The organism is Rhodovastum atsumiense (assembly GCF_937425535.1).
Lineage (GTDB): Bacteria > Pseudomonadota > Alphaproteobacteria > Acetobacterales > Acetobacteraceae > Rhodovastum > Rhodovastum atsumiense.
In genome coordinates this window covers 2,875,001-2,990,343 of sequence record NZ_OW485601.1, presented here as the reverse complement: position 1 = coordinate 2,990,343, position 115,343 = coordinate 2,875,001, and the positions used below count along the sequence as shown (strand labels likewise).

The 115,343-nt window shown below is 68.9% G+C and carries 92 protein-coding genes (2 of these 92 running past the window's edge); 54 read left to right on the top strand and 38 right to left on the bottom strand.

Features of this window, described 5'->3' with window-relative positions; translation table 11 throughout:
* Nucleotides 1-851, top strand: the 3' portion of a protein-coding gene (locus NBY65_RS13515) for an iron chelate uptake ABC transporter family permease subunit (protein WP_150042038.1). The gene continues 97 nt to the left of window position 1, outside the view; the window shows 851 of its 948 coding nt (coding positions 98-948); the start codon falls outside the window, past its left edge; it ends in the stop codon at nt 849-851.
* Nucleotides 848-1,609, top strand: coding sequence for an iron ABC transporter ATP-binding protein (locus NBY65_RS13510; protein ID WP_150042039.1), 762 nt, complete (start codon nt 848-850; stop codon nt 1,607-1,609). Before NBY65_RS13515 ends, NBY65_RS13510 begins: the two co-directional genes overlap by 4 nt.
* A gap of 18 nt (nt 1,610-1,627) precedes the next feature.
* On the opposite strand, the gene NBY65_RS13505 is transcribed toward NBY65_RS13510, so the two are convergent.
* A complete protein-coding gene (locus NBY65_RS13505; RefSeq protein WP_150042040.1) occupies nt 1,628-1,864 on the bottom strand; it encodes an FmdB family zinc ribbon protein in 237 nt (78 codons plus the stop codon).
* A gap of 85 nt (nt 1,865-1,949) precedes the next feature.
* Complete coding sequence (locus NBY65_RS13500) at nt 1,950-3,818, bottom strand: hypothetical protein (RefSeq protein WP_150042041.1); 1,869 nt, start codon at nt 3,816-3,818, stop codon at nt 1,950-1,952.
* A gap of 919 nt (nt 3,819-4,737) precedes the next feature.
* Between NBY65_RS13500 and NBY65_RS13495 the strand changes: the two genes are divergently transcribed.
* From NBY65_RS13495 to NBY65_RS13445, 11 genes are all read left to right on the top strand, one after another.
* Nucleotides 4,738-5,982, top strand: coding sequence for a glycosyltransferase family 4 protein (locus NBY65_RS13495; protein ID WP_150042043.1), 1,245 nt, complete (start codon nt 4,738-4,740; stop codon nt 5,980-5,982).
* Complete coding sequence (locus NBY65_RS13490; protein ID WP_150042045.1) at nt 5,979-7,238, top strand: glycosyltransferase family 4 protein; 1,260 nt, start codon at nt 5,979-5,981, stop codon at nt 7,236-7,238. The genes NBY65_RS13495 and NBY65_RS13490 overlap by 4 nt, the downstream gene beginning before the upstream one ends.
* A gap of 7 nt (nt 7,239-7,245) precedes the next feature.
* Entirely contained in the window at nt 7,246-8,535 is a 1,290-nt protein-coding gene (locus tag NBY65_RS13485; RefSeq protein WP_150042047.1) for an O-antigen ligase family protein, read from the top strand.
* Nucleotides 8,532-9,947, top strand: coding sequence for a glycoside hydrolase family protein (locus tag NBY65_RS13480; protein ID WP_150042048.1), 1,416 nt, complete (start codon nt 8,532-8,534; stop codon nt 9,945-9,947). Before NBY65_RS13485 ends, NBY65_RS13480 begins: the two co-directional genes overlap by 4 nt.
* A gap of 410 nt (nt 9,948-10,357) precedes the next feature.
* The gene (locus NBY65_RS13475) at nt 10,358-12,211 is read left to right on the top strand and encodes a non-ribosomal peptide synthetase (RefSeq protein WP_162530642.1); all 1,854 of its coding nucleotides are present in this window, start codon (nt 10,358-10,360) and stop codon (nt 12,209-12,211) included.
* Nucleotides 12,208-20,115 carry a non-ribosomal peptide synthetase/type I polyketide synthase gene (locus NBY65_RS13470; RefSeq protein ID WP_150042051.1) on the top strand — a complete coding sequence of 2,636 codons (7,908 nt, stop codon included), beginning with the start codon at nt 12,208-12,210 and terminating at the stop codon, nt 20,113-20,115. The genes NBY65_RS13475 and NBY65_RS13470 overlap by 4 nt, the downstream gene beginning before the upstream one ends.
* Nucleotides 20,116-20,573: 458 nt before the next feature.
* A complete protein-coding gene (locus NBY65_RS13465; protein ID WP_150042053.1) occupies nt 20,574-21,593 on the top strand; it encodes a glycosyltransferase family 2 protein in 1,020 nt (339 codons plus the stop codon).
* A gap of 17 nt (nt 21,594-21,610) precedes the next feature.
* Nucleotides 21,611-23,089 (top strand): undecaprenyl-phosphate glucose phosphotransferase, encoded by a 1,479-nt coding sequence (locus tag NBY65_RS13460; protein ID WP_150042055.1) that lies wholly within the window; start codon nt 21,611-21,613, stop codon nt 23,087-23,089.
* Nucleotides 23,079-24,332, top strand: coding sequence for a glycosyltransferase (locus NBY65_RS13455; RefSeq protein WP_150042056.1), 1,254 nt, complete (start codon nt 23,079-23,081; stop codon nt 24,330-24,332). The genes NBY65_RS13460 and NBY65_RS13455 overlap by 11 nt, the downstream gene beginning before the upstream one ends.
* A gap of 81 nt (nt 24,333-24,413) precedes the next feature.
* Entirely contained in the window at nt 24,414-26,591 is a 2,178-nt protein-coding gene (locus NBY65_RS13450) for a GumC family protein (protein ID WP_150042057.1), read from the top strand.
* 129 nt (nt 26,592-26,720) lie between these two features.
* On the top strand, nt 26,721-27,992 hold the full coding sequence (locus NBY65_RS13445) for a lipopolysaccharide biosynthesis protein (protein ID WP_150042059.1): 1,272 nt from the start codon (nt 26,721-26,723) through the stop codon (nt 27,990-27,992).
* A gap of 25 nt (nt 27,993-28,017) precedes the next feature.
* Here the strand turns inward: NBY65_RS13445 and NBY65_RS13440 are convergent, their stop codons facing one another.
* Nucleotides 28,018-29,421: an HlyD family type I secretion periplasmic adaptor subunit gene (locus NBY65_RS13440; protein WP_250265675.1), complete on the bottom strand. Its 1,404-nt coding sequence runs from the start codon at nt 29,419-29,421 to the stop codon at nt 28,018-28,020.
* Between the two features lie 13 nt (nt 29,422-29,434).
* Nucleotides 29,435-31,618 (bottom strand): peptidase domain-containing ABC transporter, encoded by a 2,184-nt coding sequence (locus tag NBY65_RS13435; RefSeq protein WP_239002927.1) that lies wholly within the window; start codon nt 31,616-31,618, stop codon nt 29,435-29,437.
* Nucleotides 31,619-32,093: 475 nt separating this feature from the next.
* Between NBY65_RS13435 and NBY65_RS13430 the strand changes: the two genes are divergently transcribed.
* A complete protein-coding gene (locus tag NBY65_RS13430) occupies nt 32,094-32,954 on the top strand; it encodes an isocitrate lyase/PEP mutase family protein (RefSeq protein WP_150042809.1) in 861 nt (286 codons plus the stop codon).
* A 37-nt stretch (nt 32,955-32,991) separates the two neighbouring features.
* Here the strand turns inward: NBY65_RS13430 and NBY65_RS13425 are convergent, their stop codons facing one another.
* Nucleotides 32,992-33,618, bottom strand: a complete 627-nt coding sequence (locus tag NBY65_RS13425) for a YjbE family putative metal transport protein (RefSeq protein ID WP_150042810.1) — start codon at nt 33,616-33,618, stop codon at nt 32,992-32,994.
* Nucleotides 33,619-33,691: 73 nt separating this feature from the next.
* Here NBY65_RS13425 and purB point away from each other — a divergent pair, with 73 nt between their 5' ends.
* From purB to NBY65_RS13385, 8 genes are all read left to right on the top strand, one after another.
* Nucleotides 33,692-35,050: an adenylosuccinate lyase gene (purB, locus tag NBY65_RS13420; RefSeq protein ID WP_150042811.1), complete on the top strand. Its 1,359-nt coding sequence runs from the start codon at nt 33,692-33,694 to the stop codon at nt 35,048-35,050.
* A 179-nt stretch (nt 35,051-35,229) separates the two neighbouring features.
* Entirely contained in the window at nt 35,230-35,994 is a 765-nt protein-coding gene (gene purC / locus NBY65_RS13415) for a phosphoribosylaminoimidazolesuccinocarboxamide synthase (protein ID WP_150042812.1), read from the top strand.
* Nucleotides 35,995-36,025: 31 nt separating this feature from the next.
* On the top strand, nt 36,026-36,268 hold the full coding sequence (gene purS / locus NBY65_RS13410) for a phosphoribosylformylglycinamidine synthase subunit PurS (protein ID WP_150042813.1): 243 nt from the start codon (nt 36,026-36,028) through the stop codon (nt 36,266-36,268).
* Nucleotides 36,265-36,957: a phosphoribosylformylglycinamidine synthase subunit PurQ gene (purQ, locus tag NBY65_RS13405; RefSeq protein WP_150042814.1), complete on the top strand. Its 693-nt coding sequence runs from the start codon at nt 36,265-36,267 to the stop codon at nt 36,955-36,957. The genes purS and purQ overlap by 4 nt, the downstream gene beginning before the upstream one ends.
* A 90-nt stretch (nt 36,958-37,047) precedes the next feature.
* On the top strand, nt 37,048-39,231 hold the full coding sequence (gene purL / locus NBY65_RS13400) for a phosphoribosylformylglycinamidine synthase subunit PurL (protein WP_150042815.1): 2,184 nt from the start codon (nt 37,048-37,050) through the stop codon (nt 39,229-39,231).
* 24 nt (nt 39,232-39,255) lie between these two features.
* Nucleotides 39,256-39,489: a BolA family protein gene (locus tag NBY65_RS13395; RefSeq protein ID WP_150042816.1), complete on the top strand. Its 234-nt coding sequence runs from the start codon at nt 39,256-39,258 to the stop codon at nt 39,487-39,489.
* An 11-nt stretch (nt 39,490-39,500) separates the two neighbouring features.
* Entirely contained in the window at nt 39,501-39,839 is a 339-nt protein-coding gene (gene grxD / locus NBY65_RS13390; protein WP_150042817.1) for a Grx4 family monothiol glutaredoxin, read from the top strand.
* 116 nt (nt 39,840-39,955) lie between these two features.
* Nucleotides 39,956-40,729, top strand: a complete 774-nt coding sequence (locus NBY65_RS13385) for an OBAP family protein (RefSeq protein WP_150042818.1) — start codon at nt 39,956-39,958, stop codon at nt 40,727-40,729.
* 43 nt (nt 40,730-40,772) lie between these two features.
* Here NBY65_RS13385 and NBY65_RS13380 read toward each other — a convergent pair whose 3' ends face one another.
* The 5 genes from NBY65_RS13380 to NBY65_RS13360 all read right to left on the bottom strand — a co-directional run bounded on the left by NBY65_RS13380 (nt 40,773) and on the right by NBY65_RS13360 (nt 45,862).
* The gene (locus NBY65_RS13380) at nt 40,773-41,735 is read right to left on the bottom strand and encodes a GNAT family N-acetyltransferase (protein WP_239002928.1); all 963 of its coding nucleotides are present in this window, start codon (nt 41,733-41,735) and stop codon (nt 40,773-40,775) included.
* Nucleotides 41,732-42,934 carry a pyridoxal phosphate-dependent aminotransferase gene (locus tag NBY65_RS13375; RefSeq protein ID WP_150042819.1) on the bottom strand — a complete coding sequence of 401 codons (1,203 nt, stop codon included), beginning with the start codon at nt 42,932-42,934 and terminating at the stop codon, nt 41,732-41,734. Before NBY65_RS13375 ends, NBY65_RS13380 begins: the two co-directional genes overlap by 4 nt.
* Before the next feature lie 2 nt (nt 42,935-42,936).
* Entirely contained in the window at nt 42,937-44,139 is a 1,203-nt protein-coding gene (locus NBY65_RS13370; RefSeq protein WP_150042820.1) for a pyridoxal phosphate-dependent aminotransferase, read from the bottom strand.
* Between the two features lie 116 nt (nt 44,140-44,255).
* A complete protein-coding gene (locus NBY65_RS13365) occupies nt 44,256-45,050 on the bottom strand; it encodes an ABC transporter permease subunit (protein ID WP_150042821.1) in 795 nt (264 codons plus the stop codon).
* Nucleotides 45,047-45,862, bottom strand: a complete 816-nt coding sequence (locus tag NBY65_RS13360) for an ABC transporter permease (RefSeq protein ID WP_150042822.1) — start codon at nt 45,860-45,862, stop codon at nt 45,047-45,049. Before NBY65_RS13360 ends, NBY65_RS13365 begins: the two co-directional genes overlap by 4 nt.
* Before the next feature lie 125 nt (nt 45,863-45,987).
* Between NBY65_RS13360 and NBY65_RS13355 the strand changes: the two genes are divergently transcribed.
* Nucleotides 45,988-46,767, top strand: coding sequence for an NnrU family protein (locus NBY65_RS13355; RefSeq protein ID WP_150042823.1), 780 nt, complete (start codon nt 45,988-45,990; stop codon nt 46,765-46,767).
* Nucleotides 46,768-46,792: 25 nt separating this feature from the next.
* Here the strand turns inward: NBY65_RS13355 and NBY65_RS13350 are convergent, their stop codons facing one another.
* Together NBY65_RS13350 and NBY65_RS13345 are read right to left on the bottom strand one after the other, a co-directional pair.
* Nucleotides 46,793-47,869, bottom strand: coding sequence for an ABC transporter ATP-binding protein (locus NBY65_RS13350; protein ID WP_150042824.1), 1,077 nt, complete (start codon nt 47,867-47,869; stop codon nt 46,793-46,795).
* Entirely contained in the window at nt 47,870-48,961 is a 1,092-nt protein-coding gene (locus NBY65_RS13345) for a polyamine ABC transporter substrate-binding protein (RefSeq protein WP_150042825.1), read from the bottom strand.
* Nucleotides 48,962-49,046: 85 nt separating this feature from the next.
* Between NBY65_RS13345 and NBY65_RS13340 the strand changes: the two genes are divergently transcribed.
* Both NBY65_RS13340 and NBY65_RS13335 read left to right on the top strand, forming a co-directional pair.
* Nucleotides 49,047-49,718 carry an SOS response-associated peptidase gene (locus tag NBY65_RS13340; RefSeq protein ID WP_150042826.1) on the top strand — a complete coding sequence of 224 codons (672 nt, stop codon included), beginning with the start codon at nt 49,047-49,049 and terminating at the stop codon, nt 49,716-49,718.
* Nucleotides 49,719-49,848: 130 nt separating this feature from the next.
* The gene (locus tag NBY65_RS13335; RefSeq protein WP_162530714.1) at nt 49,849-50,571 is read left to right on the top strand and encodes an SDR family oxidoreductase; all 723 of its coding nucleotides are present in this window, start codon (nt 49,849-49,851) and stop codon (nt 50,569-50,571) included.
* On the opposite strand, the gene gluQRS is transcribed toward NBY65_RS13335, so the two are convergent.
* A complete protein-coding gene (gene gluQRS / locus NBY65_RS13330) occupies nt 50,562-51,416 on the bottom strand; it encodes a tRNA glutamyl-Q(34) synthetase GluQRS (protein ID WP_250265674.1) in 855 nt (284 codons plus the stop codon). The two genes, NBY65_RS13335 and gluQRS, sit on opposite strands and share 10 nt — an antisense overlap.
* On the opposite strand from gluQRS, the gene NBY65_RS13325 reads away from it, so the two are divergent.
* The 7 genes from NBY65_RS13325 to NBY65_RS13295 all read left to right on the top strand — a co-directional run bounded on the left by NBY65_RS13325 (nt 51,406) and on the right by NBY65_RS13295 (nt 59,165).
* Nucleotides 51,406-52,107: an alpha/beta hydrolase gene (locus tag NBY65_RS13325; RefSeq protein ID WP_239002929.1), complete on the top strand. Its 702-nt coding sequence runs from the start codon at nt 51,406-51,408 to the stop codon at nt 52,105-52,107. The genes gluQRS and NBY65_RS13325 overlap by 11 nt on opposite strands.
* A 261-nt stretch (nt 52,108-52,368) precedes the next feature.
* Nucleotides 52,369-52,929, top strand: a complete 561-nt coding sequence (locus tag NBY65_RS13320) for an HNH endonuclease (RefSeq protein WP_150042829.1) — start codon at nt 52,369-52,371, stop codon at nt 52,927-52,929.
* Nucleotides 52,930-53,070: 141 nt separating this feature from the next.
* Nucleotides 53,071-54,375, top strand: a complete 1,305-nt coding sequence (locus tag NBY65_RS13315) for an ABC transporter substrate-binding protein (protein WP_150042830.1) — start codon at nt 53,071-53,073, stop codon at nt 54,373-54,375.
* Nucleotides 54,376-54,412: 37 nt separating this feature from the next.
* Nucleotides 54,413-55,348, top strand: coding sequence for a carbohydrate ABC transporter permease (locus NBY65_RS13310; RefSeq protein ID WP_150042831.1), 936 nt, complete (start codon nt 54,413-54,415; stop codon nt 55,346-55,348).
* The gene (locus tag NBY65_RS13305) at nt 55,345-56,169 is read left to right on the top strand and encodes a carbohydrate ABC transporter permease (protein ID WP_150042832.1); all 825 of its coding nucleotides are present in this window, start codon (nt 55,345-55,347) and stop codon (nt 56,167-56,169) included. Before NBY65_RS13310 ends, NBY65_RS13305 begins: the two co-directional genes overlap by 4 nt.
* A gap of 10 nt (nt 56,170-56,179) precedes the next feature.
* Nucleotides 56,180-57,661, top strand: coding sequence for a mannitol dehydrogenase family protein (locus NBY65_RS13300; protein ID WP_150042833.1), 1,482 nt, complete (start codon nt 56,180-56,182; stop codon nt 57,659-57,661).
* Nucleotides 57,662-58,376: 715 nt separating this feature from the next.
* On the top strand, nt 58,377-59,165 hold the full coding sequence (locus NBY65_RS13295) for a hypothetical protein (protein WP_250265673.1): 789 nt from the start codon (nt 58,377-58,379) through the stop codon (nt 59,163-59,165).
* 167 nt (nt 59,166-59,332) lie between these two features.
* On the opposite strand, the gene adhE is transcribed toward NBY65_RS13295, so the two are convergent.
* From adhE to NBY65_RS13275, 4 genes are all read right to left on the bottom strand, one after another.
* Nucleotides 59,333-62,011, bottom strand: coding sequence for a bifunctional acetaldehyde-CoA/alcohol dehydrogenase (gene adhE, locus NBY65_RS13290; protein WP_275266323.1), 2,679 nt, complete (start codon nt 62,009-62,011; stop codon nt 59,333-59,335).
* A 341-nt stretch (nt 62,012-62,352) separates the two neighbouring features.
* Nucleotides 62,353-63,678, bottom strand: coding sequence for an MFS transporter (locus NBY65_RS13285; protein WP_150042836.1), 1,326 nt, complete (start codon nt 63,676-63,678; stop codon nt 62,353-62,355).
* An 83-nt stretch (nt 63,679-63,761) separates the two neighbouring features.
* Complete coding sequence (locus NBY65_RS13280) at nt 63,762-64,460, bottom strand: RraA family protein (RefSeq protein ID WP_150042837.1); 699 nt, start codon at nt 64,458-64,460, stop codon at nt 63,762-63,764.
* Between the two features lie 66 nt (nt 64,461-64,526).
* Nucleotides 64,527-65,462, bottom strand: a complete 936-nt coding sequence (locus NBY65_RS13275; RefSeq protein ID WP_203330607.1) for a hydroxyacid dehydrogenase — start codon at nt 65,460-65,462, stop codon at nt 64,527-64,529.
* A gap of 297 nt (nt 65,463-65,759) precedes the next feature.
* On the opposite strand from NBY65_RS13275, the gene NBY65_RS13270 reads away from it, so the two are divergent.
* The 11 genes from NBY65_RS13270 to NBY65_RS13220 all read left to right on the top strand — a co-directional run bounded on the left by NBY65_RS13270 (nt 65,760) and on the right by NBY65_RS13220 (nt 77,672).
* Nucleotides 65,760-66,695, top strand: a complete 936-nt coding sequence (locus NBY65_RS13270; protein ID WP_150042839.1) for a LysR family transcriptional regulator — start codon at nt 65,760-65,762, stop codon at nt 66,693-66,695.
* A 244-nt stretch (nt 66,696-66,939) separates the two neighbouring features.
* A complete protein-coding gene (locus NBY65_RS13265) occupies nt 66,940-68,886 on the top strand; it encodes a methyl-accepting chemotaxis protein (protein ID WP_150042840.1) in 1,947 nt (648 codons plus the stop codon).
* A 55-nt stretch (nt 68,887-68,941) separates the two neighbouring features.
* On the top strand, nt 68,942-70,465 hold the full coding sequence (locus NBY65_RS13260) for a chemotaxis protein CheW (RefSeq protein ID WP_150042841.1): 1,524 nt from the start codon (nt 68,942-68,944) through the stop codon (nt 70,463-70,465).
* Between the two features lie 18 nt (nt 70,466-70,483).
* A complete protein-coding gene (gene cheB / locus NBY65_RS13255) occupies nt 70,484-71,551 on the top strand; it encodes a chemotaxis-specific protein-glutamate methyltransferase CheB (RefSeq protein ID WP_150042842.1) in 1,068 nt (355 codons plus the stop codon).
* A gap of 93 nt (nt 71,552-71,644) precedes the next feature.
* Nucleotides 71,645-72,274: a HEAT repeat domain-containing protein gene (locus NBY65_RS13250; protein ID WP_150042843.1), complete on the top strand. Its 630-nt coding sequence runs from the start codon at nt 71,645-71,647 to the stop codon at nt 72,272-72,274.
* Nucleotides 72,271-73,116, top strand: coding sequence for a CheR family methyltransferase (locus NBY65_RS13245; RefSeq protein ID WP_150042844.1), 846 nt, complete (start codon nt 72,271-72,273; stop codon nt 73,114-73,116). Before NBY65_RS13250 ends, NBY65_RS13245 begins: the two co-directional genes overlap by 4 nt.
* 7 nt (nt 73,117-73,123) lie before the next feature.
* Entirely contained in the window at nt 73,124-73,501 is a 378-nt protein-coding gene (locus NBY65_RS13240) for a response regulator (protein WP_150042845.1), read from the top strand.
* Nucleotides 73,498-75,795, top strand: coding sequence for a chemotaxis protein CheA (locus tag NBY65_RS13235; protein WP_150042846.1), 2,298 nt, complete (start codon nt 73,498-73,500; stop codon nt 75,793-75,795). Before NBY65_RS13240 ends, NBY65_RS13235 begins: the two co-directional genes overlap by 4 nt.
* The gene (locus tag NBY65_RS13230) at nt 75,795-76,058 is read left to right on the top strand and encodes a hypothetical protein (RefSeq protein WP_150042847.1); all 264 of its coding nucleotides are present in this window, start codon (nt 75,795-75,797) and stop codon (nt 76,056-76,058) included. The genes NBY65_RS13235 and NBY65_RS13230 overlap by 1 nt, the downstream gene beginning before the upstream one ends.
* Entirely contained in the window at nt 76,055-76,423 is a 369-nt protein-coding gene (locus tag NBY65_RS13225) for a response regulator (RefSeq protein ID WP_150042848.1), read from the top strand. The genes NBY65_RS13230 and NBY65_RS13225 overlap by 4 nt, the downstream gene beginning before the upstream one ends.
* A 1-nt stretch (nt 76,424) precedes the next feature.
* On the top strand, nt 76,425-77,672 hold the full coding sequence (locus NBY65_RS13220; RefSeq protein WP_150042849.1) for a methyl-accepting chemotaxis protein: 1,248 nt from the start codon (nt 76,425-76,427) through the stop codon (nt 77,670-77,672).
* A gap of 10 nt (nt 77,673-77,682) precedes the next feature.
* On the opposite strand, the gene NBY65_RS13215 is transcribed toward NBY65_RS13220, so the two are convergent.
* The 4 genes from NBY65_RS13215 to NBY65_RS13200 are packed head-to-tail and all read right to left on the bottom strand — an operon-like array spanning nt 77,683 to nt 80,274.
* Nucleotides 77,683-78,309, bottom strand: coding sequence for a glutathione S-transferase family protein (locus NBY65_RS13215; protein ID WP_150042850.1), 627 nt, complete (start codon nt 78,307-78,309; stop codon nt 77,683-77,685).
* A gap of 35 nt (nt 78,310-78,344) precedes the next feature.
* Nucleotides 78,345-79,061, bottom strand: a complete 717-nt coding sequence (locus tag NBY65_RS13210; RefSeq protein WP_150042851.1) for an LrgB family protein — start codon at nt 79,059-79,061, stop codon at nt 78,345-78,347.
* The gene (locus NBY65_RS13205) at nt 79,061-79,435 is read right to left on the bottom strand and encodes a CidA/LrgA family protein (RefSeq protein WP_150042852.1); all 375 of its coding nucleotides are present in this window, start codon (nt 79,433-79,435) and stop codon (nt 79,061-79,063) included. The genes NBY65_RS13210 and NBY65_RS13205 overlap by 1 nt, the downstream gene beginning before the upstream one ends.
* A gap of 5 nt (nt 79,436-79,440) precedes the next feature.
* Nucleotides 79,441-80,274: an LOG family protein gene (locus tag NBY65_RS13200; RefSeq protein WP_150042853.1), complete on the bottom strand. Its 834-nt coding sequence runs from the start codon at nt 80,272-80,274 to the stop codon at nt 79,441-79,443.
* Between the two features lie 415 nt (nt 80,275-80,689).
* Between NBY65_RS13200 and NBY65_RS13195 the strand changes: the two genes are divergently transcribed.
* The 3 genes from NBY65_RS13195 (at nt 80,690) to NBY65_RS13185 (ending at nt 86,830) form a co-directional block, all read left to right on the top strand.
* On the top strand, nt 80,690-82,783 hold the full coding sequence (locus NBY65_RS13195) for a carbon starvation CstA family protein (protein ID WP_150042854.1): 2,094 nt from the start codon (nt 80,690-80,692) through the stop codon (nt 82,781-82,783).
* A complete protein-coding gene (locus NBY65_RS13190; RefSeq protein WP_150042855.1) occupies nt 82,746-82,970 on the top strand; it encodes a YbdD/YjiX family protein in 225 nt (74 codons plus the stop codon). Before NBY65_RS13195 ends, NBY65_RS13190 begins: the two co-directional genes overlap by 38 nt.
* 398 nt (nt 82,971-83,368) lie before the next feature.
* Nucleotides 83,369-86,830 (top strand): PAS domain S-box protein, encoded by a 3,462-nt coding sequence (locus tag NBY65_RS13185; RefSeq protein ID WP_150042856.1) that lies wholly within the window; start codon nt 83,369-83,371, stop codon nt 86,828-86,830.
* A 46-nt stretch (nt 86,831-86,876) separates the two neighbouring features.
* Here NBY65_RS13185 and NBY65_RS13180 read toward each other — a convergent pair whose 3' ends face one another.
* From NBY65_RS13180 to rimP, 11 genes are all read right to left on the bottom strand, one after another.
* Nucleotides 86,877-88,289 (bottom strand): NAD(P)H-dependent flavin oxidoreductase, encoded by a 1,413-nt coding sequence (locus tag NBY65_RS13180; RefSeq protein ID WP_150042857.1) that lies wholly within the window; start codon nt 88,287-88,289, stop codon nt 86,877-86,879.
* A gap of 117 nt (nt 88,290-88,406) precedes the next feature.
* Nucleotides 88,407-90,611 carry a polyribonucleotide nucleotidyltransferase gene (gene pnp, locus NBY65_RS13175; protein WP_150042858.1) on the bottom strand — a complete coding sequence of 735 codons (2,205 nt, stop codon included), beginning with the start codon at nt 90,609-90,611 and terminating at the stop codon, nt 88,407-88,409.
* Nucleotides 90,612-90,950: 339 nt separating this feature from the next.
* Nucleotides 90,951-91,220 (bottom strand): 30S ribosomal protein S15, encoded by a 270-nt coding sequence (gene rpsO / locus NBY65_RS13170; protein ID WP_150042859.1) that lies wholly within the window; start codon nt 91,218-91,220, stop codon nt 90,951-90,953.
* Between the two features lie 44 nt (nt 91,221-91,264).
* Nucleotides 91,265-92,191, bottom strand: coding sequence for a tRNA pseudouridine(55) synthase TruB (gene truB / locus NBY65_RS13165; protein WP_150042860.1), 927 nt, complete (start codon nt 92,189-92,191; stop codon nt 91,265-91,267).
* A gap of 125 nt (nt 92,192-92,316) precedes the next feature.
* Complete coding sequence (locus tag NBY65_RS13160) at nt 92,317-93,234, bottom strand: LysR family transcriptional regulator (RefSeq protein WP_150042861.1); 918 nt, start codon at nt 93,232-93,234, stop codon at nt 92,317-92,319.
* A 324-nt stretch (nt 93,235-93,558) separates the two neighbouring features.
* On the bottom strand, nt 93,559-93,834 hold the full coding sequence (locus NBY65_RS13155) for a hypothetical protein (RefSeq protein WP_150042862.1): 276 nt from the start codon (nt 93,832-93,834) through the stop codon (nt 93,559-93,561).
* Between the two features lie 236 nt (nt 93,835-94,070).
* A complete protein-coding gene (gene rbfA, locus NBY65_RS13150) occupies nt 94,071-94,508 on the bottom strand; it encodes a 30S ribosome-binding factor RbfA (RefSeq protein WP_203330448.1) in 438 nt (145 codons plus the stop codon).
* Nucleotides 94,478-97,168 carry a translation initiation factor IF-2 gene (infB, locus tag NBY65_RS13145; protein ID WP_150040335.1) on the bottom strand — a complete coding sequence of 897 codons (2,691 nt, stop codon included), beginning with the start codon at nt 97,166-97,168 and terminating at the stop codon, nt 94,478-94,480. The genes rbfA and infB overlap by 31 nt, the downstream gene beginning before the upstream one ends.
* Nucleotides 97,169-97,906: an RNA-binding protein gene (locus NBY65_RS13140; protein WP_150040336.1), complete on the bottom strand. Its 738-nt coding sequence runs from the start codon at nt 97,904-97,906 to the stop codon at nt 97,169-97,171.
* Nucleotides 97,896-99,470, bottom strand: a complete 1,575-nt coding sequence (gene nusA, locus NBY65_RS13135) for a transcription termination factor NusA (RefSeq protein WP_150040337.1) — start codon at nt 99,468-99,470, stop codon at nt 97,896-97,898. Before nusA ends, NBY65_RS13140 begins: the two co-directional genes overlap by 11 nt.
* Before the next feature lie 45 nt (nt 99,471-99,515).
* Nucleotides 99,516-100,052 (bottom strand): ribosome maturation factor RimP, encoded by a 537-nt coding sequence (gene rimP / locus NBY65_RS13130; protein WP_150040338.1) that lies wholly within the window; start codon nt 100,050-100,052, stop codon nt 99,516-99,518.
* A gap of 299 nt (nt 100,053-100,351) precedes the next feature.
* On the opposite strand from rimP, the gene NBY65_RS13125 reads away from it, so the two are divergent.
* Nucleotides 100,352-101,479: a glycosyltransferase gene (locus NBY65_RS13125; RefSeq protein WP_239002748.1), complete on the top strand. Its 1,128-nt coding sequence runs from the start codon at nt 100,352-100,354 to the stop codon at nt 101,477-101,479.
* On the opposite strand, the gene trmB is transcribed toward NBY65_RS13125, so the two are convergent.
* The 4 genes from trmB to NBY65_RS13105 form a co-directional block, all read right to left on the bottom strand.
* Nucleotides 101,460-102,227 (bottom strand): tRNA (guanine(46)-N(7))-methyltransferase TrmB, encoded by a 768-nt coding sequence (trmB, locus tag NBY65_RS13120; protein ID WP_150040339.1) that lies wholly within the window; start codon nt 102,225-102,227, stop codon nt 101,460-101,462. The two genes, NBY65_RS13125 and trmB, sit on opposite strands and share 20 nt — an antisense overlap.
* Nucleotides 102,228-102,232: 5 nt before the next feature.
* Nucleotides 102,233-103,420: a methionine adenosyltransferase gene (gene metK, locus NBY65_RS13115; protein WP_150040340.1), complete on the bottom strand. Its 1,188-nt coding sequence runs from the start codon at nt 103,418-103,420 to the stop codon at nt 102,233-102,235.
* A gap of 197 nt (nt 103,421-103,617) precedes the next feature.
* Entirely contained in the window at nt 103,618-104,397 is a 780-nt protein-coding gene (gene dapB, locus NBY65_RS13110) for a 4-hydroxy-tetrahydrodipicolinate reductase (protein ID WP_150040341.1), read from the bottom strand.
* A gap of 281 nt (nt 104,398-104,678) precedes the next feature.
* Nucleotides 104,679-105,971, bottom strand: coding sequence for a dicarboxylate/amino acid:cation symporter (locus NBY65_RS13105; RefSeq protein ID WP_203330449.1), 1,293 nt, complete (start codon nt 105,969-105,971; stop codon nt 104,679-104,681).
* Nucleotides 105,972-106,115: 144 nt separating this feature from the next.
* Here NBY65_RS13105 and NBY65_RS13100 point away from each other — a divergent pair, with 144 nt between their 5' ends.
* The gene (locus NBY65_RS13100; RefSeq protein WP_150040342.1) at nt 106,116-106,802 is read left to right on the top strand and encodes a fumarylacetoacetate hydrolase family protein; all 687 of its coding nucleotides are present in this window, start codon (nt 106,116-106,118) and stop codon (nt 106,800-106,802) included.
* A 19-nt stretch (nt 106,803-106,821) separates the two neighbouring features.
* Nucleotides 106,822-107,631 carry an exodeoxyribonuclease III gene (locus tag NBY65_RS13095; protein ID WP_150040343.1) on the top strand — a complete coding sequence of 270 codons (810 nt, stop codon included), beginning with the start codon at nt 106,822-106,824 and terminating at the stop codon, nt 107,629-107,631.
* 92 nt (nt 107,632-107,723) lie between these two features.
* Here the strand turns inward: NBY65_RS13095 and NBY65_RS13090 are convergent, their stop codons facing one another.
* On the bottom strand, nt 107,724-108,443 hold the full coding sequence (locus NBY65_RS13090; RefSeq protein WP_150040344.1) for a response regulator transcription factor: 720 nt from the start codon (nt 108,441-108,443) through the stop codon (nt 107,724-107,726).
* A 316-nt stretch (nt 108,444-108,759) separates the two neighbouring features.
* On the opposite strand from NBY65_RS13090, the gene ribA reads away from it, so the two are divergent.
* The 3 genes from ribA (at nt 108,760) to dinB (ending at nt 111,647) form a co-directional block, all read left to right on the top strand.
* Nucleotides 108,760-109,938 carry a GTP cyclohydrolase II gene (ribA, locus tag NBY65_RS13085; protein WP_150040345.1) on the top strand — a complete coding sequence of 393 codons (1,179 nt, stop codon included), beginning with the start codon at nt 108,760-108,762 and terminating at the stop codon, nt 109,936-109,938.
* Between the two features lie 2 nt (nt 109,939-109,940).
* Nucleotides 109,941-110,438 (top strand): L,D-transpeptidase family protein, encoded by a 498-nt coding sequence (locus NBY65_RS13080; RefSeq protein WP_150040346.1) that lies wholly within the window; start codon nt 109,941-109,943, stop codon nt 110,436-110,438.
* 72 nt (nt 110,439-110,510) lie between these two features.
* On the top strand, nt 110,511-111,647 hold the full coding sequence (gene dinB, locus NBY65_RS13075; protein ID WP_275266283.1) for a DNA polymerase IV: 1,137 nt from the start codon (nt 110,511-110,513) through the stop codon (nt 111,645-111,647).
* 162 nt (nt 111,648-111,809) lie between these two features.
* Here the strand turns inward: dinB and NBY65_RS13070 are convergent, their stop codons facing one another.
* Nucleotides 111,810-112,676, bottom strand: a complete 867-nt coding sequence (locus NBY65_RS13070; RefSeq protein WP_162530505.1) for a ferritin-like domain-containing protein — start codon at nt 112,674-112,676, stop codon at nt 111,810-111,812.
* Between the two features lie 82 nt (nt 112,677-112,758).
* On the opposite strand from NBY65_RS13070, the gene NBY65_RS13065 reads away from it, so the two are divergent.
* Nucleotides 112,759-114,927 carry a NosR/NirI family protein gene (locus tag NBY65_RS13065; protein WP_250265672.1) on the top strand — a complete coding sequence of 723 codons (2,169 nt, stop codon included), beginning with the start codon at nt 112,759-112,761 and terminating at the stop codon, nt 114,925-114,927.
* A gap of 54 nt (nt 114,928-114,981) precedes the next feature.
* Nucleotides 114,982-115,343: the start of a TAT-dependent nitrous-oxide reductase gene (gene nosZ, locus NBY65_RS13060; RefSeq protein ID WP_150040348.1), read on the top strand. 1,588 nt of this gene lie beyond the right edge of the window; 362 of the gene's 1,950 nt are visible here — the first part of the coding sequence; the start codon lies at nt 114,982-114,984; the stop codon falls past the right edge of the window.

The following is a 115,343-nucleotide window of genomic DNA, read 5'->3' as shown; positions in this document are numbered from 1 at the left end:
GATTCGTGCTGGCCTTCCGCGGCGCCAAGGTGCTGGCCCTGCTGCTGGTGGGCGGCGCCGTCGGGGTGGCGACGGTGCTGTTCCAGACCGTGACCGGCAACCGCATCCTGACCCCCTCGGTGATGGGATTCGACGCCCTGTTCGTGCTGGTGCAGACCACGACCATCCACCTGGCCGGCAACATCGGAACGTTGCCGCGCGAAGCCGGGTTCGTGCTGCAGGCCACGCTGATGGTGGCGCTGTCGGCCCTGCTCTATGGCCGGATGTTCCGGGGCGAAGCGCACGGCCTGCACATCATGGTGCTGGCGGGGATCGGGCTCGGCACGCTGTTCCGCGCCCTGACCGCGCTGCTGCAGCGGATGCTGGACCCGGCCGCCTTCGCCGTGCTGCAGGGTCGGCTGTTCGCCGATTTCAACCGTGCCGAACTGGATCTGCTGGCCGTGGCCGCGCTGGCGATGGCGGCGACCGGCGTGATGGCGTTGCGGGACCTGCACCGCTTCGACGTGATCGCGCTCGGGCGCGAGCCGGCGATCGGCCTCGGCGTGGAGTACCGGCCGGCGGTGAGGCGCATGCTGGGCATGGTCGCCGTGCTGGTCGCGGTGCCGACCGCGCTGGTCGGGCCGATCGGCTTCCTCGGGCTGCTGGTGGCCAATCTCGCCTACCGGATCATGCCCTCGTCCCGCCACGCCGTGGTGCTGCCGGCGGCGGCCCTGCTGGGCATGCTGGCGCTGCTGCTCGGCCAACTGGTGCTGGAGCGGGTGCTGGGCCTCGGCGCCGCGCTGAGCATCGTCATCGAATTCGCCGGCGGGGTGCTGTTCCTGCTGCTGCTGTTGCGTGGAGCCCGGGGATGATCGAGATCACCGACGTCACCAAGACCTATGGTGGCACGCCCGTCGTCGATGCCGTTTCGCTACGGCTGCCTCCGGGCGGCGTCACGTCCCTGATCGGGCCGAACGGCGCGGGCAAGTCCACCCTGCTGGCGATGATCGGGCGGCTGACCTCCCCCGACCGCGGCACGATCCGCGTCGGCGGGCTGGATGTCGCGCGCACGCCGGGGGCGATACTGGCGAAACGCCTGGCGATCATGCGCCAGGACACCCACGTGACCATGCGCCTGACCGTGCGCGACCTGGTGGCGTTCGGGCGCTATCCACATTGCCGCGGCCGGCTGCGCGCCGAGGATCAGGAACAGGTGGAGGCGGCGCTGCGGCTGCTGGAGCTGGAAGAGCTGGCGGACCGGTTCCTCGACCTGCTTTCGGGCGGGCAACGCCAGCGTGCCTTCATCGCCATGGCGCTGTGCCAGGGCACCGATCACGTGCTGCTGGACGAGCCGCTGAATAACCTCGATCCGCGCCATGCGGCGGCGCTGATGCGGCTGGTGCGGCGGCTGGCCGACAGCTCCGGCCGCAGCTTCGTGCTGGTGCTGCACGACATCAACCTCGCCTCCTGCTGGTCGGACGCGCTGGTGGCGATGCGGCGGGGCCGGGTGGTGCTGCACGCCACCCCGGCCGAGGTGATGCGGCCGGAGGTGCTGCGGACAGTGTTCGACACCGACATGGAGGTGCACGAGGTCAGCGGCCGCCGGCTCGCCTTCCACGCGCCGGAATAAGCCGGCGCCGCGGGCCGGTCAGCGCTGGCAGGGCGGGCGTTCGGAGGGACTGTAATTGCTGAAATGCCCCTGGCAATCGGCGCAGGCGCGGGCCCGCTGCACCAGGCCGGGCGTCTTCATGTCCGGCGCGACGCGCGAGAGAAGCTGCTCCAGCGCGGTACCGCCGCATTCCGGACAGGTCGGGACCTCGGATCCGATGACCAGCGTCTCGAAATCGATGTCGCAGGCAGTGCAATGGAAACCGTACAACGGCATCGGCGGCGCTCTCCTGTTAAACCTCGGGCCTGGGGGGTGGACCCAGGCCGGATTTTACGCCGGAGCGGCGCGGGAGAGGTGCCGTTCAGGCGAACAACCTGCCCAGATCAGTGCTGTGCACCCCGACCAGCCCGACATGCGAGCCGTCGGTCAGGTGCACCGAGGTCCCCGCCGCGGCGTCGGCGACCCAGGCCACGCCGGCGGTGCCGGAGCCATAGCCGGCGAGGTGCAGGTGATCGGTGCCGGCCTTGAAATTGTAGATCACGGCGGTGTCGATCGAGGCATCCCGGGTCAGGGTGAACAGGTCGGTGCCCCCGCCGGCCGTCGCCGTCACGTGGCCGGCGATCTTCACGGCGCTGCCGCCGTTGCCGAGCGTGGCCTCGGTCGTGCCGCCCCTGAGATTGAGCGTCGCCTTGCCGGCGCCGCCGCCGACGAAGACGAGGTGCCCGGTGCCGCCGTTGACGGTGGTGTTGCCGGCGGTGACCCTGATCGTGTCGGTGCCCTTGGCATTCACCGTGGCGCTGCCGGTGATGTTCACCGTGTTCCGCGTGCCCGGCTGCGTGGTCACGGTCCTGCCGCCGGCGACGTTGATGACGTGGGATCCGGATGGGGCCGCAGCGGTGCCGGGGCTGGCAGGGGAAGCGGCGGCGGGAGTGCCGCCAGAACTTGTTGCGCGGCCACTGCCCTGGCCGCCGACCTCGATGATCAGCGGGTGGTCGGTGACGCCCAGCCTGACGGAGCTGACATTGCTCAGTGTCTGCACCGCGTTGCTGCCCCGCACCGGGTCGTACACCTTCACGCTGCCATAGGTGCCGCCGAGATTGACGGTGACGTTCTGTGTCGGCGCCGTGCCGGCATGGCCGCCCGTGAAGACACTGGCATTGGCCCAGACGGCGATGTCGTAGACGCCGCCGCTCTTCTGCATGAGCAGCGTCTGGCCGTTCGATCCCAACCCGGAGACGGAGTAATTGAGCGAACCGGGCGCGAACCCGCCGGCATTCGCGCCGCTGTCGCCGAGCACCGACATCATGTTGCGCAGGTAGGTGGCCGCCGCCTTCGGCGTGCCGTTGGCATTGAACAGGCCCCAATGGTCCTCGAAGGCGATGCCCTGCGCGGCATAGCCCATGTTCTCGTCGAACAGCTCGTAGAGGTTGGTGAGCTTGCAGCCGGCCTTGAACGCGTTCAGCGCCAGATCCAGCGTGTAGACGCCGTTCGCGTGCGCCGATCCCAGATAATTGGTGCTGCCGTCATTGAGATCGTTGAAGCCGGTCTCGGTGATGGCGAAGGGCTTGCCCGGGGTGTAGCCGGTTTCGTCGCGGATCACGCCGGGCATCTCGGTCGCCGGCGAATTGCCGTTGTGCTGGTAGAAATGGACGTTGCCGAGCTCGGTGATGCCGTTCAGGCTGAGACCGAGCGAGCGCGCGGCCGACACGGCGGGACTGCTGGCGTTGCCATTGGCGGGATTGGCCAGGCTGAACAGCGCCACGTCGGTCTTGCTGGCGAAGGTGTTGTAGAGATCCTGCTGCCACTTCACGGCAGCCTGCCAGCCGGCATAGGTCTGGCCGTTCAGGGCCGTATAGGAACCGGTCCTGACCAGACCCCAGCCCACGTTGTCGACTTCCAGCGGGCCTTCGACCATGCGCACATAGCCGGCGTTCACCAGCGGCCGCAGCGCGTCGATGGCGCCGCTCGCGCTGTTGGCGCCCTGGTTGTAGGCGACATAGACATCGAGCTTGTAGCCGAGCCGGCCGAGGGTCGCGAGATCGGAACTGGCCCAGGTCTCGTCGCGCACCACGCCAACGCCCGTGCCGATGCCCTTGGGGTTCAGGTAGGCGAGCGCGTTCTGCAGCGTCGTCATGTTGCCGTAAGGACGGCCCCCGCCACCGTGACCCATGTGGATCTGAACGCTGATGGAACGAGTGAAGTCGGCAGCTCTCACGGCCTGAGTCGGCATGGGTCGGCTCCTGGTCTGGGGCCGGCGCGGACGCACCGGCGAATGGATTGCGTGGTGGCCCGCTTCCGTGGCCCCGCCGGCGCTGTGTTTTCGGCGCACGGGGATCGGCGGGTCGCGTCGGGTGCGACCGCGGGCAGGCCTCGCGCGGCGGTCAGCCGCGCGGCGCCGGGTGGGAAATCGGCGGTTCCGGATCGGAGGCGCACGCGGTCACGTCGCGCCCCGCAGATGGATGCCGGACCGAAATCGTCCTGACCTTTTCTGATGTCGCCGGGCGCTCCGGCGCCCGTTCCCTGACCAACTCCGGTGTGGTCTAGTCAGAAATTCTCATCGCGCGTCCTTGTCATCTCGGCGAAAGCCGCCGGGAACCCGAGGGCGAGCCCGGTCACGTCCGGGCTTGTTCAACGGCGACCGGCCTGCGGAGGGCCCGGTCGGTATGCGGTGGTGAAGCGGTCCGGCAGGATGCTGGTGCGCTTCTGCATGGGGAGATCATCTACCCGAAGTTGCAGCCACGTCAACCCAAATTTTCACGTATTCGTGAGTCCAGGGGTTCCCCGGGAAAATTCTGATCAATTCAACGAGAGTTGAGCAGAATATTTGATGTCGTTTCAACCGAACTGGCTCGCCTTTATTAAATAACGAGCCCGGAATAACTGATATGAGACCTCACTTTTTCTGCAATGAACTCGCAGGTCTCACTTGATTGATTGTTCCGAGGGCCGGATCTGTGCAGGATTGCACGCGTTCGCCGCAAAGATGCGACTTCCGATGCCATCGCGGAGCACCGATCCTGGACACATCGCTGTCCGTGCCGGCGGTTCGCCATGCGCAGACGTTTGGATGAGGGCTGGGCGCGCGGACAAGGCGGCGCCCCGGCAAGGCCGGGGATGGGGGCTGCCGCCACAGGGACGCAGGAGGTGCCGTGAAAGTTGTCATCGTCGCCAACGCCTACCCCCCGCATGTCGTCGGCGGAGCCGAACTGGTCGCCGCCTATCTGGCGGAAGGGCTGGCGCAACGCGGCGACGAGGTCACCGTCGTCAGCACCTGCAGCGCGGCCGAAGGCAGCACCGAGGAGATGCTGAACGGCGTTCACGTGCTGCGCTTTTTTCCACGGAATCTCTGGTGGAACCTGGAACGCTTCGCCGCGGGCGACCGCCGCTCCCTGCCGGCGCGGCTGGCCTGGAACCTGCGCGACAGCTGGAATCCCGACAGCGCCGGCAAATTCGCCGCCGTGCTCGCGCGCGTGCGGCCGGACATCGTGCACACCCACAACCTCAAGGGCCTGTCACCGAGCCTGTGGCGCGAAGCGGCACGATTGCGCATTCCGATCGTACACACCACGCATGATTACTGGCTGTTGTGCGCCCGCGGCACGATGCTGCGGCGCGACGGCGGCGCCTGCACGCGACGTTGCCTGTCCTGCGAGGCCTATGGACGCTGGTACGCGGCCTGCGCGCGCCCCATCGACGTGCTGTGCAGCCCCTCGCGCTTCGTACTCGAACGCCACCTCGCACATGGCTTCGGCCAGGGCCGGCGCACCGAAGTGATCGCCAACGGTATCCCGCTGGCGCCACGCCCGCGCCCGACCCGCTCCGCCGACGCCCCGTTGCGCGTTCTGTACATCGGACAGTTGCGCCGCGAGAAAGGGGTGCAAGTGCTGCTGGCGGCATTGCCGCTGCTGCGCGGCGACGTCGTTATCGACATCGCCGGCAGCGGCGAACTGGAAGCCGAGGTCACGGCAGCGGCGGCGCGCCACACGCGGCTGCGCGTCCATGGCTATGTCACCGGCCCGGCCAAGGCGGCGCTGCTGGCGGCGGCGGATGTGCTGGCATTTCCCTCGATCTGGTCGGAGAACGCGCCGATCGCGATCGTCGAGGCGCTGCTGCACGGCATGCCGGTCGTCGGCAGCGATCTCGGCGCAATCCCGGAATTCGTGCAGCCGCGCGGGGCGGACGCCAACGGGCTGCTGTTCCCCATGGGGGATGCGGCCGGCCTTGCCGCCGCGCTGGACCGGCTGGCCGCGAACCGGGCCTTGCTGGCCGCCCTGTCCGCCGGGGCCAGCCGGCAGGCACCCCGCTACACCGCCGGCACGATGGTGCAGTCGTATCGCCGGCTCTACGCCACCCTGGCCCATGCCGGCGCCGAGGCCGTCGAGAAAGTCGCATGAACCAGATCCCCTCCCCGCCGCCCGGCCGGATCCTGCCGCCGCGGCGCATCCTGTGGACCATGCCCTATGTGCCCTGGCCCACCACCAATGGTGGCAAGGTGAAGGGGTATGCGCTGCTGCGGCAGATGGCCGCGCGCGGCCATGCGATCACGCTGCTGTGCCTGACGAAAGAAATGCCGGACGAGGCCGCGCGCGCGCATCTGGAATCCTTCCTCGACGAGCTGATCGTGCTGCCGCGCCGCCCGCGCGCGAGCCCCGGACGGTTGCTGCGGGCGGCGTTGTCGCTCGGGCGGCCGACGGTGGCGACCATCAATGGCTGCGATCCCAATTACAGCCGGATGTTCGACACCCTGCTGCAGCGCGATTTCGATATCGTCCAGATCGAGCACAGCTACGCCTTCGAACCTTTCGATGCCCCGTTGCGCCGGCGCGGCGTGCCGTTCCTGCTCAATGAACACAACGTGGAATCGCAGGTGGTGCACGAGCAGTACCGGCGCCTGCCTTCGTGGCTGCGCCCGCTCGCACGCCTGGACGCGGCACGGGCCCGCATCTGGGAACGACAGGTGCTGCGGCGGGCGGCCTGCGTCATCGCCTGTTCGGAAACCGACCGGGACGCCTTCGCGGCGGTGGGGGCGCACGCGGTGCTGCTGCCGCACGGCATCGACCTGGCGCCCTTCGCCACTGTCCGTCGCGATGCCTCGGCGCGTCGCGTCGTGTTCCTGGGAAACTACGAATACGCCCCCAACGTCGATGCCGTGCATTGGCTGTGCGAGGCGATCATGCCGGAGCTGTGGCGGACGGAACCGCAGGCGCGGCTCGCGGTTTACGGCCATGCCATGCCGCAGGAGTGGCGCCGGCGCTGGGCCGATGCACGGCTGGAATTCCATGGCTATGCCGCGAGCGTCGCCGAGGTCCACGCCGCCAGCTCGGTGTTCGTGGCGCCGCTGCGCTCGGGTGGCGGATCCAAGCTGAAGGTGCTGGAGGCGATGGCCTCGGCAATGCCGATCGTGGCCACGCGGGAAGCGCTGACCGGACTGGCCCTGCGCGACAGCGTGGATGTGCTGTGTGGCGAAACCGCGGACGAGCTCGCGGATGGTCTGGCGCGGTGCCTGCACCAGCCGGCGATGGCGACGCGGCTGGGCGAGAACGCCCGCGCGGTGGCGCTGGCCGAACATGACTGGCAGGCCGTCGGCAGCGCGCTGGAGCGGATCCACGCAACCTGCCTGTGCCCGCCTACGGAGACCGCCACGCGGTGATGAACGCATGAGACAGGCCAGCTTCCCGGGCGGGATCACCGTCATCGATGACGCCGGCGCACCCCCTTCCCCGGCGGACGCGGCGCCGGTGGCCTACCACATCGGGGGCCGGCTCGGCCTGGGCGTGGCCGCGCTCTTCGCCGTGATGATCGGGGCGGCGCTGCTCTATCCGGTGGCGCTGCCGGGCGCGGGCGGCGTGCGCACGACCGATGCCGTCAACCTGCTCTGTGCCGCCAACCTGCTGGTGGACGTCATCCTGCACCGGCCGTTCCACCGCTCGATCCGTACCATCGGCGTGATCATCGCCCTGTCCTATTCCTGGCTCGCGGTGGAATATCTGGTGGGCGGGCAGCCTTACGCTGAAAGCCGGCTCACCAACATCCTGTTCCGCTGGCTGACCGGATTGTTCACTGCCTACTGGCTGGCCTCGCGCATGTCCGATCCGCGGCTGCGCCCATGGGTGGCCGCGGGCATGCTGCTGGGGGCCACGGTCGCGCTGATCTCGCTGATCGTCGATCCGCTCGGCGGCGATCCCAACGCGCTGCACCAGGCCACCAAGGTCTGGGAAGGCGACAACGTGCGCGGCTATGGCATCTTCACCCATCCCAATGCCGCCTCGCCCTCGATCCTGTTCCTGGTGCCGTTGCTGCTCGGGCTGATCGGCGAGGGTCGCCTGCCACTCGCCGCCATGTCCGGGGCCCTGGTGGCGAGCTACTTCGTGCTCGACATCACCCAGACCCGTTCCACCGCGATCATCACCCTCGTGCTGTGCGGCCTGCTTCTGTACAAGCGGATCCGTTCAAAGGCGACGGCATGGCTGCTGGGAATCGGCGCCGCCTTCTACGCGGCGCTGCTGGCGCTGGCGATCATGTCGTCCAGGCCGACACTGAACGGCGGCACCGACGACCTGCTGGCCCGGCTGATGAACACGCGCGAGGCCGCCTCCAACGCGGATGGCCGCTTCACCACGATCCTGGCCTCGCTGCAGCTCACGCTCGAGCACCCGCTCGGCATGGCCTCCACCTACATGCAGCCGCTGTTCGACATGACCGGCTATACCGCGACCCATAATGCCTTCCTCGAATTGTCGCTGCTCGCCGGCGCACCGCTGATGCTGTTCGTCGCCTGGCGGCTCGGCCGGCTGGCCTGGGGCCTGGTGCGGGGCAACGCGATCGAGGCGTGGTGCGCGCTGTATCTGCTCGGCGTCTTCCAGTTCGAGAACCTGTTCGCGCAACCCCAGGTGGTACCGCTGTGCCTCTGGCTGGTCTGCACCCCGTCCTGGCGGAAGACGTCGTGAGCCTGCGCCCCCTGGGCCGGCGCGGCTTCACCGCCGGCGCCATCGCCGCCACCGCGCTGGGAAGCGTGGCCGCGTCCGCGCGCGCCGCCCCGGTCACCGCGGCACGGGCCGCCGACTTCATCCGCAGCATCGGCGTGCAGGTGCATCTGAACTACAATGCCCTGTGGGGGGCACCGCAATCGCCCTATGCGCGGCCGGAAACCGTGGAAGCTGCGCTGTCCTGGCTCAATCCGCAGGGCCTGGGTGTCACGCTGCTGCGCGACACCTTGTTCTATGCGGTCGGGGCCCGGTATTTCGACCAGGTGCGGCAACTGGGGAAGCTCGGCTACCGGTGGGATATCTATATCGGCTACGATGCCGACAATCCCGTGCACGGGCCGCAATTCGATCTGATCGAGCGGCTGCTCCGGGATGGGGCGATGGCCTTCGTGGAAGGCTGCCTGGAAGTCGACAATGCCGGCTGGGGGCTGCAGGCGCGGTCCATTGCCTACCAGGGTGCGGATGGCGGACGCCATGCCGGCTGGCGCGCGGTGATCGCCGCCCAGCGGGACCTGCATGAGCGCTTCCACGGCCGCATCCCGGTGGCGCTGTGGAGCCTCGCGGATCCGGCCAATGGCCGCGCCAACGGTCCTGCAGCGACCACCGCCGGGGCGATGGGAACCAGCGTGGCGGCGCTCGCCGATTACGGCAACGTGCATTTCTACCAGCACCATGGCCGCTCGCCGGGCGACCCGGATGGCGGCGAACTGGCCGGCATCATCCGCGCCGAGACCGACTATGCGCCCGACCTGCCCTTCGTCATCACAGAGACCGGCTTCGTCGACATCTTCGACGACCGCACCGGATACTACGGCACCCGCGAGGTGAATGCGGCCTACACGTTGCGACTTCTGCTCGGGGCGTTCCAGGCCGGCAGTATCGCGACCGTGATCTACCAGTTGTTCGACGAAGCCATGGACCATGCGGACGACATGGCCTTCGAGAATCACTGGGGATTGTTCACCGCCCGGGGCGAGCCGAAGCCGGCGGCGACGGCGCTGCGCCATCTCGCCATGGTGCTCGGCGATGCCGGCCCCGACGCCACCGGCTTCGCCCCCTCGGACCTGGCGTATCGCCTGCACGGCCTGCCGCCCGGCGGGCGTTCGCTTCTGTTACAGAAATCCGATGGCCGTTTCGCTCTGGTCGTCTGGTCGGAGGACAGCCTGTTGCGCGGCAGGCAGAGCCTTCCCCCGCCCCTCTGCCGCCTCGAACTGGAGCTGGAGATGGCCTTTCCTGCGGTGCGGATCTTCGATCCCCTGGCATCACCGCTGCCGCGCCGGCAGGACCGGGATCGGGATCGCATCGACCTGACGCTCGGAGCAGCCCCACTGGTGATCGAGCTCTCCCCGCCGTTGCGCAGCCGTCGCCCCTGATCATCCGCCACACGGCATGCAGGAAGTTTCCGCAATGAATTCTGTGCGACCGGTGCGGGCCGTGTGGGCACGCTCATCGCCGCCAGCGTCACCGATCACAACGATGCGCGCATGTCGCGCAAACGTGCATTCAGTTGGTGCAGGAATCATCATGGGATCTCTCCCCTCCGGTTTTATAGTATTTCTCTTGAAGTTCTCGCATTAGTGGATGGTGGTGAGCTTGGCCGCCCCATCGCCCAGGGAGAAAATCGCAGTGCTGGACAGGAAAGACCGGATGGCAGGAACCGCCGTTCCGCCCGGTGGACTGGAGCGTCCATGTTGATCCCCGCCTCATGTGCCCCCATCCGGCTTTCCCCGGTTGCCGACAGGCAATCGACCTTCACAGGAACGCCGTCAGGCGGAACGTTGCGATGACCCGACCACGAACAGTGCATGCGGGTGTAGCGCAATATGCGGCGCAGGCGCCGGATGCGATCGCGTTGCTGACCGGCGATGACGGCATCAGCTATGGCTGCCTGGATGCGCAGGCAAACCGTCTCGCGCGCTGGCTGGAAAGTCGTGGCGTCGCGCCGGGCAGCTTCGTCGCCACGCTGCTGCCGCGCTCGCCCGAGGCGGTCACGACGTTCCTGGCCATTCTCAAAACCGGCGCGGCCTTCGTGCCGCTCGATGCCGGATATCCCGCCGAGTTGCTCCGCTTCATCCTGCAGGACAGCGCACCCGCCCTGGTGATCGCCGATCCCGCGCTGCTGCAGGAGGTCGGCGGTACCGCAGAATGGAGGGCCCCGATCATCACCACGCCGGCGGCCTTCGCCGCATCGGCGCAGCTCGACGCCGGGCCGCTGCCCGATCGCGGCACGGGCGACGACGTCGCCTACATGATGTACACTTCGGGATCCACCGGCCGACCGAAAGGTGTGCTGACACCGCATCGCGGCATCTTGCGGCTCTGCATCGACAACGGCTTCGCCGCCTTCGGCGCCGACGAGGTGTTCCTGCAACTGGCGCCGCTCGCCTTCGATGCGGCGACGCTGGAGATCTGGGCCTGCCTGCTGAACGGTGCGCGCCTGGCCTTCGTCGCCGGCGCGAAGCCGTCGCTGGACGAAATCGGCGCGGCCATCGCGCGGCACGGCGTGACCACCATGTGGATGACCTCCGGGCTGTTCCACCTGATGGTCGATCAGCGCCTGGACGCGCTGCGGCCGTTGCGGCGGCTGCTGGCCGGCGGCGACGTGCTGAGCCCCGAGCATTGCCGGCGCGTGGTCGCGGCCCTGCCGGGACTGACGCTGATCAACGGCTACGGGCCGACCGAGAACACCACCTTCACCTGCTGCCATGAAATTCCGCGCGATCTGCCACCCGGCCGGCCGGTGCCGATCGGCCGGCCGATCGCCGGCACGCAGTGCCATGTGCTGGATGACGCGCTGCGGCCAGTGCCTGACGGCGAGGAAGGGCAGCTTTGCGTCAGCGGTGAGGGAGTGGCACTTGGCTACTGGCGCCGGCCGGAGCTGACCGCGGAGAAATTCGTTCCGAACCTGTTTGGCCAGGACGGCGGCGAACGCCTGTATCTCACCGGCGACCTGGTACGCCGCCGCCCCGATGGCGTCATCGAGTTCATCGGCCGGATCGACGGACAGGTGAAGATCAACGGCCGGCGCATCGAGACCGGCGAGATCGAGGCCGTGCTGCGCCGGCACACAGCCGTGCATGATGCCGTGGTGACGGCACGCGACGAACCGGGCGGCAAGCGGCTGGTCGCCTACGTGGTGCCGCCGGTCGACGCCGCGGCGCTGAAGACCTGGCTGGCGGCGCAACTGCCGGACTGGATGCTGCCCTCGGCGATCGTCGGCCTTGCCATGATGCCGCTGACGCCGAACGGCAAGGTGGATCGCCGCGCTTTGCCCGCACCGCCTGCCGGGACCGCCGCATCGCCCTGGCAGGGGGTCACGGGTTCGCCGCTGGAAGGGCGCATCCGCGCGATCTGGCAGCGGGTCCTGCATACACAGAACGTGGAACTCACCGACAATTTCTTCGACCTAGGCGGGAGCTCTCTGCAGTTGATGGCGGTCCACGCGGAGCTTGTCCGTCATGTCTCGCCGGTGCTCGATGTCGTCACCCTGTTCCGCTTCCCCACCATTGCCGGCCTGGCCGCCCATCTGGCACAGGCGGATGGCGTCGGCCGTGCCAGCGTCGCCAACGACCGAGCCGCCCGTCAGACCGAGATGCTGAGGCGCCTGCGCGATCAGCGCACGAGGAGATCATCGTGACCTCCCAGTCGAACATGTCCAACGCCCACTCGCCCGGCGGCATCGCCATCATCGGCATGGCCGCCCGCCTGCCCGGAGCCGACGACGTCGCCGGCTTCTGGCGGAACCTGTGCGAAGGCGTCGATTCGATCGCGCATTTCTCCGAGGCCGAACTCGAGGACGCCTTCCCGGCCGAGATCCGCCGCTCTGCCAACTTCGTGCGGGCGCGTCCGATCCTGCCGGATGCCGACAAATTCGATGCCGGCTTCTTCGGCATGCAGGCCCGCGAGGCGGAGCTGACCGACCCGCAGCATCGCGTCTTCCTGGAAATCTGTTGGGAAGCGCTGGAGGATGCCGGCTGCGACCCCGCGCGCTTCGCCGGCGCCATCGGCGTCTTCGCCGGCGCCTCCATGCCGACCTATTTCCTCCACAACGTCCTCGCCGACCGCGGCGTCACCGAACGCTTCACCAGCGCCTACCAGGTGACCGAATATCCGCTGCTGCTCGGTGCCCTTCCCGATGTGCTGGCCACCCGCGTCGCCTACAAGCTGAACCTGCGCGGCCCGGCAATGACGGTGCAGTCGGCCTGCTCCACCTCGCTGCTCGCCGTCGCCCAGGCCTGCAAGAGCCTGCTGATGTTCGAAAGCGACATGGCGCTGGCCGGCGGCGTGTCGATCACCTTCCCGCAGAAGCGCGGCTACCTGCACCAGGAAGGCGGCATGGTCTCGGCCGACGGTCGCTGTCGCCCCTTCGACGCCGAGGCCAGCGGCACGGTGTTCGGCAGCGGCGCGGCGGTGGTGCTGTTGCGCCGCGTCGAGGACGCGATCGCCGCTGGCGACCACATCCATGCCGTCATCCGCGGCCATGCCGTCAACAACGACGGCAACGACAAGGTCGGCTTCACCGCCCCGAGCGTCGAGGGCCAGGTCTCGGTCATCGCCGCGGCTCAGGCGGTGGCCGGAGTCGAGCCGGAAGAAATCGGCTTTATTGAATGCCATGGTACCGCTACCCCCCTCGGTGACCCGATCGAGGTGGCAGCGCTGCGGCAGGCTTTCGCCACCGGGGCGCGAGGCGTCTGCGCGCTCGGCTCGACCAAGAGCAATGTCGGCCATCTCGATACCGCGGCGGGCGCCACCGGGCTGATCAAGGCGGCACTGGCGGTGCGGCACGGCGTCATCCCGCCAACCGTGCATTTCCACACGCCGAACCCGCGGATGGACCTTGGCAACAGCCCGTTCTTCGTCAACGATCAGGTCATTCCCTGGCCAAATCCGCCGCGACGGCGCGTCGCCGGCGTCTCCGCCCTGGGCGTGGGCGGCACCAACGTGCATGTGGTGCTCGAGGAGCCGCCGCTGCTGCCGCGCCCGGCCGATACGCGCCCGGCCCAGGTGCTGGTGCTGTCGGCGCGCAGCGAAGCGGCGCTTGCCTCCATGCGCAGCCGGCTGGCCGCGCATCTGCAGGCGTATCCCGAACTGAGCCTCGCCGATGTCGCCTTCACCCTGCAGACCGGACGGCGGGAATTCCCGCATCGCTGCGCCGTGGTGGCAGCAGATACGGCACAGGCCGCGGTGAAGCTGGCGGCACCGTCCGTCGCCACGACGCTCGCCCGGGCGACGCCGCCGCTCGCCTTCATGTTCCCCGGGCAGGGTGCCCAGTACCCCGGCATGGGGCGTGACCTCTATGCCCACGAACCCTGCTTCCGCCACGAGGTCGATGCCTGCGCCGCGATCCTGCAGCCAATCCTTGGCCAGGACATCCGTGACCTGCTGTATGGCGAAGCGAAGGGCGAGGACAATCCGCTGCTGGCCACGGTGCTGGCGCAGCCGGCGATCTTCGTCACGGAATACGCGCTGGCCCGCACGCTGATGGCGCAGGGGCTGCGGCCGGACGCCATGATCGGGCATTCGATCGGCGAGTTCGTCGCGGCCACGCTGGCCGGCGTGATGCGGCTGGAAGATGCGCTGGCGGTGATCGCCGCGCGCGGGCGGCTGATGCAGGACCTGCCGCGCGGCGGCATGCTGGCGGTGCGACTGCCGGAAGAGCAGGTGCTGGAGCTGCTCGGAACAGAGCTCGACCTCGCTGCCATCAACGGGCCGTCAGTCTGCGTCGTGGCGGGCCCGCTGGACGCGATCGCCACGCTGGAGGCCGAGCTGCAGCAGCGCGGAATCCTGGCACGGCGACTGCACACCAGCCACGCCTTCCACTCGCGCATGATGGATCCGGCGGTCGCGGGCCTGGCCGGGATGCTCCACGGCATTTCGCTGCGGACACCGCAGCTTCGCTATGTTTCCACCGTCACCGGGCAGTGGATCACCCCGGAAGAGGCGACATCTCCGGAGTACTGGGCCCGGCATTGCCGGGCGCCGGTGCGCTTCGCCGCCGCGCTGGCCACGCTGGCCGAGTGCGAAGCGCCGGCGCTGGTGGAAGTGGGGCCGGGCAAGGCGCTGACCACACTGGCGCTGCAGGCGCTGCCCGCCGGCCCGCAGCGCGTCGTGGTGGCATCGCTGCCCGATGCCACGCGGGAGGCAACCGACCACGCCTGCCTGAACGAGGCGCTGGGACGGCTGTGGATGGCGGGGCTCGCGCCCGACTGGGCGGCGCACCACGCCCCGGCGCCCCCGCAGCGTGTGCCGCTGCCGACCTATCCGTTCGAGCGCCGGCGCCACTGGATCGAGCCGCCGCGGCCGGGCGCCACCGCCAATGCCGTGTCCGTTCCCATGACGAATGCCGCTGAAAGCCACGATAAGCCGATGGAGATTGCGATGACCACTGCGGCCCTTTCGCCGGCCGATGCCCGCCCCGCGAAGGCCCGCGCCGAGTTGGTCGCCATCTTCGAGAAGCTCTCCGGCGAGGACCTGTCCACCGCCCCCGACGAGGCGTCCTTCCTGGAACTCGGCTTCGATTCGCTGATGCTGGGCCAGGCGGCGCAGCAGATCCAGGCCCGCTTCGCCATCCGGATCACCTTCCGGCAATTGCTCGGCGAATTCCCGAACCTGGCGGCCCTGTCGGCGCATGTGGCGCAGTCGCTGCCGCCGGAAACCGCGCCGGCAGCCACCCCCGTCGCCGTTCATGCCGCGACCGGGGGGGAGATGCCGGCGCCGGCGATCCCGTCCGTATCGCCGGCTGCCGGCACCCTGGAAGCGGTGGTGCAGGCGCAGTTGGACGCCATGCGCCGGTTGATGACCGACCAGCTCGCCCTGTTGCGTGGCCTGCCGGCATCCGCCACGGCGCACCCCGCCCCGCAGGCAGTGCCTGCCCCCTCGCCCCCGGCCGGTGGCGAGGAACTGCCCAGCCGCTTCTCGCTGTATCGTCCGGGCGCGCAGATCGGCGCGCAGCATGACCTGACCGCGGCCCAGCTTGCGCATATCGCCGACCTGACCGCGCGCTATACGGCGAAGACGGTGGGATCGAAGCGCCTGACACAGGAGTACCGCGACGTCCTGGCCGATCCGCGCGCTGCCGCGGGCTTCCGGGCGGAATGGAAGGAGATGGTCTATCCGATCGCCTCCGGGCGGTCCAAGGGCGCGAAGATCTGGGATGTCGACGGCAACGAGTATGTCGACCTGGTGAACGGCTACGGCCAGACCTGTTTCGGCCATGCGCCGGATTTCGTCGTCGACGCGGTCACGCGGCAATTGCAGGACGGCTTCGCCATCGGTCCGCAATCCGACATCTCCGGCGAGGTGGCGCGGCTGTTCTGCGAGATGACCGGCAACGAGCGCGCGACCTTCTGCAACACCGGCTCCGAGGCGGTGATGGCGGCGATACGGGTGGCGCGCTGCGTCACCGGCCGTGACAAGGTCGCTGTGTTCGGGGGCGCCTATCACGGGCAGTTCGACGAGGTGCTGGTGAAGGGTGCCCGGCGTGGCGCCCCGCCGCGGGCCCTGCCAGTGGCACCCGGCATTCCCGCCGGATCCGTGCAGAACATGGTCGTGCTGGCCTATGACGATCCGGAGAGCCTGGCCTGGGTACGCGCGCACGCGGGGGAACTCGCCGCGGTGATATGTGAAACCGTGCAGAGCCGCCACCCTGCGCTGCAGCCGCGCGACTTCCTGCAGGAGCTGCGCCGGATCACCGAGGACTCCGGCACCGCCCTGGTCTTCGACGAAGTGGTGACGGGATTCCGCATGCATCCGGGCGGCATGCAGGCGCTGTTCGGCATCCGTGCCGATCTTGCCACCTACGGCAAAGTGGTGGGTGGCGGCATGCCGGTGGGCGTACTCGCGGGCAGGCGCCGCTTCATGGACGCGCTCGACGGCGGCATGTGGCAGTACGGCGACGACTCGATCCCCGAGGTCGCGCCGACCTTCTTCGCCGGCACCTTCGTGCGCCATCCGCTGGTGCTGGCGGCGCTGAAGGCGGTGCTGCTGCACCTGAAGGAAGCCGGGCCGGAGTTGCAGGAACGCCTGACCGCGCGCACCGCCGCGCTGGTCGCCAGCCTGAACGACGCCCTGGCCGGGCGCGGCCTGCGCACGCGCATCGAAAACTTCGGCAGCATGTTCTACTTCGCCTTCGGCCAGGAAGACCGGCTCGGCAGCCTGCTCTACTATCACCTGCGCCTGCGTGGCATCCACATCGCCGAAGGCTTCCCCTGCTTCCTGACCACCGCCCATACCGAGGCCGATCTCGCGCGCATCGTCGACGCTTTCCGCGACAGCCTTGACGAGATGCTGGCGGCGGGGGCGATCACCGCGAAGGAAGCGCCACGCCTGAAATCGCTGGACGAGGCGCCGCTCACCGAACCGCAGACCGAGATATGGCTGGCCGCCCAGCTTGGCGATGACGCCTCCTGCAGCTTCAACGAATCGATCAGTCTGCGTCTCGACGGCACACTGGACGAAGCGGCGCTGGAAGCGGCGCTGGCCGACGTGGTGTCACGTCACGACGCGCTGCGGGCGCGCTTCCGTCCCGACGGGGAACGCATGCTGATCACGGCGACGCCTGCCCCGGCGTGGCGCCGCCACGATCTCTCGGCCCTGCCACCGGCGGAAGCCGGGCGGAAGCTGGACGAGCTGGTCATGCAGGATGCCGCCACGGCGTTCGACCTGGTGGCCGGGCCGCCGGTGCGGGCGCAGTTGGTGCGCCTGGCCGACGATGCACATGTCCTGGTGTTCACCGCGCATCACATCGTCTGCGATGGCTGGTCGATGAACGTCATCGCCGGCGAGCTCGCCGCCTGCTACGCGGCACGCAGCGCCGGCAAGGCACCGGCCTTGCCCTCCCCCCTGCCCTACAGCGTCCATGCCGCGCGGCAGGCGGTTGCCACGACGGCGAACGAAACAGCCGAACGCTACTGGATGGCGCAGTTCGCAACCCCCGTGCCGGAGCTCGAACTTCCGTCCGACCGTCCACGGCCGAACCGCAAGAGCTTCCGCGGCGCCACTTACCGGACCCACATCGACGCGGATCTGTACCAGGCGGTGAAGCGCGCGGGAGCGAAACGGGGCTGCACGCTGTTCGTCACCCTACTTGGTGCCTTCCAGTTGCTGATGGGCCGCCTTGCCGGACAGCGCGACGTGGTGGTGGCGATTCCCTCGGCGGGGCAGTCGCTGGTGGAGGACCAGATCCTGGTCGGCCATTGCGTCAACCTGCTGCCGCTGCGTGCCACCTGGCAGGCGGACACCAGCGCCGCCGCCTTCATGGCCACGCTGAAACAGACGGTGATGGCCGCCTACGAGCACCAGGGCTACACCTTCGGCACGCTGGTCCGCCGGCTGGACCTGCGGCGCGAGTTGAACCGGCTGCCGCTGACACAATTGCAGTTCAACCTGGAGAAGCTTGGCGAGGCAGCCGATTTTCCCGGCCTCGCCGTGCGGATCGCCCCCAATCCGAAGCGCTTCGTCAACTTCGACATCTTCCTCAATGTCATCGAATCGGATGCGGGGTTGCGCATCGACTGCGACTACAGCACCGACCTGTTCGACGAGGCCACCATTGCCCGCTGGATCGGACACTGGCGCGCGCTGCTGGCGGCGATCGCCGAGGATGCCGACCGGACGGTGGCCTCGCTGCCGATGATGGACGCGGCCACGCTGCAGCAACTGACCGAAGGTTGGAACCGCACTGCGGTCGCGCATGATCTCGATCGTGGCGTGCACGACCTGATCGCGGCGCAGGCGGCCGAAACCCCGGACCGGATCGCGGCCGGCTTCGGTGGGACCAGCCTGACCTACGCGGCACTCGACCGCCGCGCCAACCAGTTGGCACATCATCTGCGTGGCATTCTGCCCGCCGGCGAACAGCGCGTCGGCATCCTGGTGGAACGCTCACTCGACATGCTGGTGGCGTTGCTGGGCGTGCTGAAGGCCGGCTACGCCTATGTGCCGCTTGATCCCGGCCATCCCGAGGCGCGGCTGCGGCTGATCCTGGAACAGGCCCAGGTGGCCGGGGTGATCACCGATGACGCGGCGGCGGAGCCCCTGCTTCCGACCGGGGCACCCCTGATCCGGCTCGATCACGCCTGGGCGGAGATCGCGGCACGGCCCGGACATGCGCCCGGGGTGGAGGTACGTGGCGACGACCTCGCCTATGTCATCTTCACCTCCGGCTCCACCGGCACGCCGAAGGGCGTCGAGGTGCGGCACCGTTCGGTGGTGAACCTGCTGCTGTCGATGATCGCGCGGCCAGGCCTGCGGCCGGACGACGTGATGATGGCGGTCACCACGATTGCCTTCGACATTGCCGGCCTCGAGTTGTTCGCGCCGTTGGTGGTCGGGGCGCGGGTGGAGATCGCTGCTCACGCCGACGTGGTCGACGGCTTCGCCCTGTGCGAGCGGATGCGGGGGTGCAACGCCACCGTCATGCAGGCGACACCAAGCCTGTGGCAGATGCTGCTGGATGCGGGCTTCCGCCCGATAGCGGGGATGAAGCTGCTGTGCGGCGGCGAGAAGCTCTCGCGGTCCCTGGCCGACCGGCTGCTCGAGGACGGCGCCGAGCTGTGGAACATGTATGGGCCGACCGAAACCACGATCTGGTCCTCCACCGTTCGCATCCTGCCCGATGACGGCCCCGTCACCATCGGGCTGCCGATCGCCAATACCAGCTTCCATGTGGTGGACGACACCGGCGCGCTCGCGCCGGTCGGCGTGCCGGGGGAATTGTGGATCGGCGGCGAGGGACTTGCGCGCGGCTATCTCGACCGGCCCGCGCTGACCGCTGAGCGCTTCGTCACGGCATCCCCGGGCACGGCCCCGCCCACCCGCTTCTACCGTACCGGCGACGTGGCCCGGCGGCTGGCGGATGGGCGCGTGCAACTGCTCGGCCGCAATGACCAGCAGGTCAAGCTGCGCGGCTTCCGCATCGAGCTGGGCGAGATCGAGGAGGTACTGGCCCGCGTCGATGGCGTGCAGGCCTGCGCGGTGGCACTGCAGGAGGAATGGTCGCGACTGGTTGGCTACTGGGTGGAACGGCCCGGCACCGGGCTGACGCCGGAGCGGCTGCGCGCATCACTGGCCCGGCATCTGCCCGATTACATGGTGCCGGCGCTGTGGCTGCGGCTGGAGACCATGCCGCTGAACCCGAACGGCAAGATCGACCGGTGGGCGCTGAGGGCACCGGATGCGGGGCCACTGCCCGCGGCGGCGGAGCATGTGGAACCTGAAACCGAACTGCAGCGGCAACTGGCGACGATCTGGCAGGAGGTTCTGGGCCTCTCCCGCATCGGGCTCACCGACAACCTGCTCGATCTCGGGGCGGATTCGATCCATCTGTTCCAGATCGCGGCCCGCAGCATGCGCGCGGGCCTGGCGGTGACCGCAAGCCAGCTATTGCGCCATCCCACCATCGAGGCCCTGGCGCAGGTGGTCGCCCCGGCCGACGCCGCGGCCGCGCCGATCGTCACGCCGCTGCGCGGCCCTTCGCTGGGGCAGTTCCGGCGCGGGCCGCTGCAGACCGCGACCATCGAACCACTCGGCACTGCCGATTGAGCATATCGGAAGGCAGGGACATCCGATGATGACAGGTGACGCATGGGTCCGGCGGCCGGGGAATCGGTGCGGCCGGTCATCACCAGGGTTTGTTCCGGGTCGTCGCTCTGGACCGCATGGCTGCCCCAATCCGATCGCCTTTGAGCAATCGACGCTGGAGCGCACAAATCCCGAGCCAAAGTGCAAGATCAGGCCGTCGCTGCGCACGTCTGGATTGTGGACTTGCGCCCAAAAGTGGAATTTCAATGCCGACAGTGCGATCACGCGGAGATGGACAAGATTTTCGCACCAGTCGACTGCAACAATTCTGCTGTGCAGAGCATTTGATTATAAGCATTCTGCACTGCGGCATGACGGCAGAGTCAGTTGCGATCCGGCGTGCGTCCCGATCGGTTCAGCCGCCCGCGCGGGGATCTGCCAGATGCCAGTCATGTCCTTAACGTCATGAGCCCTAGCCGATGCAGCCATCCGTCGAATCGATAGCGCACGCCTCGTCCGGACGACAAGCAGGGCCCGCTCTACCCACCTTTGCAGTGATCATTCCAACGCAGAACGGTGGAGCATTCGCGGCCTTGCAGGTAGCAGCGCTGAAAAGCCAGTCAGCGCAGCCGTGCGAAGTGCTGATCATCGATTCCGGATCGGTCGATGATACCGTGTCGATCTTCCGCGGCGCCGGATATCGCGTCCACACCATTGCTCCCGCGCAGTTCGATCATGGCGGAACCCGCAATCTCGGCGCCGCGCTGGTTGATCCGCGTGCCGATCTGCTGGTGTTCCTGACGCAGGATGCGATTCCGGCGAATGCGCAGGCCCTGGCGCGCCTGCTGCACTCCTTCACCGATGCCGACGTGGCCATGGCCTATGGCCGCCAGCTTCCGCGTCCCGAGGCCGGTCCGATCGAACGTCATGCACGGCTGTTCAACTATGGAGATACAGGCTTGTCCAAACGGCTGCCAGCGGCGCGCGCCCTTGGCATCAAGGCAGTCTTTGCCTCCAATTCCTTTGCGGCCTATCGCCGCAGCATCTTCAACCAGCTTGGCGGCTTTGCCACACCGGTCATCATGGGCGAGGACCAGGTGTTCGCCGCGCGGGCGCTGCAAGGGGGCTGGACCGTGGTCTACGCGGCCCGGGCCGAGGCAGTGCACTCGCACGGCTACACGCCGCTGCAGGAGTTCCGCCGGTATTTCGACACCGGCGTCTATCACGCGGCCTTCCCGATGATCGCCGAGCAGTTCGGCGGCGTCGGCGGCGAAGGCTTCGCCTTCATCCGATCGGAGGTCGCCTACCTGGGCCGCACCGCGCCGCACCTGATCCCGCTCGCGGCGCTGCACTGGGTGGCCAAATACACCGGCTATCGCATCGGACGCCATGCGGCGCGGCTGCCGGCGCGGCTGCGGCCGAGACTCGCCATGCACAAAGGCTATTTCCGACGGCTGCACGCAGGCGCAGCGCCGACTTCCGTGGAAGTTGCGGACTAAGAGGGGCAAAGCGATCCATGAGCAGTGTCGGTTCCGAAATCGTCAGCGCCTACGGCCATGAGACGATGCCGCCACGGCTGGGGCAGATCCCCCGCCCGAGCGCACCACCGGTTTCCACCCGCGTGATCCGCGACCTGGTCCGGTTGTCCGACGTGGTCCTGTTCATCACCGCCGCGGTCCTCGCCTGGCTGCCGACGGCGCAGCCGGCCCCGGGGCCCTTCATCGTCGCCGGCATCGTCGCCGCCGTGACCGCGGTGATGATCTATTCCCGCACCGATCTCTACAGCCTGGCGATGCTGCTCGGACCGGGGCGACGGACCGGCACGGCGGCAGCCGGGATTGCCGCCGGCACCGTCACGGCCGGGGCCGAACTGGTGCTGACCGGGATGCCCTACGGCGTGATCTGGCAATGGACGGTGCTCTGGGCCGCCCTGGCCGGCGGCGGATTGCTGCTGGGGCGGAGCGTGTCGCTGACGCTGCTGCGGCACTGGCATGCGCAGGGTCGGCTCGACCGGAAGATGGCGATCGTGGGTGTGAATGCGCTGTCGGCGGCGCTGATCAACCGCATCGACATGGGCTCGCCCAACACCTCGGTTGTCGGGCTTTATGTGGAGCGTGACGAAGACGCGCCACCAAGCCAGGCCGGCGTTCCTGTCCTGGGTGGGCTGGACGACCTGATCGTGCAGGTGCGCGTGCAGGCGATCGACACCATCGTGGTGGCACTGCCACTCATCGAGCAGGCGCGGGTGGAACGGATCTGCGAGAGGTTGCGCGACGTTGCCTGCGACGTCTACCTGACCGCCGACGTGGTAGGGCTGCGTTACGGTGCCGCCGCGATCGCCGATCTCGACGGCCATCCGGTGATCGTTGTCCGGCAGCGCCCGCTCAAGGATTGGCAGGGCGTGCAGAAGCGGGCCTTCGACCTGGCCTTCGGCTGGCTGTTCATGCTGATCCTGGCGCCGGCGATGGCGATCATCGCCGGGCTGATCCGGCTCGACAGCCCCGGGCCGGTGCTGTTCCGCCAGCGCCGGCTGGGCTTCAACAACAATGTCATCACCGTCCTCAAATTCCGCACCATGTATCACCATGCCTCGGACCCGCTGGCGAACCGGCTGACCGAGCGCAACGATCCGCGGGTCACCCCGCTCGGCCGCATCCTGCGCAAGTACAGCCTCGACGAACTGCCGCAGATCTTCAACGTGATCAGCGGTGAGATGTCGCTGGTCGGGCCGCGACCGCATGCGCTGAATGCCAAGGCGGCGAACCGCTACTATGGCGACGTGGTCGCCGAATATGCGCGGCGCCATGTGGTCAAGCCGGGCATCACCGGCTGGGCGCAGGTGTCGGGCTGGCGTGGCGAGACGCGTACGGAGGAACAGATCCGCCAGCGCGTCGCGCATGACCTGCATTATATCGAGAACTGGTCACTTGGCTTCGACCTGCGCATCCTGTGGCTGACGGCGGTACGGGAGCTGTTCAGCCGTCATGCGTTTTGACCCGCTGCGTGCACCGGATCCGCTACGCATCGTGCTCGTCAACAACTTCTATCCGCCCTACTTGGTTGGTGGCGGCGAGATCGTGGTCTGGCATCTCGCCCGCGAACTCGCCGCCACCGGCGTGGACGTCACGGTGGTCACCACCTGCGCACCGCGCCAGGGCATGCACGAGGAAGCGCAGGACGGCGTCCACGTCGTCCGCTTCTTCCCGCGCAATCTGTGGTGGAGCTACGCGCGGTTCCGGGCGGGGGAGGCCCGCAGCCTGCCGGCAAAACTGGTGTGGATGCTGCGCGATGCCTGGAACCACGACGCCGCGGCAAAATTCGGCGCCGTTCTGGACACGATCGCCCCGGATCTCGTGCATACCCACAACATCCGCGGCCTCTCGCCCGCGATCTGGGCGGAGGCGCAGCGGCGCGGCCTACCGGTGGTGCATACACTGCACAACTATCACCTGCTGTGCCGGCGCAGCACGATGCTCGATGCGCACGGCATGCCCTGCGGCGGCAACTGTCTCGGGTGCCGGCTGTACCGTCGCTGGTACTGCCGGCTCGGCAGCGAGGTCGATCTGCTGTGCAGCCCCTCACGGCACGTGCTGAGCCTGCACGAACGTGCCGGGCTCACCGTCCGGCTTGGCCAGCATGTCGTTCGCAACGGACTGCCCCGGCCCGCGCGCTTGCCGCAACGGCCGGAGAATGCGGTGCTGCGGCTGTTGTTTTCCTGCCAGTTGCATCCCGTATCCGGCCTGCTGCAACTGCTGGAGGCGATGCGGCTGTTGCAGGGGCCGGTGGCATTGCACATCGTCGGCCGTGGCCCACTGGGCGAAGTGGTGCGCCGTGCCGTCGCCGATGATCCGCGCATCGTCTTTCACGGATTCCTCGCCACCGAGGAACGCCAGCGGGAATTCGCCCTGTGCGACGCCGTGCTGTTTCCCTCGGCGCTGGTCGAATGCACCTCGCTGGTGATCGCCGAAGCCTTCCTCCACGGCCGGCCGGTGATCGGCAGCGACCAGCCTCCGCTGGAGGAGATCGTGACGCACGGCGTCAACGGCCTGCTGTTCGAAGCCGGCAAGCCTGCCTCCCTGGCCGCAGCGATCGCGCAACTCGCCGGGAACCGGGCGTTGCTGCGGACCTTGTCGCAGGGCGCGGAGGAAGCAGCGTCCACCTGCACCACGCAGGCCATGACGGCCAGCTATCGGGGACTCTACGAATTCGCGCTCGAACAGCGGCGGATGGCAGCATGAGGCCGGACAGGCCGTCATCGCCGGAGCAGGCGGTGGCGAGAGCCGCGGTGGCGGGGTGATGGCGGAACAGGAGGCGACGGCATGATCACGAAGAGCGGGTATCCGGCCGAGACACAGAACCTTGGCCGGCTGTTCGCCCGGGTGCGGCGACGCGCCCTGGGTGCCGCAGTGATCGCGATGCTGCTGTTCGCGATCGCCGCCGTGGTGATCGTGAATCTGAAGCCCCGCTATCAGGCGGAGGCGATGCTGCAACTTGGTGAGCGCAACACCCGCCTGCTGGATGCCAATGCCGCCGTGGCACCACGCCTCGATGACACCGAGGCGGTGCTGAGCGAGGTGCAGGTACTGCAATCCGCCGACATGCTGTCGCAGGTGGTGCGCCGCCTCGGCCTGCAGAACACCGAGGAATTCGGCGATGAGGGGCCGGGCCTGCTGAAGCCATGGCTGGATCGCGCGATCGCCTATGTGGAAGACCTCACCGGCCTGACGTTGCCCCGTGGCGAGGCGGGACCGTCGGATCCGGTGGCGACCGCGACCATCGCCTTGCAGCGCAATATCTGGGTCGATGCCGCCAATCGATCGCGCGTGATCCGGGTGGTTGCGACTTCCCGGGACCCGGCGCGCGCGGCGGCGATTGCCAACGCGCTGGTGGAGACTTACATGCAGCGCAGCGCCCGGCTGAAGGAGGACACCGCCGCCAGGACGCTGGGCGTGCTGCGCGACCGCATCGCGCTGCTGCAGCGGCAGATCGAGGACTCCGACCGCAAGTCCGAAGCCTACCGCCAGAAGATGCAGCTGTTCCGCGCACAGGCGCCGGGCGGTGGGGGGAACACGGATATTTCGCTCGCGTCCCAGCAATTGCAGGTGCTCACCACCAATCTCTCGGCCGCCACCGCGCTGCGCGAAGAGGCCGAAGCGAAGGTGCGCGCGGCCAATGCCGGCAAGGCCCCGGACGTGGTGGGCAACCGGCTGATCCAGGAACTGCAGGACCAGGAAACGACACTGCGCGCCCGCCAGGCCGATCTCGCGTCCAATCACCTCGCGAACCACCCCTCGATGCTGGCGGTGAACGCGCAACTGCGCGAAGTGCGCGGCAAGCTTTCGTACGAGACCGGGCGCGTGCTGCAATCCCTGCGCTCGGAACTCGACGTGGCGCGGGCGCGCGAACGCACGCTGGCCGACCAGGTGGCGCGGGTGAAGGTGGACGTCGCCCGCTACGAGGAAGCGGCCCTGCCCCTGCGCGCAGCCGAGCAGCAGGCCGAGACCAGCCGCAAGCTGCTCGCCGACCTCACGCGCCGCCAGCAGGAGATCGAGGCGCTGCGCGGCGCGCAGGAGGCGGACGCGCAAATCGTATCGACCGCCCGCCCGCCGCTGTTGCCATTCTTTCCGCGCACCCACAGCCTGATGATGATTGCCGCCCTTGGATCGATTGGCGCCGGCGTTGGAATCTCGCTCGCGCGCGAGATGCGCAACAAGGGGATCTGGAGCGGCGATGAGGTGCGCGATGTGTTCGGCGTGAACTGCCTCGGCCTGGTACCGCTGGTGCGGACCGGCCGCCGCTTTTCGCCCGCCGACTATGTGGTACACAAGCCCAACTCGGCCTTCGCCGAGGCCATCCGCACCGTCTCGGTGTGGCTGGACGTGCTGCACGGCAGCGGCACCGGGCGCAGCGTGCTGGTGACTTCGGCCGTGCCCGGCGAAGGCAAGACCTCGCTGAGCATGGCGCTGGCACGCCAGATCGCGCATGCGGGCGAGAAGGTGGTGGTGGTCGATCTTGATTTCCGCCGCCCCAGGACCCACAGCATCGGCGGTGTCGAGCTGACCCCGGGCGTGGCCGGGGTGCTCGGCGGCCAGGCCAGGCTCGACGAGGCGCTGCGCCAGGACCAGTTGTCGCCGGCCTGGCTGCTGCCGGCCGGGGCAACCAGCAACCCGCTTGCGCTGTTGCGCGGGCCGGCGCTGAAGGAATTGATCGCCACGCTCCGCCTGCGCTTCGACCTGGTGCTGCTGGACAGTCCGCCGACCTCGGTGGTTGCCGATACGCGCATGGTGGCCCGGGCCGCCGATGCGGTCGTGTTCGTGACCCGGTGGGGCAGCACCGGGCGCGACCTGGTGGCGGCCGAGTTGCGTTCGCTCGAGGAATCCGGGGCGCAGGTGATCGGGGTCACGCTCAATCACGTGAACACCCGCGAACATGCGCGCTACGGCTACAGTGACAGCGGCATCTATCTTGGTGCCGCGAAGAAATACTACATCAACTAGCATCCCGTTCGCCCGGCATTGTCGATCAACGGCCAGCGCCGCGACGTGGCGGCGCTTTGCGTCAGCACCGTCGCACTGGCCCGGGCACGGGATGGCGTGCGCGTTGCCTGCAGGAAGAGGATGGCGTGAATGCCGGCGATCCAGATTCATGCCATTCGTGGCGTCGCCAGCGGCGCCTTGCGCTCGCGCAAGGTGATCTCACTGTTCGCCGGGAACGGCCTCGGCCAGATCATCGCGATCGCCGCGGTCCCGGCCATCGCACGGCTGTTCGACGCCGGCGCGGTCGGTGCGTTCGGCCTGTTCACCAGCACGGTCGCGGCCCTGGCCGTGGTGTCGTGCCTGGCGCTGGAACAGGCCATCCCGCTGGCCGAGGATGCACGCGCGGCCAGCGCGCTGCGGGTGGCCAGCGCCGCCGTCCTGGCTGGCTTCGTCGCCCTGCTCGCCCTGCTGCTGTTCGCGGCCCGGCCGTTCGGCCTCGGCTGGCTGGGGGGGCTGGCGCAGAACGCCGCGCTGCTGCCGGCCAGCATCCTGCTGGTCGGACTGGTGCAGATCGGCGTGCAGTCGGCAACGCAGCGCCGCGACTTCCATCGCCTCTCGCTCGGCTTCGCGGTGCGCACCGGTGGCACGGCGCTGGCACAGATCGCCATGGCGTTCCTGCTGCCGACCGGCACCGGCATGATCCTCGCCCAGATGCTGGCGCTGGCGGCGACACTTGTGGTGCTGGGCGACTCCCTGCGCGGCCCCCTGCCAACCCGGCAGGAACTGCGCGCGGAAATGGCGCGGCACAGCAACTGCCCGCTGTTCCTGGCCCCGCGGCTTGCCGTGGGGGCGCTCGGGGACGTCGCCATGCTGCTGCTGCTGTCGGCCTGGTTCAGCACGGAAGAGGTCGGCTACTACTGGATGGCCGCGCGACTGTTGCAGGTGCCCGCGGGCTTCCTCGATCCACCGACGCGACAGCTCTTCATGTCGGCCGCCCTGGACGCACGCGCCCGCACGGGACGGTTCGGCTCCGTGCTGGTCACCGCCTCCGGCGCCCTGGTGGCGATCGCGGGGATGGTGATCCTGGTGCTCATGCTGTTCGGCCACCCCCTGATCCGCACCGTGCTTGGGGCGGGATGGGAACCCGCCGTGACCTATGTACAGATCATGGCGATCGGCTGGCTGTTCGATTTCGCCAATATCCCGTTCAGCAACGCGGTGCTGCTGCTGGGACTGCAGCGGCAGCATTTCACCTTCGACATCGCCTATCGCACGGCGATGCTGGCCGCCCTTGCGATCGGCTGCTGGAACGGCGACCTGCTGCTGGGATGCATGCTGGTGTCCGGGGTGAAGGCCGTGATGGCGTCGGGCTTCAGCCTTTTCGTGATCCGACGCTCCCTGCAGGCCCCGGCGGCGGAGTAATCCCGGCGCCGGGGCCACGGAGCCGCTACGGCTCGCGCATTCCCTCGGAGGCGGCGGGGATAAAGCGTGACATCAGGTACCCAATGATGGTGCGCTTGCCGACGCGGATATCCGCCGTCACCGGCATGCCGGGGACGATGCGCGCGCCTTCGGGCAGGTCGTGCAACTGCACCGCGTCGATCGACATCTTGGCGCGGAAGAACAGCACCCCCATCGCCTGCGCCGCGCGCGACTTGTCCACCTGCTCCTTGGACGGCGGCGCCGTCGGATCCTTGAAGCTGTCCGGGCTGAGGCTGCGCACCGTGCCTTCCGCCGTGCCGTACAGCGCGTAGGGGAAGGTTTCGAATTTCAGCGTCACCGGATCGCCGACCCGCACGAAGCCGACATCACGCCCGTCCACCGCCGCCTCGATCTGCAGCGGCGCATCCAGCGGCACCAACTCGATGAATTCCTGCGCCGTCTGCATCACCGTGCCCACGCTCACCGGGGCGATGCGCAGCACGATCGCGTCACGGTCGGCGCGCAACTGCACCAGGGTGCGCCGCAACGCCGCCTTGTTGAACTGCTCGCGCGCATCCGCGAGCTTGCGGCCCTGCTCGGTCAGTTGCTGCGAGGTCTCGGCGGCGTTCTGGTGCACATAGCCGTCGCGCTCGGCCACCAGGGCGGCCAGGTCGCGCCGGGAGGACTGTGCTTCCGAGCGCGCCGCGGCGAGGCGGGATTCGATGTCCACCCGCGCATCGGTGGCGGCCAGCCGGTTGAGCTGGCTGCCCACCTGCAGCCGCTCCAGTTCGCGCCGCTTCGATTCCACCTCGCTCGCCAGCGCCAGACGCTGCGTGTAGGTGCGCACATCGGAATCCGCCTGCGCCGCCTTCACCGTCAGCGCCTCGATCTTCTGGCGGTAATTCTCCAGCCGCAGGGTCCGCTCGCCATGGCGCTGGGTGAAGATCATCGCCTGCAGCTGCCCGGCCGGGCTGCCATCGGACTGGTAGATCCGCCCCTGCGTCTCCGCGGTCAGCCGCGTCACCTCGGCCGACAGGCTCGCCACCTGCGTCTCCAGCGAGCCGGCATCGGCCTGCGCGAAGGTCGGGTCGAGCTGCGCCAGCGTGTCGCCGGCATGCACCAACTGGCCTTCCTTGACCGCGATCGAGCGCACGATCGCGGTCTCCAGCGGCTGCACCATCAGGTTGCCGGTGGTCGCCGTCACCTTGCCCGCCGCCGTCACCACCCGGTCGATCGGCAGCAGCGACATCACCGCCAGCAGCGCGGCGAACAGGGACGCCACCACCCAGGTGGTGAAGCGCGCGGCCAGCGGCACCGGGCGCGCGATCAGCGCCGCGGTGGGCGACTGGTATTCCAGCAGCACCGGCGCCGCGTCCTCGTTCTGGGTCGCGGCCCCGGCGGCGATGACGGACGTGGGAGGCTTGCTCATGCCGCGTCCTCCCTCAATTGCCCTGGGCCAGCACCGGCGCGGGTGCCGCGGTGCGTGGATTGTCCATGTAGCGGGTCTGCTGCAGCCAGAGCTGGCGGTACACCGGGCAACGCTCCACCAGGTCGCGATGCGGCCCCATATCCATGACGCGGCCACGATCCAGCACGATGATCTGGTCCATCTCGGTCAGCGAGGACAGCCGGTGTGACACCACCAGCATGGTCCGTCCCTGCGCGATGCGGGCGATGTTGGCGTTCACCACCGCCTCGCTCTCCGGATCGAGCGCGGAGGTCGCCTCGTCCAGGATCAGGATGCGCGGGTCGGTGATCAGCGCCCGCGCGATCGCCAGGCGCTGCTTCTGTCCGCCCGAGAGGTTGGCAGATCCTTCCTCCACCATCGTCTCATAGCCGGCCGGCATGCGCTCGATGAATTCCTCGGCGCCGGCAAGGCGGGCCGCCTGCACCGCGTCGGCCAGCGTCAGGCCGGGGCGACCGGCGATGATGTTGTCCTTGATGGTGCCGCGGAACAGGAAATTGTCCTGCAGCACCACGCCGAACTGCCGGCGCAGGTAATCGAGGTTGATGCCGCGGATCTCATGCCCGTCGATGGCGATCTGGCCTTCGTAGCCGGTGGCGAACCCCTGCAGCAGGCGGGTGATGGTGGACTTGCCGGACCCTGACCGGCCGACCAGCCCGACCGTCGTGCCCGGCGGGACCTCGAAGGTCACGCCTTCCAGCGCAAGCGAGCGGGTGCCCGGATAGGCATAGTCGACCTTCTCGAAGCGGATCGCCCCGGCAATCACCGGACGCGCGCCGAGGCCGGGCGCGACCGCTTCCTGCCGGTTGTTCACCACGTCGGAGGCCAGCGCCAGCGCCCCGCGCACATCTTCGATGTCGTCGATCAGGCGGGCGATATTGGCCAGCGGCTGGGCGAGGCGGTTGCCGAGCATCATGAAGGCCAGCAGCACGCCGAGATCGCCGCGCCCTTCTATCAGCGCCATCAACGCGCCCACCATCAGCACGCCGCGGGTCATCAGCGCCTCGACCACGGTCGCGATCGTCTGCGGCCAGTTGCTGATATAGCCCAGTTGCTCCTTGGCTTCGGCGGCCTCGGCGGTGACCACGTCGAAGACGTCCCGCTGCGCACGCTCCATGGCGAGCGACTTGACGGTGCGGATGCCGTGCACGGTCTCCAGCAGGACCGTGGAACGGTTCATTTCCGCCCGCTGCCAGCGCCCATGGACACGGCGCACCGGACCGAGGAAGAGCACGATCACCAGCCCGCACAGGCCGGCGCCGGCGACGACGAGCCAGGTCAGGGTCGCATCCAGGTAGAGCATCAGCGGCAGCATCACCGCGACCGTGACCAGGTCCAGGATCGTGGCCAGCATCTTGCCGGTCATGAAGTCCCGGATCTTACCGATCTGCCCGACCTGGTGCATGATCGCACCGAGCTGCCTTCGCTCGAAGTAATCCAGCGGCAGGCCGAGCACGCGGGCGAAGATGAAGGTATTGAGCTTCGCGTCCACCCGCACGCCGACCATGTTGATCATGCGCCGCCGGGCGTAGTTGAGCAGCACCTCCCAGAACACCGCCAGCGTCAGCAGGGCGATCACCGCGTCCAGGGTGGCGACGTTGCGATAGGTGAAGACCTTGGAGAGCACGACCATGACAGCCAGCGCTGGCAGGGTCGCGAGGAAGCTCAGGACCAGCGAGGCAAGCAGCACGTCACGCATGATGCTGCGTTCGAACCACACCAGCCGCAACAGGAAGCCCAGGCCGAGTTGGTCACCCTCGGCCTTCTTCGCCTGCGGGCGCAGCAGCAGGGCCTTTCCGTCCCAGACCTGGCGCAGGCGGAGCTCGTCGACGGCCACGCCGTCCTGGTCGCGCGGCACCGACGGATCGCGCAGCCAGACGATGTTGCGGCGACGATCGGCATGCATCAGCAAGGCCGCGCCGCCGTCGTTCAGCAGCAGCACGATGGGGGTGGGCGCCTGCAGCTTCATCAGCCGCCGCCAGGTCAGGGTGGCCGATTTCGCGGCAAGCCCGCCTTCCCGCGCCCAGGCGAGCAGGGCCGCCTCGGTCGGCGGCGCCCCGGCTTCGCGCGGCAGCATGGCCGGATCGAGCTCGATGCCGTGCACGCCGGCTACCGCCGACACCGCCTTGATGCGCGCGGCGTGCGGATCGGCCGCATCCACCGGTCCTGACGATCCGGAGGCCGGGCCTCCCGGCGACTCTTGGTTCGAAGCAGTCAAATGCGTGATCCCCTGACGTGCTTTGGGCGCGCGCCTGCCGATGCTTCCGGCGATGACGGTACTACCCGGATGCAGCAAGCCGTGCGACCGGCCTTGGCATGCGCTGCCACAGGCAACCTATGCCGGGCTCTTCCTGCAATGGGCGTATAGCACGCGCAATCGCAAATCTGTGACCAAAAACCGCAACCAAGGCAGCCTTTTGTGGAAGAAAAATCAACTACAGGTTGAAGTTTCCACTCTCATGCCACCGCAACGACTCATTTTCCTACAAAACAGCCAATGGAGATGTTCGCCACTCAACTTTCCGGGACATGGTGACTTTCGAAACGACACCTCACGCGGCCGCTTCCGCCCTGCCCCCTTCGCGCACGGACAGGGGGCGTATAGAAGCCCGGACTGCCCCAGGAGAAGCCCATCGATGACCTGGACCGACCGCCGCCGCGCCTTCCGCTCCCTGCTTGCCGGCAGCGCCTGCCTGCATCCCGCCAGCGTGTTCGACCCGATCTCCGCCCGCATCGCCGAGGATCTCGGTTTCGAATCCGGCATGTTCGCCGGCTCGGTCGCCGCCCTGACCGTGCTGGGGGCCCCCGATCTGGTGGTGATCACGCTGACCGAATTCGCCGAGCAGATCCGCCGCATGACCCGGGCGACCGCCCGGCTGCCGCTGCTGGTGGACGCCGATCACGGCTACGGCAATGCGCTGAACGTGATGCGGACGGTCCAGGAACTGGAGGTGGCGGGCGTCGCCGCACTGACCATCGAGGACACCCTGCTGCCACGCGCCTACGCCGAGACCCGCCCGCAATTGCTGGCGCCGGAGGAAGGGCTGGGCAAGATCCGGGCCGCGTTGGCCGCCCGCAGCGACCCCGGGCTGGTGATCGTCGCCCGCACCGGCGCGCTGGCGGTCAGCGGGCTCGATGACGCGGTGGCGCGGGCCCGCCTCTATGCCGAGGCCGGGGCCGATGCGCTGTTCTTCACCGGGGTGAAGACGCTCGACCAGGTCAAGGCGCTGCACGCCGCGACCGGCAGGCCACTGATCCTGGGGGGCACCGACGGCACCCTGCCGCCGCAGGCCCTGGCGGAGGCCGGGGTGCGCCTGGCCTTGCAGGGCCATCATCCCTTCATGGCGGCGGTGCAGGCGCTGCACGAGACGCTGGCGGCGCTGCGGGCCGGCACGCCGCCCGGATCCCTGGTCAATCAGCCCCCGGCCGCGCTGATGAAGCAGCTGACCCGCGAGGCCGGCTACGCGGCGGCGACGCGGGACTTCCTCGGCGGCTGACCCCGCCGCCCCGCGGGGCGGCGGGGCCGGCACGGGATCAGGCCAAGGCGAGGTGGCGCGCCACCTCCCAGCCCCCGTCCCAGATCATGCGCAGCGCGACATAGAGCACGATCAGCAGCCCGACCCAGGCGATCCAGCGCTGCCGCTCCAGCAGCGAGGCGATCAGCGAGGCCGCGACCCCCATCAGCACCACCGAGACGGCGAGCCCGGTCACCAGCACCCAGGTATGGCCCTCGGCAGCGCCGGCGACAGCGAGAACGTTGTCGAGGCTCATCGACACGTCGGCCAGGACGATCTGCAGCATCGCCTGCCCGAGCGTCTTCCGCTGGCCCGGATGCGCCGCCGCCGCCGCCTCCGGCACCACCGGGCGCCGCAGTTCCCGGTACATCTTCCAGCACACCCAGAGCAGCAGCAGCCCGCCGGCGAGCACCAGCCCGACGATCTGCAGCAGTTGCAGGGTGACCGCGCCGAGCGCGATCCGCAGCACCGTGGCGCCGGCGATGCCGGCGATGATGGCCGGGCGGCGTTGCTCCCGCGGCAGGCCGGCGACGGCCAGTCCCACCACCACGGCGTTGTCGCCCGCCAGCGTGATGTCGATGACGATGACCTGCAGCAGGGCGGAGAGCTCGTGCAGGGTAAAGGCAGGCAACAAGAAGTCAGGCATGGGTCTTCCTTGCTCGGCGGCGGGCTCCGGCCTAGATGGGGCCTGACCCCGCTTGAGAAGCCCGGAGCGCCCTATGGTTCCCCGTTACACCCGTCCGGCGATGGCTGCCATCTGGGCGCCTGAAAACCGCTTTCGCATCTGGTTCGAGATCGAGGCGCTGGCCGCCGAGGGCATGGCCCGGCTCGGCGCCATCCCCGAGGAAGCCGCCCGCACCATCCGCGAGAAGGGCGCGCCCGCCCTCGCCGCCATCTCCCAGGCCGACCTCGACCGCATCGACGAGATCGAGCGCGAGACCCGCCATGACGTCATCGCTTTCCTGACCTGGCTGGCCGGGCATATCGGCCCCGATTCGCGCTTCGTCCACCTGGGCATGACCAGCAGCGACGTGCTGGACACCTGCCTGTCGGTGCAGCTGACCCAGGCGGCCGACCTGCTGCTCGCCGACCTCGACGAGGTGCTGGCGGCGCTGAAGGCGCGGGCGATCGAGCACAAGCACACCCTGACCATCGGCCGCAGCCACGGCATTCATGCCGAGCCGACCAGCTTCGGCATCAAGCTCGCCGGCCACTACGCCGAATTCGCCCGCAACCGCACACGGCTGGAACAGGCGCGGGCGGAGGTGGCGGTCTGCGCCATCAGCGGCGCGGTCGGCACCTTCGCCCATGTCGATCCCCGGGTGGAGGAATTCGTCGCCGGGCGGCTCGGGCTCGCGGTGGAGCCGGTCTCCACCCAGGTGATCCCGCGCGACCGCCACGCCGCCTTCTTCTGCACCCTCGGCGTGATCGCCTCGGCGGTGGAACGGCTGGCGACCGAGGTGCGGCATTTGCAGCGCTCCGAGGTGCGGGAGGCGGAGGAATTCTTCCATCCCGGCCAGAAGGGCTCCTCGGCGATGCCGCACAAGCGCAACCCGGTGCTGAGCGAGAACCTGACCGGGCTCGCCCGCATCGTGCGCTCCGCGGTGGTGCCGGCGCTGGAGAACGTCACGCTGTGGCACGAGCGCGACATCAGCCATTCCTCGGTGGAGCGGGCGATCGCGCCGGATGCGACGGTGACGCTGGACTTCGCGCTGGCCCGGCTGGCCGGGATGATGGCCAAGCTGACCGTCTACCCGGAACGGATGGCGGCGAACCTGGAATCGCTGGGGGGCGTGGTGCATTCGGGCGAGGTACTGCTGGCGCTCGCCAAGGCCGGCATCCTGCGCGAGGACGCCTACCGGATCGTGCAACGCAACGCCATGGCGACCTGGCAGAAGCTGGGCACGCCGGAGGGACGCAGCTTCCGCGCCAACCTGGACGCCGATCCGGAGGTCGCGGGGCGGGTGCCCGCCGCCGTGCTCGACGAGGCCATGGATGCGCGCCTGCACCTGCGCCAGATCGACGCCATTTTCGACCGGGTCTTCGGCCCCGAGGGCAAGGCCGCCGGGGGGGAGTAGCCCCCCCATCACCGCGTCGCCGCGCCGCGCCCCCGCCCTGCGTCCACGGCAGTGCGCGGGCGTTTCGCGGCTCGGACGCGGCTGCTATACCGCTCCGGCGCCCTCGGGACCCCGGCGGCGCAGCACGAGCGCGCGCCCGCACGGTTGCGCGACCGGGACTGCCCAGTAAGGAATCGACCATGGCCCGCCGCCGCCAGCTCTACGAGGGAAAAGCCAAGATCCTGTTCGAAGGACCGGAGCCGGGCACGCTCGTTCAGTATTTCAAGGATGACGCCACCGCTTTCAATTCCCAGAAGAAGGGCGTCATCACCGGCAAGGGCGTCCTGAACAACCGCATCAGCGAATACCTGATGTCGCGGCTCGGCGAGATCGGCGTGCCCACCCATTTCGTCCGCCGGCTCAACATGCGCGAGCAGCTGATCCGCGAAGTGGAGATCATTCCGGTCGAGGTGGTGGTCCGCAACGTCGCCGCCGGCAGCCTGTCCACCCGGCTCGGCATCCCCGAGGGCACCCGCCTGCCCCGCTCCATCATCGAGTACTATTACAAGAACGACCAGCTCGGCGACCCGATGGTGTCGGAAGAGCACATCACCGCCTTCGGCTGGGCCACCACCCAGGACCTCGACGACATCGTCTCGCTGACGCTGCGGGTGAACGACTTCCTGACCGGCCTGTTCCTCGGCGTCGGCATCAGCCTGGTGGACTTCAAGCTGGAATTCGGCCGGCTGTGGGAAAACGAGGAGATGCGCATCGTCCTCGCCGACGAGATCAGCCCGGATAATTGCCGGCTGTGGGATTCCAAGACCAACGAGAAAATGGACAAGGACCGTTTCCGGCGCGACCTCGGCAAGGTCGAGGAAGCCTACCAGGAAGTGGCGCGCCGCCTGGGCATCCTGCCCGAGGCCGGCATGCGCGACCTCAAGGGCCCGGAGACCATGCAATGAGGCAGTGCAATACCGTGAAGAGGTGGGGCCCGTGAAAGCCGTCGTGACCGTCATGCTCAAGCCCGGCGTGCTGGACCCGCAGGGCAAGGCGATCGGCCAGGCCCTGCATACGCTGGGCTTCGCCAACGTGGGCGAGGTCCGGGCCGGCAAGGTGATCGAGCTGGAACTGGCCGAGACCGACCCGACCGCGGCGAAGGCCCAGGCCGAGGAGATGGCCCGCAAGCTGCTGGCCAACACCGTCATCGAAGGCTTCCGGGTCGAGGTCGCGGGATGAAGGCCGGCATCGTCGTCTTTCCCGGCATCAACCGCGAGCGCGACATGGCGATCGCGCTGCGGGGCGCCACCGGACAGGCGCCGCGCATGGTCTGGCACAAGGAAACCGACCTCGCCGGGCTCGACCTGGTGGTGATCCCGGGCGGGTTCAGCTACGGCGACTACCTGCGCTGCGGCGCGATGGCCGCGCAGTCGCCGGTGATGGCGGCGGTGCGCGCCCATGCGCAACGCGGCGGGCACGTGCTGGGCGTGTGCAACGGCTTCCAGATCCTGGTCGAGACCGGGCTGCTGCCGGGCGCGCTGCTGCGCAATGCCGGGCTGCGCTTCCTGTCGATGGACTGCCACCTGCGGGTGGAGCGGGCGGATACCGCCTTCACCGGGCGCTGGCAGCAGGGTGCGGTGTTCCGCAGCCCGATGGCGCATGGCGACGGCAACTATTTCGCCGACGACGCCACGCTCGACCGGCTGGAGGGCGAGGGCCTGGTGGCGTTCCGCTACGTGACCGCCGAGGGCGCGGTAACGCCGGAGGCCAACCACAACGGCAGCGCCCGCAACATCGCCGGGATCTTCTCGCCGAACCTGCGGGTGCTCGGGCTGATGCCGCACCCCGAGGACCTGGTGGACCCGCTGATGGGCGGCGCCGACGGCAAGCCGCTGTTCGACGGACTGGCCGCCGCCCTGGCGGCCTGATCCCCGCCCTTTCCGCCGACCCGGCCCCTCGCGAGGGGGGCCCGGACCGGGGGCGCCGGCCCCCGCTTCTCCCGACCGAGGCACCCAACCATGGCCCGCGAAGTCAACCAGTCCCTCGCCCGCGAGTTCGGCCTTTCCGCCGATGAATACGCGCGTGTGCTGGACATCATGGGACGCACGCCGAGTTTCACCGAGCTCGGCATCTTCAGCGTCATGTGGTCGGAGCATTGCAGCTACAAATCCAGCCGCGTCTGGCTGAAGCAACTGCCGACCAAGGCGCCCTGGGTGATCCACGGCCCGGGCGAGAACGCCGGCGTGGTGGATATCGGCGAGGGCCTGGCCGCCATCTTCAAGATGGAAAGCCATAACCACCCGAGCTTCATCGAGCCCTACCAGGGGGCGGCGACCGGAGTGGGCGGCATCCTGCGCGACGTGTTCACCATGGGGGCGCGGCCGATCGCCAACCTGAACGCCCTGCGCTTCGGCGATCCCAGCCTGCCCCGCACCCAGCGCGTCATCGACGGCGTGGTGCGCGGCATCGGCGGCTACGGCAACTGCGTCGGCGTGCCCACCGTGGGCGGCGAGGTGAATTTCCACCCCTCCTACAATGGCAACCCGCTGGTCAACGCCATGACCGTCGGCATCGCCCGCAAGGACCGCATCTTCCTCAGCGCCGCCGCCGGCATCGGCAACCCGGTGGTCTATGTCGGCTCCAAGACCGGCCGCGACGGCATCCACGGCGCCACCATGGCCAGCGCCGAATTCGCCCAGGATTCGGAAGAAAAGCGCCCGACCGTGCAGGTCGGCGACCCCTTCACCGAGAAGCTGCTGATCGAGGCCTGCCTCGAGCTGATGGCGACCGACGCCATCATCGCCATCCAGGACATGGGGGCGGCCGGGCTGACCTCCTCCTCGGTGGAGATGGCGGGCAAGGGCGGGGTCGGGCTCGACCTCGACCTCGATGCCGTGCCGCAGCGCGAGACCGGCATGACCGCCTACGAGATGATGCTCTCGGAAAGCCAGGAGCGCATGCTCATGGTGCTGCGGCCGGACCGGCAGGACGTGGCCCGCGCCATCTTCGAGAAATGGGAGCTGGATTTCGCCGTGGTCGGGTATCTCACCGACACCGGCCGCATCGTGGTGCGCCACCAGGGCCGGATCGAGGCCGATATCCCGCTCGCGCCCCTCGCCGACCAGGCGCCGCTGTATCATCGCCCCACGGTGGAGACGCCGAAGCCGGTGGCGCTCGGCCATGTCGCCGATCCGGTCGGGCCGGCCACCGCCCTGACCCAGTTGATCGGCTGCCCCGATCTCTGCTCGCGCGCCTGGATCTGGGACCAGTACGACAGCACCGTCGGCGGGCAGACCGTGCGCCGGCCGGGAGCCGCCGACGCCGCCGTGGTCAAGATCGAGGACCATGCGCGGGCGCTGGCACTGACCACCGACTGCACGCCGCGCTACTGCCAGGCCGACCCGGAGGCGGGCGGCGCCCAGGCGGTGGCCGAGGCGTGGCGCAACCTGACCGCCACCGGCGCCACCCCGCTCGCCGTCACCGACAACATGAACTTCGGCAACCCCGAGAAGCCGGAGATCATGGGCCAGTTCGCCGCCGCCATCCGCGGCATGTCGGCCGCCTGCGTCGCACTGGATTTCCCGGTCGTGAGCGGCAATGTCAGCCTCTACAACGAGACCGAGGGCCTGCCGATCCTGCCCGCCCCGGCCATCGGCGGCCTCGGCGTGCTGGAGAATGCGGCCCAGGCAGTCGGGCTGGCGCTGGCGCCGGGGCTGGATCTGGTGCTGATCGGCGAGACCCGCGGCCATCTCGGCCAGTCGCTGTGGCTGCGCGAGATCGCCGGCCAGGAAGCCGGTCCGCCGCCGCCGGTCGACCTGGTGGCGGAACGGCGCAACGGTGACTTCGTCCGCGCCGAGATCCTGGCCGGGCGGGTGCGCGCCTGCCACGACGTCTCCGATGGCGGGCTGCTGGTGGCGGTGGCGGAAATGGCGCTGGCCGGCAATACCGGCGTGCGGCTGCTGCCCGCCGCCGAAGGCATCCCCCCGCATGCGTGGTGGTTCGGCGAAGACCAGGCGCGCTACGTGCTCGCGGTCAGCGACGCCGCCGCCCTGCTGGCCGCCGCCACCGCGGCCGGCATTCCGGCGCGGCGGCTTGGCCGTGCCGGCGATGGGGATTTGACACTTCCCTCTGGCGACACCATTTCGCTGGATACGCTGCGTGCGGCACATGAACGGTTCCTGCCGACGCTGATGGGTCGCTGAAACACGAGGGGAGACGCAGACCGGATGGCGATGTCGGCAAGCGAGATCGAGGCCCTGATCAAAGTGGCCCTGCCGGATGCGCGCGTAACCATCGAGGACCTCGCGGGCGACGGCGACCATTACGCCGCCAGCGTGGTCAGCGAGAGTTTCCGCGGCATCTCGCGCGTGCGGCAGCACCAGATCGTCTACGCCGCCCTCAGCGGCCGCATGGGAGGGGAGTTGCACGCCCTCGCCCTGCAGACCTCCGCTCCAGAATAAGGACTCCCCTGATGTCCAATCCCGTCTTCGAGCGCATCCAGGCCGAGATCACCGAAAACCCGGTGATGCTGTACATGAAGGGCACGGCCGCCTTCCCGCAATGCGGCTTCTCCGCCCGGGTGGTGCAGATCCTCACCCATGTCGGCGTGCCGTTCAAAACCGCCAACGTGCTGGAGGACGCCGAGCTGCGCGAGGGCATCAAGCAGTTCTCCAACTGGCCGACCATCCCGCAGCTCTACATCAAGGGCGAGTTCATCGGCGGCTGCGACATCGTCACCGAGATGTTCCAGTCCGGCGAGCTGGCCACCACCCTGGCCGACAAGGGCATCGCCCCCGCGACCCAGGGCTGATCGTCCCGCTGCTTCGGAATGACGCCCCCCGGTGCCCGGCACCGGGGGGTTTTTCTGTGCGCCAACCCGGCCGGCCCGACGGTGTTCTCCCCCCGTCATCCATCCGGAGGGACCCCATGGGCGCACTGCACCGCCTCACCTGCCGTCGCTGTCTCGGGCGCACCCTGGCCGCCTCGGCGGTGCTCGCGCCTGTCGCCGCCGCCTTCGCCGCCCGCCCGGCACGGGCCCAGGCCGGCGAGCCACGCAGCACCCGCAGCACCATGCTCGATGCCGGCGCCAGCATGCTGCAATCCAAACGCCCGGTGGACGCGATGAGCGCCTATCTCAACGGCTTTCACTTCTACGCCGATGACATGGGCCGCGTGGTCGAGGCATTTCATTACTGCACGCACCTGACGGAAGATTTCCACCAGTGCGTGATCTTCGACTCCGACCGCGACACCGCGAAGCTGATCGGCATCGAATACATCGTCAGCGAAAGGCTGTTCCGCAGCCTGCCCGCGGACGAAAAGCGGCTCTGGCACAGCCACGACTATGAAGTCGCATCGGGCCAACTGGTCGCCCCCGGACTGCCCCGGGTCGCGGAATACGCCTTGATGCGCGACCTGGTCACCACCTACGGCAAGACCTGGCACACCTGGCAGATCGACCGCGACGGCGACCTGCCGCTCGGCATCCCGCAGTTGATGATGGGCTTCACCGCCGACGGCCAGCTCGACCCGAAGCGGCTGGAAGCCCGCAATCAACGCCTGGACACACCGCAGGCGGCGCTGCGGCAGGAACGGGGCGATATTCCCGCCCCTTCGGTCGATGCCGGGGCGAATGCCTGGCAGTCGGGGCGGACCATGCAACTCACGCTGCAGGAAATGGCCGTGCGCGGACGCGGCTGAGCGGCCTGCGGCACCGGCGCCGCCGAACGCGAGGAGTGACCGGTCAGGCCGGCTGAACGGCGCGGTAGAAGATCAGCGTGTCGCGCAGGGTGCCATCGGCGTCGCGGGTGTCCCCGGGAATGCACCCGGCCTCGGTCCAGCCGAGCCCGCGCACCAGATGCTCGGCGGCATCACCAGCGCGGGTGTCGAGCACCAGCAGGCTGCGCCCGGCCTGCCGCGCCGCGGCTTCGGCCTGCTGCATCAGCAGGCGCCCGATGCCGCGGCGGCGCGCGCCGGCCTGCACCAGCAACTTTTGCAGGTTGGCCCGGTGCGACTGGTCCGGTGGCAAACCGAGATCGAGCTGGACCGTCCCCACCAGCTCCCCCTCCGCCCAGGCGGCGAGCACGCAGCGCCGGCCCGTCGCCACCTCGGTCGCGGCCTGGCGCCAGACGGCACGGGCGTCGCCGGAATCGACGCAATCCTTCATGACCTCGGCCAGCCGCGCCGCCGCCGAGGCCACCCCCACCGCATCGAGCTCCCGCACCACCACGCCGGTCAGCGGCTTGGCATAGGCGAACTCCAGCGAGTGCGAGAGGTCGTCCAACACCCGGATCGGTCCCTGCCGCACATAGGCGTGCTTTTCGTAGAAGCGGTGCGCCCGCTCGAAGCGGGTGTCGCTCCAGAGCTTCATCGCGGTGGCGCCGTGCGCCCGGGCATGCGCCTCCGCCGTCGTGATCAGCGCCTGGGCGACGCCGCGGCCACGCTGGGGGCGTGCGACGTACAGCTTGCAGATCTCCCAGGCACCCTCGCCGAGCGGGTGGGTGCCGACCATGCCGACCACGGCGCCGCCCGCCTCGGCCACCCACAGCGCCCCGTCCCGTTCGGCGAAATAGGTGGCGAGGGCACGCAGCTCCGGCACCTCGCCGTCGAGGTCCATGACGCAGCCGGGATACTCGGACCAGCAGGACGCGATCAGCGCGATGATGCCCGCCGCATCGTCGTCCCGGCCGGGCCGCAGCCGGGTCACCTCAGGCCGTGGGTGAAGGCGGCGATGCGCTCCATCGCCCGCGCCAGGGTGGCGTCGTCGGTAGCGTAGCTGATGCGCAGATAGGGGCTCATGCCGAAGGCGGCACCGTGCACCAGCGCGACGTGCTGCTCGTCCAGCAAGGCCAGCGCGAAATCCTCGTCCGTCTGCAGCAGGCGCCCGCCGGCAGTGGTACGGCCGAGGCAACCCGCGACATTGGGGAAGACATAGAAGGCGCCTTCCGGCCGGTGGCAGGAGAGGCCCGGGCAGGCGTTCAGCGCATCGACCACGAAGTCGCGGCGGCGGCGATAGACCGCGGCACGCTCGGCCACCAGCTCCTGCGGCCCGTCCAGCGCCGCCACGGCGGCGGCCTGGCCGATGGTGGAGACGCCGGCGGCGACATGGCCCTGCACCGTGACCATGGCGCGGATCAGATCCCGCGGCCCCCCGGCATAGCCGATGCGCCAGCCGGTCATGGCGTAGGTCTTAGACACGCCGCCGACCGTCAGCGTGCGCGCGCGCAGCCGCGGCTCGATCTCGGCCAGCGTCACGTAGGGCTCATCGCCGTAGTAGAGATGCGCGTACATGTCGTCGGACATGATCCAGACATGCGGATGGCGCAGCATCACCTCGGCGAGGGCGGCAAGCTCCGCGCGGCTCGGCACCGCCCCGGTGGGATTGTTCGGGAAGTTCAGGATCAGCCAGCGGGTGCGCGGCGTGATGGCGGCATCCAGGTCCTCCGGGCGCAGCCGGAACCCGTTGTTCTGCGGGCAGGTCACGTGCACCGGCTCGCCGCCGATCAGACGTGTGGTCAGGCTGTAGGCGACCCAGGAGGGCACCGGGATGACGACCTCGTCGCCTTCGTCCACGGTTGCCGCCAGGGCATTGTAGATGACCTGCTTGGCGCCGTTCGAGATCATGACCTCGTCGAGGCCGAATTCCAGGCCGTGGTCGCGGCGGAACTGCCGGCACACTGCGTCCTTCAGCGCCCGCGTGCCGTCCTGCGGTGGGTATTTGGTGTCACCGGCCAGCGCCGCCGCGTGCGCCGCCGCGATCACGTGCGGCGGCGTCGCGAAATCCGGCTCGCCGATGGTCAGCGACACCACGTCGTGGCCGGCCTCGCGCAGGGCGCGCGCCTTGTTGGTCATGGCGACGGTCGCCGCGACCTGGGCACGGCCGAGCCGCTGCGCGAGGGCCGGCATGGTTACGACAGGCCCTGGCAGAAATGCTGGATGCGGCGGCAGGCTTCCCGCAGGCTGTCCGTATCGGTGGCGTAGCTGATGCGGAAATGGCCGGGGAACATGAAGGCCGCCCCATGCACCGCGGCCACGCCTTCCTCGTCCAGCAGGGCGATGACGAAGCTCTCGTCGTCGGTGATCTTCGCGCCCTTGCGGCTGGTCTTGCCGATGCAGCCATGCACCGAGGGGAACACGTAGAACGCGCCCTCCGGCTTGTGGCAGGTGATGCCCGGCGCCTGGTTCAGCATCTCCACCACCAGGTTGCGGCGCTCCTGGTAGACGGCGATCATCTCGTTGATGAAGTCCTGCGGCCCGGTCAGCGCCGCCAGCGCCGCTGCCTGGCTGATCGAGGTGGGGTTCGAGGTCGACTGGCTCTGCAGCTTGTCGAGCGCCTTGATCAGCGTCTTCGGGCCACCGGCGAAGCCGATGCGCCAGCCGGTCATGGCATAGGCCTTGGAGCAGCCGTTCATCGTCAGCGTACGCTCGCGCAGCCGCGGCTCGACCGCCACCACCGTCGCCGGCTTGAACCCGTCATAGGCGAGCTTGTCGTAGATGTCGTCGGTCAGCACCCAGACATGCGGGTGCTTCAGCAGCACGTCGCAGATCGGCCGTAGCTCCTCGGCCGAATAGGCGGCGCCGGTCGGGTTGGAGGGGTTGTTCAGGATCAGCCACTTGGTCTTCGGCGTGATGGCGGCGTCGAGGTCCTCGGCGCGCATCTTGAAACCGGTGTTCTGCCCGGCGGGCACGAAAACCGGGGTGCCATCGGCCAGCGAGACGATGTCGGGGTAGCTGACCCAGCAAGGGGTCGGAATGATCACCTCGTCGCCGGCGTTCAGCGTGGCGACCATGGCATTGAAGATGACCTGCTTGCCACCGGTCGAGACGATCACCTCGTCCGGAGCATACTCGACGCCGAGGTCGTGACGGAACTTCTCGGCAACCGCGCGACGCAGGGCCGGTGTGCCGGAGACGTCCGTGTACTTGGTCTCGCCCGCCTGGATCGCCGCGATAGCGGCATCCTTGATGAATTGCGGGGTGTCGAAATCGGGTTCGCCAGCGGACAGGCCGATCACGTCACGGCCGGCGGCCTTCAGCGCACGCGCCTTGGTGGCGATGGCGATGGTCTGGCTGGGACTGATCCGGTCCAGGCGTTCGGCAGTGAGCTTCATGGGGGCGCATCCCGCATCTGGTCGAAGGGCGGGACCCTAGTCCGGGAAACTGGCAGGGGGCAACGGGTTACCCGGGCAATGAGACGTCGGGGCCGGTATGACAATCCCGGGGCGCTTCAGCGTGCCCCCCGGAAGGAACGGCCCGAAGCCACCCAGACCACCAGCAGCGCCAGCGCGACCAGGCCCAGCACCACCGTCGCAAGCGCGTTCAGCACCGGAGTCGCCCCCAGCCGCAGGGTCGAGAACACCACCATGGGAAGGGTGGAAGCTCCCGGCCCGGAGACGAAGCTGGCGATGACCACGTCATCCAGCGACAGGGTGAAGGCCAGCAGCCAGCCTGACGCCAGCGCCGGGGCGGCCAGCGGCAGCGTGATCTGGAAGAAAGCCTGCAACGGCGAGGCGCCGAGGTCCATCGCCGCGTCCTCCAGCGCCGTGCCGGCATCGTGCAGCCGGGCCTCCACCACCACGGCCACGAAGGCCATCGCGGCGGTGGCATGGGCGACGGTGACGGTGCCGGCACCACGGGCGGGCCAGTCCAGCAGCGTCTGCACTGCCACGAACAGCAGCAGCAGCGCCATGCCGATCAGCAGGTCCGGCAGCACCAGGGGCACGGCCAGCAGCGCCCCGAACAGCGCGCGGCCACGGAAGCGGCGCAGCCGGGCCAGAGCGATCCCGGCCAGCGCCCCCAGCACGGTGGCGATGGTGGCCGACACCGCGGCGATGCGCAGCGACAACAGCGCCGCCTCGATCAACGCGGTGTCGGTCAGCAGTTCCGCATACCATCGTGTGGAGAAACCGGTCCAGACCGTGGTCAGCCGCGAGTCGTTGAAGCTGGTCGCCACCAGCAGCGCGATCGGCAGGTAGAGAAAGGCGTAGCCGGCGAGCAGCCAGCCCAGCAGCAACCGGCTCATCGCGCCCGCCGCACCGCGATGGCGGGAACCAGCAGCACCGCCAGCAGCGCCAGCGACAGCGCCGAGGCCAGCGGCCAGTCGTGATTGTCGAAGAATTCCTGCCAGATGACGCGCCCCATGGTCTGGGAGCCGGGGCTGCCCAGCATCTCCGGGATGACGTATTCGCCGGCGACCGGCACGAACACCAGCACCAGCCCGGCGACGACTCCGGGCAGGGACAGCGGCAGGGTGACGGTCAGGAACACGCGCAGCGGGCCCGCGCCGAGATCGGCGGCGGCCTGCTCCAGCAACGGGTCGGTGCGGGCGAGGCGGGCCTCCAGCGGCAACACCATGAAGGGCAGGTAGGCGTAGACCAGGCCGATCTGCATCGCGAAATCGGTGTGCAGCAGGGGCAGCGGGGTGTCGATCAGGCCGAGGGCCAGCAATGCCGCGTTGATCCAGCCATCGTCGCGCAGCAGGCCGATCCAGGCGGCGATGCGCAGCAGGAAGCCGGTCCAGAACGGCAGCATGACCAGCAACAGCAGCAAGGGCCGGCGCTTCGGCGCGCTGCGGGCGATCGCCAGGGCCATCGGATAGCCGATCAGCAGACACAGCCCGGCCGAGAGCGCGGACACACGCAGGCTGGCGAGGAAGGCATCCCGGTAATACGGGTCGGTCAGCAGCGTGGCGAAATTGCCACCGTTCACTCCGGGCACGAAGGGGGGGATGCCATCGCTGCTCTGCGCGAGCGCGATGACGGCTAGCATCAGGCCGGGCATGGCGACGAAAGCCAGCAGCCAGCCCCAGACCGGGAGAAGGATCAGCGCACGCATGCGTCCCAGGGTCCTGCGCAAATGCAAGCGATGCGTCAAGCTGGCAGGGGAAACGCGCAACCGGAGATCATTATGACAGACTGGCTCCCGCCCGCCCCGGCCCCGATCCGGCGGCGTGTACAGTGATGACCTGGTTCGGGCCGGAGTTCACCGCCTGGAACGAGCTCGCCGCGGCCATCATCCTGTTCATGCTCGCCCATGTCCTGCCGGCCCGGCCCTTCCTGCGGGACCGGCTGACCGACGCCCTGGGCGAAGAAGGCTACCTGCTGGTCTATTCGGCGGTGTCGCTGGTGCTGCTGGGCTGGCTGATCGTCGCCACCGGCCGGGCGCCCCACATCCAGCTCTGGCCGTTCGAGCCCTGGCAACTCTGGGTGCCCAACGTGCTGATGCCGCTGGCCTGCCTGCTGCTGGCCTTCGGCTTCGGCGCCCCCAACCCGCTGTCCTTCGGCGGCTGGGCGGTGGAGCGCTTCGAGGCCGACCGCCCGGGCATCGCCGGGATCACGCGGCATCCGCTGCTGCTGGCCACGCTGTTCTGGTCCGGCGGGCACATCGTGCCGAACGGCGACCTGGCGCATGTGATCCTGTTCGGCTCCTTCGCCTTCTTCAGCCTGATCGGCATGCCGGTCACGGATGCCCGCAAGCAGCGGCAACTGGGACGCCGGACCTGGCTGTGGCTGGCCGGCCGCACTTCCCTGGTGCCCTTCGCCGCACTGCTGTCCGGACGGTGGCAACCCTCGCTGCACCGGTTCAGCGTCCGGCGCCTGGGCGTGGCGGGACTGATCTACCTGGCGTTCCTGGCCTTGCATCCCTGGCTGATCGGCGTGTCGCCCTTGCCGGACCTGCCGGACCTGCCGGGCCTGTCGGGCCTGTCGATCCCGGATATCCAGATGCCGCATTTCCGATGATCCAGGGGGCCGGGCCGCGGCCGCGTCACTGCGTCAGCAGCATGGACGCGGCGGGGGACCAGCGCACCCGCAGCGGATCGCCCGGACGCGGCAGGGCCGGACCGGCCCCTTCCCCCAACGGCCGCGACACCCGCAACGCCGCGCCGTCGGCCAGCCGCAAGGCCAGTTCCAGCGTGCTGCCGCGATAGGTGACGTCCGTCACCGTTCCGGCCAGGGCCTGGGTCGTGATGTCGCCATCAGTGTCGAGCCGCAGCCGCTCGGGGCGCAGGGCGAGCGTCACCCGACTGCCTGGCGCCAGGGCCGAACCGGCGGCCGCGACCAGGCTGCCGCAGCCCAGCCGGAGCCGGGTGACGCCGGGCCCGGACTCGGCGACCACCGCCTCCAGCAGGTTCGCCGCCCCCAGGAACGACGCCACGTAGCGCGTCGCCGGCCGCTCGTACAGCTCGGCCGGTGGCCCCACCTGTTCCAGCCGCCCCCGGTTCAGCACGGCAAGCCGGTCGGCGGTGGCCAGCGCCTCGTCCTGGTCATGCGTCACCAGGATCGCCGTGGTGCCGGTGCGGCGCAGCAACGACACCAGGTCGGCGCGGGTCTCCTCGCGCAATCCCCGATCCAGCGCGGAAAGCGGCTCATCCAGCAGCAGCAACTGGGGCCGCGGGGCCAGCGCGCGGGCCAGCGCCACCCGCTGCTGCTGGCCGCCCGACAGCGCCTGGATGCGCCGCCCGCCGAAGCCCTCCAGCCGCACCAGCGCGAGCAGTTCCTCCACCCGCGCCGCGAGCGCGGGGCCGCGCAGCCCCTGCCGCCGCAGGCCGTAGGCGACATTGCCGGCGACGGTCATGTGCGGGAACAGGGCGTAGCTCTGGAACATCGTGTTCACCGGGCGGCGGTGCGGCGGCAACGCGGTCACGTCCTGCCCATCCAGCGCGATCGTCCCCGAGTCGGGGGCCAGGAAGCCGCCGGCCACCCGCAGCAGCGTGGTCTTGCCGCTGCCGCTCGCCCCCAGCAGCACCAAGATCTCGCCGCTGGCGATGTCGAGGTCGAGCCCGTCCAGCGCCGGGGCCGTGCCGTAGCGGACCCGCAGCCCGCGGATCGAGACCGCAGCCATTCAGCGCCCCGCCTTCACCCGGGCCCACATGCGGCTGCGCGCGCGGGCGGCCTCCGGCGGCACCGGACCAAGGGTGAAGAAGTGCGCCCGCAGCTCGGCGGGCGGATAGATGCCGGGGTCGTCGCGGATTTCGGGGGCGACCATGGGCAGACTGGCCGGCACGGCGTTGGGATAGCGCACCTGGTTGGTGATGCCGGCCATCACCTCCGGCCGCAGCAGGAAGTCGATGAAGGCCAGCGCCTCCTGCGGGTGCGGCGCGTCGCGCGGGATCGCCAGCATGTCAAAGGTGAGCTGCGCCCCCTCGCGCGGCGCCACATAGCGCACCTCCACGCCGCGCCCGGCCTCCCTGGCCCGCGCCCCGGCCTGGATGATGTCGCCGGAATAGCTCAGCGCGAGGCAGGTCTCACCGCTGGCGAGCTGCTCGACGGTGCCGCCGCCGACGAAGGCACGGACATAGGGGCGGATGCCCAGCAGCGTCTTTTCAACCGCGGCAAGGTCGGCGGGATCGGTGCTGTCGGGGCTGCGGCCGAGATAATGCAGCACCGACGGCACCACATCGATCGCCGAATCGAGCAGGGTGATGCCGCAGCGGGCCAGCCGCGACGCGTGCTCGGGGCGGAACAGCAGGTCCCAGGAATCGAGCGGGGCGTCCGGCGCCAGTGCCTTCACCCGCGCCGGGTTGAAGCCGAACCCGGCGGTGCCCCAGAGATAGATGACGCCGAAGCGGTTGCCGGGATCGGAGGTCTCCACCTGCTTCATCAGCGCCGGGTCGAGCCCGGCGGCATGCGGCAGCTTCGCCCGGTCGAGCGGCAGCAGCGCCCCGGAGCGGATCAGCCGCGAGAAGGTCGGCTCGCTGGTCGGCACCACCACGTCGTAGCCGGAGCGGCCGGCCAGCAGCTTGCCCTCCAGCGTTTCCAGGCTGTCGTAGACGTCGTAGCGGACCTTGATCCCGGTCTCGCGCTGGAATCGGTCGATCGCGTACGGATCGATGTAGTCGGTCCAGTTGTAGACATTGACGACGCGCTCCTGCGCCGGCGCGGCCAGCGGCAGCAGCAGGGTCAGCAGGCCGAACAGGAACGTGGTCAGGCGCATGATCCCTCCCCCGGGCACGGGCGCGCCGACCCTATCATGGCGGCCGCGGGTTGAAAGCCGGGCCACGCGTCCCGATGATCCTGGGATGTGCGGGCGCTACGCGGCCTTCCGGTCGCCGGAAGAGATACGGCAGATCTTCGGCACGGTGAATCCCCCGCCGGAGTTCGCACCGAGTTGGAACGTGGCGCCGACCCGGCTCGCGCCGGTGGTGCGGCTGCATCCGCAGAGCGGGGCGCGGCACCTCGACCTGCTGCGCTGGGGCCTGGTGCCGAACTGGGTGCGCGACCCCAAGGCGACCCGTCAGCCGATCAATGCGCGCAGCGAGACCGCCGCCACCACGCCGATGTTCCGCGACGCCTTCGTCCGCCGCCGCTGCCTGGTGCCGATCGACGCCTTCTACGAATGGCAGGCCGCCGGGCGCGCGAAAATTCCCCACGCGGTGGCGCGGGAGGATGGCCAGCCGATGGCGCTGGCCGGACTTTGGGAGGGCTGGCGCGGGCAGGACGGCGAGGTGCTGCGGACCTTCACCGTGCTGACCACGGCGGCGAACGAAACCCTGCGCCCGTTGCACGAGCGCATGCCGGTGGTGCTGGAGCCACCGGACTGGCCGGTCTGGCTTGGCGAGCAGGCGGGCGATCACGCCGCCCTGCTGCGCCCCTCGGAGGCCGCGTTCCGGGTCTGGCCGGTGGCCACGCTGGTCAACAACGTGCGCAACGACGGACCGCATCTGCTGGACCCGGCGCCATCCCTGGTCTGAGGCCTCGCAGTCCCCGATCAAAGCCACGCTGGGCTGCATGGGATCGATACCGTTCCGATCCGGGGCCGGGTGCGCCCTCCGGCGGGGACGGTATAGAATAAAGTTGGACTCGTAACCGGGATTCATGTCGATGGCGTTCGAAAGCCTGCGCGATGCGCATGCGGTGGTAGTAGGTGGCAGCTCGGGCATCGGGCTGGCCGTGGCGGGCGCGTTCGTGCGGGCCGGCGCCAGGGTGGATGCGCTGGCGCGCGACGGCGACAAGCTGGCGGCGGCGTTGCAGCCGCTCGGCCGGGCGGCCAGCGGCCATGTGGTCGATGCCACGGACGAGGCGGCGCTCGGTGCCTGCTTCGAACGGATCGGCCGCTTCGACCACCTGGTGATCGCGGCCAGCGGCGGGGCGGCGGACGGCATGTTCGCGAGCCTGACCGAGGAGCGCTTCCGCGCCGCCTTCGAGCAGAAATTCTGGGTGCATGTGCGCTGCCTGCGGCTTGCGGTGGGCCGGGTGCGGCATTCCGCCACCTTCGTCACCGGGGCAGCCGGGCGGCGGGCCATGCAGGGGCTCTCGGGCCTGGCCGCCACCAATGGTGCCCTGCATGCCATGGTGGGGCCGCTCGCGCTGGAGCTGGCGCCGCTGCGGGTGAACGCGGTCAGCCCGGGGCTGGTCGACACGCCCTATTGGGACAAGCTGTCGCCGGAGAAGCGCGACACGCTGATGCGCAGCGCCGCCGAGCGCCTGCCGGCCCGCCGGGTGGGCACGGTCACCGACCTGGCCGAGGCGATCCTGCTGGTCGCCAGCAACGGTTTCATCACCGGCACGATCCTCGACTGCGACGGCGGCGCGCGTCACATCTGATCGGGGAAGCCGGCGCGGGCGCGGACCTGCGCCGGCGAAACTCCGTCCGCCCGCAGCTCGCGCAGCGTCGCCGCGCGGTCGCGCTTGGCCAGGCGCCGGCCCGCCGCATCGGTCAGCAAGTGGTGGTGGGCGTAGCACGGCACGGGCCAGCCCATCAGCGCCTGCAGCAGCCGGTGCAGGTCGGTGGCCAGCCGGAGATCCTCGCCACGCGTGACCAGGGTGACCCCCTGCAGCGCGTCGTCATGGGTCACGCACAGATGGTAGCTGGCCGGCGCGTCCTTGCGCGCCAGCACCGCGTCGCCGAAGCGGGCGGGATCGCAGCGCCGCTCGCCTTCTGCTTCCTCGAAGACGGTCAGCTCCCCCGGCACGGCGGCCAGGGCGCGCGCCATGTCGAGCCGTAGCGCGAAGGGCTGGCCGGCGGCGATCCGGGTGGCCCGTTCGTCGGCCGATAGCCGGCGGCAGGTGCCGGGATAGAGCGGCGCCCCGTCCGGGGCATGCGGCGCGGCGGCGGAGCCGGCGACCTCGCGGGCGATGTCGGCGCGGGTGCAGAAGCAGGGATAGACCAGCCCGCGCGTGGCAAGGCCGTCCAGCACGGCGCGGTACTCCGGCAGGTGCGCGGACTGCACCCGCACCTCGCCGTCCCAGTCCAGCCCGAGCCAGGCCAGGTCCTCCAGGATCGCCGTGGCGAAGTCCGGGCGGCAGCGGGTGGGGTCGATATCCTCCAGCCGCAGCAGGAAGCGTCCCCCCGCCTGCCGGGCCCGGTGCCAGGCGGTGAGCGCCGAGAAGGCGTGGCCGAGATGCAGATGCCCGGTCGGGCTGGGCGCGAAGCGGGTGATGACCTCCATGCCGGGCGCTATACAGGCTGTGACGCCGCAGGAGGAGCACGCGACGATGCTGGACGGGCCGCGCTGGGGACCGAAGGAGGGCCGCGCCGCGCAACTGGTGGTGCTGTGCCATGGCGTGGGCGCGGATGGTCATGATTTGATCGATCTGGCGCCCTGGTGGGCCACAGCCATGCCGCAGGCCGCCTTCGTCGCCCCCGATGCCCCGTTCCCTTACGATGGCGCGCCGATGGGCCGGCAATGGTTCGGCTTGTGGGATCGCACGCCGACGCAACTGGAAGCGGGCGTGGATGCGGCGGCGCCGCTGCTGGGCGCTTTCATCGATGCGGAACTGGCCCGGCTCGGGCTGCCGGCGGATGCCTATGCCTTGATGGGGTTCAGCCAGGGGGCAATGACCGCGCTGCACACCGGGCTGCGCCGCCCCGTGCCGCCCAGGGTCATCCTGGCCTTTTCCGGCGCCTTGCTGGCGCCGCACCGGTTGGGGGAGGCGCCGGCGCGTCCGCCGGTCCTGCTGGTGCATGGGGAGGTGGACGAGGTGGTGCCACCCTCGCGCTCGCGGGAAGCGGAGGCGGCATTGCTGGCGGCGGGGTTCCCGGTGGAAAGCCTGTTCTGTCCCCGACTCGGGCATGGCATCGACGAGGCGGGACTGGCGCGGGGTGCGCTGGCATTGCAGCGTGCTTTCGCGGAAAAATAAAGGGTTCCAAGGGCGAAGCCCTTGGCAGGTCCAGGGCGGAGCCCTGGTGGGGTTTGGGGCAACGCCCCAAGTATCGTTGTGCCTTCGTAGCGTGGGATCGGTGCTCGCGCGTGACGCAACGGTGAAACCCGGCAACTCCGCCTTGCGGCTGCCACATCCCGGTGCGATAAGTCTCCCGGGTTCTCGGCGACGCACAATATCTGGCGGATCGTTAAGTGAACTTCCCCCAGACATTGGGCATCGCCCGGTCGGGGATGCGTTTTGCCGGACGGCGGACAACATTTTCCTGCGCTGGTACTGAATGCGGATTTCCGTCCGCTCTCGTACTTTCCCCTGTCCGTCTGGTCATGGCAGGACGCGGTCAAGGCCGTGTTCCTCGACCGCGTTTCGGTGCTGAGCGAGTACGACGCCGAGGTCCGTTCGCCCAGCATGTCGATGCGCCTGCCGAGCGTGATCGCCCTGAAGGACTACATCCCGGCGGCGCGCCGCCCGGCGTTCACCCGCTTCAATGTCTTCCTGCGCGACGCCTTCGCCTGCCAGTATTGCGGCGAGCGGCAGCCGACCCCGGAGCTGACCTTCGACCATGTGATCCCGCGCAGCCGCGGCGGGCGCACCACCTGGGAGAACGTCGTGACCGCCTGCGGCCCGTGCAACCTGCGCAAGGGCAGCCGCCTGCCGCGGGAATGCCAGATGTATCCGCGCGCGGCACCGGAGCAACCTTCCACCTGGCAACTGCAGGAGAACGGGCGCGCCTTCCCGCCGAACTACCTGCACGAGAGCTGGCGCGACTACCTGTACTGGGACAGCGAGCTGGAAAACTGATCCGGCGGCTCGCGCGCCGCGTCACGCACTCGGGACGGAGCACGGCCGTTGCCGGGGCGCTCCGTTGCTTGACGTCCCCCCGCGACGCTGATCTGCTGCCGGCAAGCCGAGCGGCAGCCCGCAATAAGGAGCTGGGGGGATATGCGTCGGACGATCACCGCCATCGTCGCCGTCGCCGGAATCCTGTCCGGCACGGAGGTTTGCGCCGAGACCATCACCGTCGCGACCGTCAACAACGCCGACATGATCATCATGCAGCGCCTCTCGCCGCAATGGGAGCAGCGCACCGGCAACCGGATCAACTGGGTGGTGCTGGAAGAGAACGTGCTGCGCCAGCGCGCCACCACCGACATCGCCACGCGCGGCGGACAGTTCGACGTGCTGACCATCGGCTCCTACGAGGCGCCGATCTGGGCGAAGCAAAACTGGCTCACCCCGCTCGATGATTTCCCGAAAGGCTACGACTACGAAGACATCTTCCCGACGGTGCGGGAGGCGCTGTCGGGCGATGGCCGGCTGGTCGCGGTGCCGTTCTACGCCGAGAGCTCCTTCACCATGTACCGCCGGGACCTGTTCGAGCAGGCCGGGCTGCAGATGCCGCAGCAGCCGAGCTACGACGACATCGAGGGGTTCGCCCGCACGCTGACCAAACGCGACCAGCAGCAATACGGCATCTGCCTGCGCGGCAAGCCGGGCTGGGGCGAGAACACCGCCTATTTCAGCACGCTGGTGAACACGTTCGGCGGCCGCTGGTTCGACGAGAAATGGAACGCGGAACTGGACACGAAGCCCTGGCAGGACGCGGCCGGCTTCTATGTTCACCTGTTGCGCGACTACGGCCCACCGGGCGCCAGCTCCAACGGGTTCAACGAAAACCTGGCGCTGTTCGCCACCGGCCATTGCGCCATCTGGATCGATGCCACCGTCGCCGCCGGCTTCGTCACCAACAGGAAGGGCAGCCAGGTCGCCGACCGGGTCGGCTTCGCCCAGGCGCCGGTCGCGCGCGTGCCGAATGGCTCGCACTGGTTCTGGGCCTGGGCGCTCGCAGTGCCGAAGACCTCGAAGAAGCCGGACACGGCGAAGTCGTTCCTGGCCTGGGCGACGTCGAAAGACTACATCGCCCAGGTCGGCAAATCCGAAGGCTGGGCCAGCGTGCCGCCGGGCACGCGCAAATCCACCTACGACAATCCGGAGTATGTGAAGGCCGCCAGCTTCGCGACCCTGGTCAACCAGGCGATCCAGACCGCCGACCTGCGCCACCCGAGCGCCCAGCCCGTGCCCTATGTCGGCATCCAGTACGTCGCGATCCCGGAATTCCAGGCGATCGGCACCACCGTCGGACAGGCACTGGCCGGCGCGCTGACCGGCCAGAGCAGTGTCGAGGATGCCCTGAAAGGGGCACAGGCATCGGTCACCGCGACCATGCAGCAGGCGGGCTACCAGTAACTCCATCCCCGGCCCCCGGCACAGACGGAGGGGACGCATGCACAGCAGCCCGGCGACGGCGACCCTGCGCCGATTCCTGACGCCGCGCCCCCGCACGGCGGCGGACGGACAGGGGGGACGGGTCCGCACCCTGCCCCTGGTGGCGCCGGCGGTGGGGCTGCTGCTGCTGTGGTCGCTGATCCCGCTGGCAATGACGCTGTATTTCTCGTTCCGTCGCTACAACATGCTGAACCCGGACCTGGCGGGCTGGGCGGGCTTCAACAACTACCGCTTCCTGCTGCGCGATCCTGCCCTGGTGCAGTCGCTATGGGTCACCGTGCTGCTGGTCGGCGCCGTGCTGGCGATCACCGTCTGCCTCGGCGCCGTGCTCGCCGCCCTGTTCCAGGCCGAGTTCCCCGGCCGCGGCATCGCCCGGGTGATGATGATCTCGCCGTTCTTCGTGATGCCCACGGTCAGCGCGCTGATCTGGAAGAACCTGCTCATGCATCCGGTGAACGGGCTGTTCGCCTGGATCACCGGCCTGTTCGGCCTGCCCCCGGTCGACTGGTTCGCCGAGCTGCCGCTTGCCTCGGTCATCATGATCGTGTCCTGGGAATGGCTGCCCTTCGCCTTCCTGATCCTGCTGACGGCGCTGCAGTCGCTCGACGAGGAGACGCTGGAGGCGGCGCGGCTCGACGGCGCCGGGCCGGTCTCGATCTTCCGGCATGTCCAGGTGCCGCACATGGGCCGCGCCATCAGCGTCGTGGTGATGATGGAAACGATCTTCCTGCTCGGCGTCTTCGCCGAGATCTACGTCACCACCTCCGGCGGGCCGGGGCTTGCCACCACCAACCTTGCCTTCCTGATCTACCAGCGCGCGCTGCTGGCCTTCAATGTCGGCTCGGCCTCGGCAGCGGGGGTGATCGCCATCGTCCTGGCCAACATCATGGCCGCCTTCCTGGTGCGCACCGTGGCACGGAAGCTCGACGCATGACGCCGTCGTCCAAGGGCCACAGCCTCGCCGCCGGGGTGCTGGCCTGGGCCGCGGCGGTGGTGATGTTCTTCCCGATCCTGTGGATGGGGCTGGCCAGCCTCAAGACCGAGGCACAGGCGGTGCAGACGCCGCCCACATTGCTGTTTGCGCCGACGCTGGAAAACTACGCGGAGATCTTCGATCGCGCCAACTATGTCGCCTTCGCCATGAACAGCGTGGTGATCGCCCTGGCGACGACGGTACTGATGCTGGCGATCGCGGTGCCGGCGGCCTTCGCCATGGCGTTCTATCCGACGCCGCGCACCCGCGGCACGCTGCTGTGGATGCTCTCGACCAAGATGCTGCCCGCGGTCGGCGTGCTGGTGCCGATCTACCTGATCGCGCGGGACACGGGGCTGCTCGATTCCCGCATCGCGCTGATCGTTGTCTACACACTCAGCAACCTGCCGATCGGCGTGTGGATGCTGTTCACTTTCTTCCGCGAGACGCCAAAGGACATCATCGAGGCCAGTCGCATCGACGGCGCCGACGTGCGCCAGGCGATCCTGTACGTGCTGCTGCCGCTGGTCGCCCCCGGCATCGCCTCGACCGGGCTGCTCTCGGTGATCCTGTGCTGGAACGAGGCGTTCTGGAGCCTCAATCTTTCGGTCCACGACGCCGCCCCCCTGCCCGCCTTCATTGCCTCCTTCTCGGCGCCACAGGGGTTGTTCTGGGCCAAGCTCTCGGCTGCCTCCACGCTGGCGATCGCGCCGATCCTGGTACTGGGCTGGATCAGCCAGCGACAGCTCGTGCGCGGCCTGACCTTCGGTGCCGTCAAGTAAAGGGAATTCCATGAGCGCGATCGAGCTCAGCCGCCGCACCCTCGCCGCCATCACGGCGCCCGTGCGGCTTCCCGGCTACGATCCCGCCACCGTCGTGCCGGGCATCGTGCATCTTGGCTTCGGCGGGTTCCATCGTGCCCACATGGCCCGCTACACGCACGAGCTGATGCAGCGCGACCTTGCGGCGCTGTCCTGGGGCATCGTCGGGGCGGGCCTGCTGCCGGCCGACAAGCGCATGCACGACGCCATGGTGCCGCAGGACGCGCTGTACACCCTGATCGAGCGCGGTGCCGGCGGCGAGGCCGTCTCGGTGATCGGCTCGGTGGCGCGCATCATCTACGCAGGCGAGTCCAGCGCTGCCCTGCTGGCCGAGCTGGACAACCCGGCGATCCGCATCGCGAGCCTGACCGTCACCGAGAACGGCTATTGCCTCGATCCCGCGACCCGCCGGCTCGACCCCGGCCATCCGGCGATCCGGCAGGACCTCGCCACCCCGGAAAGCCCCCGCAGCGCCATCGGCATCCTGGTGGAAGCCTGCCGGCGGCGACGCGCGGCGGCCGGGGCGCCGTTCACCGCGCTGTCCTGCGACAACATCCAGCACAACGGCGATGTGCTGCGCGAGGCGGTGCTGACGCTGGCGGAGCTGCGCGGATCCGGCCTCGCCGGATGGATCGCGGCGCATGTGCCCTTCCCCAACACCATGGTCGACCGCATCACGCCGGTGACGGCGCCGGAGGACATCGCCCATCTCGAGCGTCGCTACGGCATCGCCGACCGCTGGCCGGTGGTCTGCGAGGACTTCACGCAATGGGTGATCGAGGACAGATTCGCCGCCGGCCGGCCGGCCTGGGAACAGGTCGGCGCGCAGTTCGTGCCGGACGTGGCCCCGTACGAGATGATGAAGCTGCGCCTGCTCAACGGCAGCCATCTCGCGGTGGCCGCGCTGGGGCGGCTCTGCGGCTACACTTATATCGATGAGACCATGGCCGACCCGCTGTTCCGCCGCTACATGGCGGCGCTGATGGACCGCGAGACCGGCCCGACCCTGCCGGATGTACCGAGGATCGACCTGGCCGACTACAAGCGGACCCTGATCGCCCGCTTCGCCAATCCCGCCATCAAGGACACCGTCGAACGGGTCAACACCGACGCACCGCTGAACGTGCTGGTGGTGCCGATCACGGCCCGGCTGGAACAGGGCGGCAGCATCGATCTGCTCGCCCTCGCCCTGGCCGGCTGGATGCGGCGCGTGCGCGGCGATGACGAACAGGGGCGACCGATCGACGTGCGCCACCCGATGGCGGCGCTGCTGCGGCAGAAGGCGGAAGAGGGTGGCCAGGATCCCGCCCCCTTGCTGTCGATCCGGCCATTGTTCGGATTGCTTGGCACGGATGCGCGCCTGACCGTGCCGGTTCGCAAATGGCTTGGCAGCCTCTATGAGGTTGGCAGCCACCGAACCCTGGAACGGGCGGCCGTGGAACTGGGCTTCTGATCCAGGCGCCTCGGGGCGTTGCTCCGCCCCCCGAAGAGCCCTGGCGTGCCGCCCGGCTATTTCGGATCCCAGGGAACCGGATTTATCGCAGCGCGATATCAGACCAGGATACGGAACGAGGCTTGCCAGGATGCCCCCTTGCTGCCGCACACGGGGCCAACCGACGCTGCGGCAACAGATGCACGGTCAGATATTTTTGAACCGTTCCGACGAACTGCCCCCAAAGCCGGAGGGGGCAAGACAACAGCATCGTTTTCGTCTGATTCATTCCTTGCCAAGTACACTGCATCCCCGCCCCCTGGCGCGGCGCCCGAACGAATCAAGCAACGAAGCTCAGGACCACGGCCACGACCATCGGAGTGGGCCAGACATTCGTTGGAAGGGAAAATGTCCAGGAAGCACGATCAGGCCAATCGCAGCCGGATGACAACAATATTGACGAGGATTTTACTTATTTCTCTGGGCGCTATCTGACGTTACAGTGAAACCTGCCGAGAGATGCGGGCTGTTCAATCACCGCAAAGGCATGATACCAGGATAGAAAATGCCTCCATGCGACCTGTTCTCTATTAACAAGAGAGACCAAAACGTCAACCAACGACGAGGGGTTGAAATGCATGCAGACTTGTGATCGCAGCGACTGCGTCGTATAGTCGTGCCACTTGCAACAGGCAAATTGCCTGGGCGAAAACCTCATCAGACACAGGATGAAGACGTGACCGGACGCGCATTCACGCGCTCACATGATCTGGACGATATGACCAACGTCTCCGACGAGACCCCGTCTTCTCCCGACAGCTCCGATCTTCATACCGCAGAGATGCAGGCACGGCGTGCGCTTGGTCTCATTCCTGGCGGCAACGGCGGACAGCGCGAACGGCCATCGCCTCCGGGCGCCCCCGCCTTTCGCTCGGACCGGTTCCGTCAGGACGGGCAGCGGCGGCGCTTCGTGCGCGATGGGGAAGTGCCGGTGGTCGTCATGGCACGCAGCGAGGCCGGCGCGACGGGGTCCCCCTCGGCATCGACCTCCCCCAACTGCCCGACCAACCGCCTGGCCAAGGCGGAGCTGGCGTTGGTCACCGAACGACGCGCCCGTGAACGCGCCGAACGGTCATTTGCCGAGGCGCAGACCAAGATCCGCGAGTTGCAGACGAAACTTGGCCATCTGGTGTTGACCCGCGACGAAGCGCTCGCCTCTGCGCAACGCGCGCTGGCCCAGCAGCATGAGGCCGAAACCGCCCTCGCCGCCGAACGTGCCGCCCGCGAAAAGGCGGAACTGGAACTGGCGGGCCGACTGGCCGCACGCCTGGCGGCGGAAGACCAACCCGACGAAGCCCCGGCAGCATCGCCGGCTCGCCGGATTGCCAGGGTGGCGGCGGCAAAAATCCGCGTGGAACAGGCGCCGAAAGCAAAGCCGAAGACAGCACGGGCCAAACGGGCACCGGCGGAACCGAAGCCGGTTCGGTGGTGGATCAGGCCAAAGGACAGCCGCTCCGGCAAATAACCGCCGCCACGCCCTCCCATACCCCCCGGCACCAGGCCGCCGACGCCTCCTTGTTCCGATCAAGACAACAGGCTGCCGCCACGCCGTAATGGCACATGGCATCGAGGACACGGCGACATGCGCCGGGCCGGGACGCTGAAGTCCCGACCCGACGGCATGGCACCGGGTCAGCCGTTGGCCGCGAGCCCTACCGAAACCACATGGCCGCGCTCATAGGCTTCCACATAGGCACGGCCGTAATAGCTGTCGACCAGCAACTGCCGGATCTCGGAGACCAGCGGATAGCGCGGGTTCGCCCCGGTGCACTGGTCGTCGAAGGCCGCCTCCGCGATACGGTCCACCGCAGCAAGGAACTCGGCCTCCGGCACGCCCGCCGCCTGGATGGAGGCCGGAATCTCAAGCGTCTGCTTGAGCTGTTCGATCCACTCGATCAGCTTCGCCACCCGCTCGTGGTCCCGCGTGCCGCCCAGGCCGAGATGACGCGCCACCTGCGCATAGCGCAGCACGCTCTTCGGCCGGTCATACTGGCTGAAGGCGGTCTGCTTGGTCGGGATGTCGGCGGCGTTGTAGCGCACCACGTTGCTGATCAGCAACGCATTGGCCAGGCCGTGCGGCAGGTGGAACTCGGCACCAAGCTTGTGCGCCATCGAATGGCAGACGCCGAGGAAGGCATTGGCGAAGGCAATGCCGGCCAGGGTCGCCGCACTGTGCACCAGTTCCCGGGCCCGGGGATTGCGCGCGCCTTCCTGGTAGGCGGAGGGCAGGTTCTCCTTCAGCAGCCGCAGCGCCTCCAGCGCCTGGCCGTCGGAGAACTCGTTGGCCACCACGGAGACATAGGCTTCCAGCGCATGCGTCACCGCGTCAATGCCGCCCGCCGCGGTCAGCGACTTGGGCATGTCCATGACCAGGTTGGCATCGATGATCGCCATCGACGGGGTCAGCTCGTAATCGGCGATCGGGTATTTCACGCCGGTGGCCTCGTCGGTGACCACCGCGAAGGGCGTCACTTCCGACCCGGTGCCGGAAGTGGTCGGCACCGCCACGAGCTGCGCCTTCACCCCAAGCTTCGGGAAGCGGTAGATCCGCTTGCGGATATCCATGAAGCGCAGTGCCAGGTCGTCGAAATGCACGTCGGGCTGCTCGTACATCACCCACATGATCTTGGCCGCATCCATCGGCGAGCCGCCGCCGAGGGCCAGGATCACGTCGGGCCGGAAGGCATTCGCCCGCGCCAGCGCCCGGCGCACCACGCCCAGCGTGGGATCGGCGCTGACCTCGTAGAAGCACTCCACCTCCATGCCAAGCTGCTTGAGGATGTCGACGGTGCCGTCGACATAGCCTTTCTCGAACAGGAAGCGGTCGGTGACGATCATGCAGCGACGCTTGCCGCGCAGATCCTCGAGCGCGAAGGGCAGGCAGCCCCGCCGGATGTAGATCGAGCGCGGCAGCTTGTGCCAGAGCATGTTCTCGGCCCTCTTGGCGACCATCTTGCGATTGAGCAAATGCTGCGGGCCGACATTCTCCGAGATCGAGTTGCCGCCCCAGGAGCCGCAGCCCAGCGTGAGCGAGGGGGCAAGGCGGAAATTATAGAGGTCGCCGATGCCGCCCTGCGCCGCCGGGGTGTTGATCAGCACGCGCGCGGTCTTCATGCGCTCGCCGAACACCCGCACCCGCGCCGGCTGCAGGTCCTGGTCGGTATAGAGCACGGAGGTGTGGCCGATGCCGCCGAGCGCCACCAGCCCGGCGGCGATGTCGCAGGCCTGCGCGAAATCGGCCGCCCGGTACATCGCCAGCGTGGGTGAAAGCTTTTCGTGGGCGAAGGCCTCGGCCTCGGAGACCTCGGAGACTTCGCCGATCAGCACCTTGGTGGCCGGCGGCACCTCGATGCCCGCCATGCCGGCGATGGTGGTCGCGGCCTGGCCGACGATGGCGGCGTTCAGCGAGCCGTTGCGCAGCAGCACGCCACGCACCGCCTCGGCCTCGGCGGCGGAGAGGATGTAGCCGCCATGGCGCAGGAAGCGGTCGCGCACCGCCTCGTAGACCTCATCGACGACCACCACCGCCTGCTCGGAGGCGCAGATCACGCCGTTGTCGAAGGTCTTCGACATCAGGATGGAGGCGACCGCGCGCTTGATGTCGGCGTGCTCGTCGATCACCGCGGGGGTGTTGCCCGGGCCCACGCCGATGGCGGGCTTGCCGGAGGAATAGGCGGCGCGGACCATGCCCGGCCCGCCGGTCGCCAGGATCAGGTTGACCGCCGGATGATGCATCAGCGCCTCGGACAGCTCGACCGAGGGGACGTCGATCCAGCCGATGATGCCCTCCGGCGCGCCCGCCGCCACCGCCGCCTCCAGCACCAGGCGCGCGGCCTCGCAGGTGGCGCGCTTGGCGCGCGGGTGCGGCGAGAAGATCACGCCGTTGCGGGTCTTGAGGCTGATCAGCGCCTTGAAGATGGTGGTGCTGGTCGGATTGGTGGTCGGCACGATGGCGCAGATCAGGCCGACCGGCTCGGCGATGGTGATGACGCCGGCCTCGGCGTCCTCCCCGACCACGCCACAGGTCTTCTCGTCCTTGTAGGCGTTGTAGATATATTCGGCGGCAAAATGGTTCTTGAGGACCTTGTCCTCCATCACCCCCATGCCGGTCTCCTCGGCAGCGAGCCGGGCGAGCGGGATGCGGGCATTGGCGGCGGCCAGCGCGGCGCTGCGGAAGATCGCGTCGACCTGCGCCTGGCTGTAGGTGGCAAATTTTTCCTGGGCGGCCCGGACCCGGGCAATGACGATTTCAAGTCCGGCCAGATCGGCAGTTGGCATGCTCGTGTATGTCCGTTGCTTGGGTGTGGACACCAACGGACGCCCCTTCCAGATGTGTTCAGCTTCTTTGTAACCGGTTTCTCAGCCAATATAACGGATCGCGACGGACATCCCACATATTTCTTCTCCGTCATGCCGGCAGAGCCGGATTGCAGGCAACGTATTGCGGGCAATACGTGCAAACCGCAGGCATTATCTGCCCTGGTCAGTCCGAAGCGCCGACCGGTCCGCGTGCGGAACCGGTGGGATGGCTGCGCGACCGCAAGGACCTGCCAGCCACCATGACATCGCCGTCCGGTCGCGCACGGCGCCGGAGCCATGCGGTCACGGCCGGCCCGCTGCTGCCACAGCGATCCGGCCGTGCCACGGAAGCGTCAGCGATACTTGCGGGCGTCGCCGGGCAAGGCGTCCCGGACGCAAAGGATCATGACCAATCCCAACATGCCGTTGGCCATGAGCATGTAAGTCGGGATCATGATGTCACCGAAGGAATCGATGAGCATCGTGGCCAGGAAGGGCATGAGTCCTCCCCCGATCACCGATCCGAAGCTGTGCCCGAAGGAGACGCCGGTGCTGCGCACCCGGGTCGGCAGAAGTTCGGGATACATCAGATAGGACCCCGCCTGGCACATGGTATAGGGCAGCATGGTCACCACCAGGGCGAGCACGGTGAGATTAAAGGACTCCGGCCCCATCATGGCATACATCGGATAGCTGAGCGCGATGTAGAGACTGTAGGATATCGCAAGCGTCCGCTTTGCCCCGAGACGGTCCGTGACAAATCCGAACACGGGAATGAGCACCGCTGCGCAGGTGACGGCGATGAGCACAATGAAGCCCACCTGCGACTGCGGGATCCGGAGCACCGTCTTCATGTACACGGCCACGTACACCGTGCCGATATAGGTTCCGATGGTCTGCACCATCGCGAACATCATCAGCTTGAACAGCGACCCCGGATAAGCCTTGAAGAGTTCCGCGAAGGGCGCCTTGGCCAGCCCGCCGGTGTTGCGCAGATGCTCGAATTCAGGGCTGTCCTCGATCCGCAGCCGGATCCACAGGCAGCCCAGCATCAGCGGCAGCGCGACCAGGAAGGGCACGCGCCAGGCCCAGTCGGGGGCGCTCGTGGCAAACAACGCGGCCGCCATGCCCGCCAGCCCGGCGGCCGTGGCCTTGCCCAGCACGGCGATGCCCGGAATGAAGGAGATGTACAATGCGCGCCGGTTAGGTGGGGCCCATTCCCGGATATAGGACGCCGCACCGCCGATCTCGCCGCCGGCGGAGAGTCCCTGGAGCAGTCGCAGGGTGATCAGGAGCGCTGGCGCGGCCACGCCAATGGAGGCGTAGGTGGGCAGCAGGCCGATGCCGGTACTGGCAAGACCCATCAGCAGCACCGTCGCCAGCAGGGCCGTCTTGCGACCGTAGCGATCCCCGATATGGCCGAAGAGGATGCCGCCCAGCGGCCGGACGATGAAGGCGCTGCCGAAGACCGCGAGCGTGGAGAGCAAGGAAGCCGTGGGGTTGTCGCCGGGGAAGAAGGCGGTGGCGAGCATGGCCGCCACGTAGCCGTAGCAACTGAAATCATAGTATTCCAGGAAAGTTCCGAAAGAGGCCGCGACAGTCGCCTTCTTGGCCTCACGCACACGGCGGGGGGTGGCCTCGGACTCAAAACGCGCTGCGTAGGTAACGGCTTGTTCCATGATGGTGCATCCTGGGCCGGGCGGCCGTCACCTGTCGCACAGACAGGTCAGACAGGTAACGACCACAATCCGTCAAACCCTGTTCAGAACTGGCAGGTGTCGTCGATGATTTCCGCGCCCGTCTGGCGAAGCTTGGCGTCAACCCAGGCGCGGTCATAGCAACCGGCCTCGATGTCGACGAAAATCTGCTTCTCCCTGGCTGAAATGGCCTGGGTGGCCGCCAGCACCTCCCTCGCGTCCTTCTGGGGAACGAAGACCACGCCGTCGGCGTCACCCACCACGATGTCGCCGGGACGCACCACGGCTCCGCCACAGGCGATCACCGTGTTGATTTCCCCGCACCCGTTCTTGTAAGGCCCCATCGGCGTATATCCGCGCGAGAACACAGGCAGCGTGCCGAAGGCAAGGATGCCGTCGTAGTCCCGCACCGTGCCGTCGAGCACCAGTCCGCCGATGCCCCGCCGGGCGGCGTAGCGCACCATGATCTCTCCGATCAGCGCGTTGGTCAGGTCTCCCTGGCCGTCCACCACCACGATGTCGCCGGGCCGGGCCAGGTCCAGCGCCTTGTGAATGAAGAGGTTGTCCCCGGGATTGACCTTGACGGTGAAGGCGGGACCGCAGAGCTTCATGTCCGGGCGCACCGGGCTGATGGCGCTGCAGGCGCAGAACATGCGCGACATGTTGTCCGCGATATTGGGCGTGGCCTGCCCGCGGAAAGCCTCGATGAGCTCGGGATCAGGACGGTTGAGCCGGGTGAAGATCCGGTTTCCAGGAAGGGACATGGTTTCACTCCACGGATGGATTGGCATTGCCTGTGATGGCCGGTCTGCTTCCGGCCCGTGGCGGCCTCACGACAGGTAGGGAAATTCGGGTTTTTCACCGCGCAGCACTGCCAGCACGTCGCTCACCACGGTGTTGCCCACCCGCAGCAGCGCTTCGTTGGTGGACGCCCCCACGTGGAGCGAGCCGAGAAAATTTGGAAGCGCAAGCAAAGGATGTTGCGGGGGCGGCGGCTCCGTCTCAAAGACATCGCAGGCAGCCCCTGCCAACAGGCCGCGACGCAGGGCATCTGCCAGCGCGATTTCGTCGACGACACCACCGCGCGCGGTATTGATGAGCAGCGCCCCGGGACGGCAGAGCCGGAGCTGGGCTTCACCAATGAGATGACGGGTCTGCGGCGTGTAAGGCACGCTGACGCTGACCACGTCCGATGCCGCGAGCAGCGCGTCCAGCGTCGCATGATGGACGATGCCCAGCTCGGCAAAACGATCCGCAGGCAGGAAGGGATCATACCCCACCACCTCCATGCCGAAGCCAAAGCGGCAGATCTCCGCGACACGTTGCGAGATTCTGCCGAGCCCCACCAGCCCGAGGGTTTTTCCGCCCAGTTCCGTCCCGGTGAGTTCCGTGGGGGAAATGCGGGCTGCGCCGGCGCGCAGCATGCGCATATTGTCGGGCAGCTTGCGCATCAGGGCGAGCATGAAGCCCACGATGAGTTCGGCCACGGAATTGACGTTGGCGGTGGGCGTGTACACCACCTGCACTCCGTGTTCCCGGGCGGCCTGCACATCGATGGCATTGACCCCGATGCCGTGCTTGCCGATGACCTTGAGCCGTCGTGCGGACGAGATCCGGGCGCGGGTCACCGGGGCCGCGCGCACGATGATCGCGTCAGCGTGCGACCAGTCGGCGGATCGCGGATCGTCCCAGGCCACCACCTCCGCCGCCTCGCGCAGCCTGGCCAGGGGGACCGGATGGATGGGTTCCGTCAGTATGACCTGCAATGTCTTCTCCGAAGCGATGATTCTGTGGCACCGGGGCATTTTCGATGATGCGCTATTCGACTTGATTTGATGTTGATTATTCGATATCTCTATATTTCAATTTGCTCACTGCGCTGGTCGCCGGGCGACTGCGGAACCGGCACGATCGATTAATTCCCGCAGCATTGCGCCTTTCATCACGAATTCGCATCATCTCGCGGGCCACCATGCCATGCGAGTTAATATTACAAAAATGATTATTTTGAATTATATATATTCCAAAATAGAATATTTTTTGGACCAACAAGGAGCTCAGCCGTGCAGTCCCAGGACATTGAGATATTTCTTCAATTGGCACGCCACCGGAACCTGTCCCGTGCCGCCGAAGTGACACATCTTTCCCAGTCCACCATCAGCAAGCGACTGCAGATGCTGGAAGAAAAGTTGGGCTATCACCTTCTGGAAAGGGGCAAGGGACTCAAGAAGGTGGAGTTGACGCCCCAGGGCGAGGCCTTCCTGCCGATCGCGGAACGCTGGCAGGAATTGTTGCGCGAAGCCCATGAGGTCAGTTGGGCCCAGCCACGCCAGCACATCGTCATCGGCACCGTTCCCAGCGCCAACATGACCTTCATTCCCGAATTGTGCCGACGCCTCTGGAACCGCAAGCCCCGCCTGAGCTATCGCACAATTTCGCTTCACTCCGTGGAAATGTACGAGGAGATCGAGAAGCGCACCATCGATGTGGGCTTCTCGCTGGTCGAGCAGACGGCGCAGAGCGTCGCGGTGTCGCCGTGCTTCTCCGTGCCGCTCATCGGCGTGCGCATCCGCCAGGGCGGCGCAAGAAAGGTCGATGTCCGTTCACTCGACCCGGAGCACTGCATCCTCGTTCCCTGGGGCACCAGCTACCTGGCCTGGCACGACTACTGGTTCCATTCCGGCAAGAAGCCCTGGGCGACCGTGGACAATCCGCTCATCTTGTTCGCGGTCATCGAGCACAAGGAACAATGGGCGGTCGTCCCCCGCGGCATTGCCCACGCCATGCTGGCAACGGGCCGCTTCGAGACCTTCCAGATCGACCCCGCTCCGCCGGAGCGCGTCTTCTACAAGATCACGCACAAGACCCCCAGAAGCAGCGTGGCATTGGCGCTCCAGGCGTTCAACGAGGAACTCGCCGGCACGATCCACGATGGCTTCCCCGATATCTATACGGACTTCCGGGACAGCCGCCCCGCCACGCCCACCAGACGGCCATGAACCACCGGCCTCTCGTGGTGGCGCCCCGTCCGCCCAAGGGCGGCACGGACGATACCGGCGCATACCATCAATGCGCCGGCGTGCATGCAAAATTCTCGCGAAATTACCGCAGGTATTTCTGCAGATTTCGATAAAATCGAAGTCGAATTCGATAAAAAACTACAACAAATCCAACATTACTTATAGTTGACTGACAATCTACGGTTGTGCGAATTTCTGTCAGTTCAATGCGAAAGCAGGTCCCATGGCCCTGGTGAAGTCCTCCGAATTGCGCGACGGCACGAAGCATGTGGCGGTTGCCCCGCCGAGTGCGGGCGAATCGCTTGCGAAATCCCAGACCGCAAACGCGAAGGCCGCCCAGCGCCGCCCTGTCCGCACCTTCGCGCGTCAGCAGAAAGCCGCCGAGCGCGTCGCTTCCGCCACCACGCAGGTCTCCAGCGGCATCAGCGAGGCCAGCTCCGCGGCCGAAGAACTGCGCCGCTCGATGGAGCAGATCAGCGCCGGCGCCGAGGAAGCGTCCGGGGCCGCCGAAGAGTCCATGCAGGCGGTGCGCCGCATCGGCATCAGCATCGGCCGCTCCCGCGATAACGCCGAGCTGTCGCAGAGCAAGACCGATTCCCTGCAGACCCTGGTTGCCAGCGTCAACGGCCAGATCACCGCGAGCCTCGCCAGCATCGGCCGCGCCGCCGAGCGGCAGATCGCCTCCGTCGCCATGGTCGCCGAGCTGGAAAAGCAGGCCGCCAATATCGGCGAGATCGTCAAGGCGGTCGCCCGCATCGCCGACCAGACCAACCTGCTCGCCCTGAACGCCGCCATCGAGGCGGCGCGTGCCGGCCAGCACGGCAAGGGCTTCGCCGTGGTCGCCGACGAGGTGCGCACCCTCGCCGAGACCTCGGAAAAGAGCGCACGCGACATCCAGACCCTCGTTGCCGAGATCCAGCGCGAGGTCACCACCATCTCCGACGGCATCAACAAATCCGCTGCGGCGACCGGCGCCGAGGTCGAGAAGGGCCGCGTCGTCACCGCCCAGCTTGAAGTCGTGCGCACCGACATGGCGGAGATCCTGCGCGGCGCCCGCGATATCCTCTCCGCCTCCGAGGAATCCGCGCGTGCCGCCACCGAGGCGCAGAAGGGATCGGAAGCCGTCGCCGCCGCCGCCGAGGAACAGTCCGCCGCCTGCCAGGAAGCGCTGCGCACCGTCGAGCAGCAGAGCAACGCGCTGACCCAGAGCGAGCAGGCCGCGACCGAGTTGTCCGAACTGGCCGAGGAACTGCGCAACAGCACCAGCATCGCCAAGAGCGCGGAAGAGGTCGCCGCCGCGGCCGAGGAGCTGTCGGCCGCCGTCGAGGAAATCAACCGCGCCGCCACCCAGATCATGGCGGCGATCGAGCAGATCAACCGCGGCGCCCAGCAGCAATCCGCCGCCACCACCCAGTCCGCCGCCGCGATCACACAGATCGAGCGCGGCGCCCAGATCGCCAACACCCGCGCCGAAGCCGCCATGGAAAAGGGAACGGCCATGGCCGAGGCGCTGCGCGACAACCGCGCCAGGGTCGACGAGATGATCGCCGGCGTGGAGCAATCGGTCGCGGCCAGCGCCGCCTCGCGCGAGCAGATCAACGGGCTCGACCAGATGGCCCGGCGCATCGACAAGATCGTCGATGCCATCACCACTGTCTCCATCCAGACCAACATGCTGGCGGTGAACGGCAGCATCGAGGCGGCGCGCGCCGGCGAGTACGGCAAGGGCTTCATGGTGGTCTCCACCGATATCCGCAACCTTGCCCGCGATTCCTCGGAAAATGCCGAGCGGATCAAGGATCTGGTGAAGTCGGTACAGGACCAGATCGTGCGCGTGCGCCGCGACCTTGAAGAGATCGCCACCGCTGCCAGCGCCGAGGTCGAGCGCAACAAGTCGATTACCACCAACCTCACCACCATGGCCGCCGACATGGTAATCATCCTGGATGGCAACCGGGAGATCGCGACGGGCTCCGCCGAGATCCTGGCCGCGCTGGCGGAAGCGAAGAAGGGGGTCGAGCAGATCTCGGCCGCCGCCACCCAGGCCAGCCAGTCGGCATCCCAGGCCGCCCAGGCCACGCGCGAGCAGGCCAAGGGTGCCGAGGAACTGGCCGCCGCCGTCGAGGAGATCGCCTCGCTCGCCGACGAGATCCAGAACAGCGAATCGTGAGGCAACGCGAGCAGGGCGCGGCGCCAGGCCGCGATCCGACACGGGATTTCATCTCATGAGCGAAGCGTTGACCACGACCGCCGGCCGGCAGTTCGTCACCTTCTGGGTCGATGGCGAAATGTTCGGCGTTCCCCTCGCCGAGGTGCAGGAGATCATCCGCATGCCCGGGGTGGTCCACGTGCCGATGGCACCTTCCAGTCTGGAAGGGATCGCCAACCTGCGCGGGGCCGTCCTGCCCGTCACCAGCCTGCGCCGCCTGTTCGGCATGACCGAGGCCGAGCACAACGACGCCACCCGCGTCGTCGTGCTCAACCGCGGGGCCCTCTCGGGCTTCGTCGTGGACCGCATGGCCAGCGTGATCAGCCCGGAGGGCGACGAGATCGAGCCGGCCGAGGCGATCGGCAGCGCCGTCTCCTCCGACCTGCTGCAGGGCATGATCAAGCGCGACCAGCGCATGATCATGCTGCTCGATCCCGCAAGCCTGGGGGTGCGCGGTGCGCTGCAGACCGAGCGCCGCCAGACTGGCGGCGCCGCCGCCACGGAAGTCGCGCAAGGCACGGCCACGGCAGCCGTCACGCGCACCGATCGCGAGCTGCAACTGGTCTCCTTCGAGGTGGCCGGCCAGGAATACGCCTTCCCGATCGCCGACGTGCAGGAAATCGTGCAGGTGCCACCGCGCATCAGCATGGTGCCGCGCAGCGACGTGCACGTGATCGGCGTGATGACGCTGCGCAACCGCCTGCTGCCGCTGGTGTCGCTGCGCAGCATGTTCGGCATGCCGCAGCCGGCCCTGGCCGAGCACAACCGCATCGTCGTTGTCTCGGTCGGACGCAACCGGGGGGGCGAAGAGATCGCCTCGGTCGGCATCGTCATGGATGCCGTCAAGGAAGTGCTGCGGGTTTCGCTGTCCCTGGTGGACGCGGTGCCGCCGCTGCTGTCCAGGAGCGGGCATGCGGCCGATCTTGAATCGATCTGCCGGCTCGAGGATGGGCGGCGCCTGGTCACCATCCTCTCGGCGCAGAAGATGTTCGCGGGCGCGGATTTCTCGGGCATCGCCGCAGAAGCGGCGACCGTGCAGGCGGAGGGAGATGGCAGGGTGGCACAGGCAGAGACCGAGGCGGTCGACGAGGAAGAACAGTTCGTCGTCTTCCGGCTCAGCAACGAGGAATACGGCGTGCCGATCGGCGCGGTGCAGGAGATCGTGCGGGTCCCGGACGAGCTCACCCGCGTGCCGCGCACGCCCGATTTCATGGAAGGCGTGGTCAACCTGCGCGGGGTAGTGTTGCCGGTGGTCGACCAGCGCCGCCGCTTCGCCCTGCCGGACATGGCCCGCAACGATCGCCAGCGCATCATGGTGCTGATGGTGGGGCACGCAAGGACCGGCTTCATCGTCGACAGCGTGGTGGAGGTGCTGAAGGTGCCGCGCAGCACGATCGGCCCGGCGCCGCATCTCTCCGAACAGCAGCGCCTGCTGATCGACCGCGTCGCCAATCTCGAGCGCCAGAAGCGCATGCTCCTGCTGCTGCAGCCGGAACGGCTGCTCAGCGTGGACGAGCAGCGCTCGGTCGAAGCGCTCTGAGCCGGCGGAACGACGATCATGCCGGGCTCTCCCCTGCGCGTCCTCGTGGTTGACGACTCCGCGCTGATGCGGCGCCAGCTTCGCCAGATGCTGGAATCCGCGGGCGACGTCGTCGTCCAGCACGCGCGCAACGGGCATGAGGCGCTCGAACAGATCCGCGTGTTCAACCCGCAGGTGGTCACGCTCGACGTCAACATGCCGGAGATGGACGGCCTGACCTGCCTGCGCCGGCTGATGCGCGAGGCGCCGCGCCCGGTGGTGATGGTCTCCTCCCTCACCGCCGATGGCGCCGAAGTCACCGTGCGGGCACTGGCACTCGGGGCGGTCGACGTGGTGCTCAAGCCCGACGGTACGGTCTCTTCCGGCATCGACCGGGTGCGGACCGAACTGCTGGCCAAGGTGCGGACCGCCGCGCGTGCCAGGCTGCGGCCGATGCGCCTGGAAGAATCGCTGCGTGCCGAGCGCACCGCGGTGTCCGCGCGCCACCGTGCCGCCCTGCAATCGCCGCGCGACCTGGCCGGAGTGGTGCTGATCGGCGTTTCCACCGGCGGCCCGCGGGCGCTCGAGGACATCCTGCCCGACCTGCCGGAAGGCTTCCCCTATGCCGTGGTGATCGCGCAGCACATGCCGGCGAGCTTCACCGGATCGCTGGCGCGGCGGATGGACGGGCTGTGCGTGCTGCCGGTACAGGAAGTGGCCGCGCCCACCCCGCTGCGCGGTGGCGCCATCTTCATCGGCCGCGGCGAATCCGACGTGGTGATCGAGCGCCGGCTGGGGCGGATCGTGGCCAATGCCGTGCCGCCCGACCAGAGCCCATGGCATCCCAGTGCCGACCGGATGGTGGCCTCGGCCATGGAGCATCTGCCGCCGGCCCGCCTGATCGGTGTGCTGCTGACCGGCATGGGCAATGACGGCGCCGAGGCGATGACGGCGCTGCACCGTCGCGGCGGGCGCACCATCGCCGAATCGGAGCAGACCGCGGCGGTCTTCGGCATGCCGGCCGAGCTGATCCGGCGCGGTGGCGCCACCGAGGTGCTGGCCTGCGACCGCATCGCCGCGCACCTGGCACAGTGGATGAGGATGTGATGGGCCCGCCAACCAACCAGTGCCAGGGCACAGACCTGCCCTTGTCTTTGACCACCTACGTGTCTTTGACCACCCAAGCGGATCCGGTGTGACATGGCGTTTCTGAAGGCGCGTGCCGGGAACGGGACGTCCCCCCGCGCGCGGCAGCGATCGATGGCCGACCTCGTGGTCGAGCTCACGGCCGCGGACAACGATGTCCGCCGTGCCGCCGCGCGCGAGATCGCCGAACACCCGGGTGCCGGCGAGGCAACCGACGCCCTGGTCGCGGCCCTCGCCGCCGAGACGGTGCGGCCGGTGCAGGAGGCGCTGCTCGGCGCGCTGACCGCGGTGGCGACGCCGGCCGCCATCGATGCGCTGGTGAAGGAGCTCGCGCGCGAGGATGCCTGGCTACGCAACGCGGTGATCGTCGCGTTGCAGGAAATCGGCCCGCCCGCCGCGGCAAGCGTGCGGGCCCTGCTCGACCATGCCGACCCCGACCTGCGCATCGCCGCGCTGGTCACCTTCGCCGGCATGCGCGATCCCGCCGCCGTCCCCTGGGTGATCGCGGCGATGCAGCGCGACACCGAGGTGAACGTCTGCGCGACCGCGGTGGAGACGCTGGAGCAGATCGGCAGCGCCGAGGCCATCCCGGCCCTGCAGGAACTGGCCCGGCGCTTCAACAACGAACCCTTTCTCGTCTTCGCCGCCGAGGCCGTGTGCCAACGTCTGGCAGGCGGGTCATGAATCCGGCCGACATCGTCATCACCGACGGCGAGTTCGCCCGCTTCCAGGAATTCTTCTACCAGAAGACCGGAATCGTCTTCGGTGACACCAAGCGCTATTTCGTCGACCGTCGCCTCGCCGACCGCATCGTCACCACCAAAACCGGCTCCTTCGCCGACTACATGACGGCGCTGCGCTTCTTCGATCCCAGAGCCGAGGAACTGCAGAACCTGATCAACACCATGACGGTGAACGAGACGTATTTCTACCGCGAGGAATACCAGTTCCGCTGCCTGGTGAACGCAATCCTGCCGGAAGTGACGCATCACCGCCGGCGCGAGGAACCGCTGCAGATCTGGTCGGTACCCTGCTCCACCGGCGAGGAGCCGTACTCGATCGCGCTGTACATGCTGGAAAACTGGCACGAAGTGGACGACTGGGACATCCGCATCCTCGCCTCCGACATCGACACGCGCGTTCTCGAGCACGCACGCCGCGGCATCTACGACGCACGGGCGCTGCAGAATCTCTCGCCGGCCGCGCGGATGCGCTACTTCACCCGCACCGGCGAGGCCAGTTGGCAGATCGTCGAGGACCTGCGCAACTCGGTCGAGTTCCGCAAGACCAACATCACCTGTACCGCCGACATGCGGCGCTATCGGGACATGGACGTGATCTTCTGCCGCAACCTGCTGATCTACTTCGACGACGCGTCCCGCCGCCGGGCCGCCGAGGCGTTCTACGAGGCGCTGCGGCCGGGCGGGTTCGTCTGTCTCGGGCATTCGGAATCGATGAGCCGCATCTCCTCGCTGTTCACGGTACGCAAGTTCCAGGACGCGATCGTCTACCAGCGGCCGATGTGAGGGAAACATGGGAACCCGCGTTCTCGTCGTGGATGATGCCGCCACCGTCAGATTGTTCTATCGGGGCGTGCTCACGGCCATCGGCTGCAAGGTGGACGAGGCCTGGAACGGCGCCGAGGGGCTGGAGAAAGCCCTGCGCGACCCGCCCGACCTGATGCTGGTGGACGTCAACATGCCGCATCTCGACGGCTACGGCTTCCTGCGCGCGGTGCGCCAGGAACCCGAGCTGCAGGCGATCCCGGCGGTGATGATCAGCACCGAGAGCACCGCCGCCGACGCGGCGCAGGCCTACGCGGTCGGCGCCAACATGTATCTCCACAAGCCCGTCCGTCCGGAGCGCCTGTCCGGGCTGGTGCGGGTGCTGCTTGGGATGCCGCCCGCATGAACCCGCTGCTCGAGCAGTTCCTGATCGAGGGACGCGACCTGCTGGACGCCGCCGGCGCGGCCCTGCTGGATCTGGAACGCGCCCACGCCGACGCGGCGGCGATGAACTCGCTGTTCCGGGCCGTGCACACGCTCAAGGGCACGTCCGGCCTGTTCGAGATGGCGCCGCTGACCTCGCTCGTGCATGCCGGCGAGGACCTGCTGGCGCAGTTGCGCAGCACCGGCCGGCCGATCACGCCGGCCATGGTGGACCTGCTGCTGGCCGCCTTCGACCTGACCCGGACCTGGCTGGAGGCGATCGAGCGCAGCGGTGGCGACCTGCCGGCGGAAGCGGCCGAGGTGGCGGCGACCCGGGCGCAGGCCATTCGCGCGCTGATGGACGGTGGCGACGGCCCGGCGGCCGCGTCCGCCGGCGGCACCGCCGCGCCGCATGCGCCGCCCGCCTGGGTGGCCACGCTGCCCCCCGCCGAGCTGGCCACGGCGGAAGCGGCGGCCCGCGCCGTCGATCGCGACCTGGTGGCGGTCGAGTACTGCCCCGATGCGCAATGCTTCTTCCGCGGCGAGGATCCACTGAACCTGGTGCGCCAGGTGCCGGAGCTGGTGGCGCTGCAGGTGTTGCCACCGCCGGCCTGGCCGGCGCTCGCCGAGATGGACGCCTTTGCCTCGGCCCTGTCGTTCCGCCTGCTCTGCACCGCCCCGCGCGAGGACGTGCAGCACCTGTTCCGCTACTGCGAGGACGTGGCGATCTCCGCCTTCGCCCCGTCGCAGGCGCCACAGCCCGATGCCGGCGTCGTCACCGAAGTGCTGGCCAGCCAACTGCATCTTCTGGACGTGTCCTGCGAACCGGAATGCCTGCCCGGGCGTGCCAGCGCGATCGGCATGCTGCTGCGGCGGGTGATGACGCATCTGGGCCGGGCGCTCGACGAAGCCACCCTGGGCTCGGCGGTGCGACAGACCGCGGAAGGCCATCCGGAAGCGCTCGCGGCGCTGCTGCGCGAGGTGCGGGCCCCGGCCGCCCCGCCGCCCCTGCCCCCCCTCGCCGCTGCTGCCGCCGCCGGTGGCACCGCCGTCGCCGCCGACCCGGCCGAGGCGCCGGCCCCCTCGCCCGAGCTGCGCAGCGCGCCGGTAACCCTGCGGGTCGACCAGTCCAAGATCGACGTGCTGATGAACCTCGTCGGCGAGCTGATCGTCGCCAAGAACAGCCTGTCCTACCTCGCCCGCAAGGCTGAGGCGGGCGCGAGCGCGCGCGACCTCGCGCGCGACATCAAGGACCAGCAGGCGGTGGTGCACCGGCTGGCCGAGGAGATGCAGTCCGCGGTGATGGCGATCCGCATGCTGCCGGTCAACCACGTGTTCCAGCGCTTCCCCCGCCTCGTGCGCGACCTCTCGCGCCGGCTCGGCAAGCAGGTCGACGTGGTGCTGGAAGGCGAGGAGACCGAGGCCGACAAGAACATGATCGAGGCGCTGTCGGATCCCTTGCTGCACATGATCCGCAACAGCCTCGACCATGGCCTGGAATCGGCCGAGGAGCGCATGGTCGCCGGCAAGAAGCCGCATGGCACGCTGCGGCTGGCCGCCGAGCAGCAGAACGAAACCATCGTGGTGACGGTCAGCGACGACGGGCGCGGCATCGACCCGAAGCGGGTGCGCCGCAAGGCGGTGGAGCGCGGCCTGCTCGACGACGCGGCGGCCGAGGCCATGCCGGACGAGGAAGCGCTGCGGCTGGTGTTCCGCGCCGGCTTCTCCACCTCCGAGCAGGTCTCCGACCTCTCCGGCCGCGGCGTCGGCATGGACGTGGTGCGCTCGACCGTGGAGAAGGTGGGGGGCTGGGTGGATCTCTCCAGCAAGCCCGGCCAGGGCACCACGGTGCGGATGACGCTGCCGCTGACCATGGCGGTGACGCGCATCATGACCATCGAATGCGCCGGCCACCTGTTCGGCATCCCGATGAACACGGTCGTCGAGAGTGTGCGCCTGCCGGCCAGCGCGGTGCACTGCATCCGCGGACAGGAAGCCTTCGTGCTGCGTGACCGCATCGTGCCGCTGCTGCGCCTCGATCACCTGCTCGAGTTGCCGGTGGCGCCACAGGCCGCCGCCCGCGAGGACGACCCGGTGCTGGTGCTGCGCGCGGGACAGGCCACCGTCGGCCTGGTCATCGACGCCTTCCGCGAGCGCATGGAAGCGATCGTGCGCCCGCTGGAAGGGATGCTCTCCGGCCTGCGCGGCTTCGTCGGCACCACGCTGCTGGGCGACGGGCGCGTGCTGCTGATCCTGGATGTCGCGGAGCTGGTGTGATGCCGATCCTGATCGAGGGCGACCTCGCCGTGCTGGATGGAACCTGCACCGTGGAAGAAGCCGAGCCGCTGCTGGACTGGGTGCGCGGCACCGCCACCCCCGCGGTCGATCTGTCCGGCTGCAGGCACCTGCATGCCGCCGTGCTGCAGGTGCTGCTGGCGGCCCGCCCCCGGCTTGCCGCCGCCGCCACCGACCCCTTCGTGGCGCGCCTCTGCGCCGAGCTTCCCCCCGCCATACCCCGTCAGGAAGGATCCACCCCATGAAGCATGTCTTGCTGGTCGATGATTCGCCTACCCTGCTGATGAGCATGGCCTCGGTGCTGGAACGCAGCGGCTATGGCGTGACCAAGGCCGCTTCCGGTGAGGAGGGGCTGACGCAGATGCGCACGAAGCCTTTCGCCCTGGTCATCACCGATTACAACATGCCCGGCATCAACGGCGTGGAGATGATCCGCGAGGCGCGCCGCCTGCCCAATGCCCGGTTCACGCCGATGCTGCTGCTCACCACGGAATCCGAGCAGAAGAAACGCGATGACGCCAAGGCGGCCGGCGCCACCGGCTGGCTGGTCAAGCCGGTGCCGGCCGACAAGCTGCTGCAGGTGCTCAAGCAGGTGATCCCGGGAGCCTGAAATGCAGGGCGGTTCGATCTTTTTGCGTGTGCCACCCCGGACCGCCGCCACGCTTTCGGCGCTGAGTGCCCTGGCGCTTGCCGTGTACGGGGTTGGCAGCGGCCTGGGGCTCCCGGTGCTGACATTGGCGCTGTCCTCCTTCGCGGCCTCCCTGGCCGCCGCGCGTGCATTGGCCCCGGCCACGGCCTCGCCGCGGGACGGGACGGTGACCGCCACCAGGGCCGTGCCGGATGCCGCTGCCCCGCCGGCCAAGGCAGCACCACCGGATACCAACGCGGTCGCCGCGCAGATCGCCGTGTATCCCCGCTACGCCGCCATGCTGCGCGAGCAGATCGCCTCCGCCGTCGGCTGCACCGAGCAGGCCGCGATGGACATCCTGACCCGGCTGCAGGGCGTCGACGACAGCGCCTATGAACTGGTCCAACGGCTCAATGCCGCCGAGACCGCCACCCACGTGGCGATGCTGGACGTGCAGGAGCGGATGGCGGCCAACAATGCCGTCATCGACCAGCTGCGCGCGCATGTGCAGGCGCGCGATGCCGCCGCCGCCGACGCCGACCGGATGAACGGCGAGATCGTCACCGCCTTCGGCGGGTTCGACGACCTGCTGCGCCAGATCGAGGGCGTCGCCCGCCAGACCAACCTGCTGGCGCTGAACGCCGCCATCGAGGCCCATCGCAGCGGCGTGGCCGGCGCCGCCTTCGGCGTGGTGGCCGGCGAGGTGCGCCAGCTCTCCCACGGCACGACACAGATCTCCGGGCAGATCCGCGACCATCTCGACATGGTCCAGGCCCTGGTCGGACGGTTCCTCGACCAACGGGCCTTCGTGGTCCAGAAGGCGGAGGAGGAACGCGCCATGATCGAGGCGATCGTCGGCCAGATCGGCGCCACCGCCACAGGCGTCGGCAGCATCGCGACGGCACAGATCGAAGCCGCCACGGCCATGCGCGCACGGGCGGCGCAGATGCGCGAGCTGCTGCTGGAAGCGATCGCGAGCGTCCAGTTCCAGGACGTGACGCGCCAGCAGCTCGAGCATACCGCCGATGCGATCGCGCGCCTCGGCGATCACGCCGAGGCGGCGGCGAAGCTGGTCTGCAACCCCAATGCCGGCGTGGAACTGCCGCTGGTCGAGGCCATGATCGAGAGCGTCTACGCGTCCTACGTGATGGAGCAGCAGCGCGTCGCCCATTCCCGCGCGCTCGGCACGGGCGAGACCGGCGCCGCCGAGCCTGCCATCGAGCTGTTCTGACCCGTCAGGGTCAGGACAGCGCCACCTCGAAGCCGCGCCGCGTTCCCGGGCGCGCCATCATCGCTTCATACCAGCGCCGGACATGCGGGAACTCGGCGAGGTCGACCTGGTGGCGTTCGTGCCGCCAGACCCAGCCGACGATGGCGAAGTCGGCGATCGAGATCTCGCCGGCGAAGAATTCCACCTGCGCCAGCCGCCGGTCGGCGACGCCATAGAGACGGCGCGTCTCCTTGCTGTAGCGCGCCAGCCCGTAGCGCCGGTCCTGCTCGTCGGCCACCTGCAGGAAATGATGCACCTGACCCGGCATCGGGCCGAAGCCGCCCATCTGCCACATCAGCCATTCCAGCACCGGCACCTGCCGGCGCAAATCCGCCGGCCAGAACATGCCGGTCTTGGCCCCGAGATAGACCAGGATCGCACCGGATTCGAACACGGTGATCGGCGCGCCGTCCGGCCCGTTCGGATCCCGGATCGCGGGAATCCGGTTGTTGGGGCTGAAGGCCAGGAACTCCGGGTCGAACTGCGCGCCCTGGGTGATGTCGACCGGCCGCACCGTGTAGGGCAGGCCCATCTCCTCCAGGGCGACGCTGATCTTCCGACCGTTGGGGGTGTTCCAGGTCCAGAGTTCGATGCTCATGGCGCCGCGCGCTCCCTGCTTGCCGCGGCCCGAGGCTACATCCCGAAGAGCCGCAGGACCACGGGCACGATCAGCGAGGTCATCAGCCCGTTCAGCGCCAGGGCGATGCCGGCGAAGCTGCCGGCGACCGGATCGGCCTGGAACGCGCGCGCGGTCCCCATGCCGTGCGCCGCCAGCCCGGTGGCGAAGCCCTGCGCCGCCGGATCGCGCACCCCCAGCCGGCCCAGCAGCGGCCACATCATGCCGCCGACGATCCCGGTCGCGATCACCAGCATCGCCGTCAGCGCCGGATCACCGCCCAGCCCCTGGGCGACGCTCATGGCAATGGCCGTGGTCACGGATTTCGGGGCGATCGCCGCCAGCACCGGCCCCGGCGCGCCGAAGGCCCAGGCAATGCCGACCGCTGAAACGATGGCCGTCAGGGAACCGACCAGCAAGGCCGCCAGCAGCGGCAGCAGTGCCCGCACCACCTGCCAGCGGTTGTGCCACAGCGGCACCGCCAGCGCCACGGTCGCCGGCCCCAGCAGGAAATGCACGAACTGCGCGCCTTCGAAATAGGTTGCGAACGGCGTTTTGGTCGCCAGCAGCACGCCCACCATCAGCACGATCGCGATCAGCAGCGGATTGGCCAGCGGATGCCGCCCCAGCGACGCCGCCACCCGGTCGGCCAGCACATAGGACAGCAGCGTCGCCGTCAGCCACAGCAGCGGGCTGGTCGCCAGGTAGACCCACAGGAAGCCCAGATCGCTCATCACGCCCCTTTGCGCAGCCAGCGCGACACCGCCATGAACACCACGCCGGTCACCACCAGCGTCACGAAGGTCGAGACGATCACCGCCACGAACAGCACCGGCCCATATTGCAGCAGCACCGGGCCCTGCTGGATCACCCCCACCCCCGCCGGCACGAACATCAGCGAGAAATTGCCCAGCAGCACCGCGGCCACCGCGGCGAGCGGCGTGCCTTCCACCGCCTTGTGCTCCGGCTGCCACCAGGCCCGCACGGCCAGCCCCAGCAACAGCAGCACGAAGCCGATCACCGGCCCGGGCACCGGAATGCCCCCCGCCCGCGCGATCACCTCGCCCGCCAACTGGCATCCCAGCAACACCACCAGTGCCGTCAGCATGTCCCTTACCCCTTCTGCGGCGCGTGCGCGGACAGGCCGCGCCGCACCAGCGCCGCCCAGGCGTCCTCGGCGGTGTCGGCGAAGTCGAACAGCGCGAGGTCCTCGGCGCGGATCATGCCTTCCTCCAGCAGGGTGTCGAAGGCGATGATGCGGCGCCAATAGGCTTCGTTGAACAGCACGATCGGCAAGGGCGAGGTGTTCTTGCCGGTCTGGTTCAGGGTGAGGATCTCGAACAATTCGTCGAGCGTGCCGAAGCCACCCGGAAACACCACCAGCGCCCGCGCCCGCATCGCCAGGTGCATCTTGCGCATGGCGAAATAATGAAAGCGGAAGGTCAGCTCCGGCGTGGTGTACGGATTGGGCGCCTGCTCGTGCGCCAGGGTGATGTTGAAGCCGATGCTCGGGGCGCCGACCTCCCAGGCCCCACGGTTGACCGCCTCCATGATCCCTGGGCCGCCACCGGTCGCGATCACGTTGTCGCGCCAGCGATTGCGCGGCGCGAAGGCCCCGCCGCGCTGGGAGGCGATGCGGCCGAACAGGCGCGCCTGTTCATACATCGCCGCCTTCGCCCGCAGCGCCGCTACGGCGGCGCGCGAGGCGTCATCCTGCGCCGCGGCTTCCGCCGCCTCCACCCGTTCAGGGGATGGGGTGCGTGCGCTGCCGAACACGATGATGGTGGTGCGGATGCCCCAGTCACGCAGAGCCAGGTCGACTTTGGCGTATTCCAGGGCGAAGCGGACGGCGCGCACTTCGTCGCGCAGCAGGAACTCGCTGTCCTCGACCGCAAGACGGTAGCTGGCGGCACTGAGCTGGCGGGCATTGTCGGGCGGGGGCGGCACGGTCGTTTCCCTATGCCCCCACGGCCATCGGGTCAGCGCGGAAACGCGCCTGGCGCATGATCCTGCCTCCTGCAGATGGGAAGCCCCAAAGTCTCGCCGCGCGGGGGGCCGCGTCAACTCGCATGCGCCCCGCCGAGGCGGAATCCCCCTTGCACGACGAAAGGATCCAAAGCGAAATAATCGGTTGCGCAAATCCCGCCCCTGCCATCCACCCCGGTCACGGCGACAAGAACAGCCCGGCCACACAGTATTTTTGTGCGTCGCACAAAAATATCCCCCCTCTCTGGCCTCGCCCCGCGATCCCGGCGCGCACGCGCAGCAGGGCAGCGAAAAGCGCGTCCCATGTTGACTTGCTGCGTTGAAAGCGCCGAGTGTCAATCATCCTTTGCGACACCGACTGCCGGGGAGAAATAAAATGTCGGGAAGCCGGGGCGCCACCGGTGGCGCCGTCAACTGGCTCGTCTGGCCCCTGATCGCGCTGCTCGGCGCCATTGCGCTGGGCACTATTGCGCTGAACAGGGGAGAAACCATCAACGCCGTCTGGCTGGTCACGGCTGCGGTCTGCACCTACCTGACCGCCTATCGCTACTATAGTCTGTTTATTGCCCGCCGCGTTTTGCGGCTGGATGCATCGCGTCCGACACCGGCGGTCCGCCACAATGACGGACTCGACTTCGTGCCGACCAACAAATGGGTGGTGTTCGGCCACCACTTCGCGGCGATTGCCGGCGCGGGCCCGCTGGTCGGGCCGGTGCTGGCCGCGCAGATGGGCTACCTGCCCGGCACGCTGTGGATCCTGGCGGGCGTGGTGTTCGCGGGCGCGGTGCAGGACTGCATCGTCCTGTTCGTCTCCACCCGCCGCGACGGTCGTTCGCTTGGCGACATGATCCGTTCGGAGATGGGCACCGTCCCCGGCGTGATCGCCATGTTCGGCGTGCTGATGATCATGATCATCCTGCTCGCCGTGCTGGCGCTGATCGTGGTCAAGGCGCTCGCGGGCAGCCCGTGGGGCACCTTCACGGTGTTCGCCACCATTCCCATCGCCATCCTGATGGGGATCTACAGCCGCTTCATCCGCCCGGGCCGCATCGCCGAGATGTCCGTCATCGGCTTCGTGCTGCTGATGGCCGCGATCATCTTCGGCCAGACCGTGGCCGAAACCCCCGAGCTCGCCGCCCTGTTCACCTATCGCGGCGAGGCCCTGGCGCTGATCCTGATCGGCTACGGCTTCGTCGCTTCGGTGCTGCCGGTTTGGCTGCTGCTGGCACCGCGCGACTATCTCTCGACCTTCCTCAAGATCGGCACCATCCTGGCGCTGGCGGTCGGCATCGTCGTGGTGATGCCGGAACTGCGCATGCCGGGGGTCAGCCGCTTCATCGACGGCTCCGGCCCGGTGTTCTCCGGCTCGCTGTTCCCGTTCCTGTTCATCACCATCGCCTGCGGCGCCGTCTCCGGCTTCCATTCGCTGATCTCTTCCGGCACCACGCCGAAGCTCATCGAGAACGAGGAACAGATCCGCTTCATCGGCTATGGCGGCATGCTGATGGAAAGCTTCGTCGCCATCATGGCGCTGATCGCCGCCTGCGTGATCGAGCCCGGCGCCTACTTCGCGATGAACAGCCCGGCCGGCCTGATCGGCACCACCGCCGCCCAGGCGGCGCAGACCATTTCCGGCTGGGGCTTCGTCATCACCCCCGACCAGCTCACCCAGCTTGCAAAGGATGTCGGCGAAACCACCATCCTCTCGCGGGCCGGCGGCGCACCGACGCTCGCGGTCGGCATGGCGCACATCCTCTCCGGGGTGATCGGCGGCCAGACGATGATGGCGTTCTGGTATCACTTCGCCATCCTGTTCGAGGCGCTGTTCATCCTGACCACGGTGGATGCCGGCACCCGCGTCGCCCGCTTCATGATCCAGGACCTGCTCGGCACCGCCATCCCGGCGATGCGCCAGACCGAATCCTGGCTGGCCAATCTGGTGGCGACGGGGCTCGCGGTCTCGGCCTGGGGCTACTTCCTGTACCAGGGCGTGGTCGATCCGCTCGGCGGCATCAACACGCTGTGGCCGCTGTTCGGCATCTCCAACCAGATGCTGGCGGCGATCGCGCTGACGCTGTGCACCGTGGTGCTGTTCCGCATGAAGCGGGACATCTTCGCCCTGGTGACCATCGTGCCCACGATATGGCTGACTATCTGCACCATGACGGCGGGCTGGCAGAAGCTGTTCCACGAAAGCCCGTCGATCGGCTTCCTCGCCCATGCCCGCCGCTTCGGCGACGCGCTGGCCGAGGGCCGCGTGCTGGCGCCGGCCAAGTCGCTGGCCGACATGCAGCGGGTGGTGACCAACGACTATGTGGACGCGGCCATGTGCGCCATGTTCATGGTCGTGGTCGTCTCCATGCTGGTCTACGGGGTGCTGGGCATCCGCCGCGCGCTGGCCGCGCCGGTGGTGACCGCCAAGGAGGTCGGATATGAGCCTGCCCTGCGCCCTGTGCGATCTGGGGTCTAGTGCCCGCCTGTTCGGCCGCCGCCTGAAGGAAACGGCCAACCTGATGGTCGGGCTGCCGGACTACGACACCTATGTCGCGCATCGCCAGGCGCGGCATCCCGACCTGCCGGTCATGACGCGGGAGGAATTCTTCCGCGACCGGCAGTCCCGGCGCTACGGCACCGGCGGCGGGCTGCGCTGCTGCTGAGGGAACGGTCGCCCTGTCCTGCCGGGCAGGGCGACCATGGCATCAGGCCAGGACCATCCGACCGCCCCACGTGGGCGGTCGCTTTTTTCACCCTTCCCGCCGATGGAACGGGCTGCGGCGATCACGTTGCATCGCCCGCCGGGGCATTTTTTGAACCCGGAAAGTTCCCGTAAAGGTTTGACAATACTTTTTCGCATTCCTGCGCCTTGCCCGCAGGTAAATATTATCAAGATATTCCCAAGATCTGCCTTTTTGTCGGCGTTTTTAAACAGAATTTTGACGTCACCACTCTCTTGTCCTATCGTGATCTGGCTGACGGATGCCGATGCCGCATCCAGGAAGTGCCGATCGCGCGCAGATGCCTGCCGGCACGGCCTGCACAATGCTCCCCGGGCGCAATGAGGAAGCGCACACTGAGAACAAGCCTGAACACCCGCCTGCTCCTGGTGATTGCGGCGGCCTTGCTGCCTGTCCTGGTCTTCCAGGTGCTGACCGAGTCCGGGGCGCGCCGCGACCGCGAAGAGCGTGTCGCGGAGGAAGCGTTGCGCTTCGTCCGCTTCGTCGCCTCCGAGCAACGGCAGATCATCGAAGGCGCGCGCCAGGTGCTGGTGACGCTGGCCGAGGCGCCGGCGATCTGGCGCGGCGAGGTGGACCGCTGCGCCGTCTTCCTCGCGCGCACCCTGCGCTCGGCGCCACGCTACGGCTCGTTCCTGACCGTCGGGCGCGATGGCCGCGCGATTTGCGCCGGCAACTCCGAGGATCGCGCCATCACCCTGTCCGACCGGCCCTATGTCCGCCAGGCCATCGACGAGGGCCACTTCGTCGTGGGCGGCTACATCACCGGGCGCGGCTCCGGCCGGCCACGCCTGGCCTTCGCCACCCCTGTCCGCGACGACACGGGCCAGGTCACCGGTGCGGTCGTCGGCACGCTCGACCTTGCCTGGATGCAGGCGCATGTGGACGCCCTGCCGCTGCCGCCGGGCGCCACGGCGACGATCACCGACCGGGACGGCACCATCCTGGCACGCCGCCCCGACGCCCCCCGCTTCGTCGGCACCCTCGCCTCCCCCGACGTCATTCGTGAAATGGCGCGCGCCGGGCCAGGGGTGGTGACGATGGCGAGCCTGGAAGGCGGATCGCGCATCTTCGGCTTTGCCCCGATCGGCTTCGGCGGGCCCGACCTCGGGGTTTCGGTCAGCCTCGACCGCGCCGGCATGTTCACCGCCATCCAGGCCGCCAACCAGCGCGGCAGCCTGTTCATCGCCCTCGGCGCCATGCTGGCGCTGCTCAGCGCCGCCCTGATGGCCAGGGTCGTGATCCACCGCCCGATCGGCCGGCTGCTGGCGGCCGCGTCTCGCTGGCAGGAGGGCGATCTCGCCGCCCGCACCGGCCTTGCCGCCGGCGCGAGCGAATTCGTCAGCCTCGGCCGTACGCTGGATGCCATGGCCGCCGCCAGCGAAGCGCGGGAACGCGAACTGCGGCTGGCCGGGCAGGCGGCGCGACGATCGGCCCTGCTGCTGGCCGCGAGCGAGGCCCAGGTGCGCAGCGTGCTGGAAAGTTCGACCGACTGCATCGAACTGCTCGACGCGGCCGGGCGGGTGCTCGCCGTCAACGGGCCAGGCCTGCAGGCGCAGGGCCAGGACGACGTCGCGGCGCTGCAGGGACGGGACTGGGCATCGCTCTGGCCGGATGAGGCCCGGCCGTCGGTGGAAGCGGCGCTGCGCATGACGCAGGCCGGCGGCACCGCCCGTTTCTCGCACGCACGGACCACCGCCACGGGAACAAGCATCTGCTGGGACGTCGTGCTCTCGCCGGTGCGCACGGCCGAGGGCGCGGTGGAGCGCCTGGTTGCGACCTCCCGCGACGTGACCGAGCAGCGCCGGCACGAGGCCCGGCTGCAGGAGGTGATCGAAGCCATCCCCGGCCTGGTGTTCGTCACCGATGCCGCCGGCGGCCACATCTACACCAACCGGCATTTCCAGGACTTCACCGGGCTTCCGGCAACGGCGCTGCTGGGCGAGGGATGGACCCGCACGGTGCATCCGGATGACCTGGCAATGGTCCGCCGGCGCTGGAACGAAAGCGTCCGGCTGGTGATCCCCTACGAGGTGGAGATGCGGATGCGCGGCGCGGACGGGACCTGGACATGGTACCTGGTCCGCGGCTGCCCGGTGCACCGGGCCGACGGACAGGTGGACCGCTGGTACGGCATCTGCCTCGACATCTCCGACATCGTCGCCGCCCGCGAGGCGCGCGCCCGGCACGAGCGCACGCTCGAGCGACAGGTGCAGGAAGGCAATGCCGCCCTGCGCGAAAGCGAAACCTGGTTCCGCCTGCTGGTGCAGGGCGTCACCGACTACGCCATCTTCATGCTCGATCCGCAAGGACGGGTCGCCAACTGGAACACCGGCGCCGAACGCATCCAGGGCTATACCGCCGACGAGGTGGTGGGCCGGGATTTCGCGATCTTCCACACCGAGGAAGACCGCGCCGCCGGGGAACCGGCCCGTGCCCTGCAGACCGCCGCGACCGAGGGACGCTACGAAGACGAGGGCTGGCGCGTGCGCAAGGACGGCACACGCTTCTGGGCCAACGTCATCCTCGATCCCATCCGCGACGAGGACGGGGTCCTGATCGGTTACGCCGAGATCACCCGCGACATCACCGCCCAGCGCGATTCCCGTGCCGCCCTGGAAGACGCGCAGCGCCGTTTCGCCCAGGCGCAGAAGATGGAGGCGGTGGGCCAACTGACCGGCGGCATCGCCCACGACTTCAACAACCTGCTGCAGGTGGTCTCCGGCAACCTCGAACTGCTGCTCGCCCGGTCACGCCGCGCCGAGGACCCCCGCAGCGAGCGGCTGCTGACCCGGTCGCTGCGGGCCATCGGCCGGGGCGCCCGGCTGACCGGGCAATTGCTGTCCTTCTCGCGCCGGCAGATGCTCTATCCCGAGCGGGTGCGCCTGGACCGGCTGGTGGGCGAGATCCACGAACTGGTCCGGCGCGCCGTCGGCGAGAGCATCGGCGTGACCATCCACGCCGACCCGGAGCTGTGGGACTGCATCCTCGATCCCGGCCAGTTCGAGGCCGCCCTGTTGAACCTGGTGCTGAATGCGCGCGACGCCATGCCCGCCGGTGGCCGGATCGAGATCGCGCTGACGAACCTGCCCCTGGCCGGGACGGAGGCCATGACCTTCGAGGTGGCGGACGGCAACTATGTCCGCGTCGAAGTGACCGACACCGGCACCGGCATGTCCCCCGAGGTGCTCGCCCGTGCCTTCGAACCCTTCTTCACCACCAAGCAGATCGGCGAGGGCTCCGGCCTCGGCTTGCCGCAGGTGCATGGCTTCGTGCGCCAATCCGGTGGCGGCGTGCTCGCCCGCAGCCGCGCCGACGAAGGCACCGTGATCAGCCTGGTGTTCCCGGCCGACGACCAGACCGCCGCCCAGGCCCCGGCCACCGCCGCCCCCGCGCGCGACGGCACGCCCCCCTTGTCGGTGCTGCTGGTCGAGGACGATCCGGACGTGCTCGGGGTGGTGCGGATGATGCTGCTCGATGCCGGCTGCAGCGTGACCACCGCCGCCGACGGGGTGGCGGCCCTGGACGTGCTGCGCTCCGACCGGCCCATCGATGTCCTGCTCTCGGACGTGGTGATGCCGAACGGCGTGAGCGGCGTCGATCTGGCCCGGGAGGCACGGGCGATCCGCCCGGACATCCGGGTGCTGCTGGCCTCCGGCTACGCGCGTGACGTGCTGAACCGCCTGGGGGCCGAGGACGAGTTCACCATCATCGCCAAGCCCTATACCCAGGCCAGCCTGCTGCACCATCTGGCGTTTCCCGGGGAACCGGTCCGGGCGGGCTGAGCCGGCCAGGCCCCCTCCGGTCGCACGGACCGGAGGGGGAGCGGGCTTACCGGCCGGTCAGGATGCGTTCCACCAACTGCCGCACCGTCGGGATGAAGCCGTTGCTGTAGAACGGGTCGGAGGCAAAGCGGAAGGCGTTGTGGCCACTGAACACCAGATTGTTCTCGACCACGTCTTCCTTGTCGGCGTCATGGGCGACGGCCTGCAGCGTCTTCTGGATGCAGAAGCTGCGCGGATCCGCCTTCTTGCCGTTGCTGAAATCAGGCTCGTGCTGCGACCAGTTGGAGAAGCGGCACTGGCTCAGGCAGCCCATGCAGGCCACCTGGTCCTCGATGATCTCGCGCGCCTTTTCCGGGGTCACGAAGATCAGCGTGGAATCCGGCGTGCGCAGCGCCTCGGTGAAGCCCTCGGCTTCCCAGCCGTGGACGCGCTCGAGATCGACCTGGGTCAGGTAGGTCGGCCGCTTGCGCGGGCCGACGCCGTACTCGGCGACGTGCTCGCCGACCGGCTCGGCCGAATAGGCCACCTGCCGCTCGTTGCGCTCGCGCAGTTCCTGGATGAAGCTGTTGTTGAGCGCCGAGGAATAGAAGCCGGTCGGGCTGAAGCGGTTGAGGAAGACGTCGCCGGCCTTCAGCTTCAGCAGACGTTGCTTCCAGGCATTGCCGATCGGGCTTTCCTGGGTCAGCAACGGACGGGTGCCGAACTGGAAGGCGATCGGGCCCAGATCGGGGTTGTCGATCCAGTCCTCCCAGTCTTCCAGCCACCACACGCCGCCAGCCATGATGATCGGGGTGTCGCCGAGCCCGAACTCGCGCATCAGCTTGCGCAGCGCCAGCACGCGGGGGAACGGGTCCTCGGGCTTTTCCGGGTTCTCGCTGTTGGACAGGCCGTTATGGCCGCCGGCGAGCCAGGGATCCTCGTAGACCACGCCGCCGAGCAGGGAGGCGGCCTTATGGTAGGCGCGCTTCCACAGCGCCCCGAAGGCGCGGGCCGAGGAAACGATCGGGTAATAATGGACGTTGAAGCGCGCGGCGATCTCGGCGAGGCGATAGGGCATGCCGGCACCACAGGTGATGCCGTTGATCAGGCCCTTGGCGCCTTCCAGCACGCCGGTGATCACCCGCTCGGCGCCGCCCATCTCCCACAGCACGTTGGCGTGGATGCGCCCGCGCCCACCGGCGATCTCGTGCGCGCGCTGCGCCTGGGCGATGCCGCCGGCGATGCCGTAGGCCACCAGTTCGTCGTGGCGCTCGCGGCGGGTGCGGCCGCGATAGATCTGCTCGAGGATATTGCCGTCGGCGTCATAGCTGTCCGCATTGACGGCGCTGATCGTACCGGCCCCGCCGCCGGCCGCCCAAAGGCCCGCGGTGACGCCGTTCGAGATCGCCACCCCTTTGCCGCCTTCGACGATGGGCAGGACCTCGACGCCCCCCATTCGGATCGGGTTGATCACCTTCATGGCCTGCTCCTGACGACCCGCGCCTTCCGGGGGGCGACTGTCACGTTTCCTTCATCGAAGCCCGTCCCGCCTTCGGGATCAAGGTCCCGAAAGCGGAAACGACTCCTTCTTTTTTGGTCACTCGGCCGCGGCGTCGGACGACCCGTTCGTGGCCTCTCCGTCCGGCCCCTGGCCGCCGCGCCCGCCGCGCTCGTTGCGGCCGCCCTTCGGTCCGACCTTCTCGCTGATGTCCTCGCCGGTGGCCTGGTCAACCACGCGCATGGACAACTTCACCTTGCCGCGGTCGTCGAAGCCCAGCACCTTCACTTTCACGCTGTCACCGACATTGACCACGTCGCTGGTCTTGGCGACCCGGCCCTGCGCCAGCTCGCTGATGTGAACCAGCCCGTCGCGGGAGCCGAGGAAGTTCACGAAAGCGCCGAACTCGGCGGTCTTGACCACCTTGCCGGTGTAGATCACGCCGATTTCGGGCTCGGCGACGATGCCGCGGATCCAGTCGATCGCCGCCTGGGTCTTGGTCATGTCGGTGGCGGCGATCTTGATGGTGCCGTCGTCCTCGATGTCGATCTTGGCGCCGGTCTGCTCGACGATCTCGCGGATCACCTTGCCGCCGGTGCCGATCACGTCGCGGATCTTCTCCTTGGGGATGTTGATCACGGTGATCCGCGGCGCGGTCGCGGCGACGTCGGTGCGCGCCCCGGTCAACGCCTTGGCCATCTCGCCCAGGATGTGCAGCCGGCCGTCACGCGCCTGGCCGAGCGCCACCTGCATGATCTCCGGCGTGATCGAGGTGATCTTGATGTCCATCTGCAGGCTGGTGACGCCACGCTCGGTGCCGGCCACCTTGAAGTCCATGTCGCCGAGATGGTCCTCGTCGCCGAGGATGTCGGTGAGCACGGCGTAGCCGCGATCTTCCTTGATCAGCCCCATGGCGATGCCCGCCACCGGGCTCTTCAGCGGCACGCCGGCATCCATCAGCGCGAGCGAAGTGCCGCACACCGTCGCCATCGAGGAAGACCCGTTGCTCTCGGTGATCTCGGAAACCACCCGCAAGGTATACGGGAACTTCTCCTTCTCCGGAAGCAACGGATGCACGGCGCGCCAGGCCAGCTTGCCATGGCCGATCTCGCGCCGGCCCGGGCTGCCGAGACGGCCCGTTTCACCAACGGAGTACGGCGGGAAGTTGTAGTGAAGCATGAAGTGCTCGCGGTACTCGCCCTCGAGCGCGTCGATCACCTGCTCGTCCTGCGCCGTGCCGAGCGTCGCCACCACGAAGGCCTGCGTCTCGCCGCGGGTGAACAGGGCGCTGCCATGCGCGCGCGGCAGCACGCCGACCTCGGCCACGATCGGGCGCACGGTCTTCGTGTCGCGGCCGTCGATGCGCAGGCCGGTGTCGAGGATGGCGTTGCGGACGATGTCGGCCTCGAGGTCCTTGAACAGGCCCTTGGCCTTCTCGACATCGAGCCCCTCGGCCGCCAGCGCCTCGGCGGCGGCCTTGCGGACCGCGTCGATCTTCTCGTGGCGGACCTGCTTCTGCGGCTCGCGATAGGCATCGGCCAGGCCGGCACGGGCCAGGCTGTCGACGCGGGCGCGCAGGGTCTTCTGCTCCTCGCTCTCCTCCGGCAGCGGCCAGGGCTCCTTGGCGGCCACCTCGGCCAGCTCGATGATCGCCTGGATCACCGGCTGGAACGCCGCGTGCCCGAAGGTCACGGCGCCGAGCATCGTCTCCTCGGTCAGCTCATCCGCCTCGGATTCGACCATCAGCACGCCCTCGGTGGTGCCGGCCACCACCAGCTCGAGCGTGGTCTTCTTCATCTGATCGGCGGTCGGGTTGAGCACGTACTGGCCGTCGACGTAGCCGACGCGGGCGGCGCCCACCGGGCCGAAGAACGGAATGCCGGACAGCGTCAGCGCGGCCGAGCAGCCGACCATGGCGACGATGTCGGGATCGTTTTCCAGGTCATGGCTGAGCACGGTGGCGATGACCTGGACCTCGTTCTTGAAGCCCTCCGGGAACAGCGGGCGGATCGGCCGGTCGATCAGGCGCGACTTCAGCGTCTCCATCTCCGAGGGCCGGCCCTCGCGCTTGAAGAAGCCGCCCGGGATCTTGCCCGCGGCGAAGGCCTTCTCCTGGTAGTTCACGGTCAGGGGGAAGAAATCCTGGCCCGGCTTGGGCGTACGCATGCCCACCGCCGTACACAGAACGATGGTGTCGCCGTAGCTCACCATCACCGCGCCGTCGGCCTGACGCGCGACCTTGCCGGTCTCGAGGACCAGCTTGCGGCCACCCCAGTCAAGCTCCTTGCGGTAGTAATTGAACATCGTCTCGTCGTTCCCTTTCGTGCCGGCCGGACGGGTGGCAGCACGGGAACGATCCGTTGACTCCGGCGGGGTACGGCGCCTCGGGCGGCATGGAGGCGGACTGCGGGAATGGCTTGCAGCCGCGGGTGGACGCCAGAACGCCCACGATCCATGTGGCCGGAAACGCCGTCGCGGCTCCCGAAGCGGAGGCTGCCGGATCGGCCGTCTGTTGCACCGCCGCAGCCGCGGCGTCCGGGGGCCAATCCCCCGGGGTGGAGCTCCCCCGGCCACCATGGCGCGGGGGAAGCGCCGGCGCCCCTTATATAGGCGGAAGCGCCGGCAAGACCATGATTTTGCCGGTCAGCGGCGCAGGTTGAGCCGGCCGATCAGCGCCTCGTACCGCGAGTGGTCCTTCTTGCGCAGATAGTCGAGCAGGCGACGGCGGCGCCCGACCAGCATCAGCAGGCCGCGGCGGCTGTGGAAGTCCTTCGCATGCGTCTTGAGATGCTCGGTGAGGTTGCTGATCCGCTCGGTGAGCAGCGCCACCTGGACCTCGGGGCTGCCGGTATCGCCCTGCACGGTGGCGTAATCGGAAATCAGCGCCGTGCGGCGCTCGGCTGTGATCGACATCGGCTTACTCCATGAATGAATGAGGTTGCTGCGACGCGCGCGGCTCAGAGCAGCCGTTCGGGCCTGAGCCAGCCATCTTCCAGCCGGCACAGCCCGATCACGCGGCTCCCCGCCATGGCACGGGCCAGACCCCCATCGGGATCGGCCGCCCCTGGAATGCGTCCCATCAGCGTGACCAGGCTGATCGCCTGGCCGTTCGACAGGCCGAAGGCCTCCGCCTCGGTCAGGGCCAGCGCCGGGATGTCGGCCAGCGCGGTCGCGACCGGAAGCAAGAGGTCCGGAGAAGCGCGCGGGGTATCCTCCGTGGGCGCGAGCTTGTCCAGAGGAATTGCCTGCGCCTCGGTGAAGGGGCCGACACGCAGCCGGCGCAGGGCAGCGATGTGGCCCACGGTGCCGCAGGCCCGCGCCAGGTCGCGGGCGAGGCTGCGCATGTAGACGCCCTTGCCCGACTGCACCTCGAACACCGCCGTATCGGCATCCACCCGCTCGATCAGCTCGAAGCGATCGACGCGGGCCGGACGCGGATCGAGCACCGGCGGGGCACCGGCGCGCGAGAGGTCATAGGCGCGCTCGCCGGCGACCTTCACCGCCGAGAAGACCGGGGGCACCTGCATGATGTCGCCGGTCAGGGCCGGCAGGGCGGCGCGGATCTGCTCGTCGGTCGGCCGCGCTTCGGAGGTCTCGATCACCTGCCCGTCGGCATCGTCGGTGTCGCGCGCCTCGCCGAAGCGCAGGGTGAAACGGTACAGCTTGGTGCCGTCCATGACATAGGGCACGGTCTTGGTGGCGGCCCCGAAGGCGATCGGCAGGAGTCCGGTGGCGAGCGGGTCGAGCGTGCCACCATGGCCGCATTTCTGGGCGTCGAACCAGCGCTTCAACCGGTTCACCACATCGGTGCTGGTGAGGCCCTGGGGCTTGTCGATGATCAGCCAGCCGTCCAGGGGACGGCCGCGTTGCTTACGATGGCGCATGCGGCTCTTGTACAGGAACAGAAAAAAAGGGCGGGGGCGGGAAAGGCGGCGCATAGACCACGGCGGGGATGCGAAAACAAGGCCGGGAAGGCCCGGCGCCCGCCCGGCCAGCGCAGCCCAGGGCATCACGAAAGCGACGGCGCCGCCCCTGCCCCGGCATGGGCCTGCAAGCCGGACAGCAAGGCCCGCAACACCCGGTCCAGCACCTTTTCCCGCCGCAGCACGATGGCCAGCCGGCGCGACAGCGGCGGCGACAGCGGGCAGGCGACCGCCCCCGGCACCTCGCCCGCCGCGCCGGCCAGGGCCAGCGCCGGCACCACCGAACCGCCGCTTCCGTTGCCCACCAGCACCTTGATCGCCTCGATGCTGCCCAGTTCCATCACCGGCTGCGGCACCTGCCCGGCGCGGCGGAACCAGCCATCGATGATCGCGCGCGTGCTGCCGCCCGGCTCATAAAGGATCAGCGGCAGCCCCAGCAGCTCGGTCGCCGAGAGCGCCGCCCGGCCCGGCGGCACCAGGTCACGCGGCAGCAGCGCCAGCAACGGGTCGGTCGCCACCACCGTCGTGCAGAGCGCCCGGGAGATCGGCGCCGGCAACGTCACCAGCGCCGCATCCAGGCTCCCTTCCTCCACCTGGCGCAGCATCTCGGTGGTATTGCCGATGGAGATGATCACCTCTGCCCCCGGCACCTGCGCCTTCAGCGCCGCCAGCACCGGCGGCAGCAGATGGATGCAGGCGGTGGCCCCGGTGCCGAGCCGCACCCGCCCCGCCGCCCCGTCGCGAAAGGCCGCGACCCCGGCGCGGATGTCGTCCACCGCTGCCAGCGCCCGCCGTGCCGGGGCGAGGATCGCCTCCCCCGCCGCCGTTGGCAGCACCCGCCCCTTGGCCCGTTCCAGCAACCGCACGCCGAGGCTGCGCTCCAGTTCGCGCAATTGCTGGCTGGCCGCGGGCTGGGTCAGCCCGAGCGCGGCAGCAGCCTCCGACACGCTGCCCGCCTCGACCACGGCGAGAAAACTGCGGATCTGCCTGAGCGTGGGTCCCATAAGACAAATTTATCCGAATGCGGCGCATCAGAATAATATTCTTCGATTTGCGCGCACCAGGGCGCAGCTTCGGGGGGCCATGTCATCCCCCTCGATCGCGCCAACCCTTTGTTCCGTAAGCTCCAGTCCCATCACCGCGCCGGTTCGCGCCGCGCTGAGGGAAATCTGGTGGTATGTCACCGGCTCCGCGCAATCGCGCCGGCGGCAGAGGGACATGCTGGCGGAGATGGATGCGCGGCTGCGCCGGGATATCGGCCTGCCCGACCGTCAGCCGCCTGCGTCCCTGCATCCCTGGACCGGACCGGGCATGCCCGGCTGGTAACGTCAGGGCGGCGAGAGATCCCGGTCGCGCACCGACACGACCCGGCCATCCCGATCGGAAATGGCGATGACCTTGTAGGAACGGCTGGTGCCCTGACCCTGCACCGTCATGAGGCCGATGCTCATTTCCCAGGGGCGGGCAAAGCCAATGGTGACATGCCACTGCCCGGCCGCCTCGTCATAGGCGACCTCTTCCAGCCCGATATTGGCGATGGACTCGCCCACGAACAGCTCACGCACGCAGGCCTTGGCTGCGGCGACGGCTTCCTTGACCTCCATCGGCCCATCCTCCGTGTCGTGGAGTGCTGCGATGCAGCATAGCACGGACCGGATCGTACCGGATTGGCGAGGTTTCGGCGCAGGTCATGTAGGGCGGATAAGCGCAGCGCAATCCGCCATCACAGGGTGGGCACCTCGCGCAGCGTTGCGATGGCGGATTGCGCTGCGCTTATCCGCCCTACGCCTGCCATTGCGGAGCCCTGGTGAGGCGCGGGGCAACGCCCCGCCAACAAGGCTCAGCCGTTCCGCGTGGAGCCGAGGTCGCGTTCGACTTCGGGCGAATGCAGCAGGGCGTCGATATGCATGGCGTTATCCAGGCTGGTATCCACCTGGAAATGCAGCTCCGGTGCATAACGCAGCCGCAACGCGTGGGCGAGTTGTCCGCGCAGGAAGGGCGCCGCGCGTTTCAACGCGGGCAGTTTCTCGGCGATATCCGAGCGCCCGAGCCGCACCACGAAGGCCGTGGCGTGTTTGAGGTCGGGGCTGACCCGCACCTCGGTCACCGTGATGGCCACGTCGGTGAGGTCCGGGTCGCGGATTTCGCCGCGCCCGAACACACCGGCGAGCACGTGGCGGATTTCCTCCGCCACGCGCAATTGCCGCTGCGAGGGGGCCTTCGCGGAGTGCTGGGTCCCGCCGTGCCTCAAGCCGGCACCATCTCGGTTTCGTAGCACTCCACCATGTCGCCTTCGCGCAGGTCGTTGAAGTTGGCGAAGGACAGGCCGCATTCGTAGCCACGGGCGACTTCGCGGACATCGTCCTTGAAGCGCTTGAGCTGGGTCAGGTCGCCGGTGTGGACGACCACGCCGTCGCGCAGCAGGCGCACGCCGGCACCGCGCTTGACCAGGCCCTCGGTGACCATGCAGCCCGCCACCTTGCCGACCTTGGTGATCTCGAACACGCGGCGGATCTCGGCGTAGCCGAGGAACTTCTCGCGGGCCTTCGGCGCCACCTTGCCCTTGACCATCTTCTCGATGTCGTCGGCGACATCGTAGATGATCGAGTAGTAGCGGATATCCACCGCCTCGCGCTGCGCCAGCTCCCGGGCCTGGGTGGTGGCGCGGACGTTGAAGGCGACGATGACCGCGTCCGAAGCCTTGGCAAGCTGCACGTCGCTTTCGGTGATCTGGCCGACCCCGGCGAGCAGCACCCGGACCTTCACCTCCTCGTGCTGCTGCTTCATCACCGTGGCCTGGATCGCCTCGGCGCTGCCCTGCACGTCGGCCTTGATCAGGACCGCGACTTCCTTCTGCTCGCCCGCGGCGATGCGGGCCAGCATCTGGTCCAGCGTGCCGCGCGCCGCGGTGGCGACGCCGGCGGCCTTCTCGCGGATCTTGCGCTGGCGGAACTCGCTGATCTCGCGGGCGCGGCCTTCGTTCTCAACCACCACGAAGGGTTCGCCCGCGCTCGGCACGCCGGCCAGGCCGAGCACCTCCACCGGGGTGGAGGGGCCCGCGTCCTTCATGGCGCGGCCCTTGTCGTCGAGCATGGCGCGCACGCGGCCCCATTCGGCGCCGGCGACGATGATGTCGCCCTGCTGCAGCGTGCCCTTCTGCACCAGCACGGTGGCAACCGGACCGCGGCCGCGATCCAGCCGGCTTTCGATCACCGAGCCTTCGGCGGTGCGGCCGGGATTGGCGCGCAGGTCCAGGATCTCGGCCTGCAGCAGGATCGCCTCCTGCAGCTTGTCGAGCCCGGTCTTCTTCAGCGCCGACACTTCCACGTCCTGGGTCTCGCCGCCCATGTCCTCGACCACGATGTCGTGGCTGAGCAGTTCCTGGCGCACCCGGTTGGGGTTGGCGTCCGGCCGGTCCATCTTGTTGATGGCGACGATGATCGGGGCGTTGGCCGCCTTGGCGTGGCGGATCGCCTCGATGGTCTGCGGCATGACGCCGTCATCGGCGGCCACCACCAGCACCACGATGTCGGTCACGCTGGCACCGCGCGAACGCATGGCGGTGAAGGCTTCGTGGCCGGGGGTGTCGATGAAGGTGATGCGGTCGCCGGAGGCGAGCTTCACCTGATAGGCGCCGATATGCTGGGTGATGCCGCCGGCCTCGGCCGCCGCCACGTCGCTGTGGCGCAGCGCGTCCAGCAGCGAGGTCTTGCCGTGGTCGACATGGCCCATGACCGTCACCACCGGCGGGCGCGGCAGCAGCTCCGCATCGGTGTCGGCGGCGCCTTCCAGGCCCAGCTCGACATCGTCCTCGGAGACGCGCTTCACCCGGTGGCCGAACTCCTGCACCACCAGCTCGGCGGTGTCGGCGTCCAGCGTCTGCGTGATGGTCGCCATCACGCCCAGCTTCATCAAGGTCTTGATCACGTCACCGGCGCGGGTGGCCATGCGGTTGGCCAGCTCCTGCACGGTGATGTTGTCAGGCAGCACGACTTCACGCACGACCTTCACCTGATCGGAACGCAACCGCTCCAGCTCGGCCTGCCGACGCTCGCGCTCGCGCTGGCGCCGCACACTGGCGAGCGAGCGCACGCGATCGTCCTCGCCCTCGATGGCGGCGACGACGTCGATCTTGCCGGGGCGGCGGCGGTCATCGCCCCCCTTCTTCGGCGCGGCGACCTGCGGCTTGCGCGGCGGGGCGCCAGCCGGAGTGCCGGGACGGCGCACAGGGCGCGCTTCTTCTTCCTCGCCGCCCGGGCGGGCGGGCTTGAGGCGCAGGGTCTCGGAGGCCGGTGCCGCCGGAGCGGCCGGAGCCGCCCCCGGGCGCTGCGGGGCCGGACGCTGCGGGCCCGGGCGGGCCGGACGGCGCGCTTCCTGCACCGGGGCCTGGGTCCGCGGCGTCGCGGCCTGGGCCGCGGCCTGGGCCGCTGCGGCGGCCTGGGCGGCCCGGCGGGCCTCTTCCTCGGCGCGCGCGCGTTCTTCTTCCTCGACCTTGCGGCGAGCTTCTTCCTCGGCGGCCTTGCGGGCCTCCTCCTCGCGCCGCCGCGCTTCCTCGGCGGCGGAGAGGATCATGATCTTTTCCTGCTCGCGCCGTTCGGCCTCGCGCCGCGCCGCCTCGCGCTGCTGCTCGAGCAGCGCACGCTGACGGGCGGCGAGCTCGGTCGCGGTCAGCGCGCGGCCACCGCCGCCCTGGCGGTTACCACCGCCGCTGCGCTGCTGTCCGCCGCCACCGCCGCCGCCGCCGCCCTGGCCACCCTGCCGCGCCGGCGCGGCGGGGGCACGCGTCTTGCGCACTTCCACCTGCACGACCTTCGAACGGCCGTGGCTGAAGCTCTGTCGGACTGATCCGGCATCCACGGTACGGCCCAGCTCGACGCGTCCCGAGGGGCGCAGAGAAAGCCGGCCCTTGCCTTGGTCCTGATCGTTGCCTTCGGTCATCTACCCGCCTGTATCCTGCACTTCGTTCCGCCCGGCTTCGCCGTACGGTTGGTCCGTCCCGCGGCGAACGGCGCCGCCCCGCCTGCCGTCACCGCGCCCGCCACACTGGCCGGCCCGAACGTCCGTCGCCAGTCCCGCCAGACGCGCCGCCTCGTGCTCCAGGGTCTCCGCCAGCCGGCCCCGCGCCACAGCCACATGCACCACATGGTCGCGGCCGAAAAGCGCCCCCAGCCGCGCACCGTCGAGCGGCGTCACCACCGGCCCGCCCCAGCCACCGAGGAAACGCTGGCGTTCCTCGGCACTGCCATCGCGCGCCTGCACGACCAGCGCCACACGTCCCGACCCAAGCCACTCACGCGCCTTCGCGAAACCGGCCACCGCCTGTCCCGCCCGCCGTGCCAGACCGAGCTGGTCGGCGAACCGGCGTGACAAGGCCGCCTGCAGCTCGGACCTCAAATCGGAGGGAACCGTCACCGGACCGCGCGCGGCCCTCGCAAAGGCGCCTCGCGTGCATGCGGTTTCTATCACATCCCCCCGGGCGCTCAACCATATTCCCCGACCGGGCAGCCTTGCCGCCAGATCGGGCACCACCCTGCGGTCCGGAGCGACGACGAAGCGGATCATCCGCTCCTTCGGCAGGCGTTCCCGCGTCACCGCGCAGCGGCGCAGTGGCCCGGTCTCGGGCTCGTCCCCGTCGTCCGGCGCGGAGAGATCGCCCTCGGCTGGCTCAGCCGTGATCCGCCTCCCCCTTGCCGACGGCGGCCTCGTCGGTCTCGTCGCCCTCGGCCGGCTTGTCGCCGTCCTCGGCGCCGAACCAGTGGGCCCGGGCGGCCATGATCACGTCGTTCGCGGTGGCCTCGTCCATATTGGACTCGCCCACGATCTCGACAAGCTCGTCAGAGGCAAGGTCGGCGAGGTCGTCGAGCGTCTTGACCCCCTTCTCGCCCAGCGCCACCAGCATCGCCGGCGTCAGCGCCTCCATGGCGGCGACCTCGTCGCTGACGCCCAGCGCCACGCGCCGGCCGGTCAGCTCGTTGTCACGCTTGACCAGGAACTGCTCGGCGCGGCGGATCAACTCACCGGCGATGGTCTCGTCGAAACCCTCGATGCCGCCCAGCTCCTCCAACGGCACGAACGCGAGTTCCTCGACAGAGTTGAAGCCCTCGGTGACCAGCAGACCGGCGATCACGTCGTCGACATCCAGCGCCTCGACGAACAGGCCGGTGCGACGGCGGAATTCCTCCTGCCGGCGCTCGCTCTCCTCGGCCTCGGTCAGGATGTCGATGTCCCAGCGCGTGAGCTGGCTGGCGAGCCGCACGTTCTGGCCGCGCCGGCCGATGGCCAGGCTGAGCTGGTCGTCGGGCACCACCACCTCGCAGCGCCCGCCCTCCTCGTCCATCACCACCTTGCTGACCTCGGCGGGGGCGAGCGCATTGACCACGAAGGTGGCAGTGTTGGGCGACCAGGGGATGATGTCGATCTTCTCGCCCTGCAGTTCCTGCACCACCGCCTGCACGCGCGAACCACGCATACCTACGCAGGCACCAACCGGATCGATGCTGGCGTCGCGGCTGATCACCGCCATCTTGGCGCGGCTGCCGGGATCGCGCGCCACCGCCTTGATCTCGATGATGCCGTCATAGATTTCCGGCACTTCCTGGGCGAACAGCTTGGCGAGGAAGCCGGGATGGGTCCGCGAGAGGAAGATCTGCGGCCCGCGCGGCTCTTCCCGCACGTCATAGATATAGGCGCGCACGCGGTCGCCGTTGCGGAAGCTCTCGCGCGGGATCAGCTCGTCGCGGCGCAGCAGCGCCTCGGCGCGGCCGATCTCCACCATCAGGTTGCCGTACTCGGTGCGCTTGACCGTGCCGTTGACGATCTCGCCGACGCGGTCCTTGAATTCCTCGAACTGGCGGCGGCGCTCCAGCTCGCGCACGCCCTGCACGATTACCTGCTTGGAGGTCTGGGCGGCGATGCGGCCGAAATCGATCGGCGGCAGCGGGTCCACCAGGTAGCCCCCCACCTCGATGTCGGGCTTGAACTTGCGGGCGATGTGGACCGGGATCTGGGTTTCTTCATTGTCCACCGCCTCGACCGCCTGGGTCCAGCGGGAGAGCTGCACATCGCCGGTCTTGCGATCGATGGTGGCGCGGATGTCCTTCTCGTGCCCGTACTTGGCGCGACCGGCCTTCTGGATGGCGCTCTCCAGAACCTTGAGCACATCCTCGCGATCGATCGATTTCTCCCGGGCGACCGCGTCGGCCACCAGGAGCAGCTCGGGGCGGGCGATGGCGATGTCCATGGACGAAGTCCTCTCTGGAGTCTCAGGTCCGGCCGGTCAGCCGGGTCAGTTCGATCGGGACGACGCGGCAGTGGCGTCGATGAGCGCGTCGGTCAGCACCAGCCGCGCCTTGCGAATCTCGGTGAAGGGCAGCGCCACCTCGGTGCCGTCCTCGAGGCGCAGCCGCGCATGGGTGTCGTCGGCCCCGAGCACCGTGCCGGAGAAACGCTTGCGGCCGTCAATCGGCAGCACAGTCTCAGCACGCGCGAGATGGCCGGCAAAGCGGTTCCAGTCCTTGCGCCGGGTCAGCGGCCGGTCGATGCCGGCCGAGCTTACCTCCAGCGTCCAGGCACCGGGAATGGGGTCTTCCACGTCCAGCACGGCACCGACCGCGCGGCTGATCGCCTCGCAATCCTCGAGCGTGATCTGGCTGCCATCGGCACGGTCGGCCATGATCTGCACCGTCGGCCGCTCGCGCCCAAGCACGGCCACACGCACCAGCTCGTAGCCCATGTCGACGAGCGTGGGAGCGATGATGTCGGCCACCCGGGCCTCGAGGCCGGTGTGGTGGGGCAGGTCGGGAGGGGACGTGGCGTGCTCCAAAACAAAAAAGGCGGCCCGTCAGGGCCACCCTCCGTATCGATCGGAAGATGTTTGTGATCTTCAAGGTAGCGACGCACCGCAGCCAGCGCAAGATCTTCGATCCCCCCTGCCCCGACGCCACGGCGCCCCGGATCTGCTGAGAAATTGATCCCGCCGCGGGCCGCCGCCCGCGTCCCACCCGCGCCAATTGCAACAAAACCCCTGCGGAAACAAAACCCTGGGGTGTGCCAACGGTTGCCGCATCGCACAAAACCGCTCTAGCATTCCTCCTGCCCCCCAACCGCTGAGGACGACCACCCGTGAACGGCGACATCCCGACCCCGCTCGCCCTCGGGCAGGCGCCGCTGCTTGCCGTGGTGATTCCGGTCCTCAATGAACAGGACAACATCGCCCCGCTGGTGGAACGGCTGGACGCAACCCTCGCCGGCACCGCCTGGGAAGCCATCTTCGTCGACGACGACTCCACCGACGGCACCCGCGCCGCCGTCGCCGCCATCGCCGCGCGCGACCCGCGTGTGCGCCTGCTGCACCGCATCGGCCGGCGCGGCCTGGCCTCGGCCTTCATCGAAGGCGCGCAGGCCAGCCTTGCGCCCTACGTGGCGGCGATGGACGGCGACCTGCAGCACGACGAGGCGGTGCTGCCACGCATGCTCGCCGCCCTGCGCGACGACGGCTACGACATCGCCATCGGCAGCCGCTACGTCGCCGGCGGCGGCGTCGGCGGCTGGGACAAGGGGCGCGTCGGCATGTCGAGCCTCGCCACCCGGCTGAGCCGGATGGTGCTGCGCGCCCCCGTCACCGACCCGATGAGCGGCTTCTTCATGATCCGCCGCACCACCTTCGAGCGCGCGGTGCGGCGCCTTTCGGCCATGGGCTTCAAGATCCTGCTCGACATCCTGGCCTCGCTGCCGGAACGGCCGCGCCTGATCGAGCTGCCCTACCAGTTCCGCACCCGCCTCGCCGGAGAGAGCAAGCTCGATGCCGGGGTGCTGCGCGACTACGCGCTGCTGCTGGCCGACAAGCTGGTCGGCCATATCGTGCCGGTGCGCTTCCTGCTGTTCGCCGCGGTCGGCGCGATGGGCATCGCCGCGCATCTGGTGGTGCTGCGGCTGTGCCTTTCGCCCTTCGGGCTCGACTTCCCGACCGCGCAGTCGCTGGCCACCGCCGCCGCCATCGTCGGCAATTTCTGGCTGAACAACATCTTCACCTTCCGCGACCGCCGGCTGCACGGCTGGGGCTTCCTGCGCGGGCTGGTGACCTTCGCGGCGATCTGCTCGGTGGGAGCCGCCGCCAATGTCAGCGTCTCGTCCTTCCTGTTCAGCCCGACCGTGCACACCACCTGGTGGCTCGCCGGCATGGCCGGCGCGGTGATGAGCCTGGTCTGGAACTACGCGGCGAGCTCGGTGCTCACGTGGCGGCGGAGCTGACCGGGGCGCGCCGGCGCAGCGACCAGTAGAGCGGCGGCCGTCCCGCGGCCAGTGCCTTCGCCTCGTAGCGGGTCGGCGGCCAGCCATCGGGGCGCACGGTCGCCGGGGGCGGCACGTCGAACAGGTCCTGGGCCGCCAGGACCTCGGCCACCCAGCCCTGGTAGGTCGGGTCGTCGCTGGCGATGCGCCACTCGGCGCCGGGCTTCAGCACCCGTGCGAGCTCCGGCAGCAACCCCGGATGCACGAAACGGCGCTTGGCATGGCGCCCCTTCGGCCAGGGATCGGGAAACAGCAGGAACAGGCGATCGAGGCAGCCATCGGGCAGGGCCCGGATCAGCGTCCGCGCATCGTCGTTCCAGAGGCGGAGATTGCCGGGCAATGGCGCCGTTGCCTCGCCGCCCTCGGGCACCACGCGCGAGAGTAACGAACAGAGTCCGTTCTCGAACACCTCGCAGGCGATCAGCGCGGCGTGCGGATGCGCGGCGATCTGCGCCAGCGCGTGCTCGCCGCCGCCGAAACCGACTTCCAGCCACAAGGCCGAAACGGGGGAGCTGAAGGCGGCCAGGGGGGTGCCTGCCTGCGCCGGATCGAAACGCAGGCGCGGCAGGGTCACGTCCAGCAGCTTCTGCTGGCGCGGCCGCAGCGGATGCCCGCGGGAGCGGCCATACAGCCGGTCGGGGGGAGGCTTCAGGGGGATGGTCACGGCGTCGGAAGAGGGACCAGGGGCCGTGCGGCCCCTGGTCCCCATTCGTTTCAGCGACCGAACGCCGACTTCAGCGCCGGGACCAGATCGGTCTTTTCCCAGGTGAAGGTGCCATGCTCCGCATTCGGCTCACGGCCGAAATGGCCGTAGGCGGAGGTCGGAACATAGATGGCGCGGTTCAGGTGCAGATGCTCGCGAATGCCGCGCGGCGTCAGGTTGACCAGCTCGCGCAGCGTCCGCTCGAGCTTCGCCTCGCTGACCTCGTAGGGATTGCCGTGCAGGTCGACATACAGCGACAGCGGATGCGACACGCCGATCGCATAGCTGAGCTGCAGCGTGCAACGCTCGGCCAGGCCGGCGGCCACGACGTTCTTGGCGAGGTAGCGGGCGACATAGGCGGCGCTGCGGTCGACCTTGGTCGGGTCCTTGCCGCTGAACGCCCCGCCGCCATGCGGCGCGGCACCGCCATAGGTGTCGACGATGATCTTGCGCCCGGTCAGGCCGCAATCGCCGTCCGGGCCGCCGATGACGAACTTGCCGGTCGGGTTGATGTAGATGTCGCGCTCGTCCGGCGTCCACCCGGCCGGCAGCACGCTTTCGATCAGCGGCAGCAGCAGGCGCTTGATCTGCGGCTGGTCGAGCTCTTCCTCGTGCTGGGTGGAAATCACCACGCTGGTGGCGCCGACCGGCTTGCCGTCGATGTAGCGCAGCGTCACCTGGCTCTTGGCGTCCGGCAGCAGCCCCTTCACCCCCGCATCGCCGGCCGCGCGCCGGTCACGGATCGTGCGCAGCAGCTCGTGGGCATAATAGAGCGGCGCCGGCATCAGCGTCGGCGTCTCGCGGCAGGCATAGCCGAACATGATGCCCTGGTCGCCGGCACCCTCGTCCTTGTTGCCCGCGGAATCGACACCCACCGCGATGTCGGCCGACTGCGCATGCAGGTGCACGGCGATCTCGGCGGTGCGCCAGTCGAAGCCCGCCTGCTCGTAGCCGATGTCCTTGATCGCCAGCCGCGCCAGATGCGCGAGATACTCGTGGGTGACCGTGGAAGGGCCACGGGTCTCACCAGCCAGCACGACGCGGTTGGTGGTCACCAGCGTCTCACAGGCCACGCGCGCGTACGGATCGGCAGCCAGGAAAGCATCAAGCACGGTGTCGCTGATGCGATCGGCGACCTTGTCCGGATGCCCTTCCGAGACCGACTCGGAAGTGAAAAGGAATTCGCCCTTGTCGCGCATATGAAATTCCGTCAGGCGGAGGGGGGGAGCGGAGACGGCCTTTGACAGGCCCATGAAACCATGGGCCCGGTGTGTGAACGAAAGCCCCCTGGGGGTCAAGCCTCGGCGGAGAAATTTCCACATGCCCGCCGCGGATCAGCCGGAGTTCAACGACAATATTCCGTTGAACCCCCACCGATCCACGACGCTCCGGCGCGTCACCCGCGCGGCGGCGCCATCCCGAGCACGTCCATCATGGAATAGAGGCCCGGCGGCCGCCCGTGCGTCCACAGCGCCGCCCGCACCGCGCCGGTCGCGAACACCCGCCGGTCGAACGCCCGGTGGGTGATCGAGATATGCTCGTTCGCCGCTGCGAACAGCAGCGTGTGCTCGCCGACCACCTGGCCGCCTCGCAGCGCGGCGAAGCCGATGCCGCCGGTGCGGCGGGCGCCGCAATGCCCGTCGCGACCGCTTTCCTTCACCGCCTCCAGCGCGACGCCGCGGCCCCTGGCGACGGCGTGGCCCAGGCCGAGCGCCGTGCCGGACGGGGCGTCCACCTTCTGGCGATGATGCATCTCCACGATCTCGGCATCGTACTGCCCGGCCGGCAGCGCTGCCGCCATGCGCTCGGCCAGGGCCAGCACGAGGTTGACGCCGGGGGAGAAATTGGGGGCCTGAACCACGGCGATGCGGGTGGCCGCCTCGGCGACCGCCGCCTGATCCTCGGCCGAAAGGCCGGTCGTGCCCAGCACCCAGGCCGTGCCGGCCTGCGCCAGCGCGCGCGCATGTGCCTGCACCGTGGAGGCATGGGTGAAATCCATCACCACCGCCGCCGCCGCCGCCAGGGCGGCGATGTCGGGAAAGAGACCGCCCCCCGCGACCGTCGCGTCGGGACGATCGATGCCGCCCACCAGCGTCGCCCCCGCCGCCCGCACCTCTTCGGCGAGCAACGTCCCCATCCGGCCGGCAATGCCGGCGATGCCGATACCCTTTTCCATGCGGCCGATCCTGCGGTGCTCGGGCCACCGCGTCCAGAGCGACAGAAAAGGAATAAAGACTCTCAGGAGTATGCCCGGGCCGGGGAAAGGGTGGCGACGCGGCCTGGGAGCAACCGCGCCGCCGGCACCGCCGCGGCGCAGGGTGGGGAACGACGCCACGACCGCCCGGATGAACGTTCCCCGGCAGCGCCGGGTTCTCGGCCGGGCCGGACCGCCCCTGCCGCCCCGTTCAACTGCGGGGGAGAGGGGACCGCGCGGTCCCCTCTCCCCCGCATGCACCGTCAGATCACGGGCTGCACGGCCGGCGCCGGCACCTCTACCCCGGCCAGCACCCGCCGGGCCCGGTCGCGGTCGAGCTGGCCTTCCCACCAAGCGACGAAGATCGTCGCCACGGCATTGCCGAACAGGTTGGTGATGGCGCGCGCCTCGCTCATGAAGCGGTCGATCGCCAGCACCAGCACGATGCCGGCCACCGGCACCTTGCCGTTCAGCGTGGCCAGGGTGGCGGCGAGGGTGATGAAGCCGCCGCCGGTCACCGCCGCGGCCCCCTTGGAGGTCAGCAGCAGCACCGCCAGGATCATCAGGTAATCGCCCCAGGAGAGCGGGATATTGAGCGCCTGGGCGATGAAGGTGATCGCCATGGTGAAGTAGATCGACGTGCCATCGAGGTTGAAGGCATAGCCGAGCGGCACCACCAGGCCGACCAGCGGGCGGTTGCAGCCCAGGTTCTCCAGCTTCGCCATCAGGCCGGGCAGCGCCGTTTCCGAGCTGGAGGTCCCCAGCACGATGAAGAACTCTTCCTTCAGGTAGCGCAGCAGCGGCCACAGGCGCAGGCCGGTGATGCGCATCACCATGGAGAGGCAGAGCAGCACGAACAAGGCGCAGGTCAGGTAGAAGCAGGCCATCAGCCATGCCAGTTGCGACAGCGAGCCGATGCCGTACTTGGCGATAGTGAAGCCCATGGCGCCGAAGGCCCCGAGCGGCGCCACGCGCATGATCAGCGCGATCACGCCGAACAGCGCCGCGCCGGCCTCGTCGAAGAAATGGATGACCGGGCGGCCGCGCTCGCCGAGCTTGGCCAGGGCGATGCCGAACAGCACGGCGAAGAACAGCACCGGCAGGATGTCGCCGCGAGCGAAGGCGCCGACGATCGAATCCGGGATGATGCCGAGCAGGAAATCGGTGACCGTCTGGTGCGCGGCATTGGCGGTGTACTGCGCGACCGACTTGGCATCGAGGCTGTGCGGGTCGGCGTTCAGGCCCGAGCCCGGCTCGATGATGTGGCCGACCACCAGGCCGATCAGCATCGCCAGCGTGGTCAGGATCTCGAAGTAGATGATGGCCTTCAGGCCGATGCGCCCCACTTCCGTGGTGTCGGACAGCTTGCCAATGCCGACGACGACGGTGACGAAGATGATCGGCGCGATCACCATCTTCACCAGCTTCACGAACCCGACCGCGAGCGGGTTCAACTGCACGCCGATTTCCGGATAGTAGTGACCGAGCGCGACACCGAGAACGATGGCGATCAGCACCTGGATATACAGCGACTTTGATTGGCTCGCCTGTATCACACGCAACCTCCTGGGGGCCGGCCAACCCGGTCCGTCATTTGCACTCAACGACAATCATCTGGTACGCGTCAGCGCCGTGGGGCCGGGTTGACGGCGTGGCTTTTTCACTTCCCAGTGCGATTTGCAACCCTGAAGGATGGGCTCATGGTTGAGTATGCGATTTCGCCACCGCAGGTTGCGGCAGTGCCGGTGCTGGGCGGGGGATTATTCCCTGTAAGGCGCATCTTCTGCGTCGGTCGCAACTATGCCGCGCATGCCCGCGAGATGGGCGCCGATCCGGATCGGGAACCGCCCTTCTTCTTCACCAAGCCCGCGGATGCCGTGCTGACCGGCGGGGCCGACATGCCCTATCCGCCGGCGACGTCCGACCTGCACCACGAGATGGAACTGGTGGTCGCGCTGGGCAGCGGCGGCGCCGACATCCCGGTCGCCGAGGCGTTGAACCATGTCTGGGGCTATGCCGCCGGACTCGACATGACCCGGCGCGACCTGCAGGCGGCGGCGAAGAAGGCCGGCAAGCCCTGGGACATGTCCAAGGGCTTCGACGCCTCCGCGCCGATCGGCGACCTGCTGCCCGCCTTCCGCCTGCCCGATCCGACCCGCGGGCGCATCGCGCTGGCGGTGAACGGCACGATCCGCCAGGAATCGGACCTCTCGCAGATGATCTGGAGCATCGCCGAGACCATCGCCTGTCTCTCCGGCCTGGTGCGGCTGGCGCCGGGTGACCTGATCTTCACCGGCACGCCCGAGGGCGTGGCCGCGGTCGGGCACGGCGACGTGCTGGAGGGAACCATCGAAGGGGTGGGCAGCGTGCGCACCCGCATCGTCTGACCGCCCGGCCGCCCCGCCCGTGCCCCAGACCCTGCGCATCGCCACCTGGAACATCAACTCGCTCCGGTTGCGCCTGCCCGCCCTGCCCCGCCTGATCGAGGCACTGCGGCCCGACGTGATCTGCCTGCAGGAAACGAAGGTCCCGGACCTGCTGTTTCCTGCCCAGGCCCCGGCCGAACTCGGCTACCCGCATGCCGCCTGGCGCGGCATGAAGGGCTACAATGGCGTGGCGATCCTTTCGAAGATCCCCTTCACGGCGAACGACATCGCGCCGGACTGGTGCGGGCGGGGCGATTGCCGGCACCTCTCGGTGCTGCTGGACCTGCCCTCGGGCCCGCTGGAACTGCACGATTTCTACGTGCCGGCGGGCGGCGACGTGCCGGATCGCGTCACCAACCCGAAATTCGCCCACAAGCTGGATTTCGTGGCGGAGGCGACCGGCTGGTTCGCGGCAAGGGCCGGGCTGCGCCGCACCGTGCTGGTGGGCGACCTCAACATCGCCCCGCTCGAGCACGACGTCTGGAGCCACCGGCAATTGCTGGACGTGGTCAGCCATACCCCGGTGGAGACCGAGGCGCTGACACACTGGCTGAACCAGGGCTTCCACGACGCCCTCCGCCACTTCGTGCCGGAGGACCGGAAACTTTACACGTGGTGGTCGTACCGCAACCGTGACTGGCGGGCCTCGGACCGCGGTCGGCGGCTCGACCATGTCTGGGTCAGCCGCGACCTCACCAAAGCTTTACGATCGTATACCATCCTCAAGGACGCCCGCGACTGGCCCCAGGCCAGCGACCACGTCCCGGTCTGCGTCGAGCTGGACGCCTGACCGCGTGCCAGAGCGGCACATACGATCGCGTGCATACGCGGGATGGGTGACCGCACGCATGCACGCGACAGGACATGGCGTCGAGGCCGTGCCTACGCGACGACCGGCTTCACCCCTTCGGGGTCGAGCCGGTAGCCGCCGCCCTCGGTCACCAGCAGCCTGGCATTCGAGGGATCGGGCTCGATCTTCTGGCGCAGCCGGTAGATATGGGTTTCCAGCGTATGGGTGGTGACGGCGGAGTTGTACCCCCATACCTCGTTCAGCAGGACCTGGCGCGGCACCGGCTTGCTGCCCGCGCGGTAGAGGAACTTGAGGATCGCCGCTTCCTTTTCGGTCAGGCGGATGCGGCGGTTCTTGCCGGGGTCCTGCAGCAGCTTCGCCGCCGGCCGGAAGGTGTAGGGGCCGATGGTGAAGACCGCGTCCTCGCTGTTTTCGAAGATCCGCAGCTGCGCGCGCAGGCGGGCGAGCAGCTCGGCCATACGGAAAGGCTTGGCGATGTAGTCGTTGGCTCCCGAATCGAGCCCGCGCACCACGTCCGATTCCTCGTCGGACCCGGTCAGCATGATGATGGGGACCTTGACCCCGGCGCGCCGCAGCCGGGCGCACAGGTCGCGCCCGTCGCCGTCGGGCAGGGTGACATCGAGGATCAGCGCATCGAACCGGGCTTCCCGGCTGTTGATCTTCGCCTCGGCCTCGCTTGCGGTCTCGGCGCCGGTAGCGGAGAACTCGCCGTCCAGTTCCAGCTGCTCGGCAAGCATGCTCCGCAGCGCTGCGTCGTCATCGACGATGAGGATGGGCCGCTCGCCCGTCATATACCGGTTCCCTCGCAGTCTTGGGGCTGTCCCCGGAAAGTCGCCGCCCCGGGGAAACCACCCGCCAGTTTACACTGCCTGACCGGCAGCAATCACAAGTTCGCAGGTCGGACCAAAGCCCAACGCGCCACGACAATGTGCATACGGCCTTGTCGTTTCGCAAGTCGCGCACATTATCGTGAGGTGAACCGGGCAAGACCCGGCCGAACGTCCATATCCAGGGGCGTCATGAGGTGTACGTGGACCGACAGCATCGCCGCACAGGATGTGGCAGAACAATCGACCCCGGTCCTTTCGTACGATATTCGGTGACAGCATGAATCCGACGCCCCTGCGACACGACCCTCCTGCCGGAGGCGCGGAAGATCCTGCCGCGCCGGCCACCGGCAGCCCCGCCGATCCGGACGTGCTGCGGCTGCGTGGCGTGCACAGGGCGACGGCCGATCTGCGCCGGGGCACGCCGGTCCTGCTGGAAGCCGCACCTGACCTGGTGCTGCTGACCGCCGAGACAGCGGGCGCACGCGGGCTGGGCGAATTCCAGGCGCTCGCCGGCGGCCCGGCGATGCTGCTGCTGGCCCCGGTGCGGGCGGCGGCGGTGCTGCACCGGCCGGTGCCGCCGAATACGGCGGCGCTGGCGCTGCGCCTGCCCGAGGCGCTGTTCGACCCGGCCTTCCTGCGCAGCCTCGCCGACCCCACCGCCGAGCAGGTGCTGCCGGCCGAGCCGGTGCTGGCGCCGGAGTGTCCGGCCGCCGCCCCCGCGGCACTCGCCCTGGCCAAGCTTGCCCGGCTGCTGCCGGCGGTGCTCGCCGCCCCTGCCGCCCCCGATGCGGCCGCGCGCGCGGCCAGCCTGCGCCTGCAGTCGGTGCCAGCGGCCGACGTACTCGCCTATCCCGTTGCCCTGGCGGCCGCGCTGGTGCGCGTCGCCGAGGCGCAGGTGCCGCTCGACGGTGCCCCTGACGCCCGCATCGTCGCCTTCCGCGCCCCCGATGCGGGGGTGGAGCACCTGGCGATCCTGGTCGGCCGGCCCGAGGAAGCCGAGGCACCGCTGGTGCGCCTGCATTCCGAATGCTTCACCGGCGACCTGCTGGGCAGCCTGCGCTGCGATTGCGGACCGCAACTGCGCGGCGCCATCCGCCGCATGGCCGAGGAAGGCGCCGGCGTCCTGCTGTATCTGGCGCAGGAAGGCCGTGGCATCGGGCTGGTGAACAAGCTGCGCGCCTACGCGCTGCAGGATCGCGGGCTCGACACGGTGGATGCCAACCGCGCCCTGGGCTGGGGCGCGGACGAACGCAATTTCCTGGTCGCCGCCACCATGCTGGAGGCGCTGGGCGTGCGCCGGCTGCGGCTGCTGACCAACAACCCCGACAAGGTGGCGGCCCTGGCCGCCTGCGGCGTCACCGTGCTGCGCCGCGAGAGCCACGCCTTCGCCCCGAACGGCATCAACGATCACTACCTGGCCACCAAGGCCGAACGCTTCGGGCATCTGCTGGAGTGACCATGACTGAAGCCCTGGTATATCCCGACGGCAGGCTGGAACTGCGCGGCCGTATCTGGCGGGCAGCACTTGGCCGCGGCGGCGTGCGGGTAACCAAGGAAGAAGGCGACGGTGCCACCCCCGCCGGCCTGCTGCCGCTGCGCCGGGTGCTGTACCGCGCCGACCGGGTCGCCATTCCCCGCACCGCCCTGCCGCGCGAGCCGATCGGCCCACAGGACGGCTGGTGCGACGACCCCGGCCATGCCGACTACAACCGCCCGGTCCGCCTGCCGCATCCCGCCCGCCACGAGGAGCTGTGGCGGTCGGACCGCGTCTACGACGTGATCGGCGTGCTCGGCTGGAACGATGCCCCGGTGCAACGCGGTCGCGGCTCGGCGATCTTCCTGCACGTGGCCCGGCCGGATCTCGCGCCGACCGAAGGCTGCGTCGCGCTGGCACTGCCCGACCTGCTGGCGGTGCTGGAAGCCGGCGTCACCGCGCTGCGGGTGCTGCCGGCCTGAACCGGTCGTTCGCTGCCGGACAGGGGGATGCACGGCATGGATGTTCCTGTTCTGTTTTGATAGGCTGGGAGGGTGTCCAACCTCCCTTCGCCATCCCCGCCCCATCCGGGCGCGCCGCATTACCGGCGAAAGATCATCCATATCGACATGGATGCCTTCTATGCCTCGGTGGAACAACGCGACGATCCGCGCCTGCGCGGCCGGCCGGTGGCCGTGGGCGGAGCGCGCGAGCGTGGCGTGGTCGCCGCGGCCAGCTACGAGGCACGCCGCTTCGGGGTGCGCTCGGCGATGCCCTCGGCCCTGGCCTGGCGGAAATGCCCGGACCTGGTCTTCGTCCGCCCGCGCTTCGACGTCTATCGCGGGATATCGTTACAGATTCGGGCCATCCTGGCGGACTACTCGCCGCTGATCGAACCGCTGTCGCTGGACGAGGCGTATCTCGACGTCACCGAAAACCTCAAGGGCATTGCCTCGGCCACGCACATCGCCCAGGAGCTCCGCGCCAGGATCCGCGAGCAGACCAGCCTGACCGCCTCGGCCGGGGTCTCGTACAACAAGTTCCTGGCCAAGCTCGCCTCCGACCATCGCAAGCCGGACGGGCTGTTCGTGATTCCGCCGCGGGACGGCGCCGGCTTCGTCGAGGCGCTGGAGGTCGGCCGGTTCCACGGCATCGGACCGGCGACCGCCGCGCGCATGAACCGCCTGGGCATCTTCACCGGCCGCGACCTGCGATCCCAAAGTTTGCTGTTCCTGCAACAGCATTTCGGCAAGAGTGGTTCGTTCTATTATGGGATCGCACGCGGGATCGATGACCGCCCGGTGCAGGCCGATCGCATCCGCAAATCGGTCGGTGCCGAAACCACCTTCCCGCACGACCTGACCGGCTTCGAGGCCCTGCAGGCCCAGCTACGCCCGCTGGTGGCAAAGGTCTGGGCCATCTGCGCGAAGTCCGACCTGCATGGCCGCACGGTGACGCTGAAGGTCAAATACGCCGATTTCCGGCAGATCACCCGCAGCCGGTCCTTTGCCGCCCCCCTGCCCAGCCACGAGGCCCTGGAGCAGACGGCCCTCGACCTGCTCGCGGCGGTGCTGCCGGTGCCGAAAGGGGTGCGCCTGCTCGGCGTCACCCTGTCCGGTTTCGCCGGCGAGGACCACGCAGGGCAGTTGGCGCTGCCCTTGCCGGCCGGGCTCGCCGCCACGCATCCCTGACACCCTGACGTCACGAGGAAGCAAGGCTCCCGTTCGGTCGGGCAAAATGTGGTATTGATAATACCATTTTGACGCAGTACAAGGCGCGGGACGGGGGACCGCCCTCTGTCCGCCTTCCTAACGGAGAAGCCCCGTGTGCGGTTTCGTTCGTGCCACCCCATGTCAGGCGGGTGCCACCGGCTGCAGCAATTCGTTGCGCCAGGCCCCGCCGGCGCGGGCCAGCCAGCGCAGCGTCCGTTCCGCTTCTTCCTGGGCCAGTGCGACCATGGCGGAATCGCTGCTGCGTGCGGCGATATCAGCCAGCCGCTCGAATTCCTCCTCCAGGACGCGCAGTCCATCCTGCACGCCCGGACAGGACTCCTCCGCCACGATGCCGGATGCTTCTTCCTCCGCGATCTGCCGGAAGATCACGGCCAGCGCCGCTTCGCCCGCCGCCTGCAGGGATAGCGCCAGCGCCGCGTGCAGCCGTGCCATCGCCGCCCGGCCCACCATCACGCTGTTCCGCAATGCCGCCACATCTTCCGGCAAAACCGGCCGCGGCCGCCGCCCCTCGCGGCGCCACGCTTCCCGCCGGGCCCGGCGGAGCCACGCGGCATGATCCAGTTCCTCCCGCGCCAGATCCTCGGCGATGGCCGCCACCGCCGGCGGCGCCGCCGCGGCGACGTGGCAGTAAAAAGCGAAGGCCCGTTCCTCGTTGCGCACCGCGATGACAAGTGCGGCATAGGGCGTCAGGCTGGCCGAGCGCGCGGCTTCCTCGTCGAAATTCTCCGGCAGGTCCCAGCGCACGCGCGCCGGATCGGGCGGGGTTCCGAACAGGCGCAGGCTGCGGCTTTCCACCTGCCGGGCGTGCTTGCCCTCCACTTCGGCAAGCTGCGTGAACAGGCGCGCGAGGTCTGCCTCGCCGCGCCCCTGCATCCGCGCCGCGAGGTCCTGGTAGCGCGACGCCGCCTCCTGTTCGAGCGCCTGGGCCAGGGCAAGCAGGTCCTCGGCCGTGGCGAGCGGGGGCGGCAGCGGTGGCGGATTGTGCATGGCTATCTCCCTGATCCGGGAAACATCGCAACTCGCATTGGGATCCCGGACAGTGTACACCCGCCTCGGGGGAAACGTCGTGATGCTTGACATGTGCCGAAAGGCACTGGTTGTAGCTGCACTTTTTCTTGCCCTCGCCGTTATCGGCGAAGCACGTGCCGGTCAGCTCGACAGTTTTCTTTCCGATATCACACCATCCGATCTCGTGCCCGGGGCCGACCGCCTCGCCCCGTCCGCGGGTACGCCGCCCTCGGCCGCCGCCTATGCCGGCCAGAAACTGCTGGGCTGGATCTACCTGAACACCGATGTCGGCCCGGCCGTGGGCTATTCCGGCAAGCCGATCCGCATCCTGGTGGGGCTTGGCGCCGACGGGAAAATCACCGGCGCGAAACTGGTCGAGCACCATGAGCCAATCGTGCTGATCGGCATTCCGCCGGCGCGCATCAATGCCTTCATCGCCGGCTATGTCGGGCGTGATGTGGGCGGGATCTCGACAGGCTCGGCACGCCCCCCCGTGGACATCGTCAGCGGCGCCACGGTCACGGTGATGGTGATCGGCGATTCGATCCTGCGCAGCGCCGAACGCATGGCGCAGTTGCACGGCATCGGAGCCCAGCCCCAGGCAGCCCCCGCCGCCCCGACCCGCGTGCTGGACGAGACCCGGACGGGCACGGAAAGCTGGGCGGACCTGCTGGGCGACGGCTCGGTGCGGCGGCTGCACCTGACCGTGGGCGAGATCAGCGACAGCTTCGCCCACGCCGGCAATGCCGTGGCCGCAGGCCGTCCGGAGCGCGACGACCCGGCACAGGATTTCATCGACCTCTACGTCGCCCCGGTCAGCGTGCCGGCGATCGGCCGCAGCCTGCTCGGCGATGCCGAATATGACCGGCTGCGGGCCAGCCTGCCACCGGGGGGGCAGGCGATCGTGGTGTTCGCCAATGGTGCCTATTCCTTCAAGGGATCGGGCTATGTGCGCGGCGGCATCTTCGATCGCTTCACCGTGCTGCAGGGCGACCAGACCATCCGCTTCCGCGACCGCAACCACCGCCGCCTCGGCGGCGCCGAGGCCGCGGGCGCGCCGGACTTCGCCGAGGCCGACCTGTTCGTCGTGCCCGATGGCGACCGGCTCGATCCGACCGCCCCCTGGCGACTGCAATTGCTGGTGCAGCGTGCCACCACCGGACGCGACAAGGCGTTCCTGACGGTCGATCTCACCTACGATCTTCCATCGAAATACCTCCGCCCCGTGGCCACGCCGCCCGCCGCGCCGGCAGCGATCGCCGCCACACCGGCACCGCCGCTGTGGCAGGCGATGTGGTGGGCCAGCGCCGGGAAGATCGTCGTGCTCTCGGTGGCGCTGCTGGTGCTGACGGCCGTGTTCTTCTTCCAGGACTGGTTCGCGCGCCGCCCGGTGCTCTACGACCGGGTGCGGCTCGGCTTCCTGACCTTCACCCTGGTCTGGATCGGCTGGTACGCGCAGGCGCAGCTCTCGGTGGTCAACGTGCTCGCCTTCCTCTCGGCGCTGCGCAGCGAGTTCAGCTGGGACTACTTCCTGATGGCCCCGCTGATCTTCAGCCTGTGGTTCGCCACCGCCGCGTCCATGCTGTTCTGGAACCGCGGCGCCTTCTGCGGCTGGCTGTGCCCCTTCGGCGCGCTGCAGGAACTGACCAACCGGGGCGCCCGTCTTGTGGGCATCCCGCAACTGCGCCTGCCCTTCGCCCTCCACCAGCGCCTGACCGCGGTCAAATACGTCGTCTTCCTGGTGCTGTTCGGTATCTCGCTGGGCGCGCTTGCCACCGCCGAGATCGGCGCCGAAGTGGAGCCGTTCAAGACCGCGATCGTGCTGCGCTTCTTCCGCAGCTGGCCCTTCGTGCTCTACGCCGTCGGCCTGCTGGCGGCGAATCTGTTCATCGAGCGCTTCTTCTGCCGCTATCTCTGCCCGCTCGGCGCCGCGCTGGCGATCCCGGCACGGCTGCGCCTGTTCGACTGGCTGCGCCGCTACCGCGAATGCGGCAATCCCTGCCAGCGTTGCGGCAACGAGTGCCCGGTGCAGGCCATCCACCCGGAAGGCCACATCAATCCCAACGAATGCATCCAGTGCCTGCACTGCCAGATGCTCTACCACCATGACCGCAAATGCCCGGTCATGATCCAGCGCCGGCTGAAGCGCGAGAAATATGCCGCTTCCGCGCCGCCGCCCCCGCCGCCCCGGCCCGCGCCGAAGCGGCCAACCACGGAGCCCGTCGCATGACGGCGCGCCGATCCGCCCAGGCGCCGGCAGGCGCCACGCCGAAGGAAGCCTCACATGAGCGATGATACACCGCACGACGCCACGGGCCTGCGCCGCCGGGGCCTGCTGGGCAGTACCGCCACCGCGGCGCTGGCGGGGCTCGCCGCCGGCGCCGGTGGCCTGGCCCTCGGCCACGAGGCCCTGGCCCAGACCCGCCCGGCCGCGCGCGGCAGCCAGGGTGCCGACGTGAAACCGGGCGACCTCGATGAATATTACGGCTTCTCCTCGAGCGGCCAGACCGGGGAGGTGCGGATCATCGGCCTGCCGTCGATGCGCGAGCTGATGCGCATCCCGGTGTTCAACCGCTGCAGCGCCACCGGCTGGGGCCTGACCAACGAGAGCAAGAAGATCCTGACCGAGGGCCTGCTGCCCTCCAC

Coding starts and splice junctions, on each gene's coding strand:
- NBY65_RS13510 (WP_150042039.1), top strand. CDS start 848: ATGATCGAGATCACCGACGTCACCAAGACCTATGGTGGCACGCCCGTC.
- NBY65_RS13505 (WP_150042040.1), bottom strand. CDS start 1,864: ATGCCGTTGTACGGTTTCCATTGCACTGCCTGCGACATCGATTTCGAG.
- NBY65_RS13500 (WP_150042041.1), bottom strand. CDS start 3,818: ATGCCGACTCAGGCCGTGAGAGCTGCCGACTTCACTCGTTCCATCAGC.
- NBY65_RS13490 (WP_150042045.1), top strand. CDS start 5,979: ATGAACCAGATCCCCTCCCCGCCGCCCGGCCGGATCCTGCCGCCGCGG.
- NBY65_RS13485 (WP_150042047.1), top strand. CDS start 7,246: ATGAGACAGGCCAGCTTCCCGGGCGGGATCACCGTCATCGATGACGCC.
- NBY65_RS13475 (WP_162530642.1), top strand. CDS start 10,358: ATGACCCGACCACGAACAGTGCATGCGGGTGTAGCGCAATATGCGGCG.
- NBY65_RS13465 (WP_150042053.1), top strand. CDS start 20,574: ATGCAGCCATCCGTCGAATCGATAGCGCACGCCTCGTCCGGACGACAA.
- NBY65_RS13460 (WP_150042055.1), top strand. CDS start 21,611: ATGAGCAGTGTCGGTTCCGAAATCGTCAGCGCCTACGGCCATGAGACG.
- NBY65_RS13455 (WP_150042056.1), top strand. CDS start 23,079: ATGCGTTTTGACCCGCTGCGTGCACCGGATCCGCTACGCATCGTGCTC.
- NBY65_RS13450 (WP_150042057.1), top strand. CDS start 24,414: ATGATCACGAAGAGCGGGTATCCGGCCGAGACACAGAACCTTGGCCGG.
- NBY65_RS13445 (WP_150042059.1), top strand. CDS start 26,721: ATGCCGGCGATCCAGATTCATGCCATTCGTGGCGTCGCCAGCGGCGCC.
- NBY65_RS13440 (WP_250265675.1), bottom strand. CDS start 29,421: ATGAGCAAGCCTCCCACGTCCGTCATCGCCGCCGGGGCCGCGACCCAG.
- NBY65_RS13430 (WP_150042809.1), top strand. CDS start 32,094: ATGACCTGGACCGACCGCCGCCGCGCCTTCCGCTCCCTGCTTGCCGGC.
- NBY65_RS13425 (WP_150042810.1), bottom strand. CDS start 33,618: ATGCCTGACTTCTTGTTGCCTGCCTTTACCCTGCACGAGCTCTCCGCC.
- purB (WP_150042811.1), top strand. CDS start 33,692: ATGGTTCCCCGTTACACCCGTCCGGCGATGGCTGCCATCTGGGCGCCT.
- purC (WP_150042812.1), top strand. CDS start 35,230: ATGGCCCGCCGCCGCCAGCTCTACGAGGGAAAAGCCAAGATCCTGTTC.
- purQ (WP_150042814.1), top strand. CDS start 36,265: ATGAAGGCCGGCATCGTCGTCTTTCCCGGCATCAACCGCGAGCGCGAC.
- purL (WP_150042815.1), top strand. CDS start 37,048: ATGGCCCGCGAAGTCAACCAGTCCCTCGCCCGCGAGTTCGGCCTTTCC.
- NBY65_RS13395 (WP_150042816.1), top strand. CDS start 39,256: ATGGCGATGTCGGCAAGCGAGATCGAGGCCCTGATCAAAGTGGCCCTG.
- grxD (WP_150042817.1), top strand. CDS start 39,501: ATGTCCAATCCCGTCTTCGAGCGCATCCAGGCCGAGATCACCGAAAAC.
- NBY65_RS13385 (WP_150042818.1), top strand. CDS start 39,956: ATGGGCGCACTGCACCGCCTCACCTGCCGTCGCTGTCTCGGGCGCACC.
- NBY65_RS13375 (WP_150042819.1), bottom strand. CDS start 42,934: ATGCCGGCCCTCGCGCAGCGGCTCGGCCGTGCCCAGGTCGCGGCGACC.
- NBY65_RS13370 (WP_150042820.1), bottom strand. CDS start 44,139: ATGAAGCTCACTGCCGAACGCCTGGACCGGATCAGTCCCAGCCAGACC.
- NBY65_RS13365 (WP_150042821.1), bottom strand. CDS start 45,050: ATGAGCCGGTTGCTGCTGGGCTGGCTGCTCGCCGGCTACGCCTTTCTC.
- NBY65_RS13360 (WP_150042822.1), bottom strand. CDS start 45,862: ATGCGTGCGCTGATCCTTCTCCCGGTCTGGGGCTGGCTGCTGGCTTTC.
- NBY65_RS13355 (WP_150042823.1), top strand. CDS start 45,988: ATGACCTGGTTCGGGCCGGAGTTCACCGCCTGGAACGAGCTCGCCGCG.
- NBY65_RS13350 (WP_150042824.1), bottom strand. CDS start 47,869: ATGGCTGCGGTCTCGATCCGCGGGCTGCGGGTCCGCTACGGCACGGCC.
- NBY65_RS13345 (WP_150042825.1), bottom strand. CDS start 48,961: ATGCGCCTGACCACGTTCCTGTTCGGCCTGCTGACCCTGCTGCTGCCG.
- NBY65_RS13340 (WP_150042826.1), top strand. CDS start 49,047: ATGTGCGGGCGCTACGCGGCCTTCCGGTCGCCGGAAGAGATACGGCAG.
- NBY65_RS13335 (WP_162530714.1), top strand. CDS start 49,849: ATGGCGTTCGAAAGCCTGCGCGATGCGCATGCGGTGGTAGTAGGTGGC.
- NBY65_RS13325 (WP_239002929.1), top strand. CDS start 51,406: ATGACCTCCATGCCGGGCGCTATACAGGCTGTGACGCCGCAGGAGGAG.
- gluQRS (WP_250265674.1), bottom strand. CDS start 51,416: ATGGAGGTCATCACCCGCTTCGCGCCCAGCCCGACCGGGCATCTGCAT.
- NBY65_RS13315 (WP_150042830.1), top strand. CDS start 53,071: ATGCGTCGGACGATCACCGCCATCGTCGCCGTCGCCGGAATCCTGTCC.
- NBY65_RS13310 (WP_150042831.1), top strand. CDS start 54,413: ATGCACAGCAGCCCGGCGACGGCGACCCTGCGCCGATTCCTGACGCCG.
- NBY65_RS13305 (WP_150042832.1), top strand. CDS start 55,345: ATGACGCCGTCGTCCAAGGGCCACAGCCTCGCCGCCGGGGTGCTGGCC.
- NBY65_RS13300 (WP_150042833.1), top strand. CDS start 56,180: ATGAGCGCGATCGAGCTCAGCCGCCGCACCCTCGCCGCCATCACGGCG.
- NBY65_RS13285 (WP_150042836.1), bottom strand. CDS start 63,678: ATGGAACAAGCCGTTACCTACGCAGCGCGTTTTGAGTCCGAGGCCACC.
- NBY65_RS13280 (WP_150042837.1), bottom strand. CDS start 64,460: ATGTCCCTTCCTGGAAACCGGATCTTCACCCGGCTCAACCGTCCTGAT.
- NBY65_RS13265 (WP_150042840.1), top strand. CDS start 66,940: ATGGCCCTGGTGAAGTCCTCCGAATTGCGCGACGGCACGAAGCATGTG.
- NBY65_RS13260 (WP_150042841.1), top strand. CDS start 68,942: ATGAGCGAAGCGTTGACCACGACCGCCGGCCGGCAGTTCGTCACCTTC.
- cheB (WP_150042842.1), top strand. CDS start 70,484: ATGCCGGGCTCTCCCCTGCGCGTCCTCGTGGTTGACGACTCCGCGCTG.
- NBY65_RS13250 (WP_150042843.1), top strand. CDS start 71,645: ATGGCGTTTCTGAAGGCGCGTGCCGGGAACGGGACGTCCCCCCGCGCG.
- NBY65_RS13245 (WP_150042844.1), top strand. CDS start 72,271: ATGAATCCGGCCGACATCGTCATCACCGACGGCGAGTTCGCCCGCTTC.
- NBY65_RS13240 (WP_150042845.1), top strand. CDS start 73,124: ATGGGAACCCGCGTTCTCGTCGTGGATGATGCCGCCACCGTCAGATTG.
- NBY65_RS13235 (WP_150042846.1), top strand. CDS start 73,498: ATGAACCCGCTGCTCGAGCAGTTCCTGATCGAGGGACGCGACCTGCTG.
- NBY65_RS13230 (WP_150042847.1), top strand. CDS start 75,795: ATGCCGATCCTGATCGAGGGCGACCTCGCCGTGCTGGATGGAACCTGC.
- NBY65_RS13225 (WP_150042848.1), top strand. CDS start 76,055: ATGAAGCATGTCTTGCTGGTCGATGATTCGCCTACCCTGCTGATGAGC.
- NBY65_RS13220 (WP_150042849.1), top strand. CDS start 76,425: ATGCAGGGCGGTTCGATCTTTTTGCGTGTGCCACCCCGGACCGCCGCC.
- NBY65_RS13215 (WP_150042850.1), bottom strand. CDS start 78,309: ATGAGCATCGAACTCTGGACCTGGAACACCCCCAACGGTCGGAAGATC.
- NBY65_RS13210 (WP_150042851.1), bottom strand. CDS start 79,061: ATGAGCGATCTGGGCTTCCTGTGGGTCTACCTGGCGACCAGCCCGCTG.
- NBY65_RS13205 (WP_150042852.1), bottom strand. CDS start 79,435: ATGCTGACGGCACTGGTGGTGTTGCTGGGATGCCAGTTGGCGGGCGAG.
- NBY65_RS13195 (WP_150042854.1), top strand. CDS start 80,690: ATGTCGGGAAGCCGGGGCGCCACCGGTGGCGCCGTCAACTGGCTCGTC.
- NBY65_RS13190 (WP_150042855.1), top strand. CDS start 82,746: ATGAGCCTGCCCTGCGCCCTGTGCGATCTGGGGTCTAGTGCCCGCCTG.
- NBY65_RS13185 (WP_150042856.1), top strand. CDS start 83,369: ATGAGGAAGCGCACACTGAGAACAAGCCTGAACACCCGCCTGCTCCTG.
- NBY65_RS13180 (WP_150042857.1), bottom strand. CDS start 88,289: ATGAAGGTGATCAACCCGATCCGAATGGGGGGCGTCGAGGTCCTGCCC.
- pnp (WP_150042858.1), bottom strand. CDS start 90,611: ATGTTCAATTACTACCGCAAGGAGCTTGACTGGGGTGGCCGCAAGCTG.
- rpsO (WP_150042859.1), bottom strand. CDS start 91,220: ATGTCGATCACAGCCGAGCGCCGCACGGCGCTGATTTCCGATTACGCC.
- truB (WP_150042860.1), bottom strand. CDS start 92,191: ATGCGCCATCGTAAGCAACGCGGCCGTCCCCTGGACGGCTGGCTGATC.
- NBY65_RS13160 (WP_150042861.1), bottom strand. CDS start 93,234: ATGGGACCCACGCTCAGGCAGATCCGCAGTTTTCTCGCCGTGGTCGAG.
- NBY65_RS13155 (WP_150042862.1), bottom strand. CDS start 93,834: ATGGAGGTCAAGGAAGCCGTCGCCGCAGCCAAGGCCTGCGTGCGTGAG.
- infB (WP_150040335.1), bottom strand. CDS start 97,168: ATGACCGAAGGCAACGATCAGGACCAAGGCAAGGGCCGGCTTTCTCTG.
- nusA (WP_150040337.1), bottom strand. CDS start 99,470: ATGGACATCGCCATCGCCCGCCCCGAGCTGCTCCTGGTGGCCGACGCG.
- trmB (WP_150040339.1), bottom strand. CDS start 102,227: ATGGGGACCAGGGGCCGCACGGCCCCTGGTCCCTCTTCCGACGCCGTG.
- metK (WP_150040340.1), bottom strand. CDS start 103,420: ATGCGCGACAAGGGCGAATTCCTTTTCACTTCCGAGTCGGTCTCGGAA.
- dapB (WP_150040341.1), bottom strand. CDS start 104,397: ATGGAAAAGGGTATCGGCATCGCCGGCATTGCCGGCCGGATGGGGACG.
- NBY65_RS13100 (WP_150040342.1), top strand. CDS start 106,116: ATGGTTGAGTATGCGATTTCGCCACCGCAGGTTGCGGCAGTGCCGGTG.
- NBY65_RS13090 (WP_150040344.1), bottom strand. CDS start 108,443: ATGACGGGCGAGCGGCCCATCCTCATCGTCGATGACGACGCAGCGCTG.
- ribA (WP_150040345.1), top strand. CDS start 108,760: ATGAATCCGACGCCCCTGCGACACGACCCTCCTGCCGGAGGCGCGGAA.
- NBY65_RS13080 (WP_150040346.1), top strand. CDS start 109,941: ATGACTGAAGCCCTGGTATATCCCGACGGCAGGCTGGAACTGCGCGGC.
- NBY65_RS13070 (WP_162530505.1), bottom strand. CDS start 112,676: ATGCACAATCCGCCACCGCTGCCGCCCCCGCTCGCCACGGCCGAGGAC.
- NBY65_RS13065 (WP_250265672.1), top strand. CDS start 112,759: ATGCTTGACATGTGCCGAAAGGCACTGGTTGTAGCTGCACTTTTTCTT.